Raw genomic sequence first — 112,232 nt, 5'->3', positions numbered from 1 at the left:
TGCCCAATCTTTCGCGCGAAACCGCGAAGGAAATGCTCGAGGCGGCGGGCGCCAAGGTGGCGGGTTCGGTGTCGAAGAAAACCGATTACGTGGTGGCGGGCGCGGACGCGGGCAGCAAGCTCACGAAAGCCGAGGAACTCGGCGTGCCGGTGCTCGACGAAGACGGCATGCGCAAGATACTGGAGGGCACAACCCCATGATTCGCGAAATTCTGAAGATGGGCGATCCGCGGCTGTTGCGTATCGCCGAGCCGGTTGCTCACTTCGATACACCCGAGCTGCATGCGCTCGTGCAGGACATGTTCGACACGATGCGCGACGCGAACGGCGCGGGGCTGGCCGCGCCGCAGATCGGCGTGGATTTGCAGGTGGTGATTTTCGGTTTCGGGCAGAACGCGCGTTATCCGGATGCGCCGTCGGTGCCGGAAACCGTGCTGATCAACCCGATCGTCACGCCGGTTTCGCACGACATGGAAGAGGGCTGGGAAGGCTGTCTTTCCGTGCCGGGCTTGCGCGGCGCGGTCCAGCGCTATTCGATGATCCGCTACCAGGGCTTCGACCAGTTCGGCGGGCCGATTGAACGGCTCGCCGAGGGCTTTCACGCGCGCGTCGTGCAGCACGAGTGCGATCACCTGATCGGCAAGCTGTACCCGATGCGGCTGACCGACTTTTCGAAATTCGGCTTCACCGAGGTGCTGTTCCCCGGACTCGATCCCAACACGGACGACTGATCCGGGTCGCGCCCGCGACGGCGCTTTAAAGCACTAGAACCTCACCGAAAGGCCGCGCCATCGCGGCCTTTCGTGCCTTCCGGCTCAGACAACCGCTCAGGCGAACGACTTTTTCGTGCCGTTCGGATGCTCTTGGCGGAACAGCGCGACATGCTCCGGATTCGCCGACGCCTGCAGACGTCCGTCCGGCAGGCGCGCGATCACGACCTCGCCGACGCCCGGGCTCATCACCACAACTTCATCGCGCAGGGCGAGGAGTGCGTCGAGGCGTCGTCGTCCACTGACGATTTCGAGGCCGGTTTTCGTTTCGCGAACAATGATCTCAACTGACATGGCGGTTTTCCCCGTTAGCTTGGCGCAGATACGTGCGACCGGTGCGGTAAAAAGCACGTACACCTGCCTATCGGTCATGTGTCATATTTTCTTTAGCCAAAATTCGGCCAAAAAAAATCGACGCCCACGGACAGGGCCGTGGGCGTCGATTTTTGAGCCGAGCGTTGTATCGATACGACGCTCGGACGATCAGAACGCTTCGTCTGCGCTCAGATAGCGCCACTGACCCGGCGGCAGCGCGCCGAGCGTCACATGGCCCATGCGGATCCGTTTCAGGCCGACCACTTCCAAGCCGACAAGCTCGCACATGCGGCGAATCTGGCGCTTTTTGCCTTCGCGAAGCACGAAGCGCAATTGCTCGCCGTTTTGCCAGCTTACTTGCGCGGTTTTGAGCGGAACGTCGTCGAGTTCCAGACCGTGACGCAGCAGCGCGAGGCTTTCAGCAGGGAAATGCTGATCGATGTCCGTCTCGCGCTCGCCAAACTTAACGCGTACGAGATATTCCTTGTCCACGTCGGAATGGCCGCCGATCAACGTTTTCGCGATACGGCCGTCCTGCGTCAAAACGAGCAGGCCGGTCGAATCGATATCCAGACGGCCCGCCGGCGCGAGCGTGCGCAGGTGATTGGGCGCGAAACGGATGCCGGATTGATCGTCGGCCCAATGGTTTGCTGGCGTGATGAGCGTGACGGCGGGCTGATAGCCGTCTTCGGCCTGGCCGGAAACGTAGCCGACCGGCTTGTTGATCAGGATCGTCACGAGCCGCGCCTGTTCGCTGCGCGCGGCGGGCAGGATTTCGATGTTCTGATCCGGACGGATTCGGGTGCCGAGCGTATCGATTGTTTCGCCATCGACCAGCACCCAGCCCTTTTCGATCCACTCATCGGCTTCGCGACGCGAGCAGAGGCCGAGTTCCGACATAACCTTCGAGAGGCGCACGAGCCCTTCGTCGCCGGCGCGCGCGATGGCCGGACGGCTGGGCGTGCTGGTGTCGGCAGCGGAACTCGGCTTGGCGGGTTTGGCGCGCGCGGGTTTGCGATCGTTGCGGTCGCCTTGCGGCGGACGCGGACCACGGTCGTTGCGATCGCCAAACGAAGGACGCGGCCCACGATCCCCACGCTCGCTGAACGACGGACGCGGACCGCGCGGGCCAGCGGCGTCGTCGCGCGGCTTGAAGGGACGGCGTTCGTCGCTCGCGGGCCGATCACCACGCGGTGCGGGGCGGTCGCCTTGAGACGGACGCGGCCCACGGTCGTTGCGATCCCCAAACGACGGACGCGGACCACGATCTCCACGCTCGCTAAACGAGGGACGCGGACCGCGCGGGCCAGCGGCGTCGTCGCGCGGCTTGAAGGGACGGCGTTCGTCGCTCGCGGGCCGATCACCACGCGGTGCGGGGCGGTCGCCTTGGGACGGACGCGGACCGCGGTCGTTACGATCCCCAAACGAAGGCCGCGGACCACGATCTCCACGCTCGCCAAACGACGGACGCGGACCGCGCGGGCCAGCGGAGTCGTCGCGCGGCTTGAAGGGACGGCGTTCGTCGCTCGCGGGCCGATCACCACGCGGAGCGGGGCGGTCGCCTTGCGGCGGACGCGGACCACGGTCGTTGCGATCGCCAAACGACGGACGCGGACCACGATCTCCACGCTCGCCAAACGACGGACGCGGGCCGCGCGGGCCAGCGGAATCGTCGCGCGGCTTGAAGGGACGGCGTTCGTCGCTCGCGGGCCGATCACCACGCGGTGCGGGGCGGTCGCCTTGGGACGGACGCGGACCACGGTCGTTGCGATCGCCAAACGAGGGGCGCGGACCACGATCCCCACGCTCGCTAAACGAGGGACGCGGACCGCGCGGGCCAGCGGCGTCGTCGCGCGGTTTGAAGGGACGGCGTTCGTCGCTCGTGGGCCGATCACCACGCGGTGCGGGGCGGTCGCCTTGGGACGGACGCGGACCACGGTCGTTGCGATCGCCAAACGAGGGACGCGGACCACGATCTCCACGCTCGCTGAACGACGGACGCGGCCCACGCGGACCCGCTGACTCATCGCGTGCTTTGAAAGGCCGGCGCTCCTTACCCGCCGGCTTATCGCCTGCCGGGCGCGCCGGCCGTTCGCCCGCGGGCATTTCCGCGCGCACGGGTTTCCGTCCGGCGGCGCTGCCGGAACGGACGGGGGAGCGCGCCGGCGTGGCCGGGCGCGGATGTTTGGCTGTCAGTTTGACGCGCATAAATTCTCAGGCTGCGATCGCGCGCAGCAGTTCGGTTTCGACCTGGATCTGGGTCTTGTTGCTGGAAAGCCCGCGGCCGTCGAGCAGAAACACGTCTTCGACGCGTTCGCCGAGCGTGTTGATCCGCGCCGCATGGACGCCGATCCGGTGTTGGGCCAAGACCCGCGCGATCGAATAAAGGAGGCCCTGCCGGTCGTTCGCCGACACGGACAGGATGTAGTACTGGCCGCGCTCGTCGGGACGCAAATCCACGCGCGGGGTGATCGGAAAAGTGCGGACTAGTCTCGAAACACGCCCCTTCGACGGCTCGGGCAAGATGCGCTCGGCGGTGAGCAACGTGCTGAGCTGCTGTTCGACAAGATTCGCAATGTCGCGATAATGCCCGTCATGGTCAGGATGCGCGACAAGAAAATTGTCGAGCGCGTAGCCGTGCTGGGTCGTCGTCACGCGCGCATCGAGCACGGACAGGCCGTTTTTATCGAAGTACGCGCAGATTCCGGCGAACAGGTCCGGCCGGTCCTGCACATAGACCAGCACCTGCAAACCCGCGCCGATAGGCGACGGCCGCGCGCGCACGATCGGCGCGTCGCTCTCGACGTGCTTGTAGAGCACGCGCGTCTGCCATGCGATATCGGCGGCGTCGTGACGCAAAAAATAGCCGACGTCGAGTTTGTCCCAGAGCGCCCGTTCCGCGTGTTCCGGCACCGTTTCGAGCCGCAGCAGCGCCAGCGCTTCGTGCTGACGCGACTTGAGTTCGGAGGTTGCATCGGGCGCGGCGCCGCCGAGCACGGCGCGCGTCGCACGGAAAAGATCTTCCAGCAGCTTGCCTTTCCAGTTGTTCCAGACCTTCGGGCTGGTGCCGCGAATATCGGCGACGGTCAGCAAATAGAGCGCGGTCAGGCGCCGCTCGGTCTTGACCATCGACGCGAATTGCTTGATGACGTCGGGGTCGCTCGTGTCCTGCTTTTGGGCGACCTGGCTCATCGTCAGATGCTGTTCGACCAGCCACACGACCAACGCGCTGTCCTCCGCGCCGAGGTCGTGCTCGCGGCAGAAGCGGCGGGCGTCGGCCATGCCGAGCGTCGAGTGGTCGCCGCCGCGGCCCTTTGCAATATCGTGAAAGAGCGCGGCCACATACAGAACCCACGGACGCTCGAAATTGCCCATCAACTGGCTGCAAAACGGATATTCGTGCGCCAGTTCCGCAATCGCGAACCGGCGCAGATTCCGCAGCACCATGAGAATGTGCTGATCGACGGTATAGACGTGATACAGATCGTGCTGCATCTGTCCGACGATCCGCCGGAAATTCAGCAGATAACGCCCGAGCACGCTGGTCTGGTTCATCAAACGCAGCGCGTGCGTGATGCCCTCCGGCTGCTTCAGGATATCCATGAAAAGCCGGCGATTTTCGGGATCGCGCCGCCATTCGCGGTCCATGACTTCGCGCGCGTTGTAGAGCGCGCGCAAAGTGCGCGCCGAAAGTCCTTTCACGCCGCGCGTTTGTTCGTAGAGCAGAAACGCCTCGAGGATGGCGTTCGGCTCGCGCTCGAACACATCGTCACGTGCGATTTCGAGCATGCCCTGCTTCTCGACAAAGCGCCCGGAGATCACGCGCGTAATGCCGCTCGTCGACGGGAAAAGTTGCGCCTCGACGTTCTGGATCAGGATGGTCGCCAGTTGCGTGACCGCCTTTGCCGCCCAGTAATAACGCCGCATCAGTTGTTCGCTGGCGCGCTTGGTCGCGGTCGCCTTGTAGCCGAAACTCTCGGCGAGCGCCGTCTGCAGGTCGAAAACGAGAATGTCCTGGCGACGTTTCGCGATCACATGAAGACGCGCGCGCAGCGTTTTCAGGAACATCTCATTGCGCCGCAGTTCGCGCGCTTCGCGCTCGGAAATCAGGCCGCGCGCGTCAAGTTCGCGCCAGCTGCTGCCGAATCCGGCGGCGCGCGTGATCCACAGAATCAGTTGCAAATCGCGCAAACCGCCCGGACTTTCCTTGATATTCGGTTCGAGGCTGTACGGCGTGTCCTGGAACTTGGCGTGACGCTGGCGCATTTCCAGCACTTTCGCCTGGAAGAAGGCACGCGGATCGAGCGCGTCCAGATAACGCCGCGAAAATTCGTTGAAAAGGGCGCTGTTGCCGCAGATTTGACGGGCTTCCAGCAGCGAAGTCTGCACGGTAACGTCGTTGCTCGCTTCGTCGAGACATTGCGAGGTCGAACGCACGCTGCTGCCGATTTCCAGCCCGAGATCCCACGCCATCCCGATAAACCGCTCGATCCGCGCGTTGAGCGCCGCGTGAGCGTTTTCGTTCGCGCTCTCGGTATCCGGCAGCAATACGAGAATATCGACGTCGGAATGCGGCGCAAGCTCGCCGCGCCCATACCCGCCGACCGCGACCAGCGCCGCCGACACCGGCATCTCGCACTGGACCCACGCGCCGCGCAACGCCTCGTCGGTGGCGAGCGCGAGCGCGTGCATCGGCGAATCGACGTTGGATGCGCGCTGGAAGCGTTCCAGCAGCGCGGCCTTCGCCGACTTGTAGGTGGCTTTCAGCGAGTCACAGGGCGGGGCGACGGCGGTTACGCTCATGGGCGGACGAGGTCAGTGAACTGAAACGGATGGAGCAGCCAAATCAAGCAAAAGCGAAAGCGACAGCGAAAGCGACAGCGAAAGCGGAAGCGGAAGCGGAAGCGCGCGCGCCGTGCCGGGGCACGGCGCGAACCGGAATCACGCCGTGGCGGAAATCAGCGGCGAACGCGCGGGCGTTCCCGCCGACACGGTCAGCACGTCGTAACCCGTCGGCGTGACCAGCACCGTGTGCTCCCACTGCGCGGACAGACTGCGGTCGCGCGTCTTGACGGTCCACTGGTCGGGCATCGTGCGGATATCGCGGCGGCCGGCGTTGATCATCGGCTCGACGGTGAAGATCATGCCGGCTTCCAGTTCCAGTCCCGTGCCGGGACGCCCGTAATGCAGCACCTGCGGCTCTTCGTGAAATACCGTGCCGATGCCGTGGCCGCAATATTCGCGCACCACGCTGTAACCCTGCGCTTCGGCGTGCTTCTGGATGGCGTGGCCGATATCGCCCAAGCGCGCGCCCGGACGCACCTGGTCGATGCCGAGCCACATGCAGTCGAACGTGGTCTGCACAAGGCGCTTCGCCAGAATCGACCCTTCGCCGACGATGAACATCCGGCTCGTATCGCCGAAATAACCGTTCTTGATGACCGTGACGTCGATATTCAGCGCATCGCCGTTTTTCAGCGTCTTGTCGCCGGGAATGCCGTGGCAAATGACGTCGTTGAGCGAAATGCAGGTCGCTTTCGGATACGGCGGGTAGCCAGGCGGCTGGTAATTGAGCGGCGCGGGAACGGTGCCCTGTTCCTTCACCATGTATTCGTGGCAAAGCCGGTCGAGCTCGCCGGTAGCCACGCCTGCGACGATGTGCGGCGTAATGAAGTCGAGCACTTCGCTGGCGAGCCGGCAGGCGACGCGCATCTGCGCGATATCGTGTTCGTTTTTCAGCGTAATGGACATGACTTGGATCGAAGAAGCGGGCTGGATCGCCCGGATGGCGCATGGACTGGCGTGCGGGCCGGGAAGCCCTGACGACGCACCTAAGCGAGCATTATCGCACCTTCGACGCACCGCCGCACCCGGCCGGACCGTCAACGCGAACGCCGGCGCGGCGCGGGCGCAAATGCGCTGGTAGCGCTCAGACGCCGTCGCGGAGACGAAGGGTAGAATGCGCCGACCTTCTCAGTAGACGAATTGCCCATGGCTTGACCAGCGCGGTCGTAGGCGCGAGTTTCGGCCACGTGCGCAGCTTGAGTGCATATCGATGCCCGTGCTATACTCTTTGGCTAAGTCTGTAACAGGTTTGAAGGCGCTGTACGTCTCCCAGACCTTTCACTGACTTGACTCGCAAGCCGGCGCACCCAGGGTGTCCGGCGTCGCGGCTTCCCCGGATAACGTGGAGAAGCGCGTCGCCGGATGCGGCAGCCGGCTTAAGACCCAACCCTCGCGGAGAATTTTCATGGCAGTTACCATGCGTCAAATGCTGGAAGCCGGTGTCCACTTCGGTCACCAAACGCGCTTCTGGAACCCGAAGATGGCCCCGTTCATTTTCGGTCATCGCAACAAGATTCACATCATCAACCTCGAAAAGACGCTGCCGATGTACAACGACGCACTGAAGTACGTGCGTCAACTGGCAGCTAATCGCGGCACGATCCTGTTTGTCGGCACGAAGCGTCAATCGCGCGACACGGTGGCTGAAGAAGCGCAGCGCGCTGGCATGCCGTTCGTGAACGCACGCTGGCTCGGCGGCATGCTGACCAACTTCAAGACGCTGAAAGTATCGATCAAGCGCCTGAAAGACATGGAAGCAGCGCTGGAATCGGGTGAAACCGAGCGCATGAGCAAGAAAGAAGCGCTCTTGTTCGAACGCGAAATGACGAAGCTGGTCAAGTCGATCGGCGGCGTGAAAGACATGGGCGGCATTCCGGACGCGATCTTCGTCGTGGACGTCGGCTACCACAAGATTGCCGTGACCGAAGCCAAGAAGCTTGGTATTCCGGTTATCGCCGTGGTCGACACGAACCACTCGCCGGAAGGCATCGACTACGTCATCCCGGGTAACGACGACGCCAGCAAGGCTGTCGCGCTGTACACGCAAGGCGTGGCCGACGCGATCCTGGAAGGCCGTGCTAGCGCGGTGAACGAAGTCGTGCAAGCTGCGCGTGGCGGCGAAGGCGACGAGTTCGTCGAGGTCAACGCAGAGGCGTAATAAGCCCTCTCGTCCGGCAAAAAAGGGGGCTTTGCGAAAGGCCCCTTTTTTTTAAGCCCGGTTTGGCGATATCAGGCGGTATCCGATATCGCCGGCGTGCGGATTCCGGCACGCCGATCAACCCAATTCTTGCCGCGGCGTTCTCCCGAATGCCGTCGGCGCGTGTGAAAACACAGACTCAAGGAGCGAATGATGGCGGCAATTACCGCAAGCATGGTGGCAGAACTGCGCGCAAAGACCGACGCGCCGATGATGGAATGCAAAAAGGCGCTGACGGAAGCCGAAGGCGACATGGACCGTGCCGAAGAACTGCTGCGCGTGAAGCTCGGCAACAAGGCGAGCAAGGCGGCATCGCGCGTGACGGCTGAAGGCATCGTGACGACGCATATCGAAGGCGGTGTGGGCGCGCTGGTCGAACTGAACTGCGAAACCGACTTCGTCGCGAAGAACGACGACTTCCTGGCATTCGGCAAGACGGCCGCTGAACTCGTCGCGAAGCACAACCCGGCTGATGTCGCGGCGCTCGGCGCATTGCCGCTGGAAAGCTCGACGGTCGACGCAGTGCGTCTCGCGCTGGTCGGCAAGATCGGCGAAAACGTCTCGATCCGCCGTTTCGTGCGCTTCGAAACCAGCAACAAGCTGGCTTCGTACCTGCACGGCACGCGTATCGGCGTGCTGGTCGAATTCACGGGCGCGGACGAGCAGGTCGGCAAGGATGTCGCGATGCACGTCGCCGCGATGAAGCCGGTTTCGTTGTCGTCGAAGGAAGTGCCGGCCGAATTGATCGCGAAGGAACGCAGCATCGCCGAGCAGAAGGCCGCCGAATCGGGCAAGCCGGCTGAAATCGTCGCGAAGATGGTGGAAGGCACCATCCAGAAGTATCTGAAGGAAGTCTCGCTGCTCGACCAGACGTTCGTTAAGAACGACAAGCAGACGATCGAACAGATGTTGAAGGCAGCGAACGCGTCGGTACAAAAGTTCGCACTGTTCGTGGTCGGCGAAGGCATTGAAAAGCGTCAGGACGACTTCGCAGCCGAAGTCGCCGCGCAAGTCGCTGCTGCAAAGCAAGGCTAAGTCTCAATGTAAACGGCGCGCCCTTTTTGCAAAGGCGCGCCGTTTGCGCATCAAAAAAGCGGTAAAAGTAATCAGGCGATTAACGCGACGGGACATTCGTCCCGGCGTCTAGCGGCGCGCAGACCGGGATAGAGTGGAGTGATATAGGGTTAACCCTGATTAGCTTCGTGACCTATCCCATATGGCATGCTTGCCGTAAATATCGTTTCACCCCTACAGTTCTACGTTGTTGCAACTCCCCTCGGCGCGATCGGAACCTCATATGCCCACAGCCTACAAACGCGTACTCCTCAAACTCTCCGGCGAAGCTCTGATGGGCGACGATGCCTTCGGCATCAATCGCGCGACAATCGAAAGGATGGTGGCAGACATCGCGGAAGTGGTGCGCATGGGAACCCAGCTTGCGGTCGTGATCGGCGGCGGCAACATCTTCCGCGGTGTCGCGGGCGGTGCGGCCGGCATGGACCGTGCGACTGCCGACTACATGGGCATGCTCGCCACGATGATGAACGCCCTGGCGCTCCAGGACGCAATGCGTCACGCGGGCATCGAAGCGCGCGTGCAGTCGGCGCTGCGCATGGACCAGGTCGTCGAACCGTACATCCGCCCGCGCGCGATTCGCCAGCTCGAAGAAGGCCGGGTCGTCATTTTCGCGGCCGGCACGGGTAACCCGTTCTTCACCACCGACACCGCCGCCGCATTGCGCGGGTCGGAAGTCGGCGCCGAAGTCGTGCTAAAAGCGACCAAGGTGGACGGCGTTTATTCCGCCGATCCGAAGAAAGATCCGACGGCCACGCGTTACAGCACGATCAGCTTCGACGAAGCGATCGGCCGCAATCTGCAGGTGATGGACGCGACGGCCTTCGCGCTGTGCCGCGACCAGAAGCTGCCGATCCGCGTGTTTTCGATCAACAAGCCGGGCGCGCTCAAGCGCATTGTCCAGGGCGACGACGAAGGCACGCTCGTCCACGTGTAACATCTCGCGCTGACGGGCACGGCGCCGCCCCGACGGGCCCGCGCCGGGAACGCCCGCATCGCGAGCAACCAAGGTTCGGAGGTTTAAATGAGTGTGGCTGACATTAAAAAGGGCGTCGACCAGAAGATGCAGCGGTCGATCGAGGCGTTCAAGAGCGACCTCGCCAAGATCCGCACGGGTCGCGCCCATACCGGTTTGCTCGATCATATCCAGGTCGATTACTACGGCTCCAGCGTGCCCATTTCCCAGGTCGCGAACATGACGCTCGTCGATGCGCGCACGATCGGCGTTCAGGCGTGGGAAAAGAAAATGGTGCCGGTCATCGAAAAGGCGATCCGCGATTCGGATCTCGGCCTGAATCCCGCCAATCAGGGCGACCTGATCCGCGTTCCGATGCCTGCGCTGACCGAGGAACGCCGCCGCGAACTCACGAAAGTCGTGAAGAGCGAAGGCGAAACGGCCAAGATCGCCGTGCGCAACCTGCGCCGCGATGCCAACGAACAGCTCAAGAAGCTGACGAAGGACAAGGAAATCTCCGAGGACGACGAGCGCCGTGCGAGCGACGACGTCCAGAAACTCACCGACAAATTCGTCGCGGAAATCGACAAGCTGGTTCAGTCGAAAGAAGCCGAAATCATGACGGTTTAAGATCGCTACCGATCTTTTAAGTCGCGCTGGCGCTTCACTTTGTCGATTATTTGATTCAGCGGCCATGACCTATACCAGCTCTACCGTTCGCGTGCCCGATGTCGCCGCTGTGCCGCGCCATATCGCGATCATCATGGACGGCAATGGCCGTTGGGCGACGCAGCGGCGCCTGCCGCGCGTCGCCGGTCACACGCGCGGCGTCGATGCCGTGCGCGCGACCGTCGAAAGTTGCGCGCGTCGCGGCGTCCAATACGTCACGCTGTTCGCATTCAGTTCCGAGAACTGGCGTCGTCCCACCGAGGAAGTCTCGTTTCTCATGCGTCTGTTCGTCACGGCGCTGGAACGCGAAATCGGCCGTTTGCACGCAAACGGCATCCGTCTGCGCGTGGTCGGCGATACCTCGATGTTCGACGAGCGCATTCGCGCGCTGATCCAGCGCGCCGAGACCAAAACGGCGCGCAACACGCGTCTCACGCTGACCATCGCGGCCAATTACGGCGGCCGCTGGGACATCATGCAGGCGACCCGCAAGCTCGCCGAGCAGTCGGCGGAACAGGGGCGCGCGGTCGAGGTGAGCGAGGAATCGTTCGCCCAGCATCTCGCGATGGCCTACGCGCCGGAGCCGGATCTCTTCATTCGCACCGGCGGCGAGCAGCGCATCAGCAATTTTCTGCTGTGGCAACTTGCCTACACCGAATTTTATTTCACCGATATCTACTGGCCCGATTTCGATGCCGACGCTTTGTCGCGTGCGATCGAATCGTATGGCGAGCGCGAACGCCGCTTCGGGCGCACGAGCGCACAACTGGAAAATCAGACGCAGAAGGTCGATTCCCTTTCATGCTAAAGACCCGTGTCATCACGGCAATCGTGCTACTGGCTGTTCTTCTGCCGATCACGTTGTTCGCGCCGGTCGGTGCATTTGGAGCGCTGATTGCGTTCGTCGTGGTGTTCGCGGCCTGGGAATGGGCGCGGCTGCTCAATTTCGGCGGCGCGGGGCCGGTGGTTTATGCGCTGATCGCGGCACTGGCATTGGTCGGAAGTAATTACTTCGGCATGGCGCCGCGTGCGCTGTTTCAGGCCGCAGCCATCTTCTGGGTGCTCGCCGGTCCTTTTGCGCTGGCCCGCAAACCCACGCTGGGCGCGGGTGCGTGGCGCATTTTCCTCGCGGTGGCCGGCGTCGTCGTGTTTGTCGCGTGCTGGCATGCGCTGGTCGCGGCCCGTACCGTGGGCGTGCCTTTCGTCCTCTCGCTTCTCCTAGTCGTCTGGCTCGCCGACATAGGCGCATACTTCGCCGGAAAAGCTTTCGGCCGCCACAAGCTCGCGCCGTCGATCAGCCCCGGCAAAACGCGCGAGGGTGCGGCGGGCGGCTGGGCGGCGGTGCTGGTCGTCGGTGCGATCGCGGCGGCTACGCAAGTTTTTGCGCCGACGGTGTTCTCGGCCTTCGTGGAACATCTCGGCTGGTTCAAAGCGTTTATCGCGCTCACGGTGCTGGTCGCGTTCAGCGTGATCGGCGATCTGTTCGAGTCGCTCCTGAAGCGCCAGGCGGGCGTCAAGGATTCGAGCGGTCTCCTGCCGGGTCATGGCGGCGTTCTCGACCGCATCGACGCGCTGTTGCCTGTATTGCCGATTGCACTGTTGCTGCTCGGCTAAAGAAGGATTTATGCAAAAACGTCTGACTTTGCTCGGCTCTACGGGGTCGATCGGCGAGAGCACGCTCGACGTCGTGGCGCGGCATCCGGACCGGTTCTCGGTCTACGCGCTTACTGCGCACCGCAACGGCGACAAACTGGTCGCCCAATGTCTGCGCTTCCAGCCGGAAATTGCCGTGGTCGGCGACGCGGATACTGCCGCGCGGGTCGCAACCGCATTGCGCGCGGCCGGCTGCAAGACGGAAGTGAGCCACGGCCCGCAGGCGCTCGTCGATGCGGCCGCGTCCGAGCAGTGCGATACGGTTGTGGCCGCGATCGTCGGCGCGGCGGGTCTCGCACCCACGCTGGCCGCGGCGCGGACCGGCAAGCGCATCCTGCTCGCGAACAAGGAAGCGCTCGTGATGTCGGGCCAGATCTTCATCGACGCCGTGCGCGACAACGGCGCCGTCCTGCTGCCGGTGGACAGCGAGCACAACGCTGTGTTCCAGTGCCTGCCGCGCGAAGCGGCGCTGCACGGCGGCGTATCAAAAATTGTGCTGACCGCGTCGGGCGGCCCATTCCGCACCCGCGATCCAGCGAGCCTCGTGCACGTCACGCCCGATGAAGCCTGCAAGCATCCGAACTGGGCGATGGGCCGCAAGATCTCCGTCGATTCCGCGACGATGATGAACAAGGGGCTCGAAGTCATCGAGGCGCACTGGCTGTTCGATCTGCCCGGCTCGCGCATCGAGGTGCTGATTCATCCGCAAAGCGTGATCCATTCGATGGTGTCCTACGCCGACGGCTCGGTGCTCGCGCAACTCGGCAATCCCGACATGCGCACGCCGATCGCCCACGCGCTCGCGTTCCCGGATCGCGTGCAATCGGGCGTCGCGCAACTGGATCTCGCGCAAGTCGCCACGCTCACGTTCGAGGCGCCCGATTTCGGCCGTTTCCCGTGTCTCGCGCTCGCGCTGAAGGCGCTGGAGGCGGGCGGGATCGCGAGCACGGCGCTCAACGCGGCGAACGAAATCGCCGTCGAGGCTTTCCTGCAGCGCCGGATCGGCTTCATGGCGATCGGTGACGTGGTCGAGCGCGTCCTGAATGCACTGCCGAACACGAGCGCGGCGACGCTCGACGCCGTGCTCGCCGCCGACGCCGAAGCGCGCCGTCTGGCGACGGGTTTCGTCGATACGATCGGCATGCCGACTGCCACGCCGCAACCGCAGCCCGCTGCTCACTGAAACTCCTTCTGAGCCGCCCATGAACTTCCTGACTGAAATCGTAGCGTTCATCGTCGCGATCGGCGTACTCGTCGTCGTGCACGAATTCGGCCATTACAGCGTTGCGCGGTGGTGCGGCGTGAAAGTGCTGCGATTTTCGGTCGGCTTCGGCCGCCCGCTCGTGCGCTGGGTGAGCAAGAAAACGGGCGTCGAATGGACGATCGCGGCGCTACCGCTCGGCGGCTACGTGAAGATGCTCGACGAGCGCGAGACGGACGCCGAGATCGCCTCGGAAGACCTGCCGCGCGCGTTCAACCGTCAGCCGGTCGCGAAGCGCATTGCGATCGTCGTGGCCGGTCCGGCGGCCAACTTCATCCTCGCCATCTTGCTGTTCGCCGTCGTGTTCGCGGGCGGCGTGACGGAGCCGGCGGCGGTTATCGCCACGCCGGCTACGGAAAGCGCGGCCGCGCGCGCGGGTTTCGAGGGCGGCGAAACGGTCGTGTCGATGCGCGATGCACGCGGCGGCGATGCCGAGCCGATTCGCTCGTGGTCGGACCTGCGCTGGAAACTGCTCGACGCCTCGTTCGATCACCGGCGCGTCGTGCTGACCGCGAAGAATCAGGACGGCACGTTCGACTTTCCGCTCGACGTCGCGGGCATCACCGATCAGGACGCCGAACACGATTTCATGGACACGCTCGGCTTCATGCCGGGCGGTGGAACGCTGTCGGTCGCGGGCGTCGAAGCGGGCAGCGCCGCGCAAAAGAGCGGGCTTGTCGCAGGCGACAAGTTGCGCGCGATCAACGGACATGCAATTGGCAGTCCGACGAGTTTCATCGATTTCGTGAAGACGCATCCCGGTCAGCCGGTCGCGCTCACCGTGGAGCGCAACGGCGACGCGCGCATCGTGACGGTCGTGCCGGACCTGCGCCGCGATGCGGACAGCGGCCGGGAAGTCGGCCGGATCGGCGCGTCGCTCGCCAATCAGGTGCCGACCGTGGACGTGCGTTACGGGCCGGTCGAAAGCCTGCGGCTCGGCGTGAATCGCACGTGGGACATCAGCATGTACTCGCTGCGTATGTTCGGCCGGATGATCGTCGGCGAGGCTTCGCTCAAGAATCTGTCCGGACCCGTGACCATCGCCGATTACGCAGGAAAAAGCGCGCGGCTCGGACTATCCGCGTTTTTATCGTTTCTCGCACTTGTCAGTATTAGTCTCGGGGTGTTGAACTTGTTGCCCATTCCGGTATTGGACGGTGGGCATCTGTTATATTATTTGGTTGAAGCCATTACCGGCAAGGCCGTATCAGATCGCTGGCAGCTGGTTCTTCAACGGGCGGGCCTCGTTTGCATCGTCGCATTGTCGGCAATTGCACTCTTCAACGACCTGGCTCGCCTGATCCGTTTTTGATCCATTTTCACAATGTCTGGCGGCGTCTCCTGAGGGACCGCCGGACCTGATGCAGCTATACACACTGGGGAAGCACGTTGTTCAAACCTCATCGCTTTGTTCCTAAATCGGCGGTAGCCGCGGCACTCGCCGCAACTGGCATGGCGGCACACGCGACAACGCCTTTTGTCGTGCAGGATATCCGGATCGACGGTCTTCAGCGCATCGAACCGGGCTCGGTCTTCGCTTATCTGCCGATCAAGCAAGGCGAAACGTTCACCGACGACAAAGCGTCCGAAGCCATTCGCGCACTCTACGCAACCGGCTTTTTCAGCGACGTTCAAATCGCGACGCAAGGCAATGTCGTCGTGGTCCAGGTTCAGGAACGCCCGGCCATTTCGCAAATCGAGTTCGCCGGTCTCCACGAATTCGACAAGGACAACCTGACGAAGGCGCTGCGCTCCGTCGGGCTTTCGCAAGGCCGTTCGTACGACAAGGCGCTCGTCGATAAAGCCGAACAGGAACTCAAACGTCAGTACCTGACGCGCGGTTTCTACGCCGCCGAAGTCACGACCACTGTCACGCCGGTGGACCGCAATCGCGTGTCCATCCTGTTCTCGGTCGCGGAAGGTCCGAGCGCCAAGATCCGTCAGATCAACTTCATCGGCAATAACGCGGTCAGCACGAGCACGCTGCGCGACGAAATGCAGTTGTCCACGCCGAACTGGTTCTCCTGGTACACGAAGAACGATCTGTACGCGAAGGAAAAGCTCACTGGCGACCTCGAGAACGTCCGCTCGTATTACTTGAATCACGGCTATCTCGAATTCAATATCGACTCCACGCAGGTGTCGATTTCGCCGGACAAGAAGGACATGTACCTGACGGTCACGCTGCATGAAGGCGAGCCGTACAAGATTTCGAGCATCAAGCTGAGCGGCAATCTGCTCGACCGCGAAGCCGAACTCACCAAGCTGATCAAGATCAAACCGGGCGAGCGTTTCTCGGCTGAGAAGCTGCAGGCTACGACCAAGGCCGTCGTCGACAAACTGGGCGAATACGGTTACGCGTTCGCGCAGGTGAACGCGCAGCCGGCCATCGACCAGACCAACCACACGGTCGATCTCACGCTGCAAGTGGACCCGAGCCGCCGCGTCTACGTGCGCCGCGTGAACATCAACGGCAATACGCGGACGCGCGACGAAGTCGTGCGCCGCGAAATGCGCCAGCTCGAAAGCTCGTGGTTCGATTCGAGCCGTCTCGCGCTGTCGAAAGATCGCGTGAATCGTCTCGGCTACTTCACCGATGTCGATGTGACTACGATTCCGGTCGAAGGCACGAATGACCAGGTGGACGTCGACGTGAAGGTGGCCGAAAAGCCGACCGGCGCGATCACGCTGGGCGCGGGCTTTTCGTCGACCGACAAGGTGGTGCTGTCGGCGGGCGTTTCGCAGGACAACGTGTTCGGCTCCGGTACGAGCCTCGCGGTCAACGTCAACACGGCGAAGACCTACCGCACGTTGACGGTGACGCAGGTCGATCCGTACTTCACGATCGACGGTATCAAGCGCATTACCGATTTGTATTACCGCACGTATCAGCCGCTGTATTACTCGACCGATTCGAGCTTCAAGATCGTGACGATGGGCGGCGACCTGAAATTCGGTATCCCGTTCTCGGAACAGGACACGGTGTATTTCGGCGCGGGTCTGGAGCAGAACACGCTCGACGTCGATTCGAATACGCCGCAAAGCTATATCGACTACGTGAACGAGTTCGGCCGCGTGGTGAACAACGTTCCGCTGACGGTGGGCTGGTCCCGTGATAATCGCGACAGCGCGCTGGTTCCGAGCCGCGGTTACTTCACGCAGACGAACGCCGAGTACGGCACGCCGCTCGGCGGCACGACCTACGCGAAGTTCGACGCGCAATTCCAGTATTACTATTCGTTCGCGCGCGGTTTCGTGCTGGGCTTCAACTTGCAGGGCGGTTACGGCAAGGGCTTGAAGGGTCAGACGTATCCGATCTTCAAGAACTACTACGCGGGCGGTATCGGCTCGGTCCGTGGCTATGAACCGAGCTCGCTGGGTCCGCGCGACGCCAAGACGAACGACCCGATCGGCGGTTCGCGCATGGCCGTGGGTAACGTCGAACTGACGTTCCCGTTGCCGGGCACGGGCTACGACCGCACGCTGCGCATCTTCACCTTCCTCGATGGCGGTAACGTCTGGGGTGATCCGGGTCAGGGCGGCACGAGCAGCGGCGCGAACGGTCTGCGCTATGGTTACGGCGTGGGTCTCGCGTGGATCTCGCCGATCGGCCCGCTCAAGCTGAGCCTGGGTTTCCCGCTGCAGAAGCATGAAGGCGACCAGTACCAGAAATTCCAGTTCCAGATCGGCACGGCGTTCTAACGTGGCGCTCTGCAACTCGTTTCTGCAATTTAGCAACGTGAGGAAGACTTTGCGAACCGGTAAGCTCTCGAAACAGGTGGCGTTGGCGCTTGCGCTGTCGATCACTCTCGGCCTCGCGGGCGTCGCCACGGCGGACGCTCAGGAAGCCCGGATTGCAGCTGTCAATTCCGACCGCATCCTGCGCGAATCGGCGGCGGCGAAGGCCGCGCAGGCCAAGCTCGAACTGGAGTTTTCGAAACGCGACAAGGCGCTGCAGGAAATGGCGCAGCGCCTGAAGACGATGTCGGACTCGATGGACAAGAACGGTCCGTCGATGTCGCCGACCGACCGCGCGGCACGCCAACGCGATCTGTCGCAGCTCGATGCCGATTTCCAGCGCAAGCAGCGTGAATTCCGGGAAGACCTGAACCAGCGCCGCAACGAGGAACTCGCGGCGGTGCTGGACCGGGCGAACAAGGTCATCAAACAGATCGCGGAACAGCAGCATTACGACCTGATCGTGCAGGAAGCGGTCTACGTGAGCCCGCGTATCGATATCACCGATCAGGTGCTGAAGGCGCTCGCCGCCGCCAGCGCGAACTGATCAGGAGCGCAACAGGCATGGCATCTGGCATTGCTATCCCGCTCGCCGAACTCGTCAAACGGTTCGGCGGCGACATCGCCGGCGAAGCAACGCATCGCGTGGGCGGCCTCGCGCCGCTCGATCAGGCGGGGCCGGAACAACTCGCGTTCCTGGCAAACCAAAAATACTTGTCGCAGGTCGAGACGACCCGCGCGGGCGCGGTGCTGATTTCGCCCGCCGATCTCGAAAAAGTCACGGCACGCGAAGGTCGTAATTTCATCGTCACGCCGAATCCTTACGCTTATTTCGCGCGCGTCGCGCAGGCATTTATCGATCTCGCCGCGCCGAAAATCGCGCCGGGCGTGCATCCGAGCGCGTTCATCGACGCGTCGGCGAAAATCGCGGCGAGCGCCGTGATCGGCCCGCATGTGACGGTGGAAGCGGGCGCCGTGATCGGCGAGCGCGTGCGGCTCGACGCGGGCGTCGTGATCGGCCGGAACGTTAAGCTCGGCGACGACGTGCATCTGTATCCGAACGTCACCGTGTACTACGGCTGCAAGCTCGGCGCGCGCGCGATCGTGCATGCGGGCGCGGTGATCGGCGCGGACGGCTTCGGTTTCGCGCCAGATTTCACCGGCGAAGGCGATGCGCGCACCGGTAGCTGGGTGAAGATCCCGCAGGTCGGCGCGGTCGATATCGCGGAGGACGTCGAAATTGGCGCGAACACCACGATCGATCGCGGCGCGATGGCCGACACGGTCATCGAAACCTGCGTGAAGATCGATAATCTCGTGCAGATCGGCCACAACTGCCGCATCGGCGCGTACACGGTCATCGCCGGGTGCGCGGGCATCGCGGGCAGCACGACCATCGGCCGCCATTGCATGATCGGCGGTGCGGTGGGCATTGCGGGGCACGTGACGCTCGCCGATTACGTGATCGTCACCGCGCAGTCGGGCGTGTCGAAGTCGCTCACGAAAGCCGGCATGTACACGAGCGCGTTCCCGGCCGTGAACCACGCGGACTGGAACAAAAGCGCGGCGATCGTGCGCAATCTCGATAAACTGCGGGACCGCATCAAGGCGCTGGAAGCCGCCGCCGCCGAGCGCGGCGAAGGCGACGCGCACTTGAAGCAGGAAAGCTAGCAAGTATTCGAGGCAGGCACGACCAAGCTGTACGCCAACAAGGCATAAGCCGAAAAGGCAACAGGCCAACCAGGCAGGAGACGGGCGCGCCGTGCCAAGAGCCGGCCGTCCCACCATTCCAGCATCCCGGCGGGGCGCCTCGCGCGTCCCGCAGTCAACACCCGCGCTGTCAGCGCGCGAGCAGAACGACTATGAGCACCGAAAAAATCAACCTCGACATCCACAAGATCCTCACATTGCTGCCGCATCGGTACCCGATCCTGCTCGTGGATCGCGTGCTAGAACTTGAGCCGCACAAGAGCATCAAAGCGCTTAAGAACGTGTCGATCAACGAGCCGTATTTTCAGGGTCACTTCCCGACGCGTCCGGTCATGCCGGGCGTGCTGATTCTGGAAGCGCTCGCGCAAACCGCGGCGCTCCTCACGTTCGCCGAACAGCCGAGCGATCCGGAAACGACGCTGTATTACTTCGTCGGGATCGACGGCGCGCGGTTCAAGCGCGTGGTCGAGCCGGGCGATCAGCTCATCCTGAACGTCACGTTCGAGCGCTACATGCGCGGCATCTGGAAGTTCAAGGCGCGCGCGGAAGTGGACGGCGCGGTCGCCGCCGAGGCCGAACTGATGTGCACCGTGAAAAGCACGGAACCTGACGCGAAGTAACGAGCCGAACGGCTCGGGAAACACGAAAACAGAACACAAGGCGAGGGCGCATGAGCAAGATTCACCCTACCGCGATCATCGAGCCGGGCGCGCAACTCGATGAATCCGTTGAAATCGGCCCTTACGCGATCGTCGGCCCGAACGTCAGCATCGGCGCGGGCACGACGGTCGGGTCGCACAGCGTGATCGAGGGCCATACCAGCATTGGCCGCGATAACCGGATCGGCCATTACGCGTCGGTGGGCGGTCGGCCGCAGGATATGAAATACCAGGGCGAGCCGACCCGGCTCACCATCGGCGACCGCAACACGATCCGCGAATTCACGACCATCCACACCGGCACGACGCAGGATGCGGGCCTCACGAGCATCGGCGACGACTGCTGGATCATGGCCTACGTGCACGTCGGCCACGATTGCCGCCTCGGCAACAACATCATCATGTCGAGCAACGCGCAACTGGCGGGCCATGTGATCGTCGGCGATCACGCGATCGTCGGCGGCATGTCGGGCGTGCACCAGTTCGTGCGGATCGGCGCGCACTCCATGCTGGGCGGCGCTTCGGCGCTCGTGCAGGACGTGCCGCCGTTCGTGATCGCGGCCGGTAACAAGGCCGTGCCGCACGGGATCAACATCGAAGGTCTGCGACGTCGCGGCTTCACGGCGGAAGCGATTTCCGCGCTGCGCTCGGCGTATCGCGTGGTGTACAAAAACAGTCTCACGCTGGAAGAAGCCAAAGTGCAACTGCGCGAACTGGCTGCGGCGGGCGGCGACGGCGATGCGCCGGTCACGGCGTTCGCCGATTTCATCGACGCGTCGCAGCGCGGCATCATCCGCTGATCGCCGCCTAGATGACGCTGCTACCCACTCCCTTGCGCATCGCGATGGTCGCCGGCGAGCCTTCCGGCGATTTGCTGGCGGCTTCGCTCCTCGGCGGCCTGAACGAGCGGCTGCCGGCCGGCACGCAGTACAGCGGCATCGGCGGCCCGCGCATGACAGCCGCCGGTTTCGACGCGCACTGGCCGATGGACAAGCTCACCGTGCGTGGCTATGTCGAGGCGCTTCGGCACGTGCCCGAAATTCTCGGTATCCGCAACGAACTCAAGCGGCAGTTGCTCGCCGATCCGCCGTCGGTGTTTATCGGCGTGGACGCCCCCGATTTCAATTTCGGGCTGGAACAGCCGCTGCGCGAAGCGGGCATTCCTACGGTGCATTTCGTCTGTCCGTCGATTTGGGCGTGGCGCGGCGGTCGCATCAAGAAGATCGTGAAGGCCGTCGATCACATGCTGTGCGTGTTTCCGTTCGAAACCGCGTTGATGGAGAAGGCGGGCGTCGCGTCCACGTATGTCGGCCATCCGCTCGCGGACGAAATTCCGCTCGAACCGGATGTCGCGGGCGCGCGGCGCGAACTCCGGCTGGCCGAAGGCGGGCCGATTATCGCGGTCCTGCCGGGCAGCCGGCGCTCGGAAATCGCGCTGATCGGTCCGACGTTCTTCGACGCCATGGAGTTGATGCAGCTTCGCGAGCCGGGCGTGCGTTTCCTGATGCCCGCGGCGAATCCGGCGTTGCGCGAACTGCTGCAGCCGCTCGTCGACGCACATCCGAATCTCGCGCTCACCATTACCGACGGCCGCGCGCAAACCGCGATGACCGCCGCCGACGCGATTCTGGTCAAGAGCGGGACGGTCACGCTGGAAGCCGCGCTGCTGAAAAAGCCAATGGTGATCTCGTATAAGGTGCCCTGGCTCACGGGCCAGATCATGAAGCGCCAGGGTTATCTGCCGTATGTCGGCTTGCCGAACATTCTGGCCGGGCGCTTCGTGGTGCCGGAAATTCTGCAGCATTTCGCGACGCCGGAAGCGCTCGCCGATGCCACGCTCGCGCAGTTGAACGACGACGCAAACCGCCGTACCCTGACCGATATCTTCACCGAAATGCACCTGGCGTTGCGTCAAAACACGGCGCAACGGGCGGCGGAAGCGGTCGCGACGGTGCTCGAAACCCGGAGGCCGCGTTAATGCCGAAGGCGATCCAGCAGGCGGGGCTGAATTTCGAGTCGCCGTTCGACGTCATTTGCGGCGTCGATGAAGCCGGTCGCGGGCCGCTCGCCGGGCCGGTGGTCGCGGCGGCGGTGATCTTCGATCCGGCCAAGCCGCGCATTCGGGGGCTGGACGACTCGAAGGTGCTGAGCGCGAAAAAGCGCGAGGAACTTTACGAGAAGATCGTCGACCGCGCGCTCGCCTACTGCGTCGCATCGGCGAGTGTCGAGGAAATCGACACGATCAACATTCTGCACGCCACCATGCTCGCGATGAAACGCGCGGTGGAAGGTCTTTCGGTCGCGCCGACGCTCGTCAAAATCGACGGCAACCGGTGTCCGACACTGTCGATCCGCTCGGAAGCCGTGATCGGCGGCGACGCGCTCATCGCGCAGATTTCGGCAGCATCGATACTCGCGAAAGTCACGCGCGACCGCATGCTGCTGCAGCTTCACGACGCGCATCCCGTCTACGGTTTCAACGCGCATTCCGGCTACGGCACGCCGCAGCATCTTGCCGCGCTGCTCGAACACGGGCCGTGTGAGCATCATCGACGCTCGTTCGCGCCGGTGCGCGAGGCGCACGCGCGCTTTGGCATCGTGCTGCTGCCAGTCGTGCTTCCCACCGTGGCGCCTGCGGTGATCGACGCGGCGACCGCCGAGCAGGATCGCGACGCGCGCGCATTCTAAAACCCTTTGTGAACGCCTCGTGAAAGCCATTACCTCGCGGGACAATCCGCTTTACAAGCGTCTGAAGGCGCTCGCCGGATCGACGGCGCAGCAGCGCCGCAGCGGTCACGCGTTGCTCGAAGGCTTGCATCTCGCGAGCGCGTATCTGGACGCCGCGGGTCAGCCGGAAACCTGCGTCGTGACCGAGGGCGCGTTGCAGCACGCGGAAGCGCGGGAGATCGTCGAGCGTATCGATCCGTCGCACGTCGTGACACTGCCCGATGCACTCTTCGGCCAGCTTTCGAGCGTGGTCCACGGCGTCGGCATGTTGCTGCTGGTGGAGAAGATTCAGTCCGCCGAGCCCGCGCGCGTCGCGAATACCTGTGTCGTGCTCGACGGGGTGCAGGACGCAGGCAATGTCGGTTCCATTTTGCGCAGCGCGGCGGCGGCGGGTGTCGGCGCCGTGTATTGCATGCCGGGAACGGCCTACGCGTGGTCGTCGAAGGTGCTGCGATCCGCCATGGGCGCGCACTTTTTGCTCAATATTTTCGAGGATATCGAGCCCGCCGGCCTGATTGCGCGGCTCGACGTGCCGGTCACCATCACCGATTCGCACGGCGCGACCGTGCTCGATCGGTGCGACTTGTCGGGACAGGTTGCGTGGGTTTTCGGCAACGAGGGCGCGGGTGTGTCGCAGGTGTGGCGCGATGCCGTTACGCATCGGGTGACGATTCCCCAGCCGGGCGGTATGGAGTCGCTCAACGTGGCGGCCGCGGCCGCTGTGTGTCTCTTCGAGCAGTGCCGCCAGCAGCGCGGTATCTAGGCTCGTTCGGTGTTGCCGGGCCTTGTGTTGATGGATGGTCCTCGGTTGGTTTGCTGGCGCTTTGGTTTTGTTTGCTTGCGCTTCTTGGAACTTGCACGTGGCTTGGTTTGCTCACGCCCTTCGCTTTTGTTTGCCTATGCTTCTTGGGAACTTGCTTTCGTGTAGGTCTATTAGCACGCCGCTATGCGCGGCAGCAGTCACTTTCTTTGCTGCTGCAAAGAAAGTAACCAAAGAAAGCAGCTAGTCCGTCTAAGTGTCCACCACGAATGGTTTCCGGGAGTGGTGCGCAAGCTGATTCGACCATCGCACCACACTACAGAGTGGAGCCGCTCATTCATCCCGGCAGGCATAAATGCCTGCCGGAACGGCATAACCGAATAAACCAAACCGAGCGCCGGTTTGTAGGTACGCCCGTCGTCCGAGCGCAGCGAGGACGGACCTGACAGATGCTGTGCCAATACCAACGAATGCGAGTTGCCATAGTCAGCCTGCGTGCCTATCTGCAAGGTTATGGGTGGTGGACACTTAGATGGATAAGCTGCTTTCTTTGGTTACTTTCTTTGCTGCTGTGTACAGACCGGAGACATAGTTGACACATGTACGAGGACATCGTTGACACCTGATGTTCAGGGTTTTGCTGCTTTCAGGTCAAGTTTTGCAATGCGTTGATGGGCAAACCAGAACTCAATTACGCCGTCTTCGTCGTGCTTTGGACGTGCGGCCACGTACAGCCCTTTGAGCGCAGTCGACAGACGCAGCGCCTCGCCTCTAAAACGCACCAGGCCATTTGAATTGACCCGCAGCACCTCGTCGGCAGGCCCGTATTGCGGTTCTGGCAGATGCTCGGGCATCGTCCGCGGGCTGGGCTGGTAGCGGCTCACCGGCGTCGCCAGGTCCAGCGCCTCATGCGGGCGTTGCGTGTTGTACACCTGTCGCCAGCGTTCCAACTCCTGCTGCACGTGGGCGTGGGTCGTGAACACGTGCCGCGCCAGCACTTCAGCTTTCAGCGACCGATGAAATCGCTCATCCTTGCCATTCGTCTGAGGATGATACGGTCGGCTGTAGCTCACGTGAATACCCAGTCTGATCAGCCACACCGCAAGCTCGGTCAACTGGCCCGGCGCACTCGGGGAGCCCCAAGGCGCACCGTTATCGGTATTGATGCGTGACGGTAGCCCATAGCAGCGAAACGCCCGCTTGAGCTCGGTCTGCACGACTTCCGTGGTAGTCCGGCCGCAGGCGGCGAGCACGATGTTAAAGCGCGAGTGGTCGTCGAGCACGGTCAGCGGCGCACAGCGGCCACCCTCCAGGGTCGGGAAATCGCCCTTGAAATCCATCTGCCACAGCGCATTCGGATGCTCGTGCTCGAAGCGCTGCCAGGGCCGCTGCGGTCTGTCCTCAGGCGCGTGGAGCAGGTCGTGACGGCGCAGGATCTCGGTGATCGTGGAGGGTGCGGGCACATTGGCGTGGCCGAGATCTTGCAGACGACGCTCGATCTTGCGTCCGCCCCAGCCGTACTCGCGGCGCAGGTCGAGCACGACGGCGACGATCTCATCGGGTGAGCGCGCGGGACTGTTGTGCGGACGACGCGAGCGATCGACGAGACCTTCAAGGCCTTGCGTCGAGTGGCGGGCAAGCCACTTGTAGCCGGTCTGGCGGCTGACGTTGAAACGTCGGCACAACTCGCTGAACGGCACGCGCCGTTGGGTGGCGAGTTGAACGAATTCCTGTCGGAGACTCATGGTGTCTTTTACGTTCCACGGCATGGGAGGATTTCGGGCGTTCGATTACCCGAAAGTGTCAACCATGTCTCCGTACACCTGTCAGCTATGTCTCCGGTCTGTACACAGCAGCAAAGAAAGTGACTGCTGCCGCGCATAGCGGCGAGCTAATAGACCTACACGAAATTAAGTTTCCAGAAAGCGTCCGAACATCAAACGGTGTAACCCACCCACCCTCAAGCCGCCCACGGCGCCAAATCCCGTGCTGCTTTCTTTGGTTACTTTCTTTGCAGCTAGCCAAAGAAAGTGACTGCTGCCGCGCATAGCGGCGTGCTAATAGACCTACACGAAATTAAGTTCCCAGAAAGCGTCCGAACATCAAACGGTGTAACCCACCCACCCTCAAGCCGCCCCACGGCGCCGAATCCCGTGCTGCTTTCTTGGGTTACTTTCTTTGCAGCTAGGCAAAAGAAAAAGTGACTGCTGCCGCGCACAGCGGCGTGCTAACAGACCTACACGAAAGCAAGTTCCCAGAGCTCTCGCAAACAAAAGCAAAACCACAAGCAGACCAGACCCGCCCGCCCCGCACAGGGCAGCGCTAATAGACCTAAAAGACCTAATAGACCCACACGAAAGCAAGCTCCCAAAAAGCGCTAACCGATAAAAAGCAAAAGAGCGCGATCAAACCGAGAACGCTGCAAATCCCCCAAACCGCAGATAAGCAAACTCACCCCGAGTCAGCCCCGTGGGCTCATTCAATAATACGAAGGTCGTTCGAGCTTGATTTCCTGCAGGATCGTGGTCGCGATTTCCTCGATGGATTTATGCGTCGAAGACAGCCACTTGATGCCTTCGCGCTTCATCATCATTTCGGCTTCGTTGATCTCGTAGCGGCAGTTTTCCGGCGCGGCGTACTTGCTGCCCGGTCGGCGCTCGTTACGGATTTCCGCGAGCCGCTGCGGATCGATCGACAAACCGAACATCTTGTCGCGGTAATCGAGCAGCGGCGTGGGCAGTTTGCCGCGTTCGAAATCCTCGGGGATCAGCGGATAGTTCGCCGCCTTCACGCCGTACTGCATCGCGAGATACAGGCTCGTCGGCGTTTTGCCGCTGCGCGACACGCCCACCAGAATCACGTCGGCATCGACGAGATTGCGGTTCGACTGGCCGTCGTCGTGCGCGAGCGAGAAGTTGATCGCCTCGATCCGGTTCTTGTACTCCTCGGTGTCCGCGTTCTGGTGGACGCGGCCCATCGCGTGCGTGGACTTGATGTCCAGTTCGTGTTCCAGCGGCTCGATGAAGGTCTGGAACATGTCGAGCACGAGCGCGTTCGAGCGCTTGAGGATCTGGTTCGACTCGCTGTCCACGAGCGTCGTGAACACGATCGGACGACGACCGTCGAGCGATACGGTTTCGTTGATTTTTTCGAGCGTGGCGAAGGCCTTTTCGCTCGAATCGACGAACGGCACGCGCACGAGCCTGAATTTCTGATCGAACTGAGAGAGGATCGAGTGCGCGAACGTTTCGGCAGTGATCCCGGTCCCGTCGGAAACGATGAATACGGTAGGCGGCATCGGAGTGTGAAGGGAACGGAAGTGGACGGACGTGCTCAAATCGACACGCGCTCGAGTCAATCGCTAAGTTTCACTGACTCAGTGACTACTTAAGCCGCAGCGCGCCGCGACGTGTGCGCCGGCGCACTCAACACGCAAAGCGCGGGCCATTTAGGTGCGCAATTCTTGACTCGGCCGGAACATTTCGCAAGCCGGCACGGTAGAATAGCGGCAACCTGTTCGATAAGCAATTGCGGACAATTCACGATCGGATTGCGCTTAAAACGGCAAGTTTTGTGAGTTTTCGATACCGAAAGTAACACTTTCGAGTGAATTCCGGCGCATTCGCAATTTTGACGCGCGATCGCTTATCAAACAGGTTATGCAGGTTGCGGTACGTGCTTCCAATGAGCGCCGCCGCATCGAGCCCACTTGCATGATCGTGAATTTCTTCCACCTTAGGGGCTTGTATGACTAACGCAGTTAATGTTGCGAACGATGTCGCAAAGGATCAGGCGTATGTAGTTCCATTCGAGCAGTTGCGAATGACCGACGTGGATATCGTCGGCGGCAAGAACGCTTCGCTCGGCGAGATGATCAGCCAGCTAGCGGAAGCCGGTGTGCGCGTGCCTACGGGCTTCGCGACCACGGCGCTTGCCTTTCGCGACTTCCTGCATCACAACAACCTGACCGAGCGCATCGCCAAGCGGCTCGAACTCTTCGACGTCGACGACGTCAAGGCGCTCGCGGAAGCCGGCAAGGAAATCCGCCAGTGGATCGTCGATGCGCCGATGCAGCCGCGCCTCGAAGCGGACATCCGCGCCGGTTTCGTCACGCTGCAAAACAGCTCCCCTGAGGAACTGTCGTTCGCCGTGCGCTCGTCGGCGACCGCCGAGGACTTGCCCGACGCATCATTCGCCGGTCAGCAGGAAAGCTATCTGAACGTGGTCGGCATCGAGGAAGTCCTCGATCGCATGAAGCACGTGTTCGCGTCGCTCTACAACGACCGCGCCATCTCCTATCGTGTTCACAAAGGCTTTACGCACGCCGAAGTCGCGTTGTCGGCGGGTGTGCAGCGCATGGTCCGCTCGGACGTGGGCGCGGCCGGCGTGATGTTCACGCTCGACACCGAATCGGGCTTCAAGGACGCCGTGTTCATCACGTCGAGCTACGGCCTGGGCGAAACGGTGGTGCAGGGCGCGGTGAACCCGGACGAGTTCTACGTCTTCAAGACCACGCTCGCGCAGGATCGCTACCCGATCATCCGACGCTCGATCGGCTCGAAGCTCATCAAGATGGAATTCACGAAGCCGGGCGAGCCGGGCCGCGTGAAGACGGTCGACGTGACGCACGAGCAGCGCAACCGCTTCTCGATCACGGACGAAGACGTGATCGAACTCGCGAAATACGCGGTGATCATCGAGAAGCACTATGACCGCCCGATGGATATCGAATGGGGCAAGGACGGCCGCGACGGCAAGATCTTCATTCTCCAGGCGCGTCCCGAAACGGTGAAGAGCCAGGCCGTCGGCAAGGCGGAAATGCGCTTCAAGCTCAAAGGCCAGTCGAACGTGCTCGCCACGGGTCGCGCGATCGGCCAGAAGATCGGCGCGGGTCCGGTGCGCGTGATTCACGATCCGTCGGAGATGGATCGTGTGCAGCCGGGCGACGTGCTGGTCGCCGACATGACCGACCCGAACTGGGAGCCGGTGATGAAGCGCGCGGCGGCCATCGTGACGAATCGCGGCGGGCGCACCTGCCACGCGGCCATCATCGCGCGCGAGCTGGGCGTGCCGGCGGTGGTCGGCTGCGGCGACGCGACGGACGTGCTGAAGGAAGGGCAACTGGTGACGGTGTCGTGCGCGGAAGGCGACGAAGGCCGGATCTACGACGGTCTGCTCGAAACCGAGGTCACGGAAGTGCAGCGCGGCGCGTTGCCCGAGATTCCGGTCAAGATCATGATGAACGTCGGCAATCCGCAGCTTGCGTTCGATTTCTCGCAATTGCCGAACGCGGGCGTCGGTTTGGCGCGTCTCGAATTCATCATCAACAACAACATCGGCGTTCATCCGAAAGCCATTCTGGAATATCCGAACATCGACGCGGACTTGAAAAAGGCCGTGGAAAGCGTGGCGCGCGGTCATGCGTCGCCGCGTGCGTTCTACGTGGACAAGCTGACCGAAGGCATCGCCACCATTGCGGCGGCGTTCTATCCGAAGCCCGTGATCGTGCGTCTTTCGGACTTCAAGTCGAACGAGTACAAGAAGCTGATCGGCGGTTCGCGCTATGAGCCGGACGAAGAAAATCCGATGCTCGGTTTCCGTGGCGCGTCGCGCTACATCGCGGAAGACTTCGCCGAAGCGTTCCAGATGGAATGTATCGCGCTGAAGAAAGTGCGCGAGGAAATGGGCCTGGACAACGTTGAAATCATGGTGCCGTTCGTGCGGACGCTGAAGCAGGCGGAACGCGTGGTCGGGTTGCTGGAGAAGTTCGGCCTGAAGCGCGGCGTGAACGGCCTCAAGCTGATCATGATGTGCGAAGTGCCGTCGAACGCGATTCTCGCCGAAGAATTCCTGCAATTCTTCGACGGTTTCTCGATCGGTTCGAACGATCTGACGCAGTTGACGCTGGGTCTGGACCGCGATTCGGGCATGGAACTGCTCGCCGCCGATTTCGACGAGCGAGACCCCGCCGTGCAGTTCATGCTCAAGCGCGCGATTGAAACGTGTCTGCGGTTGAACAAGTACGTGGGCATCTGCGGTCAGGGTCCGTCGGATCATCCGGACCTGGCTGAATGGCTTGCGAAGGAAGGCATCGCCTCGATGTCGTTGAATCCGGATACGATCATCGAGACGTGGCAGACGCTGGCGAAAGCCTTGAACAAGTAAGCTTTTGTCAAAGGCGACGCGGCGCCGCTTTCGGGCAGGTTTCGAAAGCAGTCGCCGTGCTATAAACACCCCGGATATTCCGGGGTGTTTTTGTTTGTAGTTGAGGTTCTGGAGGCAACTATGGCCGCAAGCGGATATGTCTGGTGGATCGCGGCGGGCGTGCTGATCGTGATGGAGCTGTTCACCGGCACGTTCTACATGCTGATGGTCGCGCTCGGGTTTATCGCGGGTGGTTTGGCGCACTGGTCGGGCGCGCCGCTCGCAGTCGAACTCGCGGCGGCGGCGCTCGTCGCGCTGGTTGCGGTCGTCGTGCTGCGCCGTTCGCGGTTCGGTCTCGCAAGACGCCGCGATGCGTCGCGCGATGCGGGTGTGAATCTGGATATCGGCGAGACGCTGCAGGTCGTGCAGTGGCACGCCGGTCACGCGCGCGCGATGTATCGCGGCGCGGAATGGGATGTGGAACTCGCGCCCGGTGAAACCGAGGGCGCAGAGTGGTATCGGATTACCGCGATGCAGGGCAGCCGCCTTGTGGTCTCGGCGAAGCGCTGAGCCGAGCGGCATCCGCTCAGGTCAGCGATTAAAAAAGGAGTGACGCCATGGACGTAACAATTGTCGGGGCAATTCTGCTGGTGATCGTGGTCGTGATCGCTGCGCAGACGATCAAGATCGTGCCGCAACAGCACGCATGGGTGCTGGAACGCCTGGGCCGCTATCACGCGACGCTCACGCCGGGGCTGACCATCGTGCTGCCGTTTATCGACCGGGTGGCGTACAAGCACGTGCTGAAGGAAATTCCGCTCGAAGTGCCGAGCCAGGTCTGTATCACGCGCGACAACACGCAGTTGCAGGTGGACGGCGTGCTGTATTTTCAGGTCACGGACGCGATGAAGGCGTCGTACGGATCGAGCAACTTCGTCTACGCCATCACGCAGTTGTCGCAAACCACGCTGCGTTCGGTGATCGGCAAGCTCGAACTCGACAAGACTTTCGAGGAGCGCGATTACATCAATCACAGCATCGTGACCTCGCTCGATCAGGCCGCATCGAACTGGGGCGTGAAGGTGCTCCGCTACGAGATCAAGGACCTGACGCCGCCAAAGGAAATCCTCCACGCGATGCAGGCGCAGATTACCGCCGAGCGTGAAAAGCGGGCGGTGATCGCGGCGTCCGAAGGCCGTAAGCAAGAGCAGATCAATCTGGCGTGGGGCGCGCGGGAAGCGGCGATCCACAAGTCCGAAGGCGAGCGCCAGGCGCAGATCAATCAGGCGCAAGGTCAGGCGTCGGCGATTCTCGCGGTGGCGGAAGCGAACGCGCAGGCGATCGAAAAGGTCGGCGCGGCTATTCAGTCGACCGGCGGCATGGAAGCGGTGAACCTGAAAATCGCCGAGCAGTATGTGGGCGCGTTTGGCAATCTGGCGAAGCAGGGCAACACGCTGATCGTGCCGGGCAATTTGTCGGACATGAGTTCGATGATCGCGTCGGCGCTCACGATAATTAAAGGCGAGGGCGGCGGCGGTGTGATCAAGAAGGCCTGAGCATTTCAGCCAGCCAGAACGCAAAAAGGGACGTCCGTGGACGTCCCTTTTTGTTTTGCGCGGGCGGACTCGCGGAAAACGCGTTCAGCCCGTCGGATTGCGCATAATGCGTGCTTTTTCGCGTTCCCAGTCGCGTTTCTTCTCGGTTTCGCGCTTATCGTGCATTTTCTTGCCCTTCGCAAGTCCAATCTCGCACTTCACGCGTCCACCCTTGTAGTGAAAATTGAGCGGGACGAGCGTGTGCCCGCGCTGCTCGACCTTGCCGATCAGCTTCGAGATTTCCTCGCGATGCAAAAGCAGCTTGCGCGTGCGCACCGGATCGGGATGAATGTGGGTGGAGGCTTCCGGCAGCGGGCTGATATGCGCGCCGATCAGATAAAGCTCGTCGTCGCGAATGATGACGTAGCCTTCCTTGATCTGGCCGCGTCCGGCCCGGAGCGCCTTGACCTCCCACCCTTCGAGCACGAGGCCAGCCTCGTAGCGGTCTTCGATGAAGTAATCGAAGAAAGCTTTTCTGTTGTCGATGATGCTCATGAATGGAAAGTGCCCAACTCGTTTAAAATCACGATTTTAGCAGCGCGGCCGAAGTAAAGCCCGCAATGCTTCCCACTCTTCTCGACCCGTTGCGCCCTTTATGGCAGATGTCCAGAAAACCGTATTGATCCGCCATTCGGCCGAACAGATGTTCGATCTCGTCACGGATGTCGCCGATTATCCCAATTTCCTGCCGTGGTGCGGCGGCGTCGAAGTCGGCCGCCGCGACGACACCAGCATGGAAGCCAAGATCCACATCAATTTCAAGGGCATCAAGCAGCACTTCGCGACGCGCAACGTACACACGCGCCCGTCCAGCATCGACATGGAATTTCTCGACGGCCCGTTCAAGAAATTCACCGGTTTCTGGCGCTTTACGCCCTTGCGCGCCGATGCATGCAAGATCGAGTTCGCGCTGCACTACGAGTTTTCGAACATTATTCTGGAGAAACTGATCGGGCCGGTGTTCAACCATATCGCGCACACGTTCGTCGATTCGTTCGTCAAACGCGCCGATCAGCGCTACGGCAAGCCATGAGCATTCGTGTCGAAGTGTGCTATCCGCTGCCCGACGGCGAAAGCGTGCGAAGCGAGTTGGAACTGGCGGCGGGATCGACCGTCGGACAGGCGATCGACGCCTCCGGTGTCCTTTCCCGTCATCCGGAGATCGATCTCGCGGTGCATAAGGTGGGCGTTTTCGGCAAGATCAAGACGCTCGACGCGCCGCTTGCGGACCACGATCGCGTGGAGATTTATCGCGCGCTGAAGGTGGATCCGAAGGAAGCGCGGCAGCGGCGCGTGCAAAAGACGCGGCGCGCGGGATCGATCGAAGGGCGGCGCTGGCAGGCGAAAGAGTTCCGCTAAGCCAGCGGATTCAATGAGCCGGCGCTTCCGCAACGCCGTCGCGGCCGTCCACTGCATGTTGCCGAACCGACCAGCTCACGCCGCCGAGCAGCAACACGATCGCCAGGACTTCGAGCGGGCGCGGCAGACGCTGATCGTAGATAAACGCGTAGAGCAGCGCGAACAGCGTCTCGAACGCGATCATCTGGCCGGACAACGTAAGCGGCAACCGCTTCGCCGCCGCGTTCCACAGCGCGTTGCCGAGCCAGGATCCGCCGACCGCCATCGCGAGACACACGACCCAGAACAAATGCCAGCGCTCGGCCGGCACGCTGGCCTGTACGGTTCCCGCCGGCAGCGCCAGCACGATCAGCCACACCGCCCCGCCCAGCACGCCCGTCACGATACCCCACAGCACCGACCACTCGTTGCCGTTGAAATGCGGATTATTTTGCAGATACCGCGCGTTGACGACCGCGTACCAGGTCCACGAGACGAGCGCGCCGGTCGCGCAGGCGAGGCCGCCCAGCTTGGTCAGCACGCTCGTCGGAGACGCGCTTGCCGTGGTGAAAACGTCCACGTTGATGCACGCGATGCCGGCGAGCACCATCGCGAGCGGCCAGACCAGCCGGCGCAAGTCGATCGCGCCGTGATCGCGTCGCCCGGCGAGCGTCACGGTCACCGGCAAAACGCCGATGATGAGCGAAGTGGGCGCGACGCCCACCATCTGCACGGCGGTCGCGAGGAACAGGTAATAGAGCAGGTTGCCGACGAGCGCGAGCTTCGCGAGCGCGATCAGGTCGGCGCGAGTGAGTTTGGCGGCGAGCGTGCGCGCGAACGGCAGCGCCGCGGCGAGCGAAACGATGCCGTACATCACGTAACGGCCGCTGCTCAGATAGAGCGGCGAAAAATCCGGCAGCAATCGCGGCGCGAGAAAAATAAAGCCCCAGATGGCGCCGGCCATCACTCCATATACGACACCGCGCTGCATGTTGTTGGATATCCGTGAAAGCGTGAAAAGTCGGGCAAGGCGCGAAGATTAGCAGGCGGCGGCGCGCGGGTCTTGTCGAAATCTGCAATCGCGGCCTGCGTGGGGCGCGCCGTCGGGATGGCTGCGTGCGCTGCCGCAAAAGCGAAAATCGAGTGAACGCGGGACGAACGCAAAAGCGAAATGAGGGGCTGACAGACGGCCCGGAAATTGCGCCGGAAAGCTGGCGGAATGGCCTAAGCCGCTGTTCGGACAGTGAAAAACCGGGGAACTATCGGTATAATCTGCTTTTGCGCCCATAGGATTTGCCATGCGTCTGATCCAGAAAGCACTCACGTTCGATGACGTGCTCCTCGTGCCTGCGTTTTCCAACGTTCTGCCGCGCGATACCAGCCTGAAAACCCGGCTGACCCGTAAAATTTCTCTCAATATGCCGCTCGTGTCCGCCGCAATGGACACGGTCACCGAAGGGCGCCTCGCGATCGCGATGGCCCAGATGGGCGGCGTCGGCATCATCCACAAGAACCTCACTGCCGCCGAGCAGGCTCGCGAAGTCGCGAAGGTGAAGCGTTTCGAGTCGGGCGTGGTGCGCGATCCGATCACCGTTCCGCCGCAAATGAAAGTGCGCGATGTGATCGCGCTCACGCAGCAGCACGGCATTTCGGGCTTTCCGGTAGTGGAAGGGCAGCAGTTGATCGGTATCGTGACGAATCGCGATCTGCGTTTCGAAGAACGCCTCGACGAACCGGTCCGCAACATCATGACGCCGCGCGAACGCCTCGTGACGGTCAAGGAAGGCACGCCGCTCGCCGAAGCCAAAGCGCTGATGCACAGCCACCGGCTTGAGCGCGTGCTGGTCGTGAACGATGCATTCGATCTGCGCGGCCTGATGACGGTCAAGGACATCACGAAGCAGACCGAACACCCGGACGCGTGCAAGGACGAGCACGGCAAGCTGCGCGCGGGCGCGGCGGTCGGGGTCGGTCCGGAAAACGAAGAGCGCGTGGCGTTGCTGGCCGCGGCGGGCGTGGACGTGATCATCGTCGACACCGCGCACGGCCATAGTCAGGGCGTGCTGGAACGCGTGCGCTGGGTGAAGCAGAACTATCCGCATATCGAGGTGATCGGCGGCAATATCGCCACGGCCGAAGCAGCGAAGGCGCTGGTCGAATACGGCGCGGACGCGGTGAAGGTCGGGATCGGCCCGGGTTCGATCTGTACGACGCGGATCGTCGCGGGTGTCGGCGTGCCGCAGGTTACGGCCATCGCGAACGTGTCGGACGCGCTGCGCGGTTCGGGCGTGCCGGTGATCGGCGACGGCGGCGTGCGTTTCTCGGGCGACGTCTCGAAGGCGCTGGCAGCCGGCGCGGATGCCGTGATGATGGGCAGCATGCTGGCCGGCACCGAAGAATCGCCGGGGGACGTGTTCCTGTTCCAGGGCCGCCAGTACAAGGCGTACCGCGGCATGGGTTCGGTCGGCGCGATGAAGGATGGCGCGGCGGATCGGTATTTCCAGGACAACTCGGCAAATATCGACAAGCTCGTCCCGGAAGGCATCGAAGGACGCGTGGCCTACAAGGGCTCGGTCAACGCCATCCTGTTCCAGGTCGTCGGCGGCGTGCGCGCGAGCATGGGTTACTGCGGCTGCAAAACCATCAACGAATTGCACGAGAAGGCCGAATTCGTCCAGATCACCGCCGCCGGCATGCGCGAATCGCATGTGCACGACGTGCAGATCACGAAGGAAGCGCCCAACTACCACGTGGACTAACCATGAAACCGTTGCTGCGGGCCGTACTCGTCATCAATGCCCTGATTTTCTTAGGCGCCGGATTGCTGTTCCTGCTGACGCCGTGGGCCTCGTTGTACGGCGCGTTGCAACTCGAACCGGTGCAGCCCGCGTTTGTCGGGCAGTTGTTCGGCATCGCGCTTATTGGATTGTCGTGGATTGCGTTTCACGCGGCGGTAGACGGCGCGTTGACCGCGACGGCGGCGAAGGTTTGCGGGCATGTCGAGTGGCTGTCCGGGCTGGTCATGCTGGTCTGGCTGCTCGGTCTGCGGACGCCGCAAATTTCGGGGTTCGGGCAGGTGGTCGCGGCGCTGGTCGGTGTCGCGTTGTTGATTCTTGGGCTCGGCAGCGTGCGCTTGTCGGGCGCGGTCCGGCGGCGCGAGCGCGCGGCGGTGGCGGGCGCGGTATCGGCTTCGCGGGCGGAAAAGCGCGCCGCGAAGCGCGAGGTGGCGAACGAAGCGGCGAACGAGCGGCCGGAGTGGGTCGAGCCGGTCGTGACATCCGCGCCGGTCGCGGCTTCGGTCGGCGAGCCGGTGGTGGTCGCAACGCGACGAGCCACGATCGACCCGCTCACCGGCCATGAGGTCGCGCAGCCGATCGATCCAGTAATCGATCCGGCGACAGGCCGGCGGGTCGAGCCAGTCGGGTCGGCCACTTCACTGCGCCCCGCGTCTGGTCGCCCAGATCCGCTGCGCCCCGAAGCTGGTCGCCCCGATCCGCTGCGCCCCGAAACTGGTCGCCCCGATCCGCTGCTCTAGCCGCCCGATGATCGAAACGCACCTTTCCGCCACGGGCGTTTCGCCGCAAACAGTACAGGACCGGTCGGCTTTCGCGCCGACCGTCGATTTTTCCGGCCGGATGCAACGCCGCGCGGTTCGTCGCGAGTTTGCTCATCCGTGGCCGTTCACGAAACACGTTCAATCCCGTTCACTTCGCCTTTGGCCGCTGCCATGCACGACAAAATCCTGATTCTCGATTTCGGCTCACAAGTCACCCAGTTGATCGCGCGACGCATCCGCGAATCGCATGTCTACTCGGAAATCCATCCCTACGACGTCGACGACGCGTTCATCCGCGACTTCGCGCCGAAGGGCATCATCCTGTCGGGCGGCCCGAATTCGGTCACCGAAGCCGGTTCGCCGCGCGCGCCGCAAGCCGTGTTCGACCTCGGCGTGCCGGTGCTCGGCATTTGCTATGGCATGCAGACGATGGCCGAGCAACTCGGCGGCAAGGTGGAACTCGGCAATGTCCGCGAATTCGGCTATGCCGAAGTCCGCGCGCACAACCACACGAGCTTCCTGAATGGCATCGAAGACTTCCAGACGGCTGAAGGCCACGGCATGCTGAAAGTGTGGATGAGCCACGGCGACAAAGTGGCCGACATGCCGGTCGGGTTCAAGCTGATGGCCTCCACGCCGGCTTGCCCGGTCGCCGCCATGGCCGACGACGAACGCCGCTTCTACGGTCTGCAATGGCACCCGGAAGTCACGCACACGGTGCAGGGCCGCGCGATGCTCGACCGTTTCGTACTCGAACTTTGCGGCGCGAAGGCCGACTGGGAAATGGGCCATTACATCGACGAAGCCGTCGATAAAATCCGCGCGCAAGTCGGCGGCGAGCACGTCATTCTCGGGCTGTCGGGCGGCGTGGATTCGTCGGTGGCGGCGGCACTTTTGCATCGCGCGATCGGCGATCAGCTAACCTGCGTGTTCGTCGATCACGGCCTCTTGCGCCTGAACGAGGCCGAGCAGGTCATGGCGACTTTCGCCGATCACCTCGGCGTGAAGGTGATCCACGTTGACGCGAGCGAGGTGTTCCTCTCGAAGCTCGCTGGCGAAACGGACCCGGAAGCGAAGCGCAAGATCATCGGCGCGGAATTCGTCGAAGTGTTCCAGGCCGAAGCGAATAAGCTGACCGACGCCAAATGGCTCGCGCAGGGCACGATTTATCCGGACGTGATCGAATCGGCGGGCAAGGGCAAGAAGGGCGCGCACACGATCAAGAGCCACCACAACGTCGGCGGTCTGCCGGAAACGCTGAACCTGAAGCTGCTCGAACCGCTGCGCGAGCTGTTCAAAGACGAAGTGCGCGAACTCGGCGTGAAACTCGGGCTTCCGCCCGCGATGGTGTATCGCCATCCGTTCCCGGGTCCGGGCTTGGGCGTGCGTATTCTGGGCGAGGTGAAGCGCGATTTCGCCGATTTGCTGCGTCGCGCGGACGCGATTTTTATCGAGACATTACGCACGACCATCGACCCGGAGACGGGCAAGTCGTGGTACGACCTGACGAGCCAGGCGTTCGCGGTGTTTCTGCCGGTGAAGAGCGTCGGCGTGATGGGCGACGGACGCACCTACGAGTACGTGGTCGCGCTGCGTGCCGTGCAGACGCTCGATTTCATGACGGCGCATTGGGCGCATCTGCCGCACGCGTTGCTTGGGCATGTGTCGAACCGCATCATCAATGAGGTTCGCGGGATTAATCGCGTGGTGTACGACATTTCGGGCAAGCCGCCCGCGACGATCGAGTGGGAATAACACGGCTTTGAGTTTTAGATGAAAACAGCGCCTGCAAAGGCGCTGTTTTGCGTTTGGAGGACACATCGAACGCACCGCTACGCGATCCCGCGCGAAATGACAAGCACGCCGATGCTCTCGCGCAACCCCGCGCCGAACGTTCGTACACTGCGCGGCGTACTGTCACGCCGCGCTGATAGAATACGAGATGGACGAACCGGTCCGGAACCTTGCCGCAAGCTATCCTCAGATCGTTAAAAGATCGGCGGATTTGCACTCACAGTTGCACTTCAATAGCCGATCGTTATCCCCGATGAAATTGCTAGATGCCTTAGTCGAGCAGCGTATCTCCGCCGCGGTCGCGCGCGGAGCGTTCGACGATTTACCCGGCGCGGGCGCGCCGCTCGCCTTCGATGACGATGCGCTCGTGCCCGAAGAAGTCCGCGTCGCGAACCGTATCCTCAAGAACGCGGGTTTCGTGCCGCCCGCCGTCGAGCAATTGCGCGCGCTGCGCGATCTGCAAGCCGAATTCGACCGCGTCACCGACCCCGCCGCGCGCTGCCGTCTGCAAGTGCGCATGCTCGCGCTCGACATGGCGCTCGAATCGCTGCGTGGCACGACCAGCTTGCCGCATGAATATCGCCAGCGGATCGCGCAACGGCTGTCCGAACGGGCGCAAAGCCGCGCGGCGGAGGAGTCGCGGTGAGCGGTGCGCCCGCGTCGCAGTTGTCGCCGGAAGCGGCGCTCGAACGCGACCGGCGCTTCATGCAACTTGCGCAAAACGCGGCCGACGCCGCGCGCGCGGCGGGCGAGGTGCCCGTTGGCGCGGTGCTCGTCCACGGCGACGAAGTCGTGGCGACCGGCTTCAATCATCCGATCGGCGCACACGATCCCTCTGCGCACGCTGAAATGATCGCCTTGCGCGAGGCGGCGCGCCGGCTCGAAAACTACCGCCTGCCCGGCTGCGAACTGTACGTGACGCTCGAACCGTGCCTCATGTGCGCGGGCGCGATCATGCACGCGCGCATCGCACGCGTCGTGTTCGGCGCGGCCGATCCGAAAACCGGCGCATGCGGTAGTGTCGTCGATGCGTTTGCGAATGCGCAGCTCAATCACCACACGTCGGTCGTGGGTGGCGTGCTCGCGGACGAATGCGGGCAGGCGCTGAAGGATTTCTTCGCCGAACGCCGCCGTCTGGTCCGCGAAGCTCGCGCCGCCGCCGCTGCTTCCGGCGACACCATTCACACTTTTCCCGCCCGCCCATGATCGTGAAACCGCGTTCCATCGACCTCGTCGCACCGTCCGGTTACCCGCAGGATCCGGAGGCCGTGGCGCGCGGAATCGAGCGTCTTACCGATGAAGGCCACCGGCTCGACAATCTGCTCGCGACTCAGCGGCGTTATCAGCGTTTCGGCGGAACGGACGGCGAACGCGCCGCCGACCTCAACCGTCTCGCCGATCCATCGCGCCCGCTGCCCGACATCGTGCTCGCCGTGCGCGGCGGTTACGGCGCGGCGCGAATTCTCCACGGGCTCGACTACGATGGGTTGCAACGCCTTCGCGATCAACCGGTTGCGATCGTCGGACACAGCGATTTCACCGCGATTCAGTGCGCTCTTTTCGCGCGCGCGGGCGTCAAAAGCTTCGGCGGGCCGATGTTCGCGGGCGATTTCGGGGCGGAACGCGTCAGCGCATTTACGATGCGACATTTCTGGCAGGCGCTCAGCCAGCCGCAATTCACGGTGATCTCGGACGTGCCGCAGGTGCAACCGGTCGACGTTACCGGCATGTTGTGGGGCGGCAATCTCGCGATTCTGGCATCGATGATCGGCACGCCGTATATGCCGCCGGTCGAGGGTGGCATTCTGTTTATCGAGGATGTGAACGAGCATCCGTTCAGGATCGAACGGATGATTTACCAGCTGCACCAGTCGGGCATTTTGGGGCGCCAACAGGCGCTCGTGCTAGGGGAGTTTTCGGGCGGCCGTTTGTCGGATTACGACAACGGCTATTCGCTGGAAACGATGATCGAGCACGTGCGCTCGGTGGTCGGCATTCCGATCGTCACCGGCCTCCAGTTCGGTCATATCGACGATTTATTGACCCTGCCGTTTGGCGCAACCGCGCATCTGCGGGCGCAACCGGACGGTTTCACGATGCGTCTGAGCGATTATCCGCATCTGGTCTGAACGACACACGTCGCAAAGAGGACGCTCGAAAGGGCGTTTTTCAGGCTATAAATTTGCAACTAACGGTCAATTTTTAGGCCGTGAATGATTTGGCTCGCGGCGATCGCCCATTCTATTTTGTCGACAATTCAGCCCGTACGTGTCCCTAGGGAAAAGTCCCTAGAAGCCCGTGAAATGACCACTGGAAGCGACTCGAAGCACTTTCGAACGCCCGAAATATCCGCGATCCGCGATTTCAAGACGCCAGATTGTTGACAATCTTTATGGCGCTCGTAAGATGCCCAACATGCCAACACGAACATCATGCTCAACACGTCAATGAACGTTTCACTGGACGCCGCAGCCGCAACAGCAGGCAACGCCACCGCCGAGTCGATCGCCGAGAACATCCGCGCCGCGATCCTCGAGCATCGGCTCGCGCCCGGCGCGAAGCTCACCGAAGCGCAGTTATGCGAAGTCTTCAGCGTCAAGCGCGGCACGGTGCGGCAGGCGCTCGCGCAACTGGCGGGCGAGCGGCTCGTCGATCTGGAGCCGAATCGCGGTGCATTCGTCGCGAGTCCGTCGCTCCAGGAAGTACATGAAGTGTTCGAGATGCGCCGCATTATCGAGACGGCGGTGGTCGAGCGGATTTGCACTGGCCACGGCACGCGCCGCCTGAAGTCGATCAGCGCGACGATCGGCCGCGAACGGCGCGCGTTCGAAAGTCACGATTTCACCGCATGGATCCGCCTGTCCGGCGAATTCCACACGGAACTCGCCGGACTGACGGGCAATACGGTGTTGTGCGAGTGTTTGTCGGGACTCGTCGCGAGATCGACACTGATTTCGGCGCTTTACGAATCGCTCGGCAAGAGCTCATGTTCCTTCGAGGATCACGAAGCGATACTCGCGGCACTCGATGCTGGCGAGAGCGCGCGCGCCACCGAATTGATGGCGCGGCATCTGCAGGAAGTGGAATTGAAAATGCTCGATCGCCCGGCGCGCGGCGCGGTCGATCTGCGGGAAGTTTTCTCGGCGACGGCGACGTCCGCACGCGAGAAAACCTGACGACGGCGGCGAAAGCCGCCCGCGAGATTCACACGAAATGAACGAAGCACACGCGCCAATCTGGCTGCGCGGGGCTTTGCACATTCTCACGGTTTGATCGATACGCGAACCGGGAGAAAGGAATCGAACGAAGCGCCCGAGCGGGCGCGGATCGAAACCGTCGCGTGACCTGCTATCAGGCTTCATAGAAAGCACGCAGGCGCCGGCAGCAGCGGATGCGAAACACTTGCGTTTCGGACCCGCACCGTCGCATTAACGGCCGACTTTCACCGCTTCACTTGCCGTTCTCACACATGGAGACAACATGGCCCAGTACAGCGCATCGCCCGGCAATCCCGTCATACCCGCTTATAACGAGAGCGCGTCCGCGCACGACGAAATTCCTGCCGGCTTCAGCGATCGTCTTTATAACGAAGACCTCGCGCCGCTGAAAAAACAGACGTGGGGCGCGTACAACATCTTCGCGTTCTGGATGTCGGATGTGCACAGCGTCGGCGGCTATGTGTTCGCGGGCAGCCTGTTCGCGCTCGGTCTGACGAGCTGGCAAGTGCTGGTCTCGCTGCTGGTCGGCATCGGGCTTGTGAATGCGTTGTGCAACCTGATCGCGAAGCCGAGCCAGCAAGCCGGCGTGCCGTATCCGGTCGCATGCCGCGCGACCTTCGGCGTGCTCGGGGCGAATGTTCCGGCGCTGATTCGCGGGTTGATCGCGGTGGCATGGTACGGAATCCAGACCTTTCTCGCGTCGAGCGCGCTCGTGATCGTCGTGTTGAAGTTCGTGCCGCAACTCATGCCTTACGCGGATGTGCATCGCTACGGTTTCGTCGGTTTGTCGGCGCTCGGCTGGGCGGGCTTCATGACGCTGTGGGTGCTGCAGGCGATCGTGTTCTGGCGCGGCATGGAGATGATCAAGAAGTTCATCGATTTCGCCGGCCCCGCCGTGTATGTCGTCATGTTCGTGCTGGCGGGCTACATGGTGTGGCGCGCGGGCATCAAGAACGTCGGGCTGAACCTCGGCGGCGTGAAATATCACGGCATGGAAGTCGTGCCGGTGATGATCACGGCGATCTCGCTGGTCGTCTCGTATTTCTCGGGTCCGATGCTCAATTTCGGCGATTTCTCGCGCTACTGCAAAAGCTACCGCAGCGTGAAACGCGGCAATTTCTGGGGCCTGCCGGTCAACTTCCTGGCGTTCTCGCTGGTGACCGTGGTGACGACCGCCGCGACGCTGCCGCTGTTCGGCGAACTCATTACGGACCCGGTCGAAACGGTCGGCCGTATCGATCATCCGACCGCCGTGATTCTCGGTGCGCTGACCTTCACCATCGCCACGATCGGCATCAATATCGTCGCGAATTTCGTGTCGTCGGCATTCGATTTCTCGAACGTCGCGCCGCGTCTGATTAGCTGGCGCGCGGGCGGCATGATGGCGGCGACCGCGTCGATTTTCATCACGCCGTGGAATCTCTTCAACAATCCGGCGGTGATCCACTACACGCTCGATGTGCTCGGGGGCTTTATTGGACCGCTGTACGGCGTGCTGATCGTCGATTTTTATCTGGTCAAACGCGGCAAACTGGTAGTGGACGATCTTTATTCGATGTCTGACACTGGCCGCTATTGGTACACGAAAGGCGTGAATCGCCGCGCGGTGGCGGCGCTTCTGCCGGCAGCGGCGATCGCGGTGGCCTGCGTGCTGGTGCCCGCATGGCACGGTTTCGCGAATTTTTCGTGGTTTGTCGGCGCGGGACTCGGCGCGGTGTTCTATCGCGTGCTGGCTAAAACGTAAGCGCAAGACCCGCGCGGATCGTGACATTCGCGCGGAGAGAGATCGAACCATCACCCGGCACGTCAGGAGCCACGCAATGCTAATCAAGCTGATTAACCCGAACACGACGCAGCGCATGACCGACTCGATGGCCCGTTGCGCGCGCGACGTGGCCGCGCCGGGGACGGAAATCGTCGCGGTGAGCCCGACGATGGGGCCGTCGTCGATCGAAGGCTATTACGACGAGGCGATCGCCTCGCTGGGTCTTTTGGGCGAAGTGGAAAAGGGCGAGCAGGCGGGCATGGACGGCTACGTGATCGCGTGTTTCGGCGATCCGGCGCTCTACGCCGCGCGCGAACTGGCGCGCGGGCCGGTGATCGGCATCGCGGAAGCCGCGATGCACGCCGCGAGCGTGATCGCGCCGGGTTTTTCGGTCGTGACGACGCTCGCGCGCACCTGCGGCATGGCGTGGCATCTGGCCGAGCGCTACGGCATGAAACGCTTTTGCCGCAACGTGCGCGCAACGGATGTCGCGGTGCTGGAACTGGACACGCCGGGATCGTCGGCGCGCGCGATCATCATCGACGAATGCCGCCGCGCGCTCGACGAAGACGGCGCGGAAGCCATCGTGCTCGGCTGTGCGGGCATGGCGGAATTCACGTTCGAGATCGAGGATGCGATCGGCGCGCCGGTGGTGGAGGGCGTGACAGCGGCCGTGAAATGGGCCGAGGCGCTGATCGCGTTGCGCCTGCGTACGTCGAAGCGCGGCGATTTCGCGCGGCCGCTGGCGAAGCGCTACGACGGCGATCTGGCGCAGTACAGCCCGCGGGACATACATCGGACGTGAGCCGCATTATCTGTGCTGCTGTATGGGCGCGTCCGGGCGTTTTCGCTACACTGGACCGTCCGCTTTTTCACTGGCGCCCCTTTCCCGAATCCACGCTTTCACGCTGAAACGCCATGTCAAACGATTCCCGCTACCCACGCGACCTGATCGGCTACGGCCGTCACCCGGTGCAGGCCAACTGGCCCGGAAAGGCGCGCGTCGCCGTGCAGTTCGTCCTGAATTACGAAGAGGGCGGTGAAAACTGCGTGCTCCACGGCGACCCGGGTTCCGAGCAGTTTCTTTCGGAAATCGTCGGCGCGGCGGCCTATCCGGCTCGTCACATGAGCATCGAGTCGATCTACGAATACGGCTCGCGGGCGGGCGTATGGCGCATCTTGCGCGAATTCGAAAAGCGCGGCTTGCCGCTCACGGTATTCGGCGTCGGCATGGCCATCGAACGGCATCCGGAACTGGCGCGCGCGTTCGTCGAAATGGGGCATGAGATTGCGTGCCACGGCTATCGGTGGATTCATTATCAGGATATGTCGCCGGAGCGCGAAGCCGAACACATGCGGCTCGGCATGGAAGCGATCGAGCGCGTGACGGGCGTGCGGCCGCTCGGCTGGTACACCGGACGCGATAGCCCGAATACGCACCGGCTGGTAGCGGAATACGGCGGTTTTCTCTACGACTCCGACAACTACGGCGATGACCTGCCGTTCTGGATGGACGTCGAAACCACCGGCGGCAAGACCTCGCCGCAACTGATCGTGCCGTACACGCTCGACACCAACGACATGCGTTTCGCCTCGCCGCAAGGTTTCAACACGGCGGATCATTTCTTCACGTATCTGCGCGACGCATTCGATGTGCTCTACGAGGAAGGCGATGAAGCGCCGAAGATGCTGTCGATCGGCATGCACTGCCGGCTGCTCGGCCGTCCCGGACGATTCCGCGCGCTGCAGCGTTTTCTCGATCACATCGAGCAGCACGACCGCGTGTGGGTCACGCGCCGGGTCGATATCGCGCGGCATTGGCGCGAGCATCATCCGCGCTGACTCGCGGCGGCTTGAATTTGCAGGGTATTGCAGCGGCGGCAAGTGCGCTCTGGCGTGATTTCCGCCCTCCGTTTGACACAGTTGAAAACGACGCCGGTCGTCGACCGAACCGGACATGTGCAACCAGAACTCCAACGAGACGACGGCATGAAAGCGATGCATTACACACTCGATCAACTCAACGCGCTGCCCGAACAAACTTTCGTCACCGCGTTGTCGGGCATTTTCGAGCACTCGCCGTGGGTGGCTGAAGCGGCGATGTCGCAGCGGCCGTTCGCGAGCGTAGACGCGCTCCATTCGACGATGTCGGGCGAGGTCGCGGCGGCGAGCGCCGAGGCGCAATTGGCGCTGATCAACGCTCACCCGGAACTCGCGGGCAAGGCAGCGGTGCGCGGCGAACTGACGGAAGAATCGACCCGCGAACAAAGCGGCGCGGGCCTGAATCTCTGCACGCAGGAAGAGTTCGACCGGCTCCAGGCGCTTAACGCGGCGTATCGCGAGAAGTTTGGCTTTCCGTTCATCCTCGCCGTGCGCGGTTATGACCGCCACGGGATCATCGCGAATTTCGAAGCGCGCGTGCAGAACAGCCGCGCAGACGAACTTCGCACGAGTCTCGACCAGATCTACCGTATCGCGCGTTTCAGGCTCGACGACCTGATTAGCGCTTGAAACAGCGCTTGAATCAGAAGGCGACACGCGCCTGAAACCTATCACCACTGCAGCATTCACCGGGACTCAAGACGATGGCACTTCCGACACTCGACCCCAACGCTCCCGAATTCACGCGCCGCTATGTGAATCTGGCGGACCCGCGTCTCGGCGCCCAGGCGCTTGAGGCGAGCGACGACTTCTTCGCGCCGAAAGAACGCATGCTGAACCCGGAGCCGGCGGTTTTCATCCCCGGCAAATTCGACGACCACGGCAAATGGATGGACGGCTGGGAAACGCGCCGCAAGCGCGTGACCGGCTACGACTGGTGCGTGATCAAGCTGGCGCGCCCGGGCGTGATCAAGGGTATCGACCTCGATACGAGCCATTTCACCGGCAACTTCCCGCCGGCAGCGTCGATCGAAGGCGCGCATGTCGTTGAAGGCGCACCGAACGGTTCGACGCAATGGACGGAAATCGTGCCGTCGATGACGCTGCAGGGCAATACCCATCACTATCTGGATATCGCGCATACGCAGCCGTTCACGCATCTGCGCGTAAATATTTATCCGGATGGCGGGATCGCGCGTCTGCGTGTGTACGGCCAGCCGCAACTCGACTGGAGCCGCGCGAGCCGCAGCGAACTGTTCGATCTCGCCGCGATGGAAAACGGCGCGTATATGGTCGGCACGAACAACCAGCACTTCGGCTTTGCATCGACGCTTCTGATGCCGGGACGCGGCGCGAATATGGGCGACGGCTGGGAAACGCGTCGCCGTCGCGAGCCGGGCAACGACTGGTGTATCGTCGCGCTCGCGCAGCCGGGCGTGATCAAGAAGGTCGAAGTGGATACCGCGCACTTCAAGGGCAATTATCCCGATGGCTGCTCGCTGCAGGCCGCGTATGTGAAGGGTGGCACGGACAGCTCGCTCGTCACGCAGGCGATGTTCTGGCCGGTGCTGCTCGGCGAACAGAAGCTGCAGATGGACAAGCAGCACTTCTTCGAATCGGAACTGGCGGCGCTCGGTCCGGTCACGCACGTGCGCTTCAATATTCTTCCCGACGGCGGCGTTTCGCGTCTGCGTCTTTTCGGTACGCTCGCATAATGAAGACGCTCGCTATCGAACCGTTGACGCGCGCTGCTTTCGCGCCGTTTGGCGACGTCATCGAACTCGATGGCGCGAAGCAGATTCCGATCAACCTCGGCACGACCATCCGCTTTCACGATCTCGCGAAAATCGACGTGGAAGACGAGGGCGGCCGCGCCATCGTGAACCTGTTTCGCGGACAGCCGCGCGTGCTGCCGTTCGAGGTGAAGATGATGGAACGTCATCCGCTCGGGAGCCAGGCATTCGTTCCGCTGAACGAGCGGCCGTATCTGGTGGTCGTCGCGCCGGCCGGCACGCTCGATCCGTCGGCGATCCGCGCGTTCGTGTCGCGTGGCTGGCAGGGCGTGAATTACGCGAAGGGCGTCTGGCATCATCCGCTGATCGCGCTCGATGCGGTGAGCGACTTTATCGTCGTGGATCGCGGCGGTGACGGGCACAATCTGAACGAGCAGGATTTGCCGGAATCGGTTTGGCTTACGCAGGACGCGCTGCGCTAGGGGATTTTTTTGTAGACGGTGGATCGAAGGGACCGGGCTTAGCCTGGTCCCTTTTTGTTTTTCGGTTCTGCGGGTTTGGCGCGGCGCGAACCGCAGAAAAATGAAACTGGGATGAGTGCGGCGCGGGCTTTGCGACCGCGTGAAGCCACACGTTGGCCTCCAAAACTCGCGCGCGCCTGAAACCACACGACGGCCTGAAACCACACGGCTGCCTGAAACCACACGACGGCCTGAGACCACACGACGGCCCAAAAACTCACACCGGCCTAAAACCACACGCACGCCGCAAAACGCCCGTGCGCCTGAAACGAAACACCCGCGTAAAGTCTTCCGCCCGCCGCAAACAAACGCACGCCTGAATTTACGTGCCCGTGCGAAGCCTCGCGCTCGCCGCAAAAACGCCCCCCCCCCAACCCCACGCCCCCCCAACCCCACAAAAAAGCCGCACATGACTTTCGTCACGCACGGCTTTCGAATCTATAAAGTCCAGCTACCAACAAGACTTACTTCACCGCTCCACCCTGAAACCACGCGGCAATCTTCGAACGTTCGGCGTCGGTCATCTGCGTGACGTTGCCGAGCGGCATCGCCTTCAGCGTCACGGCCTGCTGATAAATCCGCTGCGCGTTCGTCGAGATTTCCTCCGGCGTATCGAGCAGCACGCCGGCAGGCGCGGAACCCATCATCGTCGGATGCGCGGAGTGGCAAGTCGCGCAGCGCTGCGTGAGAATCGGCGCGATATCCGCGATACGAATCGCCGGCGCGCCCGCCACTTGCGCCACGGCCGGAGCCGGTTTCGGCAAGGTCCATGCGAAGGCGCCGAGAATCAGCACGATGCCGATCAGCGGCAAATACCACAGCACCTGTCCGCGATGACGCATGACGAAGAACTGACGGATCAGCGCGCCCGCGACGATCATCAGCAGCAGAATCGCCCAGTTGTACGGATGCGTGTAGGTCATCGCGTAGTGGTTCGACAACATCACGAACACCACCGGCAACGTCACATACGTGTTGTGGACCGAGCGCTGTTTGCCGCGCTTGCCGTAGATCGCGTTCGGGACTTCGCCCTTCAGCATCGCGGCCACCATCTTGCGCTGGCCCGGAATGATGACGAAGAACACGTTCGCCGACATGATCGTCGCCAGCATCGCGCCGACGATCAGATAAGCCGCGCGTCCCGCGAAGATATGGCACGAGAGCCACGCGGCGACCACCACATACGTGCCGACGCTCAGGCTCAGCATTTTCTCGTTGTTGCCGAGCAGGCGGCACAGCGAGTCATACACGATCCAGCCCGCCATCAGGAAACCGAGCGCGGCAGCCACCGCGACGACCGGACCCATGTCGAGCACGTTTTTATCGATGAGATACGTGCTCGGCGAGAACAGGTAGATCACCATGAAGAGGCCGAAGCCGGACATCCACGTGGTGTAGGACGGCCACTTCGACCAGTGCAGGTCTTCGGGCATGTCCGGCGGCGCGACCGTGTACTTCTGCATGTTGTAGAAACCGCCGCCGTGAACGTGCCACAGTTCGCCGAACACGCCGCGTTTTGAAAGCGCCGGGTCTTTCGGCGGTTTCAGGCTGTTGTCGAGCGCAACGAAATAAAACGACTCGCCGATCCACGCAATCGCCACGATCACGTGCAGCCAGCGCAGGACCAGATTCAGCCAGTCGGTGATAAAGCCTTCCATGAAACTCCTCCACTACCCATTGTTTTAGCGCGCGCCGGCCCGAAACGGCGGGGGAACGCCGGCTCGGCGCGCTTTTAAAAGTTGCTTTGCAAGTCCGTCGTGATGCCGCTCAGCTACCCCGATACGTGCTGTACGCCCACGGCGACACGAGCAGCGGCACGTGGTAGTGCGAAGCCGAATCGGCGATGCCGAAGCGCAGCACCACACGATCGACAAAACGCGGCTCCGGCACTTTCACGCCGATTGCCGCGAAATAATCGCCCGCGTGAAAGACGAGTTCGTACTCGCCGGTGGCGAGCGCGTCGCCTTCGAGGAGCGGCGAGTCGCAGCGGCCATCGTCGTTGGTGAGGGTGGTTTTGAGCGCGCGGCGCGAGTCGCCGTCGAGCACGAAGAGTTCGACCTTGATGCCAGCGCCGGGTCGGCCGTGCGCGGTGTCGAGCACATGGGTTGTGAGCTTGCCCATTTCGCGGTTATTCCTTGTGTTTGTCCGAGGAACGGCGGCGCTTCGATCCTTCACCTGAGCTGTGAGGCTCATGCTGCATCGGCGGATCGAGGCTCCACGAAGCGTGGCTACATACCCGTCGGCGTGATCAGAAGCGCGCCGTGTCATGCATTTTAAGAACATGGCCGCGCGGTGTGCGCGCGCGATACGCAAGATAATCGCCCGCACATGACAGACGCTCGACAATCGGTACGCCTGGGGTGCATCTGGCGCCCGGCCACGCTTTCCGGGCGATGCTACCTGCGCCAAAATTCACGATCATATTGGCGGCCTGAGGGCGACTATCGGGCGTGTCGCATTGTCACGGGTATTTTGGCTACGGAAAGTGTCGTTAGCGCACGAATGGTGCGCGACCCGAAGACGGCGGTTTCGCCGGGTAACCGGGGATTCCCGGCACTGACCGTCAACGGAGAGAACATGGAACAAACCAAAGCGACGAAACCCCGAACCCTGCTGGTAAAAAACGCGCAGGTGCTGGTCACGATGGACGCCGAACGGCGCGAGATCCGCGACGGCGGGCTCTTTGTGGAAGACAACCGGATCGTGGCTGTCGGCCCGAGCGCCGAGTTGCCGCAGGACGCCGACGAAGTGCTCGATCTGCGCGGGCATCTCGTGATTCCCGGCTTGGTCAACACCCATCACCATATGTATCAGAGCCTGACGCGGGCGATTCCTGCCGCGCAGAACGCCGAATTGTTCGGCTGGCTCACTAATCTGTACAAAATTTGGGCGAATCTGACGCCGGAAATGATTTCGGTGTCGACGCTCACCGCGATGGCGGAATTGCTGCTCTCGGGCTGCACGACGTCGAGCGATCACCTTTATATCTACCCGAACGGTAGCCGGCTCGACGACAGCATCGAGGCGGCGGGGCAGATCGGTATGCGGTTTCACGCGGCGCGCGGCAGCATGAGCGTCGGGCAAAAGGACGGCGGCTTGCCGCCGGATTCGGTGGTCGAGACCGAAGGCGCGATCCTGAAAGACACGCAGCGCCTGATCGAGACCTACCACGACGAAGGCCGCTACGCGATGCTGCGCGTGGTCGTCGCGCCGTGTTCGCCGTTTTCGGTGAGCCGCGACCTGATGCGCGAATCCGCGACGATGGCGCGTCAGTATGGCGTGTCGCTGCACACGCATCTGGCGGAAAACGTCAACGACGTGGCGTACAGCCGCGAAAAATTCGGCATGACGCCCGCCGAGTATGCCGAGGATCTCGGCTGGGTCGGTCCGGACGTGTGGCATGCGCACTGTGTGCAACTGGATCGCGCGGGGATCGACTTGTTCGCGCGCACCGGTACGGGCGTGGCGCATTGCCCGTGCTCGAACATGCGGCTCGCGTCCGGCATCGCGCCGATCCGGGCGATGCGCGATGCAGGCGTGCCGGTCGGGATCGGCGTGGATGGATCGGCGTCGAACGACGGCGCGCAGATGGTGGGCGAGGTGCGCCAGGCGTTGCTGCTCCAGCGCGTAGGGTTTGGGCCCGACGCGATGACCGCGCGCGAGGCTTTGGAAATCGCGACGCTCGGCGGCGCGAAGGTGCTCAATCGCGATGATATCGGCGCGTTGAGTGTGGGAATGGCGGCTGATTTTGTCGCGTTCGATCTGCGGCAGCCGGCGTTTGCGGGCGCCTTGCACGATCCAGTCGCGGCGCTCGTGTTCTGCGCGCCCTCGCAGGTGGCGGTGAGTGTGATCGATGGGCGGGTTGTGGTGCGCGATGGACAGTTGGCGACGCTGGACGTGGCGCCGCTGATTGAGCGGCATAACCGGCTTGCGGGGGTGTTGGCGGGAATGTAGGGGCGGTTTTGCTGGCGCTGCTTGGCTTTTGTCTGCTTGGCGCTTTTTGGGAACTTGCACGGTTTCAGTTTGCTGGCGCTTTGCTTGGGTTTCTTTAGCGCTTCTTGGAAACTTGCTTTCGTGTAGGTTAATTAGCACTGCCCCTGTCCGGGGCGGGACTCACTTTCTTTGCTGCTGCAAAGAAAGTAAGCAAAGAAAGCAGCGTGACCGTCTAAGCGTCCACCACTAACCGTAACCGGGAGTGGTGCGAAAAAACAGCCGTGGCATCGCACCGCCATACGGAGCGGAGCCGCTCATTCATCCCGGCAGGCACAAAGCGCCTGCCAGCAAGGCATAACCAGCAAAACCGAACCGAGCGCCATGCATGAACCGTAAACCGCAGAATTACAGACGCGGGACACGAGGTGCGTGACGCAAGTGACTGTAGTTAGAGCGGTGGTTTTTGACATGCCCGTCGTCCGAACGCAGCGAGGACGGAACTGACAGGAGCTGTGCCAATTGAACGAACGCGAGTTAGCCGAATCAGCTTGCGCGCCTATCCGTGTAGTTCTTAGAGGTGGACATTTAGACGGACAAGCTGCTTTCTTTGGTTACTTTCTTTGCAGCTAGCCAAAGAAAGTGACTGCTGCCGCGCATAGCGGCGTGCTAATAGACCGACACGAATGCAAATTTCCAGAAGCGCGAGGCAGCCAGACGGTGTAACCAAACCAAGTCCGCCAGGCACAATCCGGAAACCATTTACGGCTGATCGATGAGCGACCGCGTCGCCTCCCCAACGAGTCCGCGCAACCAGCGCACCTCGTCGGAATAGTGGCAGCGCTCGTGCCACAACTGGTAGTACTGCATCGGCGGAAAGTCGAGCGGCGCGGGCACGACGGACAGCGGCAAAAATTTCGCGTAGTGATCGGCGAAAAGGCGCGTGGTCGTGAACACGAGATCGGACTTGATGAGCACGTAAGGCGCAAGATTGAAGTACGGCAACGTGACGACCACATGGCGCTTTAACCGCTCGCGCGCCAAATGCACGTCGATCGCGCCGCGCTGGCCGACCGAATACGGCGTCGGCGCGAGATGCGGGGCGTTCAGGTACTGCTCGAGCGTGAGCCCGCCGCGCTTGGCGAACGGATGCGAGTTCGACACGAGGCACACGATCTTGTCGACGAACAGATTGGACAAATGCAGTTGCTCGGGCGGCTCCGGCCAGTTGCCGACCACGATATCGAGCTTGCCGTCTTCCAGAGCAAGTTCGTAATCGAAAGCAGGTCCGAGCGAGTGAAATTCGAGCGTGGCATTGGGCGCGGCGAGACGGAACCGCTCCACTACGGTCGGGACGAACAGCACGTTCAGGTAATCCGGGCAGCCGATGCGGTAACAGCGCACGGACGTGGCCGGTTCGAAATTGTGCTGCTGAACCTTGATTCGCTCGATTTCGCGCAGTGCGTTCTGGGTCGGTTCGAGCAGGCGCAGGCCGTACTCGGTCGGGACCATGCCGGATTTGCCGCGCACGAGCAGCGGATCGCCCGTGATGTCGCGCAGACGCCGCAGGGCGGCGCTGATCGCGGGTTGTGACTGGTTAAGCTTGACGGCGGCGCGCGTGACGCTGCGCTCCATCAGCAAGGTGTGCAAGACGCGCAAAAGATACGTGTCGATCGCCTCGCGTTGCTGACTCATGTTTTCTCCAATATATGTTGAGGCTGATCGTGCGGGGCATGGGGCATATCATTTTTAATATGACAGAATTTTTGCGTCAAGGTGGGCATACCCGCAAACAGGCCTTCTGGCGGGTGATCTTCACTATTTTGAGAGATCGACTAGACGCGTCGATTTCGGTATCTTCTGCCCGCGGTCCGGTGCGCGAACGTAGTTTCAACCGCTCGGACCTCCGTATTTCGACCAGCACGGTTCCGCGCACTTTCTGATTCCCATGGGCGACGCTATTTCCACTTCCAATCCGCCGGTGCCGCGTGGCGTGCCGCCGCGTCTCGCGCTGCACGGCATCAGCAAGCAATATCCAGCTGTCAAAGCCAACGACGACGTCACGCTGATCGTCCAGCCGGGCGAGATTCACGCCGTGCTGGGCGAAAACGGCGCGGGCAAGTCCACGCTGATGAAGATCATCTACGGCGCGGTGCGGCCGGACGAAGGCGAGATCCACTGGGAAGGCAAGACGGTCGAGATCGGCAGTCCGGCGGCGGCGCGCGAGCTCGGCATCGGCATGGTGTTCCAGCATTTCTCGCTGTTCGAGACGCTGACGGTGGGCGAAAACATCGCGCTCGCCCTCGACGATAAATTCGACCTGAAGGCGCTCTCTAAACGCATCCGCGAAGTCTCGGCGGATTACGGCCTCGACGTCGATCCGCAGCGCCACGTTCACAGCCTGACGGTCGGCGAGCGCCAGCGCGTGGAAATCGTGCGCTGCCTGCTGCAGAACCCGCGTCTGCTCATCATGGACGAACCGACGTCCGTGCTCACGCCGCAAGCCGTGAAGAAGCTCTTTACGGTGCTGCGCCGGCTGGCATCGGAAGGCTGCAGCATTCTCTATATCAGTCACAAGCTCGACGAAATCCAGGCGCTGTGCGAAACGGCCACCGTGATGCGCGGCGGCCGCGTCACCGGCAGCGTCGATCCGCGCCGCGAAACGCACGCGTCGCTCGCGCAGTTGATGGTCGGCCATTCGTTGCCGGACTACACGCGCCGCGAACACACGCCGGGCGATGCGCGCCTCACGGTCAAGGACCTGTCGGTGGCGAGCCCGGACCCGTTCGGCACGTCGCTCGACCACGTGTCGTTCGCCGTGCGCGGCGGCGAGATTTTCGGGATTGCGGGCGTGTCGGGCAACGGGCAAGCGGAATTGCTCGCGGCGCTGTCCGGCGAAATCCGCGATAAACACGCCGCCGCCGACGCCGTGACGATCTGCGGCAAACCCGCCGCGCGCCTCTCGGCGGGCAGCCGCCGCGCGCTCGGCTTCGCGTTCGTGCCGGAAGAACGGCTCGGACGCGGCGCGGTGCCCGCCATGTCGCTCGCCGAAAACGGCTTGCTGACGGCGCATCGCGAGAACATGGTCAAAAGCGGCTGGATCAGTTCCCGCGCGATGCGCGCGTTCGCCGACCGCTGCATCAAGTCGTTCGACGTGCGCTGCGGCGGCAACGGCGCGCTCGCGCAAAGTCTGTCGGGCGGCAATCTGCAGAAGTTCATCGTCGGGCGCGAGATTTTGCAGGAGCCGAAGGTGCTGGTCGTCGCGCAGCCTACTTGGGGCGTGGACGTCGGCGCGGCCGCGTTCATCCGCCAGCAGTTGCTCGATCTGGCCTCGCGCGGCGTCGCGATTCTCGTGATTTCCGAAGAACTAGAGGAACTGTTCGACATTTGCGACCGTATCGCCGTGCTCGCGCGCGGCAAGCTTTCGCCGGTGCGCGCGACCGCCGACACCAACACCGGAGAGATCGGCCTGTTCATGGCGGGACTCTTCGACGGCAAACCCGCCGAAGCCGCCGCCCTCGACTCCATCAGCAAATAACGATGACCTTTCCCTATCGACTCGAAGCGCGTCCCGCGCCGTCCCGCACGATGCAACTCGCCGTGCCGCTCGTCGCCGCGTTTCTCACGCTCGCGATCGGCTTTCTGATCTTCAGCCTTGTCGGACAGAATCCGCTCGTCGCGATGCACGCGTTCTTTATCGAGCCGCTCTCGAACGTGAACGGCTGGTCCGAGTTGTTTCTCAAGGCGTCGCCGCTCTGCCTCATCGGTCTCGGCCTCGCGGTGGGGTATCGGGCGAATGTCTGGAATATCGGCGCGGAAGGGCAGATGCTGCTCGGCGGCATCGCGGCGGGCGGGATCGCCATTCTCGTGGGCGATACGTCCGGCTGGTGGATCCTGCCGCTGATGATGCTCGCGGGCGTCGCGGGCGGCATGGTGTGGGCGGCGATTCCCGCGCTGCTCAAGAGCCGCTTCAACACGAACGAAATCCTGACGAGCCTGATGCTCACCTACGTCGCGACGCAGTTGCTCATTTATCTGGTGAGCGGCCCGTGGCGCGATCCGGAAGGCATGAACTTCCCGATTTCCGCGATGTTCGGCAGCGATGCGCTGTTCCCGCGCCTGTACGGCGACTGGCGCTGGATGTGGCTGAAGGGCACGCGGATCAACGCGTCGGTATTCATCACGCTCGTCGCGATTCCGCTCGTGTGGCTCTTCATGCGCAAGAGTTTCGCGGGCTACCGGATGAACGTCGGCGGTCTCGCGCCGCAAGCCGCGCGCTACGCCGGTTTCTCCGACAAGAAAACCATCTGGACTTCGCTCCTGCTCTCCGGCGGTCTGGCCGGCCTCGCGGGCATGGGCGAAGTGGCCGGGCCGATCGGCCAGTTGCAGGCGGGCTGGTCGCCGGGTTACGGCTTCACGGCGATCATCGTCGTGTTCGTCGGGCGGCTGCATCCGGTCGGCATCGTGCTCGCGAGCATGCTGATGGCGCTTTTGTACCTCGGCGGCGAAGCGGTGCAGACCTCGCTCCAGTTGCCGCAGGCGCTCGCCGGCGTATTTCAGGGCTTGCTGCTGTTTTGTTTGCTCGGCTGCGACCTGTTCGTGAATTACCGCGTGCGCCGTGTTTTGTCGCACCCGTCGCACGCCACGCATTCCTGATTACACAAAGGTTTTCGACATGGATATCAATCAGGCCAGCACGCTCGCGTCGAGCGCCGTCGTCGCCGCGATTCCGCTGATGTTCGCGGGCGCGGGCGAACTCGTCGCCGAGAAGTCGGGCGTCCTCAACTTGGGCGTGGAAGGGATGATGCTGATGGGCGCGGTCACCGGCTACGCCGTCACCGCCATCACGGGCAGTCCGTGGCTCGGCATCGGCGCGTCGATCGTCGCGGGCGTCGTCATGGCGTTCGTGTTCGGTTTTCTCACCATCACGATGCTCGCCAATCAGGTCGCGACCGGCTTGTCGCTGACGATCTTCGGCATCGGCTTTTCTGCATACGTGGGCAAGCCCTACACGTCGGCGGCGGTGCGCGCGAGTATCGACGTCATGCCGATTCCCGGTCTCTCGTCCATTCCCGTGCTCGGCCCGGCCGTCTTTTCGCTGACGCCGCTCGGCTATATCGCGTTCCTGATGTTCGGCGTGATCGGCTGGTTCCTGTATCGCACGCGCGCGGGTCTCATTTTGCGCTCGGTCGGCGAATCGCCCGCGGTCGCGCATTCGGTCGGCTTTCCGGTGGTCGGCGTGCGCTACGGCGCGACGCTCTTCGGCGGCGGCATGGCGGGCATCGCGGGCGGTTATTACTCGATCGTCTATCTGCACATCTGGCAGGAGCAGCTCACTTCAGGTCGTGGCTGGATCGCGCTTGCGCTCGTGGTGTTCGCGACGTGGCGGCCGGGGCGTCTCTTGATCGGCGCGCTCTTGTTCGGCGCGGTGATGGCGCTGCAGTTCTACGCGCAGGCGATCGGCGTGCCGGTGCCGACGCAGTTTCTCGCGATGCTGCCGTATATCGCGACTATCGTCGTGCTGGTGCTGATCTCGCGCAATCCGAACACGATCAAGCTCAACGCGCCCGCATCGCTCGGCAAGCCGTTCTTCGCATCGAGCTAGACGCCTCGCGTGTCGCCCGCCACGCGCATCTCTGCGCCGCGCGCATCTCTGCGCCACGCGCATTTCGCCGATGAACGCAAGCCCGGTGTTGCGCGGCGGCAGCACCGCGAACGGCGCGATACCGCGACCATTTTTGACCGCTGAAACTGACGAACGATTTCTCATACAACACCGACAGGAGAGTCACAATGAAGAAAAACTGGCTGAACGCACTGACGGCTGCGGGGACTGTAGCCGCGCTGTCCGCCACGCTCGCGGCAACGGGTGCGCAAGCGGCCGACGTGCCGAAGATCGCGTTCGTGTATCTCTCGAATCCGGGTGACGCGGGCTGGACCTTCGCGCACGATGCGGGCACGAAGGAAGCGCAGGCGAAGTTCGGCAACAAGGTCGAGATCACGCGGATCGAGAACGTGCCGGAATCGGCCGACTCGGAGCGCGTGTTCCGCGATCTCGCGAACAAGGGCAACAAGGTCATTCTCGGCACGAGCTTCGGCTATCAGGACTTCGAGCTGAAGGTGGCGAAGGACTTCCCGGACACGATTTTCCTGACCGCGACGGGCTACAAGAAGGCAGCCAACTTCGGCACCTACGACGTTCGCATGTATCAGGGCGCGTATCTTGCCGGCGTCGCCGCCGGTTACGTGACGAAGACCAACACGCTCGGTTTTGTCGCCTCGGTGCCGATTCCCGAAGTGATCCGCAACATCAACGCCTACACGATGGGCGCGCGTTCGGTGAACCCGAAGATCCACACGAAGGTCATCTGGATCAATAGCTGGTTCGATCCGGGCAAGGAAAAGCAGGCGGCTGAAACGTTGATCGGCCAGGGCGCGGACGTGCTGCTGCAAAACACCGATTCGAACGCGACGCTCGCGACCGCCGCCGAAAAGAAGGTCTATGCATTCGGCTGGGATTCGAACATGAAGAAGTTCGGCCCGAGCGCGCATCTGGGTTCGGTCGTCGCGCACTGGGGCGTGTACTACACGGCGCTGATCCAGCAAGTGCTCGACAACAAGTGGAAGAACGATCCGGTGTGGCTCGGCATGCCGCAGAACGCCGTCGATGTCGAGGACTTCAACAGCGCCGTCGTTCCGGCGAAGGCGCTGGAAGCGGTCAAGGCGAAGCGTGAAGACATCCACAGCGGCAAGTGGGACGTGTTCACCGGTCCGATCAAGGACCAGTCGGGCGCGGTCAAGATCGCCGATGGCAAGAAGCTTTCCGACTCGGAACTTCAACGTATCAACTGGTACGTGGAAGGCGTGGACGGATCGCTGCCGAAGTAAGTGTCGTCGCGCGGCGCTGCGTCACTTTACGTTAGGTGCGCCGCGCTGGGCTTGACCATAAAAAACCGCGCTTCGGGATCGAAGCGCGGTTTTTTTTCGCGCGGGCAAACCGGGATTTGCACGGGCGACGGTGGATGATCCTGGAAAAAACGCGTCAGTCGTCGATCCGCAGACCCACCTTGATCGTCACCTGCCAGTGCTTGATCTTGCCGTCCTCGACGTGACCGCGCGTTTCAGTGACTTCGAACCAGTGCAGGTTGTGCAGCGTCTTCGAAGCCTTTGCCAACGCGACGCGCACGGCGTCGTCGCTCGATTGCGGCGAGGAACCGGTAAGCTCGATCTGCTTGTAGACGTGTTCCGACATGGTGTTCTCCTTGTATGGATGGCGCCGGGTAGGGCGTTGCAAAAAAATCCTGCAACGCGTTGAGCAGCAAGGCGTGCGCCACGCCATCGCGCCCGCTGACTTTAAGATAGCGGGAGAGCGCCGCCTTGAGCGGATATTCGGAACCTGGAGGAGAAGAAAAAGTGAAGATCGGATTTTGTGGACCCGGCCTGATGGGCGCGCCGATGATCCGGCATTTATTGCACGCCGGCCACGCCGTGACGGTCTGGAACCGCTCGGCGGCGAAGGCCGAGGCGCTTATCGCCGATGGCGCGCGCGTCGCGGCCACGCCCGCCGCGCTTGCGGAAAACGAGGCGGTGATGCTGTGCGTATCGAACGCCGAAGCGGTGGGCGAGGTGGTGTTCGGCCCGGCCGGAGTGCTGGGCGGTGAGGCGCGGCCGCGGGTGATCGTCGATCATTCGAGCATTCGTCCCGACGCCACGCGTGAATTCGCCGCGCGGGCGGCGGCGGTGGGCGTAGCGTGGATCGACGCGCCGGTGTCGGGCGGGGTCGGCGGTGCGGAGGCGGGCACGCTTGCCGTAATGGCGGGCGGCGACGCCGGAGCGCTCGACACGGTGCGCGGCGTGCTGGCGGCGTATGCCTCGCGCGTCACGCACATGGGGCTGCCGGGCGCGGGACAGACGGCGAAACTGTGCAATCAGGGCATCGTCTCGGCGACGATCGCGGCCATCGCGGAAGCGGTGGATCTCGCCGAGCGTAGCGGGATCGATGCGGCGCGGCTCAATGAAGCGCTCGCGGGCGGCTGGGCGGATTCCGTGTTGCTGCAGACGTTCGTGCCGCGCATGACGCGCGCCGAGCGGCCGGTGTCGGCGACTATCCGCACGATGCAGAAGGATACCGACGCGATCGCGCTGGTGTCGGCGCAGTTGGGGGCGTGGTCGCCGGTGCTCGATACGACGCGCTCGCTGCTCGCGCACGCTGCGAGCCGTGGATTGGCCGAGGCCGATCTGTCCGAGTTGATTGAAGTGTGGAAGGGGCCGCCTGCGCGGGGGGATTGAGTTTTGGGGTTTGCCCGACGGGCCGTTGGACGGTTTTGGTTTTGCTGGCGCTGGGCGTGTTTGTTTCCTTGCGCTTCGTGGGAACTTGTTTTCGTGGAGGCCTCTTAGCACGCCGCCTTGCGCCGCAGCAGTCGTTCTTTGGCTAGCCGCAAAAAAAGTAACCAATGAATTCTGCGCCATGGGGGGCTTCAGCGCGGGGCTACACCTTTTGCCATTCCTGCATTTTCTGTGAACTTGCTTTCGTGTAGGTCTATTAGCACGCCGCTATGCGCGGCGGCAGTCACTTTCTTTGCTGCTGCAAAGAAAGTAACCAAAGAAAGCAGCTAGGGCGCCTAAGTGTCCACCACGAACGGTTTCCGGGAGTGGTGCGCAAGCTGATTGGGCCATCGCACCACACAACAAAGTGGAGCCGCTCATCCATCCCGACAGGCACGAAGTGCCTGCCGGTTGGGCATAACCGGAAAAACCAAACCAACCGATGGTTGCGAGACATGCCCGTCGTCCGCGCGCAGCGAGGACGGAACTGACAGGTGCTGTGCCAATCCGAACGACTGCGAGATAGCCGAGTCAGCTTGCGCGCCTATCCGCGAGGTTATGTGTGGTGGACACTTAGGCGGATAAGCTGCTTTCTTTGGTTACTTTCTTTGCAGCAGCAAAGAAAGTGACTGCTGCCGCGCATAGCGGCGAGCTAATAGACCTACACGAAAGCAAGGTCCATAGAAGCGCCCGAAAATCAGACGGTGTAACCCACCTTGAAGCCGCCCTACGGCGCGGAATCCCGTGCTGCTTTCTTTGCTTACTTTCGTTGCAGCTAGCCAAAGAAAGTGACCGCTGCCGCGCATAGCGGCGTGCTAATAGACCTACACGAAAGCAAGGTCCATAGAAGCGCCCGAACATCAGACGGTGTAACCCACCTTGAAACCGCCCTACGGCGCCAAATCCCGTGCTGCTTTCTTTGCTTACTTTCGTTGCAGCTAGTCAAAGAAAGTGACTGCCGTGCAAATCGGCAAGCTAATAAACCGACACGAAAGCAAGTTCCCGAAAACCGCAGGCAAACAAAAGCGGAAAGCGCGAGCAAACGAAATTCGCCCCGTCTGTCCGGACAAACGCATATCACCAACCTACGCTGCGAAGAAGCGTCACCTGAGCGGTCGCGAAGCAGCATCCCCCGCGTCCTGCCGCCGCGTCCCACGACGGCTCCGCGACGCCGACGACGCCCCGAACTCGCTCAAAATCTGCGTCCGAGCACGGCTCGCAAACACGAGAAAGCCGAAGCCGTTCGCCTCGTACCAGTAGCCGCCGTTTTCCAGCCCGTCGAGCGGCTGTTCGAGCGCATTGGTAATGGATTCGATGCACCGGCGATTCAGCTCGTCCACCGCCGGATACGGCGGCTGAGCGCCGCGCACGCTGCACAGGAGCACGTCGAGACCGGGCAGTACATGTGCGTATAGCACCGGCTCGTCTTGCGCTCGCGCGCGAGCGATTTTCGTATCGAGCTGGCCGAATGGCTTGAAATGCCGCAACACGGCGAGGAAAGACTCGTCGCCATCGACCTTCACGCGTCTACGCTTTTTCGGGAAGGACATAAAAATTCGCCTGAAAAAGAATTGCAAGAAACGCAGCGTCCTCATGCGGCCACTCCCGTCTGTCGGGCCGCACACCGATCTTTTCACATTCGATTCATGGCAGATCGAAGTGTTGATTCACGGCGGTTCGAGGGCGTTGCACGTCGCCGGGAAAAAGCGATTCCGGCGATGCATTGCGCGCACGAATCGTGCCGAAAACCTGCGGCGGCTCGCTTGGCATCAGTCTCAATAATAGTCCTGCAAATCGTTCGCGCCATGAAAATCGTGAAGAAAAACACGTGGCGCATGTGACCCGTCGCGCACATCGACAAAAAACCCGCGCCGGGGCGCGGGTTTTCGATGTTTCCAGCGCCGCTGCACTCATCTCGCGCGCCCTTTGCAGTCGGATGCGAGGTGTCTCACACGCGCGGCGTGCCCTTCAGCGAATCGCGGATCTCACGCAGCAACAGCACGTCTTCCGGCGTCGCGGCGGGGGCGGCGGCTTCCTCGGTCGGCTTCCGCAGATTATTGATGAACTTCACCATCATGAAAATAATGAACGCAAGGATGATGAAGTTGATCAGCACCGTGATGAACGAGCCGTATCCGAACACGGCGACACCCGCCGTCTGCAGATCCTTGTAGGAACCTGGGTTGCCCTTGAAGGTCGGTGGTATTTCGCCGAGCCTCACGAACAGGTTGGAGAAGTCGAGGCCGCCCGTGGCGAGGCCGACGACCGGCATGATCAGGTCCTTGACGATGGAGTTCACGATGGTCGAAAACGCGCCGCCGATAATCACACCGACCGCCAGGTCCATGACGTTGCCCTTCAGGGCGAAGTTCTTGAATTCCTGAATCATGCTCATGCGTGGCTTCCTCCAGTAGATAAGTTCGAAGACGTCCGGCAGCAAGCGACGTGCCAAACGTAAGACGGAACGCTCGCGCCTTACGCAGCCGGAACTCGGTGCATGATAGCCAATCGTCTCCGTTTCAGGCGCGCCGTTTTTCAGTATCCGCGTGGCGTAAGCCGCGTGTTCAGGTCTTGTCCGGCGCAGCCGCCTCGATTTGACCACGGGCGATGGCGCGGCAGAACGCGGCGTGGTCGGCGACGGTTTGCGTGCCATAGGCTTCCGCCCATGACGCATACGCCGCGTCGAGGCGCTCGGAACTGCCGCAATAGCCGGCGATCAACGCGGGGTCGCCGGTTCGCGCGTGCGCGCGGGCGAGCAGAAGGCCGAGACACCACGCGTAGAAATCGAAGGTTCCGCCATGCAGCCAGTCGACGGGAATCGAGCCGCGCATGTGTTTCATCTGGCGTACATAGAACTCGCGGCCGGAGATCGTCGTCCAGCCGAGCAGCGCGTCCGATGAACTTTGCAATAGCCGCTGGCCGTGCACGACGCGCCGTCCCTGATGCCGGTACGGTTCCTCGAGCGGCGGCACGAACGGCGCGGCGGCGGGCACGATGCCTTCCTTCACTTGCAGGAAGAGCGGATCGCCGTGGGCGCGTCCGAACAGCAACACGAGATACGCGCGCGTCCCGACACTGCCGACACCCACGACGCGATGCGCGACATCGGCGATATCGTAGCGTTCGAGCATCATCCGCCACTCGCCCGCGATGGTCTGCGTGTAGGCGCGCAGCCCTTCGATCACGTGGTTTTTCTCGGCGGCGTCGAGTTGCGTGAGGATCGGCGGGTCGTGGCGGAAGCGCCAGCCCTTGCCGGTTTCCTCGGCCACTTTGGCGAGCACGGTCGCGTGGCTGCGGCGGGTCGCGCGCGCGACGGCTTTTTCGATCGTCGCGCGCTCGCCGGCGTCGAGTGTCGATTCCTTTTCGATCTGCAGCACGCTTGCGTAGGAACGGATCTGCCAGAGGTCGTAGGGCGGGATGCGCCACAGTTGCGCCATCGTGGTGCGATAGCCCGCGCACGCCGAGCGTACCGCGCGCTCGCGTCCGTCCGTATCGACGCCATTCTCGCGCGCCGCCACGTTGATGCTCGCCGTGAGCCGCTTCAGATCCCATTCCCACGGACCGACCAGCGTTTCGTCGAAGTCGTTGAGATCGAACACGACGTCCTGGCGCGGCGTGCGAAAGAGGCCGAAATTGTTCAGATGCGCGTCGCCGTCGATCATCACGTTGTGCCCGATCGACGGCGAATGCGCGAGATCCCACGCCATGACGGTCGCCGCGCCGCGCAGGAACGTGAAGGGCGACTCGGCCATGCGCGCCATGCGCAGTGGAATCAGGCGTTCCTGACGGCCCGCATTGCTCGCGATCACCCGTTCCACCGGATCTGGCCTTTGCGGCGCGGCTTGCCACGCGCCGTGCGCATCGAAGGGAATCGCGTCGCGCAGTTCGCGGCCGCGCGCGCGGCTTTCGTCCGCGGTGCCGGGGGCGTTGCCAGGCGTGTTGCCGGAAGGTGCGAGCGGCGAAAGCGTGGGCGTGGGCAAGATCGTCTCCAGGCGTAAAGGGTGATGAAGAAAGCACCGTCCGATGATGCGCGTCCGGACGGACTTCGGCGCAGCTTAAGCCGCACTTCAGGCCGCAATGCTTGCGCTCGTGAGGCGCACTGGTGAACCGGGCACGTAATCTGCTCGTCTCGATCCAGTTGGGCATCTGCAAAGGCATCTGCAAAAACCTGCGCAAGCCCGCAAGTGTCCGCAACTTTTTTCTCGCCGCGCGCATTTCCGCGCGGCGCACCTATCGACCGCGAACCAGACCGAGAACTCCTCTCTCATGCTGAACGATATCCGCATTGCCGAAGGCTCGCCGTTTCCGCTCGGCGCCACCTGGGACGGCGAAGGCGTCAATTTCGCGCTGTTTTCGGCGCACGCCACGAAGGTCGAGTTGTGCCTTTTCGACGAAAAAGGCGAAAAGGAACTCGAACGTATCGAGCTTCCCGAATATACCGATGAAGTTTTCCACGTCTATCTGTTCGGTCTGAAGCCGGGCGCGGTCTACGGATATCGCGTCCATGGACCGTATGAGCCGGAAGCCGGGCATCGGTTCAATCCGAACAAGCTGCTGCTCGATCCGTACGCGAAGGCGCACGTCGGCGAGCTGAAGTGGGACCCGGCCGTGTTCGGCTACACGCTCAACGCGGACGGCGACGATCTCACCTTCGACGAACGCGACAGCGCGCCATTCATGCAGAAATGCCAGGTGGTCGATCAGACCTTCACCTGGACCCACAACACGCGCGTTCGCGTGCCCTGGGAACAAACGATTTTCTACGAAACCCACGTGCGCGGTTTCACGAAACGCCATCCGGCCGTGCCCGAACATCTGCGCGGCACCTTCGAGGGTCTCGGGCAGAAGGAAGTCATCGACCACATCAAGAGTCTCGGTGTGACCTCGGTCGAATTGCTGCCGATCCACGCATTCGTGAACGACAGCCACCTCACCGACAAGGGTCTGACTAATTACTGGGGCTACAACACGATCGGCTTTTTCGCCGCCGATCCGCGTTTCTTCGCGCAAGGGCCGGGCGCGATCGCCGAGTTCAAGGCGATGATCGACCGGCTGCACGAGGCCGGTCTCGAAGTCATTCTCGACGTGGTCTACAACCACACGGCCGAAGGCAACGAGCGCGGACCGACACTGTCGTTTCGCGGGATCGACAATGCCTCGTATTACCGTTTGATGCCCGAGGAAAACCGCTACTACATCAACGACACCGGCACGGGCAACACGCTCAACCTGTCGCATCCGCGCGTGCTGCAGATGGTGACCGACAGCCTGCGTTACTGGGTGACGGAGATGAACGTCGACGGTTTCCGCTTCGATCTCGCCACCATTCTCGGTCGTGAGCCGTACGGTTTCGACGAAGGCGGCGGTTTCCTCGACAGTTGCCGTCAGGACCCGATTTTGTCGAGCGTGAAACTGATCGCCGAGCCGTGGGATTGCGGTCCGGGCGGCTATCAGGTCGGCGGCTTCCCGCCGGGCTGGGCCGAATGGAACGACAAATATCGCGACACGATCCGCGAATTCTGGAAGGGCGACGACGGCGTCGCGGCCGAACTCGCCACGCGCATCACCGGTTCGGGCGACAAATTCAACCATCGTGGCCGCCGCCCTTGGGCAAGCGTGAACTTCCTCACCGCGCACGACGGCTTCACGCTGAACGATCTCGTGTCGTACAACGACAAGCACAACGACGCCAACGGTGAAGACGGCAAGGACGGTCACTCGGACAACAAGTCGTGGAACTGCGGCGTCGAAGGTCCGACCGACGACCCCGAAATCCGCGCGCTGCGCGAGCGCCAGAAGCGCAACATGCTCGCCACGTTGCTGTTCTCGCAAGGCACGCCGATGATCCTCGCGGGCGACGAGTTCGGGCGCACGCAGCGCGGCAATAACAACGCGTATTGTCAGGACAACGAGATTAGCTGGGTGGATTGGGAAGGCATCGACGACGACGGCCGCGCGCTCACCGAATTCGTGCGCAAGCTCACGACGCTGCGCCACACGCTGCCGGTGCTTCGGCGCGGCCGTTTTCTCACCGGCGAATTCCGCGAGGACTTGCAGGTCGCGGATGTGAAGTGGCTCAGTCCTTCCGGCGACACGCTCACGCCGGAGCAGTGGGACGATCCGTCGATGCGCTGCTTCGGTCTGGTGATCGACGGCCGCGCGCAGGCGACCGGCATTCGCCGGCCGGCGTCGGATGCGACTTTGCTGGTGGTGGTCAACGCGCATCACGACGTGGTGGATTTCACCTTGCCGGAAGTGCCGGGCAGCGACCAGTGGAGTTGTCTCATCGATACGAACGCGCCGGTCCGCGAGGAACTCGAAGACTTCGATTCCGGCGCGGTCTATCAGGTGACGGGCCGCTCGCTGTTGCTGTTCGCGCTGCACGCACGCGGTGCGACCAAGCGCATTTTCAAGCGGCTTGAGCAGGAGTTGACCGATGAACTGCCGCCGGAGGGTGAAGGCGCGGCGTCCTAGTTCGCTGCCTCTTAGCCGAGCGCCTCTAGCCGGGCGCCTCTAGCCGAGCGCCTCTTAGCCGAGCGCCTCCATAACAATGCGCGCAGCCGACGCCAGCACGTCGCTGCGCGCATGGGCGTCGGGCGTGGTCTGCGTGAAGTAGATCGCGATCACACGCGGCGCGCGGCCCGGCGCTTCGAGCACGGCGATGTCGTTGGTCGTGCCGTAGTCGCCCGTGCCGGTCTTATCCGCCACTTCCCAAGACGCCGGCACGCCCGCGCGGATGCGTTCGCCGCCGGTCGTGTTGCCACGCATCCAGCGCAGCAGTTGAGCGCGTTCGGGCGCGGCGAGCGCATCGCCGAGCGTCAGGCGTTGCAGGTTGTGCGCCATCGCGCGCGGCGTGCCGGTGTCGCGCACATCGCCGGGAATCGCGCTGTTCAGTGCCGTTTCCCATCGATCGAGGCGTGTCTGCGTATCGCCGATCGTCCGCGCGAAGGCCGTGACGCCCGACGGGCCGCCGACTCTTTTCATCAACAGGTTCGCCGCCGTGTTGTCGCTGTATTGCAGGGCCGCCGCGCAGAGTTGCGCGACCGTCATGGCATCGCCGGCGTGGGGTTTGGTGATCGGCGAATAGGCGACGACGTCGGACACGGCGTAAGGGACGCGCAGCGAGAGCAGGGAGGAATCACTCGCGCTTTGCTGGAGAATCGCGCCGGTGAGCAGCACCTTGAACGTGCTGCAGATCGCGAAGCGTTCGTCGGCGCGCTGCGCGACGGACTGACCCGAGGCGGTATCGAAGGCGAAAACGCCTAGCCGTCCATTCGAATCCCGTTCGAGCGCGGTCAGTGCCGCGACTGCGTTCGATTTGCCGCCGGATTGCGGCGACGTCGCGGCGCAGGCGTTGAGCGCGGGGAGCGCGGCGGCGGCGAGGAGCAGCTTTCGGCGGGACGGTGAAACCGGATTCCGGGTGAGCATGGGAAAGGGTAGGGAAGGATTAAACGACGGTTAAACGGACAGGTCGATTCGACACGCCGCCGCGCTCGCCGTTCCGTGGCTGCTTTCCGTATACTCCTTAGATGCACAATTCATCACGACCATCGCCCACGCCGCCAGCGCGTGCCGCTTTTCCCGCAAGCGCCCACTGATGTTCGCCAAGATCATGCAGGTCGCCGGTTGGGATCAACTGGCCCGGGTGTGGGAATTCATCGTTGGATTCTTCAAGTTCCTATGGGCGTTGCTACGGTTTCTCGGCGGCGGGTGACGTCGCGAACGCGTTGACCGCTCGCAGCGGCCGATAAAAAAACCCGTGCTCGAAGAGACACGGTTTTTTTTACTAAGTGACACGTCTGCGGTCGATCAGGTGTCCCAGTTGGAACTGTCGTTGTTGCCCATATCGACCCCGCCACCGCCATTGCCGTCGTTCCAGTCGCTCGATCCATTGCCGAAATCAAGGCCGCCGCCGTCGTTGTTGCCACGCCGGCGCAGTTCGTCATCGACAGGCACTTCGCGCTCGATCACGCGCTCGCGACCACCGCTCAACGCCTCGCCGAGCAACACGCCTGTCAGCAGTCCGCCCATGCCGCCGCCGAAGCCGCCGCCGCCTTGCTGGATGATGACGGGCGGTTGCTGTCCCGGCGCGGGTTGCGGCGGATAGTTCGGATACGGCGCCGAACCCTGGTTGCCGCGCCCGAAGCGCTCGGCTTCCTGCGCGTACGCGGATTGATCGCCCGTGGGCGCGCCAGATGCGTTCGACGCGTTCGGATCAGGCCGGCCATCGGCGCGCGCCCGCAGACTTGCGACCTGATTGCCGAGTTCCTCGACCCGATACGGCGGCACCGGATTCTTCGCGTTCGATAACGCTTCGACGAGTTCGCGCAACTGCGTCTCTGCGCCTTCCACTTCGTTCAGGAGCGCTTCGTGACCCGGTGCGGTCGAAAGGCGCACATCGAGTTTCAGCGTGCGCACTTCGTTCAGCAATTCGGTCGCGCGCTTGAGTTGCGCGCGGCGGTCTTCGTCGGCGCGTCCGTCGTCGCGCGTGCGTGCGCGGCGCAAGCCCCAGCGCAGCACGAGCGCAATCCCGGCGAACAGCGCGGCGATACCGACCCACGCGCCCATCGACGGCCCATGCTTCTCGGCCGGAACGACCGGCGCGGCATTTACCGGGCTCTGCGCAATCGATCCACCCGCCATGCCGCTCGTAATTCCGCTATTGCCGCCCGCCGGAACGTTGGCGCGCGCGGCATCCGTGCGCAGGCGCGCCTCGGTCTGCGCGAACTTGGCGGGCTCGGTGAACTTGACTTGCGGATCGAGCGTCTTCGCTTGATTCAATTGCGCGAGCGCGTCGGCGTAGCGGCCTTCGCGGTCGAGCACCTGCGCGTACAGATAATGCGCGTGGGCGCTATTCGGATGCGCGTTCAGCACTTCGGTGAGGCCGGCGTCGGCTTTCTGCCAGTTGCCCTGCGCCATCGCCTGCTCGATTTGCTGCGTGCTCGGCACGGCGAACGCGGCAGCCGACACCAGCATCAGCGACGCAGCCACGCCCGTTAGAAATTTTTTCATCATGCGGACCGGACGCGTTGAACGTCCGTCTCCAGTAGAGCCATCCTGTCCGGTGTATTCGGCGGCCGCGCGACGCACAAGCGTCTTGCCGCGCGGCCGCTGCCGGAACACCGCGTGTTTCACTGCGCTGGCGTGTTCAACTGCTTCTTCAACGCTTCGAGCCGATCCTCTACGGACGGCCCGCGCGTGAGCGACGCGAGTTTGTCGTCGAGCGCCTTGCCGCTTTTCTGATCGGCGGAATTCAGGCGCGCGTCCGAGCGGGCGTTCGACAGTTGCACCTTGTCCTCCAGCTTCTGGAAGTCTTCCGACAGATTCTTCCCGCCGATCCCGCCCAGCGCGCTCGCGGCCACGTCCTTCGCGGTCGCGATCTGCTGCTTCGCCTGCAAGATGTTCGAGCGGGCGTTGAGATCGTTACGGCGCTGACGCATATCGGCGATCTGCTGTTTCAGATGATCGACCGAGGGCACGAGCGTAGCGAGTTCGCCTGCGAGTGCATCGCGTTCGGTTTCCGCATTCGCTTGGGCCGACAGCGCTTCCCGTGCAAGCGCTTCGTCGCCTGCCTGCAGCGCGCGTTTTGCGCCGTCTTCGTACTTTTTCGCTTTTTCAGCGGCCACATCGCGCTTGCTCTGCTGCGTGGCGACTTGCGCCTCGATCTCGATCAGCGCGTTCTCCGCCTTGGCGATACTTTCGTCGAGTTCACGGACAATCTGACGCGCATCGCGCGACGGGTCCTGCATGGTGTCCGCCGCGTCATTCAGCAAACCTTTGACCGTGCGCGTGATGGAATCCAGAAGCGACATGTGTTTCTCCTTGTGTGAAGCGGTGCGCGGCTTCGATTGCGCGCGGCACCGTGCTGAATTTTTGCGCGGAAGCGCCTGCCGAAAAACACTTCCTTAGACGCGCTTGCTTAAAAGCGCGGTGAGATCGACTGCAATTCTTTCGGCCGGTCGTCGTTCCGAATCCGCCCGGTCACGCGCCGGTTTTGCGCGTGCATCCGTAAAATCTGGCCGGGCGCGCGGATTGCAAGTGCTTAACGAGCGCTGTTGCAAATGGTTACGCTCAAAGCGACGCGCTAGTCATGGGAAGCGCAGGCGTTGCCCATATAAAAGCTGTTTTGCACCTCGCCTATTAGAGCACGATGCGACTTAAAGCGGGCTTAACCGACGTGTTTCGAGGTCACGCTGGCCGGCCGTTGACCGTTCGCCGGGCGCCTCGATGCAAGACGAAACGCTGTCAAAATCGGCGATAACCGCTCACCGCATGAACAACGGATGAATGAATGATGACGAAAACGTTATTCGTAGCGTTCGCGGTCGCGGCGGTGGTGTTCTTGCTGCTCGACGGGATCTGGCTCGGCGTGATCAGTCGAAGCCTCTATCAGCGCGAGATCGGGCCGTTGCTGCTCGAACGCCCGAACCTTGGCGCGGCGGCGATTTTCTATGTGCTCTATATCGCGGGACTGGTCTACTTCTGCGCGATGCCCGGCATCGCCGAAGCGAGCCCGGTACGCGGCCTGGTCAACGGCGTGCTGTTCGGCGCGATCGCGTATGCCACTTACGATCTGACGAACCTCGCGACGCTCAAGGGCTGGAGCACGACGCTGGTCGTGATCGACATTGCGTGGGGTGCGTTTGCGACGGCGGTCGCCGCCGCCATGTCCGTGTGGGCGAGCAACCGGTTCGCAAGCTGATGGAAGTGCTTCCGTAAGAGTCTGCAATGCGCGGCCGCCAACGTGGGCTATCGAGCCGCGGCCGCCGCGCCTCAGTGACCGCCGGTGAGCGAAGCGTCTTCGCCCGCGCTGTCGGCGTCGCCGGGTTCATCGGGTTCCGGCTCGGCTATGGCAGGAATGCTAGGCGTTGCCGGTCTGCTGGCGAGCGCCTTGGCGCGGGCCGCCGCTTCGCGTTCCTTCGATTCCCGTTCTTCGCGCGCAGCGGCCTTCGCCGCGAGATGACGCAAGGCGATATCCAGCGGATCAGGCGCTTTCGGCGCCCGCAACCGGTCGACGATACCCGCAACCTTGATTTGCTCGCTCGTCGCGTTGAAGTTGAGAACGGCGCGTCGCATGAGCTCGCTCACGCTGATGCCGAGGCCTTCGGCGGTGTTGCTGATCGCGAGTTTCTGCGCGGGAGTCACGAAAACGACAATGCGTTCACTGGGCTTGGTAGTCATAAGTGGCTCGCAAACAGTAAGGCAATTGCAATCTGACGCTGCGTCAACGCGCGGTCCGGCTCCCCGTGCGCGACGAAGTGTGTTCGACGCACGCGTAAAAAAGACTGTAACCGGCCCATCCATCATATCGGTTTGTGCGGGGTCGCGGGTGGGCGAACGCACGGGGCGCAGTAAAAGGGCAACGCGGTTTTATGACGCCGCTTCAATGACTTGGCGAGCCTCTCCCAATAGTTGTCCACATGGCTTTCAACAGTTTCTGTGGGTAACGATGCATCGCTCGCCACGACGCTTAACCGGCATTTACTTACAAAAAAATCGCCGATCCGTCGGTGGAGGGCGCTCGAATTCTTTAAAATGCGCTGTTATTCTCGCGCTGGACCGGGCTGGCCGGGTTCGATCGCGTTGTCCGCGAGCCGGGTTGAGTAACCCGCGTGCAAGTGCCTGGCCCGGAGCCGGGCGTGCTGAAAAGCATTTGCGATAACCAGCGATAACCAGCGATAACCAGCGATAACCAGCGATAACCAGCGATAACCATCCGCGAAACCTGCGCGGCTTTGGGTACGCACCGAGGCGTTATCGCCGGGTGCGTGCCGCAGGGCCGCGTGGAGACCATCATTCATCGTCGTGCGGCTCGTTCCGGCGCGCGGCGCACCAAGGCGCGAGCCTACGCGCCGATCCATCCAAGACATGCCAATCATCAAACGACCGAATTCCCCGCACGCTGGACGTGACGACCGAGACCAGGACCGAGACCGCCGCAATTCACATCGTCGTGACGAGCCCGAAGGGCGCTCGCTCGCTGCACGCATCGTGCTCGGGTTCGCCGGCCTGTTCGCGCTCGTGGCGATTGTGGGCGCGCTGATCGTCGGTTATGCGCTTGTTGTGATGGGTCCGAATCTGCCGTCGCTCGAAGCGCTCACCGATTACCGCCCGAAAGTGCCGCTGCGCGTGTACACGTCCGATCACGTGCTGATCGGCGAGTTCGGCGAGGAACGCCGCAGTCTCGCGCGCTTTCAGGACATTCCCGACCAGATGAAAAAAGCGGTGCTCGCCATCGAGGATTACCGCTTCTACGAGCACGGCGGCGTCGATTTCGTCGGCATTCTGCGCGCGGGCGTGAGCGACGTGATGAAGGGCGGCGCGTCGCAGGGCGCGAGCACGATCACGATGCAGGTCGCGCGCAACTTCTTCCTGTCGAGCGAAAAGACCTATACGCGCAAGATCTACGAGATGCTGCTCGCGTACAAGATCGAGCGCGCGCTCACGAAAGACCAGATTCTCGAGTTGTACATGAACCAGATTTATCTGGGCGAGCGCGCCTACGGTTTCTCGGCGGCGGCGCGCGTGTATTTCGGCAAGGATCTGAAGGACATCACGCTCGCTGAAGCCGCGATGCTCGCCGGGCTGCCGAAAGCGCCGTCGGCGTATAACCCGGTCGTGAATCCGAAGCGGGCGAAGATTCGCCAGCAGTACATCCTGAAGCGCATGCTCGATCTGAACTACATCACGAAGGATCAGTACGATCAGGCCGTCGCCGAGGAAATCCACACGAAATCGGCGGGGACGGAATACGGCGTACACGCCGAATACGTCGCGGAAATGGTCCGCCAGATGATGTACGCGCAGTACAAGGAAGAGACCTACACGCGCGGCCTGTCGGTCACGACCACCATCGATTCCGCCGATCAGGACGCCGCCTACCGCGCCGTGCGCAAAGGCGTGATGGACTACGAGCGGCGTCACGGCTATCGCGGGCCGGAAGGCTCGGTGAATCTGCCGACGGACGCCGACGACCGCGATCAGGCAATCGAGGACGCACTCGTCGATCACCCGGACAACGGCGATCTCGTGGCCGCTGTCGTCACGGCAGTGAGCGCGAAGCAGGTGACGGCGGAGTTCGTCGGCGGGCAGCCCGTGACGATCGCGGGCGACGGTCTGCGCTTTGCCGCGCCCGCGCTGCGCAGCAACGCGTCGGCGGCGCTGCGCATCAAGGCCGGCTCGATCGTGCGGCTCACGCAGGACGCAAAGAACAACTGGCAGATCACGCAGCTTCCGCAGGTGGAAGGCGCGCTCGTGTCGCTCACGCCGCAGGACGGCGCGATCCGTGCGCTGATCGGCGGATTCGATTTCAACAAGAACAAGTTCAATCACATCACGCAGGCGTGGCGTCAGCCGGGATCGAGCTTCAAGCCGTTCATCTATTCGGCTTCGCTCGAAAAGGGCCTGGGACCGGCGACGATCATCAACGACGCGCCGCTCTTCTTCCCGCCGACCACACCGGGCGGCCAGGCCTGGGAGCCGAAGGACGACGACCAACCGGACGGCCCGATGTCGATGCGCACCGGCTTGCAGAAGTCGAAGAATCTCGTGTCGATCCGCATCCTGTCGTTTATCGGCACGCAATACGCGCAGGATTTCGTGACCAGGACCTTCGGCTTCGATGTCGACAAGACGCCGCCGTATCTGCCGCTCGCGCTTGGCGCAGGTCTCGTCACGCCGCTGCAATTGAGCGGCGCGTATTCGGTGTTCGCGAACGGCGGTTTCCGCATCAATCCGTATCTGATCGGCGAAGTGAGCGACGCGCGCGGCACGGTGATTTCGCGCGCGGATCCGCTGATCGCGGGCGGCAATGCGCCGCAGACCCTGCCGCCGCGCAATGCGTATGTGATGAACAGTCTGCTGCATACGGTCGCGACGTCCGGCACCGGATCGGGCACCAACGTGCTCAAGCGTAACGATCTGCAAGGCAAGACCGGCACGACGAACGACGCGAAGGACGGCTGGTTCGCGGGTTATCAGCGACACCTCGTCGCGGTCGCGTGGATGGGTTACGACCAGCCGAAGACGCTCGGCAGCCGCGAATTCGGCGCACAGCTCGCGTTGCCGATCTGGGTGGAATTCATGGGACGCGCGCTGCGCAGCACGCCGCAAGAGCAGATGCCGATGCCCGATGGCCTCACCACCTTCGACGGCGAACTGTTCTACGCCGACAAGACGCCGGGCAACGGATTTGTCGCGAGTATCGGCATGGATACGGCGAACCCGACGGAAGGCGCAAGCGATGCCGTGGGCGGCGTGGGTCCGAGCGGGCTGCAACCGCCGAGCGCGCCGCCGCCCGATGTGAACTCGAACGAGCGCAAGGAAATCATGGAACTTTTCCGGCACTAGCCGGGAACGCATCACATAAAAAAACGCCCCTCGGGGCGTTTTTTTATGTCGGCGCAGAACGTTATCGCGATAGTGCCGATGCCGGCTTGACGACGCACGTGGTATCGACGTGGCGTTTGTCCGCGAACGTCAGCGAGAGCGGCACCGTCGCGCCGACCTTCACCGGCTCGACCGCGTTTTCGAGCATCAGGTGATAGCCCTTCGGCGCGAAACTCAGCGTGCCGTGGGCGGGAACATCGGCGGCGGCGACATGGGACATCGTCGCCGTGCTGCCGTTGCTTTCCGAGCGATGCAGCATCGCCATGCCATAGGCCGGCGTGTCGGCGCCGGTCAGCGTGACGGGCGTGTCGCCGTCGTTGGCGATCACGAAATAGCCCGACGATGGCAGGTTCGGCGGCATCGAACGGATCCAGCAGTCGCGCACTTGTAGCGTCGTGCTTTGAGTTGCGGCTTGCGAAGCAGGGGAAACGGCGAACGCCGCGAAGAGCGCAGCGGTTGCGTGCAGGCTGTAAGAACGTTTTTTCATGGCAGCGTTTATTTGACGTTGAACGTGTAGTGACCTTGCGTGCGATGACCGTCGTCGGCGACCGCTGTCCATTTCACCTGATACGCACCGGGCGCGAGTTCGCCGAGCGCGACCGAGAGATGTTTCTTGTCGCTGGCATCGACGCTCGATTTCGCGGATGTGACCGGCTTGCCGTGCGCATCGGTGACGGTGAGCGTGCTGAAGGCCGCTTCCAGCCCTTCGCTGAACTCGATCGAGACTTCGTGCGGCGCGCCGACGGTGGCGTTGGGCGCGGGCGTCTGCTGTTTCGGCATCGCGTGCGCGAGCGCGAGCGGCGCAGCGGCGACGAAGCACACGGCGACGATGCCGCGTGCGAAGAGTGCGGATTTCATAGGATTCCTTCGTTGATACGGATTGGGTGCGGGTTGAGTGCGGCTAGCGTTCCGGTGACCGGACGATCAAACGAAGGCGGGTGGCGCGCGCGGCTGCGCGGCGATGACGGGTGCATAGGGCGGCCGCTCGTTGCGCCGCGCCACGACCGGCGCGCGCTGCGTCATCGCGCCGATAGCCGCGCCCGTTTCGTGGGCGGGAAGCGTGGGCGTGTGGGCCGCGAGGCCACAATAATCGCAGGCTTGCAGATACGAGAGCGTCGTGTGCTGCGGCGCGTCGTGGTGATCGTGTGTGCGCGTGTCGACGCTGCCGACGCTGCAATACGACGCCAGCATCGACTCCATCACGCTCTGTCGTGCGAGCTTGTGCGCGAGGGCTTGCGAGATCGTGGGCGCGAGCGTCGTCATCAGGATCGCCAGCAATCCCGCGATAACGCCGATCTTCCGTATCAAGCCGCGCTGCATGTTCGCGTGTGTGTCGTGTGGGTTGTGTGTGAATCGAACGGTCGATTATGCCATGTGCGTTTTTCGCCGGATCGCGCGAGCGCGTTGCAACGCCCACGATGAACATTGCGCAATAAGAGTTGCTTCGCCTACGTCCTTGTCTTATAATTCATTCTTCGACGGACGCGGGGTGGAGCAGTCTGGCAGCTCGTCGGGCTCATAACCCGAAGGTCGTAGGTTCAAATCCTACCCCCGCAACCAAGTACCCGTCAGAGGCCACATTCAGAAGCTTGAAGTTGGCAGGTCACACCAGGAATTTAGCGCTTGAGGCGCTGTGCAAAAAACCCGCTTCGGCGGGTTTTTTGCATTGGAGTATCGGCTTTCCGTCAATGCGAATTGCAGCGCCGAACACCGAACGCCGACCGACGCGTGACGTTGCGCACTCGCTCCCCATCTCACCGAGAGGCCTTCCGCCCATGGACTTCACTCACGACCTGCAGGTCATCGCGCATCAGGAACGCACGCTCGTCTTCCCGCAATTCGATTCCGACCGCGCGTGGCAGATCGGCTCGCAACTGCGCGAGATGGCGGTGGCGCGCGGCGCGGCGGTTGCCATCGACGTGCGCACGTTCGGTCGACCGCTCTTCTACGTCGCGCTCGACGGCACGACGCCCGACAACGCGCGATGGGTCGAGCGCAAGGCGCGCACCGTCGAGCACTTCCGGCGCAGCTCGTATGCAATCGGCCTCGCGATGCAGCAAGCAGGCACGACGCTCGCCGATAAATACAGCCTGCCCGCCGCCGAGTTCGCCTCGCACGGCGGCGCGTTTCCGCTCTGCGTCGCGGGTGCGGGCGTGATCGGTTCGGTGACGGTGTCGGGGCTGCCGCAGCGCTCGGATCACCAGATGGTGGTCGAGGCGCTCTGCGCCGTGTTGTCCCACGACTTCGGCGCGCTCGCGCTCGCGACGGTATGAGCGGCATGGGCGATGTGAGCAGTGTGCGCGGCCAGGCTTATGTGATGCTCGCGGTGGCGATCGTCGCGGAGGTGATTGCGACGTCCGCCTTGCGCGCATCCGATGGCTTTACGCGGCTCGTGCCCGCCGCGATCGTCGTGGTGGGTTATGGCGTCTCGTTCTTCCTGCTGTCGCTCACGCTCAGGACCTTGCCGGTCGGGCTGGTCTACGCGGTGTGGTCGGGCGCGGGGATCGTACTCATCACGCTCGTCGCCACGCTGCTGTTCAAGCAGATTCCGGACTGGCCGGCCGTTTGCGGCATGGCGCTGATCGTCGCGGGCGTGGTCGTGCTGAACGTATTTTCGAAGATGAGCGCGCACTGAATTTTTAGCGCTCGCCGGTGCGCGCGCGGCGCGAGTTCCTGCACCGCACTTACTTGCACCGCACGATCATCGAGCGGTTCTTCACGTTCGCCGACACCACGTTGGTGATGCCGCCGCCGGTCGGGCCGCCTTCCTCGTTGTCCTTCGACACGATGTCATACCCCGACGCTCCGCACGCTTTTCCCGCGAGCACGTAGCAGCTTCCCCAGCTCGACGATGCATCCGCGCCGCTGCAATTGACCGCATAGCCGGTCTGGCCATCAGGCAGATTGATGAGCGAAGCATTGTTCGACGATGCGCACGCGCCGAGGCTCGCCGCAAGCGTCAGCGCGCCAGCAGCGGCGATACAGCGCCAGGCAAGGTAACGTCGCGACGACGTCCGCGCGCCGGTGTTCGTTGTGCGGTTATGCCGCTTGAATTCCTTCATCTTTATCCTCTGGTCCCTGAAAAGCGAATCGCGCTCTGCGTGCTCATGGAAATTGCTATCCCGTAGAGGGCAGTGTCCCACATCGGGTTTTCAAATGGCCTGTCATGGCGTGTCCGGGCGCGCGCCGTGCGTGTATCGAAGACGGCGGGCGCGAACGGCGAACGTGACGAGCGTCGCCGTTCGGCGAATCGCAAAGACAGCACGATTCGCGCCAAGTGCCTGAGCGCGGGATCGCGCGCCACGAACCGCCGCGCCGATCGAACTAATCCGCCGCGTATGAACCTTATGTTTATCCGCCTTTGGCGGGCGGTCCGCAGGCGGTCTGCGGGCTGCCCGCATCCGGACCGACAAAAAAACCAAGAGAGGAGGAATTTATATGGCCGAACGCGTAACGGGTCCTTACCGGGGCTATTACATCAGCGCATCCGCGCGCCTGATCCCGACACATGAAACCGCGCACGAAATATCGCACGAGCACGCGGGCGCGCCGATCTACGTTGGATCGGTAAGTCTCGCGGCGAATGGGCCGGACAACGTTCACCGCTTCGAGGCGCTGGTCGATCTCGGCGAACAGCAGCGATTCGCGAGCGAAACGGAAGCGCTCGAACACGTGGAACAGGCGGCGCGCGACTATATCGACCGTCTTTTGCCGAAGGGTGCGTAATGCGCCCGCTGCACTTGCGCCACGACGCATTGCAGGAAATCGCGCAAAGCCTGCTCGATCTCTATCCGAGCAACGCCGACGTGAGCGAGGTCGGTCCGGACGCGCGGCCCGCGCTTTTCTTTAGCTGGCGCACGAGCGGCGCGGCGGATCATCCGGGCAATATCGCGTGGGGCGTCCATTACCGCTTCGCGCCCGGCACGCTGCAGACGTTCGCAGCGCTCGCCGACGACGCGCGGCGCGCCGCCTGCGACCAGGCGCGCGCGCTGAGCCGCGAACTGCGCTTCGATTACGCCGATCCGCAAGCGGTGTCGCTTTTGGTGGTGGATCTGACGCCGGACTGGCTCACGGCGACGGCCTGATTCGCTGTCCGGCGGGCGATGCTGCGCGTACCATGTCGGACGTGTCGGCATCTGTATCGAGGCTTTCTATGGACATCCACTTTCCCGCGGTCGCGCCCGATTATCGCGAGTCCAATCTCACGGTCGTTTTTCGCGCGCTGGTGGACGGCGAGCCGGTGCCGTGCGCGATTTCGGTCGAAGCGCTCGAAGATCACTTCGGCGTGAAGACCTTCGATCCCGCTGGCTGGATCGACGCGTTCGCAATCGGACGCACGCGTATCGAAGACGTGGCGCGCGCGCATTTGCAGTTGAGCGGCGGGGCGCCCGTGCTCCTTAAAAGCGGCCATTTTCCGCCTGGCGAATCCGCCGTCGAGGCGCGTGGCCGCTGACGCCCTGAGTTGCTGAGCTGCTGAGCCGCTGAGCCGCTGAGCGGCTAAGGCGGCACTCCCGCACACCGGCCTGCGCCCGAACGGGCTTATCCGTTTTCATTCATCCAGCGGTTCCCGCGCGCATTACAAATCCGTGTAAAGTTCGCCGCCGCGTATTCGTCTGAATGGCGACAAGATTCTTCCGCGCGCCATTAAACAACCGCGGCACGGCGTTTGCTTCGTGCATCCGGCTCAAATCGGGCAAATATTATAAAAATCGCGCGGGGTCGCCACCATGATTGATTCGTTTGTTTCGTCGCAACTGGAATTCAACGCCTTTTGGCTCATTTGGGCTGCTGTCGGCGTGGTTATTCTCGCGGTTTGTATCGCGATCGCTTCGTCGCTTTATAGCGAATCGGACGAGCCGTTTTATTCCGCTTCAAACCGCGCCGACGACGATCGGGACATGCTCGCCCGATAATCCGCCCGGCGTGCTGAACATTGTTCAGCTTGAATTGACATCGAGCGCTGCGTTCCCGAAAATGTCCAACATGAGCATTCAGGAACGGCGGCTGGAACAACGGCAGGTATTGCGCGAACGGATTCTCGACGTGTCGCGCGGCATCGTCGCGCAAAGCGGTTTTGGCGCGCTGTCCATGCGAAAAATCGCGGAAGCGATCGACTATTCGCCAGCCGCGCTTTATCTGCATTTCAAAAGCCGCGCCGAGATTGCCGAGGCGCTGCGGAGCGAGGGACGCTCGCAGTTGGCGGCCGGGTTCGCGCCCGCTTTCGCCACCGCCGATCCCGCCGCGCAATTGCGCGCGCTCGGCCGGATCTACGTCGATTTCGCGCTCGCCGAGCCGCAGCGTTACGCGTTGATGTTCGTCGAGCTATCCGGCGACGACGCGGCTTTATCGATGCAAGCCGAACCTTACGTTCGGGCCTTCAGCCAACTGAAAGGCTTGCCTGGCCGCGATCCGGCGACCTGCGCCGAGGCGTTCGCCGCCGCGCTTCACGGTCTGGTCGCGCTGGCGCTCGGTGCGAGCGCGCCCGACCGGGCATCGCTCGCGCGGCGGCTCGATGCCACATTCGACGCTTGGCTAGGCCCGGAAGCGCCGGTCAAGCATGCAGTAAAGCCCGCAGCCAAGCCCGCAGCCAAGCCCGCAGCCAAGCCCGCACTAAAGCGCACTGCGCGTAACCCCCGCGCTTAATCCGCGTCGCTGCCCGCCATGAACGCGCGCAGGAAGACGAGCGTGCCCCAGCCCCACATTGCGTTGGAAACGAAGCCGAGCGCCAAACGCGGCAGCATGTTGCCGCTCGGCCAGATGCCGCGCAGCGGATCGACGACGAACACGCTCGCCGCCGTCACCACGATCCCGCCGAACACGAACGCGCCGATCCACGGCGCGGTGCGGTCGGGCGCGACGCGCAGTAGCCACGCCATCAGAATGCCGAAAATCGAACTCCAAAGCGCATTGGCGATGAATTCGGGAATGCCGAGCGGGAGAAACGGGGTGATCGAATAACCGGCGGGATCGACGAGTCCGGCGGCGTGCAGCAGCGCGAGCGTCGATTCGCGGAAAAACAATGAGGCGAGAAAAGCGGAAACGAACGGCAGTATGACTTTTTGCATTGAAGACACCGCTAAAGGGCGCGAGCCGTGGTTTTTAAGACGAGCGCCATTATAGAGGGCCACGCCGCGAGCGAAAGCGCCGCGTTCGTTCGAGCGTCGCGCTAATCGTGAAAGTGGAAAACCTAAGCTAAAAATAATCGTTCTAAACGACCGGACCGGTCCCTAGACTGTTTTCTCGATCAAGGCCGGCGGCAAGCCGCCGCCCACGCGAATGCGCCGCCGCTCAGGGCTACTCGCAGAGCGGCCAGAAGCCCGGCGCCCGACCCCAAGGAAAACAGCAACGATGTCCTACGTAGTGTCGATCTCCGGAAGTCCCTCCGCACCGTCGCGCAGCACTCATCTGCTGTCGATCGCCGAATCCGCGTTGCGCGCGCATGGCGTGACGCTGCGCCGTATCGACGCGCGCGCGCTGCCGCCCGCCGCGCTGATGCACGCCGATTTCGCGCATCCCGCGATTTGCGAGGCGCTGGAATTGATCGAACACGCGGAGGCCGTGGTGATCGCGACGCCGCTTTACAAGGCGTCCTACAGCGGTCTGCTCAAGACGCTGCTCGACTTGCTGCCGCAAACCGGGCTCGCGGGCAAGATCGTCCTGCCGATCGCGACCGGCGGATCGCTCGCGCATCTGCTCGCACTCGACTATGCGTTGAAGCCGGTGTTGTCGTCGCTTGGCGCGCGGCATCATCTGCCGAACGTGTTCGCCTCCGACGCCGATCTGCCGCGCAACGAGCACGGCTACACGCTCAACGCCGGCATCGAGGCGCGCGTGACCGCCGCCGCCGATGCGCTCGCCTATGCCCTGCACGAGCAGGCGCAATTGCGCGAACTGCGCGCGAACGCCGCCACGGCGTCGCGCGAGGCCGTGATCGCCGAGGCGCTCGGCCGCTAACCGTTTCCTGGAAGCGGCTGGCGTCCAACGCGCGGCCCTTTCAAAAATCCCCAATCTGCACGCGCATTTGCCCCAATCCGCAGGAGCCTCGCATGAATGTTTTCTGGTTCATTCCGACCCACGGCGACAGCCGCTATCTCGGCACGTCCGAAGGCGCGCGCGCAGCCGACGCCGATTACTTCCGCCAGATCGCGGTCGCCGCCGATACGCTCGGCTACGAAGGCGTCCTGCTGCCGACCGGCCGGTCGTGCGAGGACGCGTGGGTGGTCGCATCGAGCCTGATTCCGGCGACCCGGCGGCTCAAGTTCCTCGTCGCGATCAGGCCGGGTTTATCGTCGCCGGGATTGTCGGCGCGCATGGCCGCCACCTTCGACCGGCTCTCGGGCGGCCGGCTCCTCGTCAACGTCGTGACGGGCGGCGACCAGGCCGAACTGGAAGGCGACGGCGTGTTCCTCGATCACGACCAGCGCTACGAAGTCACCGACGAATTCCTGCACATCTGGCGCGAATTGCTGGAAGCATCGCACACGAGCGAAGCCGTCAATTTCGAAGGAAAGCATCTGACTTCGAAGGGCGGCAAGCTGCTTTATCCGCCCGTGCAGCGGCCGCATCCGCCGCTGTGGTTCGGCGGTTCGTCGCCGGCGGCGCACGAGATCGTGGGCGACCACATCGATACGTATCTGACCTGGGGCGAGCCGCCCGCCGATGTCGAAAAGAAGCTCGCCGACATTCGCCGGCGCGCCGCCGAAAAGGGCCGGTCGATCAAATTCGGCATCCGGCTGCACGTGATCGTGCGCGAGACGGAGCAGGAAGCGTGGGCCGCGGCCGACACGCTCATCAGCCGTCTCGACGACGCCACCATCCAGCGCGCGCAAGCATCGTTTGCGAAGATGGATTCCGAAGGCCAGCGGCGCATGGCCGCGCTCCACGGCGGCCAGCGCGACAAACTGGAGGTCTATCCGCACTTGTGGGCGGGCGTCGGGCTGGTGCGCGGCGGCGCGGGCACGGCGCTGGTCGGCAATCCGCAGCAAGTCGCCGCGCTGATGAACGAATACGCGGCGCTCGGCATCGACACGTTCATCCTGTCCGGCTATCCGCACCTGGAGGAGTCGTACCGGTTCGCGGAACTCGTGTTCCCGCTATTGCCGCGCGATCAGAAAGCGCGCGTTGCGGGACCGTTGTCGGGGCCGTTCGGCGAGATCGTCGGCACGGCGGAAGTGCCGCGCGCATCGCAAAGCTGAACGCCGATGAAAACCGCTACCCAAATCTCTTCCTCGCCGGCCAGCCGGAGCGCCCTCGGCCCGCTGTTGCGCCGCGTGGGGCGGCAAGTCGCGCCGTGGCTCGTGCCGCTCGCGGTGCTGATCGCGTGGGAGATCGCCGCGAAGACGGGCGGGCTGTCGTCGCGGATCCTGCCCGAACCGCTCGCGGTGCTGAAGGCCGCATGGGCGCTGATCGAGTCGGGCGACATGTGGGCGAACGTCAAGGTAAGCGCGTGGCGCGCGTTGTCGGGTTTTGCGATCGGCGGCGGGATCGGCTTCGTGCTCGGACTCGCGACCGGCCTTTTCCGGCCCGCCGAAACCGCGCTCGATTCGACGATCCAGATGATCCGCAATATCCCCGCGCTCGCGATGATTCCGCTCGTGATCCTTTGGTTCGGCATCGGCGAGGAAGCAAAGCTCTTTCTGGTCGCGCTCGGCGTGTTTTTCCCGGTCTACGTGAATACGTTTCACGGCATCCGCTCGGTGGACGCCAATCTCGTCGAAATGGCGCGCAGTTACGGCCTGTCGGGCTGGCCGCTTTACCGTGACGTGATCCTGCCGGGCGCGCTGCCGTCGATTCTCGTCGGTGTGCGGTTCGCGCTCGGACTGATGTGGGTGATGCTGATTGTCGCGGAAACGATCTCGGCGCAATCGGGAATCGGCTACATGACGATGAACGCGCGTGAATTCCTGCAAACGGATGTGGTGGTGGTCGGCATTCTGCTGTACGCGCTGCTCGGCAAGCTCGCCGACGTGGCCGCGCGCGCGATCGAGCGCGTCACGCTGCGCTGGCATCCCGCGTATCAGAACCCGAACGGAGCGACACGATGAACGCATTGTCTCAAGCCGTGTTCCGGGCCGAAACAAGCGCGGCATCGCCGCGCACGGCGCCGGCATTGCGCCGCGCGAATCCGGGCGATCTCGCGATCGAACTAACCGGCGTCGAGAAGCGCTACGGCGCACGCGGCGTGCTCGAAAACTTCGATTTCGCGATCGAGCGCGGCAGTTTCGTCTCGATCGTCGGGCGCAGCGGCTGCGGAAAATCGACGCTGCTGCGCCTGATCGCCGGGCTGGAAACGGCGACCGCCGGCACGCTCGAACGGCGCGCGCCGGACTGCCGCGCGGCGCTCGAAACCCGCATCATGTTTCAGGACGCGCGGCTGTTGCCGTGGAAAACCGTGCTGCAGAACGTGATGCTCGGACTGCCGCGTTCATCGCGCGACGAAGCGCGCGCCGTGCTCGCCGAAGTGGGCTTGAGCGAGCGCGAGGGCGACTGGCCGGCGCAATTGTCGGGCGGTCAGCGCCAGCGCGTGGCGCTCGCGCGGGCGCTCGTGCATCGGCCGGATCTGCTGCTGCTCGACGAACCGCTCGGTGCGCTCGACGCGCTGACGCGTATCGATATGCACGCGCTGATCGAGCGGCTGTGGCGCGAACACCGCTTTACCGCGCTGCTCGTCACGCATGACGTGCAGGAAGCGCTGGCGTTGGGCGACCGGATCGTGTTGATCGAGGAGGGGCGGATCGCCTTCGATGCCGCCATCGGTTTGGCGCGTCCACGCTCCCGCGCGACGCCCGCATTCGCCGCGCTGGAGGAGCAGGTGCTCAGGCGCGTGATGGCGACGGGCGAGGGCGCTGCTCCCGAGACAAACCCGGACGTGCATCCGCTCTCGATCCGCTGGGCGGTTTGATAACTTCATGCGCATCCGCGCGCCGGCCGTGTCGCCCGACGCGGCTGACATTCGTTCCACAGGAGAGAGTCATGGGCATTACGGCCATCAACGTGCGCAACCAGTTCAGAGGGCGCGTGAAGGAAATCATCCGCGGGCCGGTGGTTTCGGAAGTGGACGTGGAGACGCCGTTCGGCATTGTCACGTCGGTGATCACGACGCGCTCGATCGACGAACTCGAACTCGCGATCGGCGCGGAAGTGGTGGCGCTGGTCAAATCGACAGAGGTGTCGATCGCGCGGCTCTGAGGGTGTTCGCGACGCCGCCGGCTATTTGGCGATCGCGTCGCTGGCCGGATTGTTGTGCAGCATGCGGTCGCTGTTGGGCGGGGCGACGGGGCGCTTGATTGGCATGTTGTCGGGATTCGCGGGCGCCGGGCTGCTGGCGGCAGCGTTGTCCGGCGAATGTGCCATCGAGCCGCCGTTATTGTTACTGCCCGACGCCGCTGGCGGCTTCGATTGGGCGTGCGCCTGAAACGTGGCGCCAAGCGCTGCAAACAGCAACGCGATAGTGAGCAGTCGGGTCGTCATGTGGCCTCCGGAACGGCGGCGTCGCATTCTCGCGGATGCGGCGCCGCTTTTTCATTGTGACCGGAGCCGGTAGAGAAGATTCCGTGAGGCGAGGGTAATCGAGATTTCCGCGATGAAAACGAGTCGAACGCGCTCGTTACCGCGCGCTCCACGCCTTTTCCGGCGCCCGTGCCGCACGCTCCGCCCAGACGCGATTCAACCCTGCGGCCCGCACGATCGCGCGTCGCGCGGCGGCCGGTCTGTCGCCGTGATCGCTCACCTTTTCGATGACGCCCGGCCCGAGTCCCGTCGCCTTGATCCATTGGCCGGCCGCCAGCGTCTCGCATTTGATATCGAGGGCGAGCATCAGGCGAAACGCATCGGCGTCGTTGCCGAGCGGATCGAAGGAGGTGTCCATCTCGGACGCTATGCCGGCAGCGCGCGCGGTGATGGCGAGCATGTCGGCGTAATTGATGTCATTCATTTGACCCTGCGCGCGTTTTCTCGCGTCGCAACCAGCTGTTGAGTAGGGGGAGGCGGGCTTGCAGGCGCCGCGAACCGGCGCACCTTCGGCGCCGTGTATCTAGTAACGGCGTTGCGATGCCATTTCTGAAGCGCCGCGCGAAGAATATCCCGAGGGCCGTGATAACAATGCGGCGTGCGTCGATTCGCGACTTATGCAGGCGCTTTCGCGGATGACGCGGCAAATGCGCGAAAGCCCACGGGGAGTGGGCTTTTTCGATCGGTATTGCCCTGGCGCGTTGAACGCGGCTTGCGATCGGGCGAGCGCATACAGGCGAGACCCGCGAGCGGCGGTCGAATGCAACAACCACGGTGCGGATGTTCGGACCGCTCGCGAACCTCGACGAATCGACGCGCCGGAGTCTCGTAAATCAAGGCGGGAGCTTGGCGTCTATTGCATGCTGCGCGGCGCTCAGTCCTGCCGCCAGGGCTTCATCCGACGTGCTGAAGAGGCGGCTTCCTTCGGTCACGAGGCGGATCGGCAGGCCGATGGGCCGTTTCGGCTCCGGCGTGCAGACGCGCACCACGGCGACAAATCCGGCCGGCGGGCCGTAGGTGAAATCGCTTGCCAGAACCCGAACGGCGTCGAGCGTGACGGTGACTTCAAAGCCTTTGTACGAGTAGATTTTTTCCATTACGCTCACCGGTGCGGACATGGATTCCGAGCCGATGGAATACCGGCTGGGACACGGTGCAGGAAAATCGAGTCTGCGAAATCGAGTGTGCAACATGCCACGCATCGCGGCCAGTCGAGGTCGACGCGGTTCGCGTAGTTTATAGCAAGGCCAGTCGCGCCGCAGCGAGTGCGCGGGCCGAATCCGCGATCGACCGAGGCGGCTTTTCTACGGGCAGCAACCGCTTCCGGATGAACACAAATGCGTGCATGCCGACGTCGCGTGATTGATTGCCGGAAAGCAAAAAGCCCAGTCGCGAGGACTGGGCTTTTTGCTTGAAACTTTTGGGGTGGCTGATGGGGCTCGAACCCACGACAACAGGAATCACAATCCTGGACTCTACCAACTGAGCTACAGCCACCACTGACTTACGACTTATCGCTTGCTACATCCCGCTGGCTTGCTTGATGCTTGCTTGCCAACCGAGAAGCGAGATTATACGAACAAAGATTCCGTTTGCCTAGCCCCGATTGAATCAATTTTCGACTAATTCGGAAGCCTTGCGCAGCTGCGAGCGCGCTTCGTCGAAGATCGCTAGGTCGCCCGTCGCGAGACGGCGGCTGTCGGACAGTACGCGCCGCCAGCCGCGCGCGCCCGCGACGCCGCGATACAGCCCGAGCGCATGCCGCGTGATCGCGCCGAGATAGGTGCCGCGCGCAACTTCCGCACGCGCATAGTCGATCAACCGCGCCTCGATCTCCTCACGCGTCGCCACCGGCGTGTCCGCGCCATAGAAGCGGCTGTCGACTTCCGCCAGCACAAACGGATTGTGATAGGCCTCGCGCCCGAGCATCACGCCGTCGACGTGCGCCAGGTGCGTCTCGACTTCATCGAGCGTCTTGATGCCGCCGTTGATCGAAATTTCAAGGTGCGGAAAATCGCGCTTCAACTGGTACGCGTACTCATATTTGAGCGGCGGAATTTCGCGGTTTTCCTTCGGGCTCAGGCCCTTCAGGATCGCGTTGCGCGCATGGACGATAAACACCTCGCATCCCGCATCGGCCACGGTGCCGACGAAATCGCGCACGAACGCGTAGTCTTCGACCGCGTCGACGCCGATCCGGTGCTTGACCGTCACCGGGACGGACACGGCGTCGCGCATCGCCTTGACGCAATCGGCCACAAGTTGCGGTTCGTTCATCAGGCACGCGCCGAATGCGCCGCGCTGCACGCGTTCCGACGGGCAGCCGCAATTCAGGTTGATTTCGTCGTAGCCCCAGTCTTCGCCGAGCTTCGCCGCGCGCGCGAGATCGCCGGGCTCGCTGCCGCCGAGTTGCAGCGCGACCGGCGCTTCCTCGGGCGTGAAGGCGAGATGGCGCGGGACGTCGCCGTGCAGCAGCGCGCCCGTCGTGACCATTTCGGTGTAGAGCCACGTGTCGCGCGAAATGGACCGGTGAAGCGAGCGGCAATGCCGGTCCGTCCAGTCCATCATCGGGGCAACCGATACTCTTCTTTTGCTCTGTCCCACGTTGAAACCCTTCGTCTGTTCGGCGTCCGGACGCTGTTTCGCGCATCGATATGCGTAAAAAGCGCGCCCGGCAATGTGTCAAACACCGATTTTAACCCGGCAGGGGAAACCGGGAGCGCGCCTACGCCCGCCGCGCCGTCACGCTTTCCCCGCGCGATGCCCGCTCACCGCCGCGCCTGCATCGCGTTTGAGCCCGAATAGATCCGCCACGCCGAAGAGTCCGATCAGCGCGACGATCAAAAACGCCACGCTGAAATCTTCCGGAACGATGCCGCGCGCGTCGTGGCCGTGCAGCCATTCGGCCAGGCGCAACGCGATCGCGCCCGCCGCGACGCCGATCCCCATCGTCATCTGGAAGAGCGTGCTCGACAGCGCCGATGCGCCGCTCATCTGCGCCTTCGGGACATCGGCGAAGCTGAGCGTATTGAGCGCGGTGAACTGGAGCGAGCGCGACAGGCCGCTGAAAAACAGCACCGCGACGATCAGCGTTTTCGGCGTCGCGGGCGTGAGCAGGCTCATCGCGGCTAGCGAGACGGCGGCGGTCACGCCGTTCACGATCAGCACGGAGCGAAAGCCGAAGCGCCGCATGACCGGCGTGGTGACGAGTTTCATCGAGAGATTGCCGGCGAAGACGGCGAGCGTCAGCAGGCCGGATTCGAACGCGTTCATCCCGAAGCCGATCTGAAACATAAGCGGCAGCAGGAACGGCACGGCGCTGATCGAAATTCGGAACAGCGATCCGCCGCCCATCGCCACCGCGAACGTGTGGATGCGCAGCGCGGCCAGATCGACGAGCGGATCGGCCGCGCGCCGCAGATGCAGCCACGCCGCGATCCCGCACGCCACGCCCGTTCCGGTGAGCGCGGCCGTGAGCGTCCACGGTGTGTCGCTGCGGCCGATTAGCTCCATCGCGTACAGCAGCGTCGTGCAGGCCGCGCCGCAAAGGACGAAACCGAGGGTATCGAAGCGGCGGCGCGCGTGCTCGCTGGTGTTATCGAGAAAGCGCAGCGCGAGCAGCAGGCCGATCGCGCCGAGCGGCAAATTCAGGAAGAAGATCCATCGCCACGACGAATACGTTGTGATGAATCCGCCGAGCGGCGGCCCGATCACGGGCGCGACGAGCCCCGGCCACGTGATGATCGCAATCGCGCGCATCAGCCCGGCTTTCGGCGTCGCGCGCAGCACGGCGAGCCGTCCGACCGGCACCATCATCGCGCCGCCGATGCCCTGCAGCACACGCGCGGCGGTAAACGCGGGCAGGGTGGACGTCATGCCGCACAGCACGGAGGCGACGGTAAAGACGGCAATCGCGCTGCCGAACACGGTGCGCAGGCCGAAGCGGTCGGCGGCCCAGCCGCTGATCGGGATGAATACGGCCAGCGTCAAAAGGTACGACGTGATGCCGAGGCTCATGTCCACCGGATGCACGCCGAACGAGCGGGCCATCTGCGGCAGCGCAGTCGCGATGATCGTGCCGTCGAGGTTCTCCATGAAGAAGGTCGCCGCGACCAGCATGACGATCAGCGACGCGCCGCGCTCGGTCGCGGGCAGTTCGGGCGGACTGGCTTCGGTTGCCTGCATCGATACGGTTCTCCGGAGAATGAACGCTTATGCCGCAAACCCGCGCGACAACCGTAAGCGCCGGGAAAGCGCGCCGAAACCCCGCCGCAAGACGGCGGCGGCAGTCCGCGCGGGCCTTGTCCGGGCGTCACAGCAGAACGGTTGCGGCTATGGTAGCGTCGGCGTTTGGCAGGTGCCGGCTGCGCGCGCTCAAGCGCCCATTCAGTTGCACAACGCGCCTGGACGCCTGCGGTTTTTGCCACAACCTACTAAAGGAAGCAAGCGATGGAGTATCGGAAGCTCGGTAATACCGACGTCGACGTGAGCCTGATCGGCCTCGGCACGATGACCTGGGGCGAGCAGAACACGGAAAGCGACGCGCACGCGCAGATCGACTACGCGCTCGGCGCGGGCGTCAATCTCATCGACGCGGCGGAAATGTATCCGGTGCCGCCGCGTCCCGAGACGCAGGGCCGCACCGAACAGTACATCGGCACGTGGCTCGCGCAGCATCGCGGCCAGCGCGACAAGATCGTGCTCGCGACCAAGATTGCCGGCCCGGCGCGCCAGCCGCACAACCCGCGCCACATTCGCGGCGAGGGCAACCAGCACGACCGCGCGAACCTGACGGCGGCGATCGATTCGAGCCTGCAGCGTCTCCAGACGGATTACGTCGATCTTTACCAGTTGCACTGGCCCGACCGCAGCACGATGACGTTCGGCCGCCCGTCGTACCCGTATATCGACGACGAATACACCGTGCCGGTCGAAGAGACGCTCGCCGCGCTCGGCGATCTCGTGAAGGCGGGCAAGATCCGCTACGTCGGTCTCTCGAACGAAACGCCGTGGGGCGTCGCGCAGTTCCTGCGCGCGGCTGAAAAGCTGAATCTGCCGCGTATCGTGAGCATTCAGAATCCGTACAGCCTCGTGAACCGCACGTTCGAGACGGGTTTGTCGGAGTTCACGCATAAGGAAAAAGTCGGCCTGCTCGCGTATTCGCCGCTCGCGTTCGGCTGGCTGACCGGCAAATATGCGGATGGCGCGCGGCCGGAAGGCGCGCGCATCACGCTCTTCGAACGATTCCAGCGCTACAGCAAGCCGCACGCGATCCGCGCGATCGACACTTACGTCGCGCTCGCGAAGCGCCACGGCCTGAGCCCCGCGCAACTCGCGCTCGCGTTCGTGAGCAGCCGTCCGTTCACGACGAGTAATCTGATCGGCGCGACTTCGATGGCGCAGTTGAAAGAAAACATCGACAGCGCGAAGCTCGTTTTGTCGGACGAGATTCTGGCCGAAATCGAGGCGCTGCACGAAGCGCAGCCGAATCCGGCGCCGTGATCCTGCGCTCGCTTCGTGGCACCTCGTGGCGCTTGCTGCGAGGCGCATAATCTTCAAGATGCCGCTCGCCGGTGAGGGTTCGCCGGCGCAAGTCAGATTCTGTTACAAGCCGCCGCGCCGTTCGCGGCGCGCGTCTTCGCTGCTTTGAGCTGTTTTTGCGCTGTTTCTCGCGCGTGTGCCGGTCCGATGGCATCGCGCTTGCTCGATTGTCCTGACCGTTCTGATTGCCGCCGCCGCGCCTCTCGCGCTTCGGCGAGCGTTTCTGCTCAAGGAGTCGTCGCCCATGTCCCAAAATTCCACGAAGTCCGATTCGGATCTCGACCGCCTCAGTATCGACACGATCCGCACGCTGTCGATGGACGCCGTGCAGAAAGCCAATTCCGGACACCCCGGCACGCCGATGGCGCTCGCGCCGGTCGGCTTTCACCTCTGGCAAAAGCATCTGCGCTATGACCCGTCCGAGCCGCTATGGCCGAACCGCGACCGCTTCGTGCTGTCGGTCGGTCATGCCTCGATGCTGCTTTATTCGCTGCTGCATCTGACGGGCGTCGTCGCGGTGGACGAGCACGGCAAGCCGAACGGCACGCCCGCCGTCTCGCTCGACGACATCAAGCAGTTCCGCCAGCTCGACAGCAAGACGCCGGGGCATCCCGAATACCGCATGACAACGGGCGTCGAAACGACGACCGGTCCGCTCGGGCAAGGACTCGGCAATAGCGTTGGCATGGCGATGGCAGCGCGCTGGTACGAGTCGCATTTCAACCAGCCCGACGCGAAGATTTTCGACTACCGCGTGTACGCGCTCTGTGGCGACGGCGACATGATGGAAGGTGTCTCGCACGAAGCCGCGTCGCTTGCCGGGCACCTTGGGCTCTCGAACCTCATCTGGATCTACGACAGCAATCGCGTGACGATCGAAGGCCACACGGATCTCGCCTACAGCGACGACGTGGAAGCGCGCTTTCACGGTTACCGCTGGAACACGCTGCACGTCGACGACGCCAACGACGGCAACGCACTCGAAGCCGCGCTCAACCAGGCGAAGGCGACCACCGACAAGCCGACTTTGATCGTCGTGAAAAGCGTGATCGGCTGGGGCGCGCCGAACAAGCAGGACACGTCGGCGGCGCACGGCGAGCCGCTCGGCGTCGAGGAAATCAAGCTGGCGAAGCGCGCCTACGGCTGGCCGGAAGACGCGCAATTTCTCGTGCCGGACGGCGTGCGCGAGCATTTCGATCAGGGCATCGGCGCGCGCGGCCGGAAGGCGCGCGAAACTTGGCAGAAGAATTTCGACGCCTACGCCGAGAAATATCCTGACCTCGCGAAGGAATTCGCGCAGATCGAGGCGCACGAAATGCCGGACGGCTGGGACGCGGACATCCCGACTTTCGACGCCGACGCGAAGGGCGTCGCTTCGCGCGATTCGTCGGGCAAGGTGCTGAACGCGATCGCCAAGCGCGTGCCGTGGATCATCGGCGGCTCGGCGGATTTGTCGCCCTCGACCAAAACCGACCTCAAGTTCGAAGGCGCGGGCAGTTTCGAGCACGACAACTACGGCGGCCGCAACCTGCACTTCGGCATCCGCGAGCACGGCATGGGCGCGGTCGCGAACGGCCTCGCGCTCTCCAACCTGCGCCCGTATGCATCCACGTTCCTGATTTTCAGCGACTACATGAAGCCGCCGATCCGCCTTTCATCGATCATGGAAGTGCCGGTGATTTACGTGTTCACGCACGATTCCATCGGCGTGGGCGAGGACGGCCCGACCCATCAGCCGATCGAGCAGCTGGCCTCGTTGCGCGCCGTGCCGGGCCTCACGACGTTCCGTCCCGCCGACGCGAACGAAGTGGCCGAAACCTGGCGCGTGGCGTTGTCCCATCCTCGCGAGCCGTCGTGCATCGTGGTGTCGCGTCAGCCGCTGCCGACCTTCGACCGCACGAAATACGCGTCGGCCGAGGGCGTGAAACACGGCGCTTATGTGCTCGCGGATGCGCCGGACGGCAAGAAGCCCGAGGTCTTGCTGCTGTCCACCGGCAGCGAGGTGTCGGTGTGTGTCGAGGTGTATGAAAAGCTCAAGAGCGAGGGGATCGCCGCGCGCGTGGTGTCGATGCCGTCCTGGGATCTCTTCGAAAAGCAGGACACGGCGTACAAGGATTCCGTCCTGCCGCCCGATGTGAACGCGCGCGTGGCCGTCGAACAGGCCGGTTCGCTCGGCTGGGACCGATACGTGGGCCGGCTCGGCTCGCAGGTCGTGATGCACACGTTCGGCGCGTCCGCGCCGCTCGCCGCGCTGAAGACGAAGTTCGGCTTCACGCCGGAGCACATCTACGGCGAAGCGAAGAAGCAGATCGAGCGGGTCAAATCGACGAACGGCAAGGAGTAACTCATGCAGATCGGCATAGTCGGGCTGGGCAAAATGGGCGGCAACATCGGCCGCCGGCTGATGCGCGGCGGCAATACGTGCGTCGCCTACGATCACAATTCCGCCGCGACCGACGCGCTCGCGAAGGACGGCGCGACCGGCGCTTCGGACCTGGGCGATCTGGTCGCGAAGCTCGACGCGCCGCGCGTCGTCTGGCTGATGCTGCCCGCGGGCAAGATCACCGAGGACACGCTCGCGGATCTCCACAATCTGCTGGCGGAGGGCGACACGGTCATCGACGGCGGCAATAGCTTTTACAAGGACGATATCCGCCGCGCCGCGCAGTTCCGCGACAAAGGTGTGCATTACGTCGATGTCGGCACGTCCGGCGGCGTCTGGGGACTGGAGCGCGGCTACTGCATGATGATCGGCGGCGAGGAGGAGGTGGTGAAGCGGCTCGATCCGATCTTTTCCGTGCTCGCGCCAGGCCTCGGCGATATCGCCCGGACGCCGGGCCGCGAGGGCCGCGATGCGCGTGTGGAAAACGGCTATATGCACACCGGCCCGGTCGGCTCGGGGCATTTCGTGAAGATGGTCCACAACGGCATCGAGTACGGCCTGATGCAGGCTTACGCGGAAGGTTTCGATATCCTGAAGCACAAGGCGTCGGACGAACTGCCCGCCGATCAGCGCTTCGACCTCGACCTCGCCGACGTGTCGGAAGTCTGGCGGCGCGGCAGCGTGGTGTCGTCGTGGCTGCTCGATCTGACGGCGGGCGCGCTCGCCGGAAACAGCACGCTCGACACGTATTCCACCGAGGTGGCGGACAGCGGCGAAGGGCGCTGGACCATCGAGGCGGCGATCGAGGAAGCGGTGCCGGCGCAGGTTTTATCGGCGGCGCTTTATACGCGGTTCCGCTCGCGCGATGCGCTCTCGTTCGCCGAACGCATGCTTTCCGCGATGCGTTTCGGCTTCGGCGGACACAAGGAATTTCCGGTGAAGTAGTGCGTTTTCAGGTTTGACGCATCAAGCAAAAAAGGCCGCCGGGCATTGCGCCCGGCGGCCTTTTTTCAACGCATCATCCGACGCCGGAATAGCAGCGCGCACACGAAGAACGGCACGATCGCGTAGGCGAGCAGCACGGCGGCGTGAAGCAGCGCGTGGCCGGCAGGACGGCCGAGCATGGCGGGCCGGATCAGTTCGACCGCGTGCGACAGCGGCAGCAGCCAGGACACGTGTTGCGCGAGCGGCGGCAGTTGCGTGAGCGGGAAGAACACGCCGGAGAGCAGCAGCATCGGCGTGAGCAAGAGCGTTTGGTAGAACATGAAGAAGTCGTAGCTCGGCGCGAGCGCCGTGACGATCATCGCCGTACTCGCGAACGCCAGCCCGGTCAGCACGATCACGGGAAGCGCGGCGAGCATCGACGGAAAGCTCGCGTAGCCGAGCACGCCCGCGACCAGCATGATCGCGACGCCCGAGAGCATCGACTTGCTCGCCGCCCAGACCACTTCGCCGAGCACGATATCGCCGAGCGTGAGCGGCGTGTGCATGATCGCCTCCCACGTGCGCTGGACGTGCATGCGCGAAAAACCGGAGTACATCGCCTCGAAGCTCGCCGACATCATCACGCTCGACGCCACCGTGCCCGCCGCGAGAAACGCGATGTACGAGACGCCCTCGACCCGCCCGACCATGAGGCCCAAGCCAAGACCCAGGCCGAAAAGATAGATCATCGGATCGGCGAGATTGCCGAACATCGAGGCGATCGCGAGCTTGCGCCAGACAAGGTAATTGCGCCGCCATACCGACATCCAGTTGGACGCGTTCGCGGGCATGGCCGCCGCGATGCCTTCGCCGACTGTCCGTTCCGGCGAAAGCGCCGGTTGTTCTGGGTTCGTGTGCTGGTTCAGGGTGTCCATCGTGTGCTCAGTCCACCATCTCGCGCCCGGTCAGGCGCAGAAAAACGTCTTCGAGATTCGCCGGACGATGCAGATAGCGCACGCCGGGACGGCCCTTGACGCGTTGATGCACCGGCTGCGGATCGTCGACATAGCAAAAAAGCGTCTCGCCGCTGATCTCCATCCGCTCGACGAACGGTGCGAGTTCGTCGCGCAGCGTGTCCGGATCCGGCCCGTAAATTTCGATCACGTCGCAGCCGATCACCGATTCGATCAGTTCGTGCGGCCGGCCTTCCGCCACCTTCCGGCCTTCCTCGATCACGCAAAGCCGGTCGCACAGCCGCTCGGCTTCCTCCATGAAATGCGTGGTCAGCAGAATGGTCTTGCCGCGCGCGAGGAGCGAACGCAGCCTTTCCCAGATCAGATGCCGCGCCTGCGGATCGAGGCCGGTCGTGGGTTCGTCCATGATGAGCACGTCCGGATCGTTGACGAGCGCGCGCGCCAGCGTGAGGCGGCGCTTCATTCCGCCCGACAACTCGCCGACGCGCGCGTCCGCCTTGCTTTCAAGCCGCGCGAATTCGAGCAGCGACGGCACCAGCGCCGCGATCTCGCCGCCGCTCATCCCGAAATAGCGGCCGAACACGAGCAGATTTTCCCGCACGGTGAAATCCGGATCGAGATTGTCGAACTGCGGCACGACGCCGACGCGCCGGCGGGCAAAGCGCGCACGCGCGGGAACCGGCTCATCGACCAGGCGAATCCGGCCGGCGTCCGGCGACGTGATGCCGAGCAGCATCTTGAGCGTGGTTGTCTTGCCCGCGCCGTTCGGGCCGAGTAGCCCAAAACATTCGCCGCGCTGAACATTGAACGAAAGCCCGTCGACGACGACCTTGTCGCCGTAATGTTTCCGGACGTCCGAAAATTCGATGGCGGCGACGCCGGAAGCCGTTGAATCTGCTACGTCTGACATGCCTTTAGCCTGCGTTTTTTGGAAGAAGGACGAGCGGGCTAGTTTAATGCACGCACCACGGCGGCGCTCGCGCGGACCCGTGGCGCACCCGATGCGCGCATGGCGACGGTGTGTCGTGCACGAAGCATTGGCGAACAGCGCGAGGAGCCCTATCGATCAAGGCTGGCGCGCGCCTGGCACGAACCCCGCTTCAACCTTTCGGACGCGTTTCGACGCATCAGCGTTTTCCATCGTTGCCATGCCAGCGGCGACGCACGATCATGCAGGCAACGCCGCGCCGAATTCCCGGGGGCGAGGAGAACCATCATGGCGAGCTACCAGAAAATCCTTCTTTGTTACGACGGCACCCGCGAAGGCCGCAAGGCGCTCCGGCAGGGCGCGAACCTCGCCATCGAACTGAAAGCCGAGACGCATGTGCTCGCGGTGGTCGATATGCGTTCGAGCATCGCACAAAGCGCGGGCCTCTTGACCGATATGGCCTGCGGCCGTTTCGAGGATGCCGCGCGCGACATCCTGCAGGAAGGCGTCGACTGGCTCACCGAACGCGGCTTGCCCGCACAGGGCCACTTCGCGTTCGGTCATCCGATCGATGAAATCGCGAATCTCGCCGAGACGCTCAAAGTGGATCTGGTCGTGGTCGGGCATCGCTGCCGTAACGGACTGGCGCGCTGGTGGATGGGCGCGGGTAATACGCCGCTGCTCGATCGCGTCTCGTGCAGCATTTTGGTTGCCGTGTGCGCGGCGGGTGAATCGGAAGAGGCCGCTGAAGCCGAGGATGCCGCGCGCAAAGCCGCCCGCACAGCCGAAGCCAGCGTTTAGCGCGTTTGGTTTCCGCTGGGCGCGTGCTTTTTCGACGGCTCAGCTTGCCGCTATCCGTTGAGATCCACCGCGACCAGCTTCCACGAAATCAAGTTGGTGCGACGGAAGATCGCGGAATAATGCGCATCGCCCGCGCCGTGCTGATACGTGACGACAAACGTGTTGACGTCGCGATAGGCCGCCGCGGTTTGCGGCGGCGGCTTTTGCGCTTCATCGGCGTGGGTCGCGGGAGACGCCGGAGCGGGTGCGTTGGCCGGGGCGGCGGACGCATCCGGTGACGCGGCGACCGGCGGCGGCGGGCGCTCGCCAGGATTCCCTTGCGGCGGGATGCCGTTGAGAATCGCGGCCACGCCGTCAGGCGTGGCGTAGGAATCGACCAGCGGCCCGACTAGCGCCGCACCGATCATCGCGCCGATCACCGCCAGCGGATTCCCGCTTTTTTGAATATCCAGACGGCGCGTCAGCAGTCCGGACACTTGCTCCTTGAGACTGTCGCGCAGCGCGGGGAAATCGACGTACTGATTCACGGTTGCGGCGTCGCGCGCGTCGGCCGCGCGCTTCACGCGATCCAGCACGATATACGGCGACGCGTACAACAGCGCACATGCCGCGGCGACAACGATGAGTACAAGCGTGACGAGAACGGACTTACGGGTACGGGTCATACGGTCGAGCGCCTTTTCTGATTACCAGGGTCCCTGAATGGACCGCATTCGTGCGCGTTTGATCCCGGAAATTGCGTTTGTCCTTTCTCGCCGCGGTCGAGCCGAAGTCGAGCCGAAGTCCATCAGGCGAAAAGCCCACCCTCGACACCGGCACGTTCTTCGTCGATACAACGGTCGATCATGCGCGACACCTCGTCGATATTGCCGACCATGATGACGCGCGATTCCCCGCGATAGATCCGCACCGGCGCGCGCCGTTCCGCCTGTGCATGCACCGACGAACTCAATGAAACGCGCGCAAACGCCGGTTGGCGTGAGGGCAGCGCCGGCAATTCATCGAACAGGCCGGGCGTGGCCGACGCGACGTCTGCGGCAGCTGTTCGCAGCTTGCACGACATAAGTGAACGCAAGTGACGCAGGCGGCCAAACTGACGGAAGGGCAACAAACGGGCGAATCGTTCCATGATGTTTCTCCAGACAATAGGACACACCGCGGCGCGCCGCGAGTGCGGCCGCCGTCTTGCAATATCGATTTGATGGATTGCGCCGCCCGGATCAGCCGTGCTGGTCCGAACCCGCGCTATTTAGAACTCGCCGGATCGAATCAAACCGACCGCGATTCCTTCCAGCGCAAACTCCGCGCTGCCCGACGCAACGAAGATATTTTCGTAATCCGGGTTTTCGGCGATCAGCTCGACACCGTCCTTGCGCCGTTTCCAGCGCTTGACCGTGACGTCGTCGCCGATTCGCGCGACCACGATCTGCCCGTCTTTCGCTTCGGTCTTTTTCTGCACGGCGAGCAGGTCGCCGTCGAAAATGCCCGCGTCGCGCATGGAAAGACCGCGCACCTTGAGCAAATAGTCCGGACGGCTCGAAAAGAGCGCCGGGTCGCACATATAGGTCTGCGCGATATGTTCCTGCGCGAGGATCGGACTGCCCGCCGCGACGCGCCCGACAAGCGGCAACGACAACTGCATGATGCTGGCGTGCGGCAGCGTGAACTGGTGCGGCGCGTCCTCCATGTTGCCCGTAAGCAGACGAATACCGCGCGACGCACCCGCCGCCAGTTCGATCACACCCTTGCGCGCCAAGGCACGCAAATGCTCTTCGGCGGAGTTCGCGGAACTAAAACCCAGCTCGGCGGCAATCTCGGCGCGCGTCGGCGGAAAACCGGTGCGCTCGATGGCGCGCTGGATCAGTTCGAACACCTCTTGCTGCCGCGCGGTTAGTTTGCTCATTTTTGTCACTGGCAAGGCCTCTGGTGCACTGTATGGATGGACAGGTGACTGTATTTTTATACAGTATCTCGCGCATTTCAAGCTTTACTTGAAGTTCGGCGTGCAAGCCTCGCGAGCAAGGGTTTTCGCGCCTTATTTTGATCGCTCGAACATCGGTTTTCGTGCCGCAACGCCGCGCCCAGCCGTCATTACCACTTTTGAGTATTAAAAAATGAAGAACAATTATTTTTAATAATGAAAGCCCGTCGATAGACTCGCTCCATCAACTCACAACGACGGAGAACGGGGAATGCTTAGTCTGAAAACGGGTTTCGGGGCGCGGTCGCGGCGACTGCTGGCAACGTTGGTGCTGGGTGCGGCGACGGGCGCGGGAATGATCGCGCAGGCGCATGCGGATACGTCGTTCCTGAACGTTTCCTACGATCCGACCCGCGAGTTGTATCAGGATTTCAATCAGGCGTTTGCAAAGAAGTGGAAAGCCGAAACGGGCGAAACCGTGACCTTCAAGCAGTCGCACGGTGGCTCGGGCGGACAGGCGCGCGCCGTTCTGGACGGGCTCCAGGCGGACGTCGTGACACTTGCGCTGGCGTACGACATCGACGCGCTGGCGGGCAAGGGGCTCGTCAACGCCGACTGGCAAAAGCGGCTGCCGGACAACGCGTCGCCTTATACGTCGACGATCGTGTTCCTCGTGCGCAAGGGCAATCCGAAGCAGATCAAGGACTGGAACGATCTGGCGAAATCGGGGGTGTCGATTGTCACGCCGAACCCGAAGACCTCGGGCGGCGCGCGCTGGAATTATCTGGCGGCGTGGGCGTACGCGCTGCACCAGCCGAACGGCAACGAGCAGAAGGCGAAGGAATTCGTGTCGGCGCTCTATAAGAATGCCGGCGTGCTGGATTCCGGCGCGCGCGGCGCGACGACGAGTTTCGTGCAGCGCGGTCAGGGCGATGTGCTGATCGCGTGGGAAAACGAGGCGTTTTTGTCGCTGAAAGAATTTGGCTCTGACAAATTCGAGATCGTGGTGCCGTCGGTGAGCATTCTGGCCGAGCCGCCGGTCGCGGTGGTGGACAAGGTCGTCGATCGTCATGGCACGCGCAAGCTGGCCGAAGCGTATCTGCAATATCTGTATAGCGAGGAAGGGCAGGAAATCGCGGCGCGCAATTTCTATCGCCCGCGCTCCAGCAAAGTGCCGGCCGCGCTCACGAAGCAGTTTCCGAAGCTGAAGCTCTATACGGTCGACGATACGTTCGGCGGCTGGACCAAGGCGCAGAAAACGCATTTCGCCGATGGCGGCGTGTTCGATTCGATCTATCAGCCGCAGTAAATCATTGCGCGGGTGAGTCGTGTGTGCGATGCCCGCGCCGCGTCTAGAATCGCCTGACCGAAGCATCGAAAGAATAGCAGTGCCCATAAGCGGCTCGACCGCACATAACGACGCCGCCGCGACGCTGCTGTATTTCGCGGCGGTGACCCCTCAGCGCTCTACGTGCCAGGCATTCACGCACGGCGGGCGCGCTGGAACAGGATGAACGAAGCATGACGACGTTGACTTTCCGCAAGCCGAGCGCGCTGCCCGGCTTCGGCCTGACGCTCGGCATCACGCTGGCTTACTTGAGCCTCGTGGTGCTGATTCCGCTCGCGGCGACTTTCGCCAAAACGGCCACGCTCGACTGGGCGCAGTTCGTGCGCGCGGTTACTTCGCCGCGCGTGGTCGCGTCGTATCGGCTCACGTTTACCGCGGCGCTCGGTGGCGCGCTGATCAACGCCGTGTTCGGCTTTCTGGTCGCGTGGGTGCTTGTGCGTTATGAGTTTCCGTTCAAGCGCGTGGTGGATGCCGTCGTCGATCTGCCGTTCGCGCTGCCGACCTCGGTCGCCGGCATCTCGCTCGCGGCCGTGTACGCGACCAACGGGTGGATCGGCCAGTATCTCGCGCCGCTCGGCATCAAGGTCGCGTTCACGCCGCTCGGCGTGCTCGTGGCGCTGACGTTTATCGGCCTGCCGTTCGTCGTCCGCACGGTGCAGCCGGTGCTCGAAGACTTCGAGCGCGAGCAGGAAGAGGCGGCCGCGTGCCTCGGCGCGACGCGCTGGCTCACGTTCCGGCGCGTCGTGCTGCCCTCGCTTTTCCCCGCGCTTCTGACCGGTTTCGCGCTCGCGTTCGCGCGGGCGCTCGGCGAATACGGCTCGGTGATCTTTATCGCCGGCAACGTGCCGATGAAGTCCGAGATCACGTCGCTGCTCATCATCACGAAGCTCGAACAGTACGACTACGCGGGCGCTACGGCGATCGCGGTCGTGATGCTGTGCGTCTCGTTCCTGATGCTGCTCCTGATCAACACGCTGCAATGGTTCCTGCAACGGCGCACGAGCCGTGGCGGCGCCGGGCCGGCCGCGCCTGCGGTTGCGGGTTCGCTGCATGTCGAAGGGAGCCGCCCATGAGTTCGCCGGATCAGAAAGCCGTCGCCCCGCTCGGGACCGCGCGAGCGGGCCGTGAAGTGCATACGCTCAATCCCGTCACCGAGCCGCGCGCCGTGCGCTGGGTGCTGACCGGCGTGGCGCTCATGTTTCTCGCGCTGTTCCTCGTGGTGCCGCTCGCCGCCGTGTTCGTGCAGGCGTTCAGCAAGGGCGTCGAGTATTACTTCGAGTCGTTGAAGGACCCGGACGCGTGGTCGGCGATCAAGCTCACGTTAATCACCGCCGCCATCGCCGTGCCGCTGAATGTCGTGTTCGGGCTGGCGGCGTCGTGGTGTATCGCGAAGTTCGAGTTTCGCGGCAAGGCGCTGTTGACGACGTTGATCGACTTGCCGTTTTCGGTGTCGCCGGTGATTTCCGGATTGATCTATGTGTTGATGTTCGGCGCGCAGGGATGGTTCGGACCGTGGCTCCTCGATCACAACGTGCAGATCATTTTCGCCGTGCCGGGGATCGTGCTCGCCACTATTTTCGTCACGTTCCCGTTCGTCGCGCGCGAACTGATTCCGCTGATGCAGGCGCAGGGCAACGACGAGGAAGAAGCCGCACACGTGCTCGGCGCTTCCGGCTGGCAGATCTTTCGACGCGTCACGCTGCCTAATGTGAAGTGGGGGCTGCTGTATGGCGTGATTCTCTGTAACGCGCGCGCGATGGGCGAGTTTGGCGCGGTGTCCGTGGTGTCGGGACATATCCGCGGACAGACCGACACGATGCCGCTTCACGTCGAGATTCTCTACAACGAGTACAACTTTTCCGCGGCTTTTGCGGTGGCTTCGTTATTGGCGTTGTTGGCCCTCGTTACGCTCGGGCTTAAGTTGCTTGCTGAGCGGAGGATGTCGGCGGCTGCGCAGGGTTGAGGTTGGTTTGGTTGCTTGGCGCTTTCTGGGAACTTGCACGGGTTTGGTTTGCTGGCGCCGTTGCTTTTGTCGTTTAGCGCTTCTTGGGAACCTGCTTTCGTGTAGGTTTATTAGCACGCCGCTATGCGCGGCAGCAGTCACTTTCTTTGGCTAGCTGCAAAGAAAGTAACCAAAGAAAGCAGCACGAGATTCGGCGCCGTGGAGCGGCTTGAGGGTGGGTGGGTTACACCGTCTGATGCTCGGGCGCTTCTTGGGAACCTGCTTTCGTGTAGGTTTATTAGCACGCCGCTGTGCGCGGCAGCAGTCACTTTCTTTGGCTAGCTGCAAAGAAAGTAACCAAAGAAAGCAGCACGAGATTCGGCGCCGTGGAGCGGCTTCAGGGTTGGCGGGGTAAACCGTCTGATGCTCGGGTGCTTCTTGGGAACCTGCTTTCGTGTAGGTTTATTAGCACGCCGCTGTGCGCGGCAGCAGTCACTTTCTTTGCTGCTGCAAAGAAAGTAACCAAAGAAAGCAGCGTGACCGTCTAAGCGTCCACCACGAACGGTTTCCCGGAGTGGTGCGCAAGCTGACTCGGCCATCGCACCGCACAACAAAGTGGAGCCGCTCATTCATCCCGGCAGGCACAAAGTGCCTGCCGGCGGGGCAGAACCAGAACCGACGGTTTTTAGATGTGCCCGTCGTCCTCGCGAAGCGAGGATGGAACTGACAGGAGCTGTGCCAATACGTGTGAGTGCGTGGCGACCGAATCAGCTTGCGCGCCTATCCGTGTGGTTATGAGAGGTGGACACTTAGACGGATAAGCTGCTTTCTTTGCTTACTTTCTTTGCAGCAGCAAAGAAAGTGAGTCCCGCCCCGGACAGGGGCAGAGCTAATAGACGTACACGAAAGCAAGTTCCCAGGAAGCACAGGCAAACACGAGCAGAGCGCGAGCAAGCCAAAACGGTCCGCCCCGGACAGGGGCATCGCTAATAGACGTACACGAAAGCAAGTTCCCAGGAAGCACAGGCAAACAAAAGCAGAGCGCGAGCAAGCCAAAACGGTCCGCCCCGGACAGGGGCAAAGCTGATAGACGTACACGAAAGCAAGTTCCCAGGAAGCGCAGGCAAACACGAGCAGAGCGCGAGCAAGCCAAAACGGTCCGCCCCGGACAGGGGCATCGCTAATAGACGTACACGAAGACAAGTTTCCAGATAAGCACGAGCGCATCAGACGGTGTAAACACCCCACGAAACGCCAGTGCAAAGCATCGATTGAGAAAAAAGGCAAACCCATGAGCATCATCGTCCGCAATCTGCAAAAGCGCTTCGGCGATTTCACCGCCCTCGACAATGTGTCGCTCGACTTCCCTTCGGGCGAACTGGTCGCGCTCCTCGGCCCCTCGGGCTGCGGCAAGACCACGTTGCTACGCGTGATCGCGGGCCTGGAATACGCCGACGCGGGCCAGGTCGTGCTGAACGGCGAAGACGTGGCGACCGTCGGCGCGCGTGAACGTCAAGTCGGCTTCGTGTTCCAGCACTACGCGCTGTTCCGCCACATGACGGTCTTCGAAAACGTCGCCTTCGGCCTGCGCGTAAAGCCGCGCCGCGAACGTCCGACCGAAGCGGTGATCCGCGAGAAAGTCCACGAACTACTCAGACTCGTGCAACTCGACTGGCTCGCGCAACGCTTCCCGTCGGAATTGTCCGGCGGTCAGCGCCAACGTATCGCGCTCGCTCGCGCGCTCGCGGTCGAACCGAAAGTGCTGTTGCTCGACGAACCGTTCGGCGCGCTCGACGCCAAGGTCCGCAAGGAACTGCGCAGCTGGCTGCGGCGTCTGCACGACGACCTGCATATTTCGACCATCTTCGTCACGCACGATCAGGAAGAAGCGCTGGAAGTGGCGGACCGGATCGTCGTGCTCAATCGCGGACACGTCGAGCAAGTGGGCAGCCCGCAGGATGTCTACGATCACCCGCAAACGTCGTTCGTCTACGAATTCCTCGGCGCGGCCAACCGGCTGCGCGGCAATGTCGATGCAAACGGCTTCGTCGCGACCGGCGCGGACAAGGCCATCGCCGTGGAAGCGTCGTTCGCCGGCCCCGCGCTCGCCTACGTTCGACCGCACGATCTGACGCTGTATCCGCGCGATTCGCGTGAAACGGGGCATCGCGACGGCATCGTGGTCGGCGTGCGGCGCATCGTGCCGCTCGGCGGATCGGTCAGGGTGGAACTGGAAAGCGCGGAAGGCAGCGTGCTCGAAGCCGAACTCGACCGCGAAACGTGGCGCAACCTGAATCTGAACGTCGGCGACGGCGTGACAGCCGTGCCGCGCGGCCTGCGCGTCTTCCCGGCGACGGCGCAATAAACGCGCGAAGAACACATCAAAAGAGAGGCAAACATGAACTTCCAGCAATTGCGTTTCGTGCGCGAAGCAGTGCGCCAGAACATGAACCTGACCGAGGTCGCCAATGTGCTCTACACGTCGCAATCGGGCGTGTCGAAGCAGATCAAGGACCTGGAGGACGAACTCGGCGTCGATATTTTCATCCGGCGCGGCAAGCGGCTTACAGGCCTGACGGAGCCGGGGCGCGAGGTGCATCAACTGATCGAGCGGATGTTGCTCGACGCTGAAAATCTGCGCCGAGTCGCGCGCCAGTTCGCCGATCAGGACAACGGCCATCTCGTCGTCGCGACCACGCACACGCAGGCGCGCTACGCGCTGCCGAAGGTGATCCGCCAGTTCACCGAGGTGTTTCCGAAGGTGCATCTCGCGCTGCGTCAGGGCAGCCCGCAGCAGATCGCGCAGATGATCATCAACGGCGAAGCGGATATCGGCATCTCGACGGAAGCGCTCGACCGCTATCCGGATATCGTCACGTTTCCGTGCTATTCCTGGCATCACACGGTGGTCGTGCCGAAGGGGCATCCGCTCGTTGGCCGCGAGAATCTGACGCTCGAAGAAATCGCGGAATATCCGATCGTCACCTACGACAACGACTTCACCGGCCGCTCGCACGTCGATCAGGCGTTTGCAAAAGTAGGCGCGCTGCCCGACGTGGTGCTGACCGCCATCGACGCCGATGTGATCAAGACCTATGTGGAACTCGGCATGGGCATCGGCATCGTCGCGGCCATGGCCTACGACGCGAAGCGCGACACGGAACTCGTCGCGCTCGACACGCAGCACCTGTTCGAGGCGAGCACGACGCGCGTGGGCCTGAGAAAGGGCGCGTTCTTGCGCGCGTATGCGTACCGGTTGATCGAGATGTTCGCGCCGCAACTCGGCGAGGCGGAAATCGCCGCGCAACTGCGCGAAGCGGCCTGACTCCGAGGCGTCGAGCGCGGGTCATGTCCGCTGTTTTACAATCGCGGATATGACTACTTCATCTCTTTCAAAACCGTGTATCGCGGTGCTCGCGACTGGCGGAACCATCGCCGGCGCTGCCGCCGATGCGTCGAAAACCTCGGGTTATACGGCGGGCGTGATCGGCGTCGAGCAACTGCTGGCCGCCGTCCCCGCGCTCGCGGATGTCGCGCGCATTCAGGCCGAACAGATCGCGAGCATCGACAGCAAGGACATGACGCCCGCGCTGTGGATCGCGCTGGCCGCGCGTATCAATACGCTGCTGCTCGATGACGCGGTGAACGGCGTCGTCGTCACGCACGGCACGGATACGCTCGAAGAAACCGCTTACTGGCTGCATCTGTGCGTGAAGAGCGCGAAGCCCGTCGTGATGACAGCGGCGATGCGCCCGTCCACCGCGCTCTCCGCCGATGGCCCGCTCAACCTGCTGAACGCCGTCACGGTCGCGGCGAGCGCGGCGGCGGCCGGGCAGGGCGTGCTCGTCGCGTTCAACAACCAGATTCACAGCGCGCGCGACGTGACGAAAACGAGCACGTATGCGGTGGATGCGTTTCGTTCGCCGGAAGTGGGCGCGCTCGGTTGGGTGCAGGACGGGCAGGTCGAATTCCAGCGCAGCGTGACGCGCGCGCATACGATGACGTGCGCGTTCGTCGCGCCCGACGCAGCCGCGCCGGTTGAAATCGTGTCGAGTTACGCGGGGGCGTCGCGTGTCACGATCGATGCGCTGGTCGCGGCGGGCGTGCAGGGCATCGTGATCGCGGGGACGGGCAACGGCTCGATCCATTCGCCACTTCAACAGGCGGCAGTCGACGCGGTGCGCGCGGGCGTTGTCGTCGTGCGTGCGTCGCGCGTCGGCTCGGGCCACGTGATGCGCGACGGCGCGGCATCGGACGATAAGCTCGGCACCGTCACGGCAGGCACGCTCAACCCTTATAAGGCGCGCGTGCTGCTGATGCTGGCGTTGTCGGCGGGCATACGCGACACGGCAGCCGTGCAAAAGCTATTCGATACGTACTAAAAAAAACGCGAACCCAAAGGTTCGCGTTTTTTATGCAACTTTCAAAGAATCAGGCGGCAGCCGGAATCCGCAATACCTGACCCGGATAAATCTTGTCCGGGCTCTTCAGCATCGGCTTGTTCGCCTCGAAGATCACATCGTTTTTCGCGCCGTTGCCGTAATACTTCTCGGCGATCTTCCACAGGTTGTCGCCCGACACGACCGTATGGAACTGCGATTCCGGCGCGGCATTCGGCACGGTCAACTGGTCGTCGACTTTATCGACATGCTGCACGTTGCCCGCCGCCACCAGAATCTTTTCCTTCGTGGCCTGATCGGCTGCCGCGCCCGATACGGTGACCGTATGCGACGCGCCGTCATACGCGACCTGCAGATTGTCCGCGCTAAGGCCTTGCGCGCGGATATACGCGGTGATCGCATCGCTCGCGGTTTTGTTCAGCGCTGCCGCGTCCGGAGCAGCGGGCGCAGCCTGCGCCGTGGACGAAAGACCACCGAACAGCTTTTCGCCTGCATCCTTGATAAAACTGAGAATACCCATTGTTTCAACTCCAAAAATAACCACGGTTGTACGGCTCGCGAAGTCTAGGCAATTCGATCGAACACGCCATCAGATCGTTCCTAGACTTCGGCCCGTCGGAGTTGAAAAACGGCAAAAAAGTGGATGCAGCCGAGTGCCACCGGACAATTAAGCCGAGCGCAACGACCGGACCCACCTGTATGACATATCGGAAAGTGAAACAAATCCGACGCGGACACTCGACGACGCCGTCTGACCGACCAAGGCTTCCCCGCCGCCCTCGAGTGCCGCTCTCGGACCCCACACACGCCGCCCTCAGCCCAGAGCGGCGCAGTGCTCCCCGCGCATGCACGCGCGTGGAGCGCCCCACGGTTCAGGCCGCTTTCGCCGCTTCGCCCGGTTCATCGGCGACCTGGTAGTTCGACATGATTTCCAGCGCGCGGACCATCGCGGAGTGATCCCACGCTTTGCCGCCGTTCGCCGCGCACACGCTGAACAGTTGCTGCGCGCTCGCCGTATGCGGCAGGGCGAGACCCATCTTGCGCGCGCCGTCGAGTGCGAGGTTCAGATCCTTCTGATGCAGTTCGATCCGGAAGCCCGGATTGAACGTGCGCTTCGTCATGCGTTCGCCGTGCACTTCGAGAATCCGCGACGAAGCGAAGCCGCCCATCAGCGCCTTCCGAACGCGTTCCGGATCGGCGCCCGAGCGTGCGGCGAACAGCAGCGCTTCGGCAACGGCTTCGATATTCAGCGCGACGATGATCTGGTTCGCGACCTTGCAGGTCTGACCCGCGCCGTTATCGCCGATCAGCGAAATGTTCTTGCCCATCAGATCGAACAGCGGCTTAGCGAGATCGAACGAGCGCTGCGGGCCGCCAACCATGATCGTGAGCGTCGCTTCGCGTGCGCCGACTTCGCCGCCCGAGACCGGCGCGTCGAGGTAATCGCAGCCGAGCGCGTTGATCTTCTTGGCGAACTCCTGCGTGTCGAGCGGGGCGATCGAGCTCATGTCGATCACGAGCTTGCCCTTCGTCAGTCCCTTCGCGACGCCGTCGTCGGCGAAGAGGACAGCGGCGACATCGGGCGTATCCGGCACCATCGTGATGATGATGTCGCTCGTCAGCGCCACCGCGGTCGAGTCGGGCACGACGCTCGTCTGCGCGCGCAGGTCGTCCGGCACCGGGAACTTGCCGTTCACGACGAGCTTATGGCCGCCCTTGATGAGGTTGCGCGCCATGTGCGCGCCCATGATGCCCAAGCCGATGAAACCGATCGTTGCCATTGTGTTCGTGTCTCCAGTCCAGTTTTAAGCAGTTTTTTGCGTTACGCCGCTGCGCGCGCGGTCTTCGAGGCGGGCCGACCGGCCACATCCTGAAGCCAGCCGAGTCCTTCGCCGGTGGTGGTCTTCGGCTTGTACTCGCAGCCGATCCAGCCCTCGTAGCCGAGCGAATCGAGGAGCGCGAACAGATACGGGTAGTTGATCTCGCCGGTGCCCGGTTCGTTGCGGCCGGGGTTATCGGCGAGTTGCACGTGGGCGATCTGCGGCAGGTTTTTCTTGATCGTCGCCGCGAGTTCGCCTTCCATGCGCTGCATGTGATAGATGTCGTATTGCAGGAACAGATTGTCCGAACCGACCGCGCGGATCACGTCGAGTCCTTCGGCCGAACGGTTCAGCGCAAAGCCCGGAATGTCGTAGCTGTTGCACGGTTCGACCAGCAAGCGGATGCCTTCCTTCTTCAACGCGCTTGCCGCATAGCCGAGATTCTCGATGATCGTCGCGCGGGCCTGATCGTGGCTCACGCCGGCCGTCGGAATGCCGACGAGACAGTTGAGTTGCGGCACGTCAAGCGCTTTCGCATACTCGATCGCCCGGCCCACGCCTTCGCGGAACTCGGCCACGCGATCCGGCAGACACGCGATCCCGCGTTCGCCCGCTTCCCAGTTGCCCGCGGGCAAATTGTGCAGCACGAGCTTCAGGTTGTTGTCGTCGAGGCGGGATTTCAGGTCCGCCGTCGAATACGGATACGGGAACAGGAACTCGACCGCTTCGAAACCCGCGTCCGCCGCCGCCGCGAAGCGGTCGAGGAACGGGATTTCGTTGAACAGCATGGTCAGGTTCGCGGCAAATTTCGGCATGTTGTCTTCCTGATGGTCGGTCAGTTTTTAAAAAATTCAGCGCTAAAAAATTCAGCTTGCCTGCGCCATCGGCGTGACGGCGGTCGGCGCGTCGTCGAGGCTTTCGGCGAGCGGTTCGAACTCGTTGATCGCGTCGATTTCGGTGCCCATCGCGATATTCGTCACGCGTTCGAGCACGACTTCGACGATCACCGGCACGTTGAATTCGGACAGCATCGACTGCGCTTTTTGCAGCGCCGGCTTGATGTCTTCCGGCTTGAACACGCGGATCGCCTTGCAGCCGAGACCTTCGGCCACCGCGACGTGATCCACGCCGTAGCCTTCCAGTTCGGGCGCGTTGATGTTGTCGAAGGCGAGCTGCACGCAGTAGTCCATCTCGAAACCGCGCTGCGCCTGGCGGATCAGCCCGAGGTACGAGTTGTTCACCACGACGTGCACATACGGCAGCTTGAATTGCGCGCCTGCGGCGAGTTCCTCGATCATGAACTGGAAGTCGTAGTCGCCCGAGAGCGCCACGATCTGCCGTTGCGGATCGGCTGCCCGCACACCGAGCGCCGCCGGAATCGTCCAGCCGAGCGGGCCGGCCTGACCGCAATTGATCCAGTTGCGTGCCTTGTACACGTGCAGGAATTGCGCGCCCGCGATTTGCGACAGACCGATGGTCGTCACGTAGGTGGTATCGCGGCCGAACACCTGGTTCATCTCTTCGTACACGCGCTGCGGCTTGATCGGCACGTTGTCGAAGTGCGTCTTGCGGTGCATCGTGCGCTTGCGTTCCTGGCAGTCGGCCACCCACGCGCTGCGATCCTTGAGCTTGCCCGCGGCCTTCCATTCCTTCGCCACTTCGACGAACAGTTCCAGCGCGAACTTCGCGTCCGACACGATGCCGAGATCCGGACCGAACACGCGGCCGATCTGCGTCGGCTCGATATCGACGTGCACGAACTTGCGGCCCTTCGTGTACACCTCGACGCTGCCGGTGTGACGGTTCGCCCAGCGATTGCCGATGCCGAGCACGAAGTCGGACGCGAGCATCGTGGCGTTGCCGTAGCGGTGCGACGTCTGCAAGCCGCACATGCCGGCCATCAGCGGGTGATCGTCGGGAATCGCGCCCCACGACATCAGCGTCGGAATCACGGGCACGCCGAGCGTTTCCGCGAACTCCACGAGCAGGTCTTCGGCTGCCGCGTTCAGCACGCCGCCACCAGAGACGATCAGCGGCCTCTCGGCGTCGTTCAACATCGAGAGCGCCTTCTCGATCTGCTTGCGCGTCGCTTTCGGCTTGTAGACCGGCAGCGGCTCATACGTGTCGATGTCGAATTCGATCTCGGCCATCTGCACGTCGATCGGCAAATCGACCAGCACCGGGCCCGGGCGGCCCGAGCGCATCAGGTGGAACGCCTGCTGGAACACCCGCGGCACGAGCGCCGGCTCGCGCACGGTCACGGCCCACTTGGTCACGGGCTTCGCGATCGACTCGATATCGACGGCCTGGAAATCTTCCTTATAAAGCCGTGCGCGGGGCGCCTGACCGGTGATGGCGAGAATCGGAATCGAATCCGCCTGGGCCGAATACAGGCCGGTGATCATGTCCGTGCCGGCCGGGCCCGACGTGCCGATACACACGCCGATATTGCCGGGCGCGGCCCGCGTATAACCTTCGGCCATGTGCGACGCGCCTTCTACGTGGCGCGCGAGCACGTGGCTGATGCTGCCCGCCTTGCGCAGCGCCGAGTAGAACGGGTTGATGGCCGCGCCCGGCACGCCGAACGCGGTGTCGATTCCTTCTTTTTCCAGCACGAGGACGGCTGCATCGACGGCTCTCATCTTGGGCATGACTGTCTCCTTCCTTTATGTCTCTGTGTTTAGCGATACCGCATGAGAGGCACTTTAGGCCCGCACTAAAGGTTTGATAAGATCAGCGAAAGTCGTTTTGTCCGAAACAAAAAGTATTGAATGGCCGCTAACGGCCATCGCACCCGGAGACGCCGATGGACCGGTTCAAGCAAATAGAAACCTTTGTGCGCGTGGCCGAAGCAGGAAGCCTCGCGGCGGCGGCGCTGGAGGAGGGCGTGTCGCCGGTGATTCTCGGGCGGCGGATCGACGCGCTGGAGAAGCGGCTCGGCGTCAAGCTGATGTACCGGTCGACGCGGCGGCTTGTCGTGAGCGAGGACGGCGCGGCGTTTCTGGATCGTTGCCGGCATTTGCTGAGCGAGTGGGATCAGGCGGAAAACGAGCTGGCGGCGGGGCGGCGGGCCGTGAACGGGCATTTGATCGTGTCGGCGCCCGCCGCGTTCGGGCGGATGCACGTCGCGCCGCACGCGCCGGCGTTTATCGCCGATAAACCCGAATTGCAGATGTCGTTCAATCTCACCGACCGCGTCGTGGATCTCGTGCGCGAGGGCTATGACCTGTCGATCCGGATCGGCGGGGCGGTGGATCCGAATTTCGTCGCGGTGAAACTCGCGACCAATCAGCGCGTGGTGTGCGGCACGCCCGCGTATTTCGAGCGCTACGGCCGCCCGAAATCGCTCGACGACCTGCCGCGCCACAACTGTCTCGCGTTCAATTTGCAGGGCGGCCAGAACCGCGGCTGGTATTTCCGGCGCAACGGCAAGCTGGCGACGGTGCGCGTCTCGGGCAATCTGGATTGCAACGACGGCGAGTTGCTGCATCGCTGGATGTCCGAGGGACTCGGGCTCGGCTGGCGCTCCACCTGGGAAATCCAGCGGCAGCTGGCCGCGGGCGAGCTGGAAACCGTGCTGGACGAGTTCGCGCTGCCCGACTACGACATCCTCGCGGTGTATCCACAGCAGCGCTACGTGCCCGCACGAGTGCGCTACTTCATTGATTATCTTAGGGAAATCTACGCGCAACCGAATTATTGGAGCCGCGCGCCGTGAGTTCGTTTTCATTCGCACGGCGCCAGCGCCGATTTCCCGATTTTTGCGCTAACACATTGAAAATTCAGCGGAAGTGCTTCGCGAAAAGTCCGGACGCGCTTGCGCGGGAAGCTAGCCGAGGTTACAATCTTTGGCTTCTCACTTGCCGCACCGGTCCGACGCCCGGGTGGCTCTAATCCACAAGTCAGCACAAGGAGTGAATATGCGTCATTACGAAATCGTATTTATCGTGCATCCCGATCAGAGCGAGCAAGTGCCCGCCATGATCGAGCGTTACAAGAGCACGATCGCCACGCACGGCGGCCAGATCCACCGTATCGAAGACTGGGGCCGTCGTCAGCTGGCCTACATGATCGAGAAACTCGCGAAGGCTCACTACGTCTGCATGAACATCGAGTGCAATCAGGAAACGCTCGAAGAACTCGAACACGCGTTCAAGTTCAACGACGCAGTCCTGCGCCACCTGATCGTCAAGATGAAGAAGGCCGAAACCGGCCCGTCGCCGATGATGAAGGAAGTGCAGCGCGAAGAAGCCAAGAAGGCGGCCGCACAGCCCGCCGAAGCGCAGGCTTAAAGACGGCTTTAGTCGTCAAGCCACCAGGAATTAGATGAACCGGCTGCAACTGACAGCAAGCGTCGTGGAACGCGAACCGGTGCGGTACACACCCGCCGGCGTGCCGATAGCAAGTTGCACGTTGCATCACCGCACGGAAGTCGTCGAAGCGGGCATCGCCCGACAAGTCGAACTGACGATGCCGGCGGTGGCCGCCGGTGAGGCGAGCGGCAAGCTGGAAAGCTGTCCGATGGGCGTGGAAGCACGCTTCACCGGCTTTCTGGCGAAGAAGAGCCAAAACGCGCGAACCCTGGTGTTTCACATCACAGAATTGCAGGATATTGGAAAGGACTGAACATGCCCCGCCCGACTGGTAAGAAATTCGACAAGCGTCGTCAGCAACAAAACCCGCTCTTCAAGCGCAAGAAGTTCTGCCGTTTCACGGCTGCTAACGTCGATTACATCGACTACAAAGACACCGAAACGCTGAAAGACTTCGTCGGCGAAAACGGCAAGATCACGCCGGCTCGTTTGACGGGCACGAAGGCTCATTACCAACGTCAGCTCGATACGGCTATCAAGCGCGCGCGTTTTCTCGCGCTGCTGCCGTACACCGACCTGCACAAGGCCTAATCAGACGACGCAATAAGGAACAAGCCAAATGCAAATCATTCTTTTGGAAAAAGTCGTCAACCTGGGCAACCTGGGCGACATCGTGAAGGTCAAGGACGGTTACGCACGTAACTTCCTAATCCCGGGCAAGAAGGCACGCCGTGCAACGAAGGACGCAATCGCCGAATTCGAAGTCCGCCGCGCCGAACTCGAAAAGGTTGCCGCTGAAAAGCTGGCAGCCGCGACGGCTCAAGGCGAAAAGCTGAGCGGCGCGACCGTCCAGATCTCGCAAAAGGCCGGCGTCGATGGCCGTCTGTTCGGTTCGGTGACGAATGCTG

General features: G+C 62.9%; 110 protein-coding genes and 2 tRNA genes (2 of these 112 cut by a window edge). 73 read left to right on the top strand and 39 right to left on the bottom strand.

Features of this window, described 5'->3' with window-relative positions:
- Both ligA and def read left to right on the top strand, forming a co-directional pair.
- Positions 1-200, top strand: the 3' end of a protein-coding gene (ligA, locus tag AC3D25_RS09545) for an NAD-dependent DNA ligase LigA (protein WP_488888170.1). 1,879 nt of this gene lie to the left of the window's left edge; only the last 200 of its 2,079 coding nucleotides appear in the window; its start codon lies beyond the left edge, outside the window; the stop codon is at positions 198-200.
- Positions 197-730, top strand: a complete 534-nt coding sequence (def, locus tag AC3D25_RS09540; RefSeq protein WP_488888169.1) for a peptide deformylase — start codon at positions 197-199, stop codon at positions 728-730. Before ligA ends, def begins: the two co-directional genes overlap by 4 nt.
- Before the next feature lie 96 nt (positions 731-826).
- On the opposite strand, the gene AC3D25_RS09535 is transcribed toward def, so the two are convergent.
- The 4 genes from AC3D25_RS09535 to map form a co-directional block, all read right to left on the bottom strand.
- Positions 827-1,063, bottom strand: a complete 237-nt coding sequence (locus tag AC3D25_RS09535) for a hypothetical protein (RefSeq protein ID WP_488888168.1) — start codon at positions 1,061-1,063, stop codon at positions 827-829.
- Between the two features lie 189 nt (positions 1,064-1,252).
- A complete protein-coding gene (locus AC3D25_RS09530) occupies positions 1,253-3,292 on the bottom strand; it encodes a pseudouridine synthase (protein WP_488888167.1) in 2,040 nt (679 codons plus the stop codon).
- Positions 3,293-3,298: 6 nt separating this feature from the next.
- Positions 3,299-5,887, bottom strand: coding sequence for a [protein-PII] uridylyltransferase (locus AC3D25_RS09525; protein ID WP_488888166.1), 2,589 nt, complete (start codon positions 5,885-5,887; stop codon positions 3,299-3,301).
- 138 nt (positions 5,888-6,025) lie between these two features.
- Positions 6,026-6,835, bottom strand: a complete 810-nt coding sequence (gene map / locus AC3D25_RS09520; protein ID WP_488888165.1) for a type I methionyl aminopeptidase — start codon at positions 6,833-6,835, stop codon at positions 6,026-6,028.
- Positions 6,836-7,334: 499 nt separating this feature from the next.
- On the opposite strand from map, the gene rpsB reads away from it, so the two are divergent.
- The 16 genes from rpsB (at position 7,335) to AC3D25_RS09440 (ending at position 23,335) form a co-directional block, all read left to right on the top strand.
- Complete coding sequence (rpsB, locus tag AC3D25_RS09515; protein WP_488888164.1) at positions 7,335-8,087, top strand: 30S ribosomal protein S2; 753 nt, start codon at positions 7,335-7,337, stop codon at positions 8,085-8,087.
- Between the two features lie 192 nt (positions 8,088-8,279).
- Positions 8,280-9,161 (top strand): translation elongation factor Ts, encoded by an 882-nt coding sequence (tsf, locus tag AC3D25_RS09510; protein WP_488889651.1) that lies wholly within the window; start codon positions 8,280-8,282, stop codon positions 9,159-9,161.
- Between the two features lie 262 nt (positions 9,162-9,423).
- Positions 9,424-10,137 carry a UMP kinase gene (gene pyrH / locus AC3D25_RS09505; RefSeq protein ID WP_488888163.1) on the top strand — a complete coding sequence of 238 codons (714 nt, stop codon included), beginning with the start codon at positions 9,424-9,426 and terminating at the stop codon, positions 10,135-10,137.
- A gap of 87 nt (positions 10,138-10,224) precedes the next feature.
- Positions 10,225-10,785, top strand: coding sequence for a ribosome recycling factor (frr, locus tag AC3D25_RS09500; protein ID WP_488888162.1), 561 nt, complete (start codon positions 10,225-10,227; stop codon positions 10,783-10,785).
- A gap of 64 nt (positions 10,786-10,849) precedes the next feature.
- A complete protein-coding gene (gene uppS / locus AC3D25_RS09495; protein ID WP_488888161.1) occupies positions 10,850-11,632 on the top strand; it encodes an undecaprenyl pyrophosphate synthase in 783 nt (260 codons plus the stop codon).
- Positions 11,626-12,438 (top strand): phosphatidate cytidylyltransferase, encoded by an 813-nt coding sequence (locus AC3D25_RS09490; protein ID WP_488888160.1) that lies wholly within the window; start codon positions 11,626-11,628, stop codon positions 12,436-12,438. Before uppS ends, AC3D25_RS09490 begins: the two co-directional genes overlap by 7 nt.
- Before the next feature lie 10 nt (positions 12,439-12,448).
- A complete protein-coding gene (locus tag AC3D25_RS09485; protein WP_488888159.1) occupies positions 12,449-13,660 on the top strand; it encodes a 1-deoxy-D-xylulose-5-phosphate reductoisomerase in 1,212 nt (403 codons plus the stop codon).
- A gap of 19 nt (positions 13,661-13,679) precedes the next feature.
- Positions 13,680-15,050 carry an RIP metalloprotease RseP gene (rseP, locus tag AC3D25_RS09480; protein WP_488888158.1) on the top strand — a complete coding sequence of 457 codons (1,371 nt, stop codon included), beginning with the start codon at positions 13,680-13,682 and terminating at the stop codon, positions 15,048-15,050.
- Between the two features lie 77 nt (positions 15,051-15,127).
- Positions 15,128-17,440, top strand: coding sequence for an outer membrane protein assembly factor BamA (gene bamA / locus AC3D25_RS09475; protein WP_488888157.1), 2,313 nt, complete (start codon positions 15,128-15,130; stop codon positions 17,438-17,440).
- 49 nt (positions 17,441-17,489) lie between these two features.
- Positions 17,490-18,023, top strand: a complete 534-nt coding sequence (locus AC3D25_RS09470) for an OmpH/Skp family outer membrane protein (protein WP_488888156.1) — start codon at positions 17,490-17,492, stop codon at positions 18,021-18,023.
- A 17-nt stretch (positions 18,024-18,040) separates the two neighbouring features.
- Positions 18,041-19,147 (top strand): UDP-3-O-(3-hydroxymyristoyl)glucosamine N-acyltransferase, encoded by a 1,107-nt coding sequence (gene lpxD / locus AC3D25_RS09465; RefSeq protein ID WP_488888155.1) that lies wholly within the window; start codon positions 18,041-18,043, stop codon positions 19,145-19,147.
- A gap of 191 nt (positions 19,148-19,338) precedes the next feature.
- Positions 19,339-19,806: a 3-hydroxyacyl-ACP dehydratase FabZ gene (fabZ, locus tag AC3D25_RS09460; RefSeq protein ID WP_488888154.1), complete on the top strand. Its 468-nt coding sequence runs from the start codon at positions 19,339-19,341 to the stop codon at positions 19,804-19,806.
- A 50-nt stretch (positions 19,807-19,856) separates the two neighbouring features.
- On the top strand, positions 19,857-20,645 hold the full coding sequence (gene lpxA / locus AC3D25_RS09455; RefSeq protein ID WP_488888153.1) for an acyl-ACP--UDP-N-acetylglucosamine O-acyltransferase: 789 nt from the start codon (positions 19,857-19,859) through the stop codon (positions 20,643-20,645).
- An 11-nt stretch (positions 20,646-20,656) separates the two neighbouring features.
- Entirely contained in the window at positions 20,657-21,823 is a 1,167-nt protein-coding gene (gene lpxB, locus AC3D25_RS09450) for a lipid-A-disaccharide synthase (RefSeq protein WP_488888152.1), read from the top strand.
- Complete coding sequence (gene rnhB / locus AC3D25_RS09445) at positions 21,823-22,533, top strand: ribonuclease HII (RefSeq protein ID WP_488888151.1); 711 nt, start codon at positions 21,823-21,825, stop codon at positions 22,531-22,533. The genes lpxB and rnhB overlap by 1 nt, the downstream gene beginning before the upstream one ends.
- Positions 22,534-22,552: 19 nt before the next feature.
- Complete coding sequence (locus AC3D25_RS09440; protein ID WP_488888150.1) at positions 22,553-23,335, top strand: TrmH family RNA methyltransferase; 783 nt, start codon at positions 22,553-22,555, stop codon at positions 23,333-23,335.
- A gap of 626 nt (positions 23,336-23,961) precedes the next feature.
- Here the strand turns inward: AC3D25_RS09440 and AC3D25_RS09435 are convergent.
- Together AC3D25_RS09435 and ppsR are read right to left on the bottom strand one after the other, a co-directional pair.
- The gene (locus AC3D25_RS09435; RefSeq protein ID WP_488888149.1) at positions 23,962-25,101 is read right to left on the bottom strand and encodes an IS481 family transposase; all 1,140 of its coding nucleotides are present in this window, start codon (positions 25,099-25,101) and stop codon (positions 23,962-23,964) included.
- A gap of 710 nt (positions 25,102-25,811) precedes the next feature.
- The gene (gene ppsR / locus AC3D25_RS09430) at positions 25,812-26,630 is read right to left on the bottom strand and encodes a posphoenolpyruvate synthetase regulatory kinase/phosphorylase PpsR (protein WP_488888148.1); all 819 of its coding nucleotides are present in this window, start codon (positions 26,628-26,630) and stop codon (positions 25,812-25,814) included.
- A 449-nt stretch (positions 26,631-27,079) separates the two neighbouring features.
- On the opposite strand from ppsR, the gene ppsA reads away from it, so the two are divergent.
- The 3 genes from ppsA to AC3D25_RS09415 all read left to right on the top strand — a co-directional run bounded on the left by ppsA (position 27,080) and on the right by AC3D25_RS09415 (position 31,032).
- Positions 27,080-29,497, top strand: coding sequence for a phosphoenolpyruvate synthase (gene ppsA / locus AC3D25_RS09425; protein ID WP_488888147.1), 2,418 nt, complete (start codon positions 27,080-27,082; stop codon positions 29,495-29,497).
- A gap of 120 nt (positions 29,498-29,617) precedes the next feature.
- Positions 29,618-30,046, top strand: a complete 429-nt coding sequence (locus AC3D25_RS09420; RefSeq protein ID WP_488888146.1) for an NfeD family protein — start codon at positions 29,618-29,620, stop codon at positions 30,044-30,046.
- A gap of 47 nt (positions 30,047-30,093) precedes the next feature.
- Positions 30,094-31,032 carry an SPFH domain-containing protein gene (locus AC3D25_RS09415; protein WP_488888145.1) on the top strand — a complete coding sequence of 313 codons (939 nt, stop codon included), beginning with the start codon at positions 30,094-30,096 and terminating at the stop codon, positions 31,030-31,032.
- 84 nt (positions 31,033-31,116) lie between these two features.
- Here AC3D25_RS09415 and smpB read toward each other — a convergent pair whose 3' ends face one another.
- Positions 31,117-31,566, bottom strand: a complete 450-nt coding sequence (gene smpB, locus AC3D25_RS09410) for an SsrA-binding protein SmpB (RefSeq protein ID WP_488888144.1) — start codon at positions 31,564-31,566, stop codon at positions 31,117-31,119.
- 100 nt (positions 31,567-31,666) lie between these two features.
- Between smpB and AC3D25_RS09405 the strand changes: the two genes are divergently transcribed.
- Both AC3D25_RS09405 and AC3D25_RS09400 read left to right on the top strand, forming a co-directional pair.
- Complete coding sequence (locus AC3D25_RS09405) at positions 31,667-32,104, top strand: type II toxin-antitoxin system RatA family toxin (RefSeq protein ID WP_488888143.1); 438 nt, start codon at positions 31,667-31,669, stop codon at positions 32,102-32,104.
- Positions 32,101-32,430, top strand: a complete 330-nt coding sequence (locus AC3D25_RS09400) for an RnfH family protein (protein WP_488888142.1) — start codon at positions 32,101-32,103, stop codon at positions 32,428-32,430. Before AC3D25_RS09405 ends, AC3D25_RS09400 begins: the two co-directional genes overlap by 4 nt.
- A 10-nt stretch (positions 32,431-32,440) precedes the next feature.
- Here the strand turns inward: AC3D25_RS09400 and AC3D25_RS09395 are convergent, their stop codons facing one another.
- A complete protein-coding gene (locus tag AC3D25_RS09395) occupies positions 32,441-33,400 on the bottom strand; it encodes a DMT family transporter (protein ID WP_488888141.1) in 960 nt (319 codons plus the stop codon).
- Between the two features lie 307 nt (positions 33,401-33,707).
- On the opposite strand from AC3D25_RS09395, the gene guaB reads away from it, so the two are divergent.
- The 13 genes from guaB to AC3D25_RS09330 all read left to right on the top strand — a co-directional run bounded on the left by guaB (position 33,708) and on the right by AC3D25_RS09330 (position 46,838).
- Positions 33,708-35,168 (top strand): IMP dehydrogenase, encoded by a 1,461-nt coding sequence (guaB, locus tag AC3D25_RS09390; RefSeq protein WP_488888140.1) that lies wholly within the window; start codon positions 33,708-33,710, stop codon positions 35,166-35,168.
- 2 nt (positions 35,169-35,170) lie between these two features.
- Entirely contained in the window at positions 35,171-35,944 is a 774-nt protein-coding gene (locus tag AC3D25_RS09385) for a hypothetical protein (protein WP_488888139.1), read from the top strand.
- 192 nt (positions 35,945-36,136) lie between these two features.
- A complete protein-coding gene (gene guaA / locus AC3D25_RS09380; RefSeq protein ID WP_488888138.1) occupies positions 36,137-37,720 on the top strand; it encodes a glutamine-hydrolyzing GMP synthase in 1,584 nt (527 codons plus the stop codon).
- 292 nt (positions 37,721-38,012) lie between these two features.
- Positions 38,013-38,405 carry a DnaJ family domain-containing protein gene (locus AC3D25_RS09375; RefSeq protein WP_488888137.1) on the top strand — a complete coding sequence of 131 codons (393 nt, stop codon included), beginning with the start codon at positions 38,013-38,015 and terminating at the stop codon, positions 38,403-38,405.
- On the top strand, positions 38,402-38,965 hold the full coding sequence (tadA, locus tag AC3D25_RS09370; RefSeq protein WP_488888136.1) for a tRNA adenosine(34) deaminase TadA: 564 nt from the start codon (positions 38,402-38,404) through the stop codon (positions 38,963-38,965). The genes AC3D25_RS09375 and tadA overlap by 4 nt, the downstream gene beginning before the upstream one ends.
- Positions 38,962-39,888 (top strand): muramoyltetrapeptide carboxypeptidase, encoded by a 927-nt coding sequence (gene ldcA, locus AC3D25_RS09365; protein WP_488888135.1) that lies wholly within the window; start codon positions 38,962-38,964, stop codon positions 39,886-39,888. Before tadA ends, ldcA begins: the two co-directional genes overlap by 4 nt.
- 318 nt (positions 39,889-40,206) lie before the next feature.
- On the top strand, positions 40,207-40,935 hold the full coding sequence (locus tag AC3D25_RS09360; protein WP_488889650.1) for a GntR family transcriptional regulator: 729 nt from the start codon (positions 40,207-40,209) through the stop codon (positions 40,933-40,935).
- Positions 40,936-41,239: 304 nt separating this feature from the next.
- On the top strand, positions 41,240-42,721 hold the full coding sequence (locus tag AC3D25_RS09355) for an NCS1 family nucleobase:cation symporter-1 (RefSeq protein ID WP_488888134.1): 1,482 nt from the start codon (positions 41,240-41,242) through the stop codon (positions 42,719-42,721).
- Between the two features lie 76 nt (positions 42,722-42,797).
- Positions 42,798-43,547, top strand: coding sequence for an aspartate/glutamate racemase family protein (locus AC3D25_RS09350; protein ID WP_488888133.1), 750 nt, complete (start codon positions 42,798-42,800; stop codon positions 43,545-43,547).
- Positions 43,548-43,660: 113 nt separating this feature from the next.
- Positions 43,661-44,584 (top strand): allantoinase PuuE, encoded by a 924-nt coding sequence (puuE, locus tag AC3D25_RS09345; protein WP_488888132.1) that lies wholly within the window; start codon positions 43,661-43,663, stop codon positions 44,582-44,584.
- 147 nt (positions 44,585-44,731) lie between these two features.
- Complete coding sequence (uraD, locus tag AC3D25_RS09340) at positions 44,732-45,253, top strand: 2-oxo-4-hydroxy-4-carboxy-5-ureidoimidazoline decarboxylase (RefSeq protein ID WP_488888131.1); 522 nt, start codon at positions 44,732-44,734, stop codon at positions 45,251-45,253.
- Positions 45,254-45,327: 74 nt separating this feature from the next.
- Positions 45,328-46,338 (top strand): allantoicase, encoded by a 1,011-nt coding sequence (gene alc, locus AC3D25_RS09335; RefSeq protein WP_488888130.1) that lies wholly within the window; start codon positions 45,328-45,330, stop codon positions 46,336-46,338.
- Positions 46,338-46,838, top strand: a complete 501-nt coding sequence (locus AC3D25_RS09330; protein ID WP_488888129.1) for an ureidoglycolate lyase — start codon at positions 46,338-46,340, stop codon at positions 46,836-46,838. The genes alc and AC3D25_RS09330 overlap by 1 nt, the downstream gene beginning before the upstream one ends.
- Before the next feature lie 503 nt (positions 46,839-47,341).
- Here the strand turns inward: AC3D25_RS09330 and AC3D25_RS09325 are convergent.
- Together AC3D25_RS09325 and uraH are read right to left on the bottom strand one after the other, a co-directional pair.
- Positions 47,342-48,535: a urate hydroxylase PuuD gene (locus AC3D25_RS09325; protein ID WP_488888128.1), complete on the bottom strand. Its 1,194-nt coding sequence runs from the start codon at positions 48,533-48,535 to the stop codon at positions 47,342-47,344.
- A 109-nt stretch (positions 48,536-48,644) separates the two neighbouring features.
- Positions 48,645-48,998 (bottom strand): hydroxyisourate hydrolase, encoded by a 354-nt coding sequence (gene uraH / locus AC3D25_RS09320; RefSeq protein WP_488888127.1) that lies wholly within the window; start codon positions 48,996-48,998, stop codon positions 48,645-48,647.
- 456 nt (positions 48,999-49,454) lie between these two features.
- Between uraH and AC3D25_RS09315 the strand changes: the two genes are divergently transcribed.
- Positions 49,455-50,831 carry an 8-oxoguanine deaminase gene (locus AC3D25_RS09315; RefSeq protein WP_488888126.1) on the top strand — a complete coding sequence of 459 codons (1,377 nt, stop codon included), beginning with the start codon at positions 49,455-49,457 and terminating at the stop codon, positions 50,829-50,831.
- Between the two features lie 738 nt (positions 50,832-51,569).
- Here the strand turns inward: AC3D25_RS09315 and AC3D25_RS09310 are convergent.
- Positions 51,570-52,502, bottom strand: coding sequence for a LysR substrate-binding domain-containing protein (locus AC3D25_RS09310; RefSeq protein ID WP_488888125.1), 933 nt, complete (start codon positions 52,500-52,502; stop codon positions 51,570-51,572).
- Between the two features lie 253 nt (positions 52,503-52,755).
- Between AC3D25_RS09310 and AC3D25_RS09305 the strand changes: the two genes are divergently transcribed.
- From AC3D25_RS09305 to AC3D25_RS09290, 4 genes are all read left to right on the top strand, one after another.
- Complete coding sequence (locus tag AC3D25_RS09305) at positions 52,756-54,345, top strand: ABC transporter ATP-binding protein (RefSeq protein WP_488888124.1); 1,590 nt, start codon at positions 52,756-52,758, stop codon at positions 54,343-54,345.
- A 2-nt stretch (positions 54,346-54,347) separates the two neighbouring features.
- On the top strand, positions 54,348-55,463 hold the full coding sequence (locus AC3D25_RS09300; RefSeq protein ID WP_488888123.1) for an ABC transporter permease: 1,116 nt from the start codon (positions 54,348-54,350) through the stop codon (positions 55,461-55,463).
- Positions 55,464-55,482: 19 nt separating this feature from the next.
- Positions 55,483-56,412, top strand: a complete 930-nt coding sequence (locus tag AC3D25_RS09295) for an ABC transporter permease (RefSeq protein ID WP_488888122.1) — start codon at positions 55,483-55,485, stop codon at positions 56,410-56,412.
- A gap of 188 nt (positions 56,413-56,600) precedes the next feature.
- Positions 56,601-57,695 (top strand): BMP family ABC transporter substrate-binding protein, encoded by a 1,095-nt coding sequence (locus AC3D25_RS09290; protein WP_488888121.1) that lies wholly within the window; start codon positions 56,601-56,603, stop codon positions 57,693-57,695.
- 154 nt (positions 57,696-57,849) lie between these two features.
- On the opposite strand, the gene AC3D25_RS09285 is transcribed toward AC3D25_RS09290, so the two are convergent.
- Entirely contained in the window at positions 57,850-58,059 is a 210-nt protein-coding gene (locus AC3D25_RS09285; protein WP_488888120.1) for a dodecin, read from the bottom strand.
- A gap of 161 nt (positions 58,060-58,220) precedes the next feature.
- On the opposite strand from AC3D25_RS09285, the gene AC3D25_RS09280 reads away from it, so the two are divergent.
- Complete coding sequence (locus AC3D25_RS09280) at positions 58,221-59,096, top strand: NAD(P)-dependent oxidoreductase (RefSeq protein WP_488888119.1); 876 nt, start codon at positions 58,221-58,223, stop codon at positions 59,094-59,096.
- A gap of 1,139 nt (positions 59,097-60,235) precedes the next feature.
- Here the strand turns inward: AC3D25_RS09280 and AC3D25_RS09275 are convergent.
- The 3 genes from AC3D25_RS09275 to AC3D25_RS09265 form a co-directional block, all read right to left on the bottom strand.
- Positions 60,236-60,727: a hypothetical protein gene (locus AC3D25_RS09275; RefSeq protein ID WP_488888118.1), complete on the bottom strand. Its 492-nt coding sequence runs from the start codon at positions 60,725-60,727 to the stop codon at positions 60,236-60,238.
- Between the two features lie 353 nt (positions 60,728-61,080).
- Positions 61,081-61,527: a large conductance mechanosensitive channel protein MscL gene (mscL, locus tag AC3D25_RS09270; protein ID WP_488888117.1), complete on the bottom strand. Its 447-nt coding sequence runs from the start codon at positions 61,525-61,527 to the stop codon at positions 61,081-61,083.
- Between the two features lie 169 nt (positions 61,528-61,696).
- On the bottom strand, positions 61,697-63,112 hold the full coding sequence (locus tag AC3D25_RS09265) for a DUF2252 domain-containing protein (RefSeq protein WP_488888116.1): 1,416 nt from the start codon (positions 63,110-63,112) through the stop codon (positions 61,697-61,699).
- A 286-nt stretch (positions 63,113-63,398) separates the two neighbouring features.
- On the opposite strand from AC3D25_RS09265, the gene glgX reads away from it, so the two are divergent.
- The gene (glgX, locus tag AC3D25_RS09260; protein ID WP_488888115.1) at positions 63,399-65,606 is read left to right on the top strand and encodes a glycogen debranching protein GlgX; all 2,208 of its coding nucleotides are present in this window, start codon (positions 63,399-63,401) and stop codon (positions 65,604-65,606) included.
- A gap of 54 nt (positions 65,607-65,660) precedes the next feature.
- On the opposite strand, the gene bla is transcribed toward glgX, so the two are convergent.
- The 3 genes from bla to AC3D25_RS09245 all read right to left on the bottom strand — a co-directional run bounded on the left by bla (position 65,661) and on the right by AC3D25_RS09245 (position 68,944).
- Entirely contained in the window at positions 65,661-66,560 is a 900-nt protein-coding gene (bla, locus tag AC3D25_RS09255; RefSeq protein ID WP_488888114.1) for a class A beta-lactamase, read from the bottom strand.
- Positions 66,561-66,941: 381 nt separating this feature from the next.
- Positions 66,942-68,144: a tetratricopeptide repeat protein gene (locus AC3D25_RS09250; RefSeq protein ID WP_488889649.1), complete on the bottom strand. Its 1,203-nt coding sequence runs from the start codon at positions 68,142-68,144 to the stop codon at positions 66,942-66,944.
- Positions 68,145-68,263: 119 nt separating this feature from the next.
- Positions 68,264-68,944 carry a PspA/IM30 family protein gene (locus AC3D25_RS09245; RefSeq protein WP_488888113.1) on the bottom strand — a complete coding sequence of 227 codons (681 nt, stop codon included), beginning with the start codon at positions 68,942-68,944 and terminating at the stop codon, positions 68,264-68,266.
- Positions 68,945-69,423: 479 nt separating this feature from the next.
- Between AC3D25_RS09245 and AC3D25_RS09240 the strand changes: the two genes are divergently transcribed.
- Positions 69,424-69,834, top strand: coding sequence for a DUF2177 family protein (locus tag AC3D25_RS09240; RefSeq protein ID WP_488888112.1), 411 nt, complete (start codon positions 69,424-69,426; stop codon positions 69,832-69,834).
- A gap of 71 nt (positions 69,835-69,905) precedes the next feature.
- Here the strand turns inward: AC3D25_RS09240 and AC3D25_RS09235 are convergent, their stop codons facing one another.
- Positions 69,906-70,313 (bottom strand): plasmid mobilization protein, encoded by a 408-nt coding sequence (locus tag AC3D25_RS09235; protein ID WP_488888111.1) that lies wholly within the window; start codon positions 70,311-70,313, stop codon positions 69,906-69,908.
- A gap of 687 nt (positions 70,314-71,000) precedes the next feature.
- Between AC3D25_RS09235 and AC3D25_RS09230 the strand changes: the two genes are divergently transcribed.
- Positions 71,001-73,481 (top strand): penicillin-binding protein 1A, encoded by a 2,481-nt coding sequence (locus AC3D25_RS09230; protein ID WP_488888110.1) that lies wholly within the window; start codon positions 71,001-71,003, stop codon positions 73,479-73,481.
- 61 nt (positions 73,482-73,542) lie between these two features.
- On the opposite strand, the gene AC3D25_RS09225 is transcribed toward AC3D25_RS09230, so the two are convergent.
- The 3 genes from AC3D25_RS09225 to AC3D25_RS09215 all read right to left on the bottom strand — a co-directional run bounded on the left by AC3D25_RS09225 (position 73,543) and on the right by AC3D25_RS09215 (position 74,828).
- Complete coding sequence (locus tag AC3D25_RS09225; protein WP_488888109.1) at positions 73,543-74,007, bottom strand: copper chaperone PCu(A)C; 465 nt, start codon at positions 74,005-74,007, stop codon at positions 73,543-73,545.
- A gap of 8 nt (positions 74,008-74,015) precedes the next feature.
- Complete coding sequence (gene copC / locus AC3D25_RS09220; RefSeq protein WP_488888108.1) at positions 74,016-74,378, bottom strand: copper homeostasis periplasmic binding protein CopC; 363 nt, start codon at positions 74,376-74,378, stop codon at positions 74,016-74,018.
- Positions 74,379-74,444: 66 nt separating this feature from the next.
- Complete coding sequence (locus tag AC3D25_RS09215; RefSeq protein WP_488888107.1) at positions 74,445-74,828, bottom strand: DUF2946 domain-containing protein; 384 nt, start codon at positions 74,826-74,828, stop codon at positions 74,445-74,447.
- A 175-nt stretch (positions 74,829-75,003) separates the two neighbouring features.
- Here AC3D25_RS09215 and AC3D25_RS09210 point away from each other — a divergent pair.
- From AC3D25_RS09210 to AC3D25_RS09200, 3 genes are all read left to right on the top strand, one after another.
- Positions 75,004-75,080: transfer RNA gene (locus AC3D25_RS09210), tRNA-Met, on the top strand.
- Between the two features lie 215 nt (positions 75,081-75,295).
- Entirely contained in the window at positions 75,296-75,793 is a 498-nt protein-coding gene (locus tag AC3D25_RS09205) for a heme-degrading domain-containing protein (RefSeq protein ID WP_488888106.1), read from the top strand.
- Between the two features lie 5 nt (positions 75,794-75,798).
- Positions 75,799-76,155: a DMT family transporter gene (locus AC3D25_RS09200; protein WP_488889648.1), complete on the top strand. Its 357-nt coding sequence runs from the start codon at positions 75,799-75,801 to the stop codon at positions 76,153-76,155.
- 49 nt (positions 76,156-76,204) lie between these two features.
- Here AC3D25_RS09200 and AC3D25_RS09195 read toward each other — a convergent pair whose 3' ends face one another.
- Positions 76,205-76,582: a hypothetical protein gene (locus tag AC3D25_RS09195; RefSeq protein ID WP_488888105.1), complete on the bottom strand. Its 378-nt coding sequence runs from the start codon at positions 76,580-76,582 to the stop codon at positions 76,205-76,207.
- Between the two features lie 376 nt (positions 76,583-76,958).
- On the opposite strand from AC3D25_RS09195, the gene AC3D25_RS09190 reads away from it, so the two are divergent.
- From AC3D25_RS09190 to AC3D25_RS09170, 5 genes are all read left to right on the top strand, one after another.
- On the top strand, positions 76,959-77,246 hold the full coding sequence (locus tag AC3D25_RS09190; RefSeq protein WP_488888104.1) for a hypothetical protein: 288 nt from the start codon (positions 76,959-76,961) through the stop codon (positions 77,244-77,246).
- A complete protein-coding gene (locus tag AC3D25_RS09185) occupies positions 77,246-77,605 on the top strand; it encodes a hypothetical protein (protein WP_488888103.1) in 360 nt (119 codons plus the stop codon). Before AC3D25_RS09190 ends, AC3D25_RS09185 begins: the two co-directional genes overlap by 1 nt.
- Positions 77,606-77,673: 68 nt before the next feature.
- Positions 77,674-77,973 carry a DUF1488 family protein gene (locus tag AC3D25_RS09180; protein ID WP_488888102.1) on the top strand — a complete coding sequence of 100 codons (300 nt, stop codon included), beginning with the start codon at positions 77,674-77,676 and terminating at the stop codon, positions 77,971-77,973.
- Between the two features lie 274 nt (positions 77,974-78,247).
- Positions 78,248-78,433 (top strand): hypothetical protein, encoded by a 186-nt coding sequence (locus AC3D25_RS09175; protein ID WP_488888101.1) that lies wholly within the window; start codon positions 78,248-78,250, stop codon positions 78,431-78,433.
- Between the two features lie 70 nt (positions 78,434-78,503).
- A complete protein-coding gene (locus AC3D25_RS09170; RefSeq protein ID WP_488888100.1) occupies positions 78,504-79,163 on the top strand; it encodes a TetR/AcrR family transcriptional regulator in 660 nt (219 codons plus the stop codon).
- On the opposite strand, the gene AC3D25_RS09165 is transcribed toward AC3D25_RS09170, so the two are convergent.
- Complete coding sequence (locus tag AC3D25_RS09165) at positions 79,160-79,585, bottom strand: hypothetical protein (protein ID WP_488888099.1); 426 nt, start codon at positions 79,583-79,585, stop codon at positions 79,160-79,162. The genes AC3D25_RS09170 and AC3D25_RS09165 overlap by 4 nt on opposite strands.
- A 283-nt stretch (positions 79,586-79,868) precedes the next feature.
- Here AC3D25_RS09165 and ssuE point away from each other — a divergent pair, with 283 nt between their 5' ends.
- The 5 genes from ssuE to AC3D25_RS09140 all read left to right on the top strand — a co-directional run bounded on the left by ssuE (position 79,869) and on the right by AC3D25_RS09140 (position 83,708).
- Positions 79,869-80,474 carry an NADPH-dependent FMN reductase gene (ssuE, locus tag AC3D25_RS09160; RefSeq protein WP_488888098.1) on the top strand — a complete coding sequence of 202 codons (606 nt, stop codon included), beginning with the start codon at positions 79,869-79,871 and terminating at the stop codon, positions 80,472-80,474.
- A gap of 92 nt (positions 80,475-80,566) precedes the next feature.
- Positions 80,567-81,715 carry an FMNH2-dependent alkanesulfonate monooxygenase gene (ssuD, locus tag AC3D25_RS09155; RefSeq protein WP_488888097.1) on the top strand — a complete coding sequence of 383 codons (1,149 nt, stop codon included), beginning with the start codon at positions 80,567-80,569 and terminating at the stop codon, positions 81,713-81,715.
- A 6-nt stretch (positions 81,716-81,721) separates the two neighbouring features.
- Positions 81,722-82,564: an aliphatic sulfonate ABC transporter permease SsuC gene (gene ssuC, locus AC3D25_RS09150; protein ID WP_488888096.1), complete on the top strand. Its 843-nt coding sequence runs from the start codon at positions 81,722-81,724 to the stop codon at positions 82,562-82,564.
- Positions 82,561-83,421 (top strand): ATP-binding cassette domain-containing protein, encoded by an 861-nt coding sequence (locus AC3D25_RS09145; RefSeq protein WP_488888095.1) that lies wholly within the window; start codon positions 82,561-82,563, stop codon positions 83,419-83,421. Before ssuC ends, AC3D25_RS09145 begins: the two co-directional genes overlap by 4 nt.
- A gap of 71 nt (positions 83,422-83,492) precedes the next feature.
- Positions 83,493-83,708: a TOBE domain-containing protein gene (locus tag AC3D25_RS09140; RefSeq protein ID WP_488888094.1), complete on the top strand. Its 216-nt coding sequence runs from the start codon at positions 83,493-83,495 to the stop codon at positions 83,706-83,708.
- A gap of 21 nt (positions 83,709-83,729) precedes the next feature.
- On the opposite strand, the gene AC3D25_RS09135 is transcribed toward AC3D25_RS09140, so the two are convergent.
- From AC3D25_RS09135 to AC3D25_RS09110, 6 genes are all read right to left on the bottom strand, one after another.
- A complete protein-coding gene (locus AC3D25_RS09135) occupies positions 83,730-83,990 on the bottom strand; it encodes a hypothetical protein (protein ID WP_488888093.1) in 261 nt (86 codons plus the stop codon).
- Positions 83,991-84,126: 136 nt separating this feature from the next.
- The gene (locus tag AC3D25_RS09130) at positions 84,127-84,453 is read right to left on the bottom strand and encodes a hypothetical protein (RefSeq protein ID WP_488888092.1); all 327 of its coding nucleotides are present in this window, start codon (positions 84,451-84,453) and stop codon (positions 84,127-84,129) included.
- Positions 84,454-84,862: 409 nt separating this feature from the next.
- The gene (locus AC3D25_RS09125; protein WP_488888091.1) at positions 84,863-85,126 is read right to left on the bottom strand and encodes a hypothetical protein; all 264 of its coding nucleotides are present in this window, start codon (positions 85,124-85,126) and stop codon (positions 84,863-84,865) included.
- 324 nt (positions 85,127-85,450) lie between these two features.
- A tRNA-His gene (locus AC3D25_RS09120) sits at positions 85,451-85,526 on the bottom strand.
- A gap of 114 nt (positions 85,527-85,640) precedes the next feature.
- Positions 85,641-86,597, bottom strand: a complete 957-nt coding sequence (gene dusA / locus AC3D25_RS09115; protein WP_488888090.1) for a tRNA dihydrouridine(20/20a) synthase DusA — start codon at positions 86,595-86,597, stop codon at positions 85,641-85,643.
- 174 nt (positions 86,598-86,771) lie between these two features.
- On the bottom strand, positions 86,772-88,214 hold the full coding sequence (locus AC3D25_RS09110; protein WP_488888089.1) for an MFS transporter: 1,443 nt from the start codon (positions 88,212-88,214) through the stop codon (positions 86,772-86,774).
- A 264-nt stretch (positions 88,215-88,478) separates the two neighbouring features.
- Here AC3D25_RS09110 and AC3D25_RS09105 point away from each other — a divergent pair, with 264 nt between their 5' ends.
- The 3 genes from AC3D25_RS09105 (at position 88,479) to gnd (ending at position 92,898) form a co-directional block, all read left to right on the top strand.
- Positions 88,479-89,531, top strand: a complete 1,053-nt coding sequence (locus tag AC3D25_RS09105; RefSeq protein ID WP_488888088.1) for an NADP(H)-dependent aldo-keto reductase — start codon at positions 88,479-88,481, stop codon at positions 89,529-89,531.
- A gap of 283 nt (positions 89,532-89,814) precedes the next feature.
- Positions 89,815-91,914, top strand: a complete 2,100-nt coding sequence (gene tkt, locus AC3D25_RS09100; protein WP_488888087.1) for a transketolase — start codon at positions 89,815-89,817, stop codon at positions 91,912-91,914.
- A gap of 3 nt (positions 91,915-91,917) precedes the next feature.
- On the top strand, positions 91,918-92,898 hold the full coding sequence (gene gnd / locus AC3D25_RS09095) for a phosphogluconate dehydrogenase (NAD(+)-dependent, decarboxylating) (RefSeq protein WP_488888086.1): 981 nt from the start codon (positions 91,918-91,920) through the stop codon (positions 92,896-92,898).
- A 65-nt stretch (positions 92,899-92,963) separates the two neighbouring features.
- On the opposite strand, the gene AC3D25_RS09090 is transcribed toward gnd, so the two are convergent.
- Both AC3D25_RS09090 and nodI read right to left on the bottom strand, forming a co-directional pair.
- Positions 92,964-93,812, bottom strand: a complete 849-nt coding sequence (locus AC3D25_RS09090) for an ABC transporter permease (protein WP_488888085.1) — start codon at positions 93,810-93,812, stop codon at positions 92,964-92,966.
- A 7-nt stretch (positions 93,813-93,819) separates the two neighbouring features.
- On the bottom strand, positions 93,820-94,854 hold the full coding sequence (gene nodI / locus AC3D25_RS09085) for a nodulation factor ABC transporter ATP-binding protein NodI (RefSeq protein ID WP_488889647.1): 1,035 nt from the start codon (positions 94,852-94,854) through the stop codon (positions 93,820-93,822).
- A gap of 213 nt (positions 94,855-95,067) precedes the next feature.
- Between nodI and AC3D25_RS09080 the strand changes: the two genes are divergently transcribed.
- Complete coding sequence (locus tag AC3D25_RS09080) at positions 95,068-95,580, top strand: universal stress protein (RefSeq protein ID WP_488888084.1); 513 nt, start codon at positions 95,068-95,070, stop codon at positions 95,578-95,580.
- 50 nt (positions 95,581-95,630) lie between these two features.
- Here AC3D25_RS09080 and AC3D25_RS09075 read toward each other — a convergent pair whose 3' ends face one another.
- From AC3D25_RS09075 to lexA, 3 genes are all read right to left on the bottom strand, one after another.
- On the bottom strand, positions 95,631-96,245 hold the full coding sequence (locus AC3D25_RS09075; protein WP_488888083.1) for a DUF2939 domain-containing protein: 615 nt from the start codon (positions 96,243-96,245) through the stop codon (positions 95,631-95,633).
- Between the two features lie 122 nt (positions 96,246-96,367).
- Entirely contained in the window at positions 96,368-96,709 is a 342-nt protein-coding gene (locus AC3D25_RS09070) for a hypothetical protein (RefSeq protein WP_488888082.1), read from the bottom strand.
- 120 nt (positions 96,710-96,829) lie between these two features.
- Positions 96,830-97,483: a transcriptional repressor LexA gene (gene lexA, locus AC3D25_RS09065; RefSeq protein ID WP_488888081.1), complete on the bottom strand. Its 654-nt coding sequence runs from the start codon at positions 97,481-97,483 to the stop codon at positions 96,830-96,832.
- 289 nt (positions 97,484-97,772) lie between these two features.
- Between lexA and AC3D25_RS09060 the strand changes: the two genes are divergently transcribed.
- The 6 genes from AC3D25_RS09060 to AC3D25_RS09035 all read left to right on the top strand — a co-directional run bounded on the left by AC3D25_RS09060 (position 97,773) and on the right by AC3D25_RS09035 (position 105,173).
- Positions 97,773-98,810: a sulfate ABC transporter substrate-binding protein gene (locus AC3D25_RS09060; protein ID WP_488888080.1), complete on the top strand. Its 1,038-nt coding sequence runs from the start codon at positions 97,773-97,775 to the stop codon at positions 98,808-98,810.
- 212 nt (positions 98,811-99,022) lie between these two features.
- Entirely contained in the window at positions 99,023-99,922 is a 900-nt protein-coding gene (gene cysT, locus AC3D25_RS09055; RefSeq protein ID WP_488888079.1) for a sulfate ABC transporter permease subunit CysT, read from the top strand.
- Positions 99,919-100,812 carry a sulfate ABC transporter permease subunit CysW gene (cysW, locus tag AC3D25_RS09050; protein ID WP_488888078.1) on the top strand — a complete coding sequence of 298 codons (894 nt, stop codon included), beginning with the start codon at positions 99,919-99,921 and terminating at the stop codon, positions 100,810-100,812. The genes cysT and cysW overlap by 4 nt, the downstream gene beginning before the upstream one ends.
- 1,270 nt (positions 100,813-102,082) lie before the next feature.
- Entirely contained in the window at positions 102,083-103,156 is a 1,074-nt protein-coding gene (locus AC3D25_RS09045; protein WP_488888077.1) for a sulfate/molybdate ABC transporter ATP-binding protein, read from the top strand.
- Between the two features lie 33 nt (positions 103,157-103,189).
- A complete protein-coding gene (locus AC3D25_RS09040) occupies positions 103,190-104,116 on the top strand; it encodes a CysB family HTH-type transcriptional regulator (RefSeq protein WP_488888076.1) in 927 nt (308 codons plus the stop codon).
- Between the two features lie 49 nt (positions 104,117-104,165).
- A complete protein-coding gene (locus AC3D25_RS09035; RefSeq protein WP_488888075.1) occupies positions 104,166-105,173 on the top strand; it encodes an asparaginase in 1,008 nt (335 codons plus the stop codon).
- 49 nt (positions 105,174-105,222) lie between these two features.
- Here the strand turns inward: AC3D25_RS09035 and lysM are convergent, their stop codons facing one another.
- The 4 genes from lysM to gcl form a co-directional block, all read right to left on the bottom strand.
- Positions 105,223-105,711, bottom strand: coding sequence for a peptidoglycan-binding protein LysM (gene lysM, locus AC3D25_RS09030; protein ID WP_488888074.1), 489 nt, complete (start codon positions 105,709-105,711; stop codon positions 105,223-105,225).
- A gap of 352 nt (positions 105,712-106,063) precedes the next feature.
- A complete protein-coding gene (locus tag AC3D25_RS09025; protein WP_488888073.1) occupies positions 106,064-106,972 on the bottom strand; it encodes a 2-hydroxy-3-oxopropionate reductase in 909 nt (302 codons plus the stop codon).
- Positions 106,973-107,013: 41 nt separating this feature from the next.
- Positions 107,014-107,826 (bottom strand): hydroxypyruvate isomerase, encoded by an 813-nt coding sequence (hyi, locus tag AC3D25_RS09020; protein ID WP_488888072.1) that lies wholly within the window; start codon positions 107,824-107,826, stop codon positions 107,014-107,016.
- A 51-nt stretch (positions 107,827-107,877) separates the two neighbouring features.
- Positions 107,878-109,662, bottom strand: a complete 1,785-nt coding sequence (gcl, locus tag AC3D25_RS09015) for a glyoxylate carboligase (protein ID WP_488888071.1) — start codon at positions 109,660-109,662, stop codon at positions 107,878-107,880.
- Between the two features lie 155 nt (positions 109,663-109,817).
- Between gcl and AC3D25_RS09010 the strand changes: the two genes are divergently transcribed.
- The 5 genes from AC3D25_RS09010 to rplI all read left to right on the top strand — a co-directional run.
- A complete protein-coding gene (locus AC3D25_RS09010) occupies positions 109,818-110,729 on the top strand; it encodes a substrate binding domain-containing protein (RefSeq protein WP_488888070.1) in 912 nt (303 codons plus the stop codon).
- Positions 110,730-110,931: 202 nt separating this feature from the next.
- Positions 110,932-111,303 (top strand): 30S ribosomal protein S6, encoded by a 372-nt coding sequence (gene rpsF / locus AC3D25_RS09005; RefSeq protein WP_488888069.1) that lies wholly within the window; start codon positions 110,932-110,934, stop codon positions 111,301-111,303.
- Positions 111,304-111,337: 34 nt separating this feature from the next.
- Positions 111,338-111,637 carry a primosomal replication protein N gene (gene priB, locus AC3D25_RS09000; RefSeq protein ID WP_488888068.1) on the top strand — a complete coding sequence of 100 codons (300 nt, stop codon included), beginning with the start codon at positions 111,338-111,340 and terminating at the stop codon, positions 111,635-111,637.
- Between the two features lie 2 nt (positions 111,638-111,639).
- Positions 111,640-111,915: a 30S ribosomal protein S18 gene (rpsR, locus tag AC3D25_RS08995; protein ID WP_056353086.1), complete on the top strand. Its 276-nt coding sequence runs from the start codon at positions 111,640-111,642 to the stop codon at positions 111,913-111,915.
- 28 nt (positions 111,916-111,943) lie between these two features.
- Positions 111,944-112,232: the 5' portion of a 50S ribosomal protein L9 gene (gene rplI / locus AC3D25_RS08990; RefSeq protein WP_488888067.1), read on the top strand. It continues 167 nt past the right edge of the window; the window shows 289 of its 456 coding nt (coding positions 1-289); it begins with the start codon at positions 111,944-111,946; the stop codon falls past the right edge of the window.

It is taken from the genome of Caballeronia sp. SL1002 (genome assembly GCF_057814995.1).
Note: the sequence above shows the minus strand (reverse complement) of the source record. Positions and strands in the feature narration are given on the sequence as shown.

What these genes read in the sequence shown, in the direction of transcription:
- def (WP_488888169.1), top strand. Translation starts at nt 197, where the DNA reads ATGATTCGCGAAATTCTGAAGATGGGCGATCCGCGGCTGTTGCGTATC.
- AC3D25_RS09535 (WP_488888168.1), bottom strand. Translation starts at nt 1,063, where the DNA reads ATGTCAGTTGAGATCATTGTTCGCGAAACGAAAACCGGCCTCGAAATC.
- AC3D25_RS09530 (WP_488888167.1), bottom strand. Translation starts at nt 3,292, where the DNA reads ATGCGCGTCAAACTGACAGCCAAACATCCGCGCCCGGCCACGCCGGCG.
- AC3D25_RS09525 (WP_488888166.1), bottom strand. Translation starts at nt 5,887, where the DNA reads ATGAGCGTAACCGCCGTCGCCCCGCCCTGTGACTCGCTGAAAGCCACC.
- map (WP_488888165.1), bottom strand. Translation starts at nt 6,835, where the DNA reads ATGTCCATTACGCTGAAAAACGAACACGATATCGCGCAGATGCGCGTC.
- rpsB (WP_488888164.1), top strand. Translation starts at nt 7,335, where the DNA reads ATGGCAGTTACCATGCGTCAAATGCTGGAAGCCGGTGTCCACTTCGGT.
- tsf (WP_488889651.1), top strand. Translation starts at nt 8,280, where the DNA reads ATGGCGGCAATTACCGCAAGCATGGTGGCAGAACTGCGCGCAAAGACC.
- pyrH (WP_488888163.1), top strand. Translation starts at nt 9,424, where the DNA reads ATGCCCACAGCCTACAAACGCGTACTCCTCAAACTCTCCGGCGAAGCT.
- frr (WP_488888162.1), top strand. Translation starts at nt 10,225, where the DNA reads ATGAGTGTGGCTGACATTAAAAAGGGCGTCGACCAGAAGATGCAGCGG.
- uppS (WP_488888161.1), top strand. Translation starts at nt 10,850, where the DNA reads ATGACCTATACCAGCTCTACCGTTCGCGTGCCCGATGTCGCCGCTGTG.
- AC3D25_RS09490 (WP_488888160.1), top strand. Translation starts at nt 11,626, where the DNA reads ATGCTAAAGACCCGTGTCATCACGGCAATCGTGCTACTGGCTGTTCTT.
- AC3D25_RS09485 (WP_488888159.1), top strand. Translation starts at nt 12,449, where the DNA reads ATGCAAAAACGTCTGACTTTGCTCGGCTCTACGGGGTCGATCGGCGAG.
- rseP (WP_488888158.1), top strand. Translation starts at nt 13,680, where the DNA reads ATGAACTTCCTGACTGAAATCGTAGCGTTCATCGTCGCGATCGGCGTA.
- lpxD (WP_488888155.1), top strand. Translation starts at nt 18,041, where the DNA reads ATGGCATCTGGCATTGCTATCCCGCTCGCCGAACTCGTCAAACGGTTC.
- fabZ (WP_488888154.1), top strand. Translation starts at nt 19,339, where the DNA reads ATGAGCACCGAAAAAATCAACCTCGACATCCACAAGATCCTCACATTG.
- lpxA (WP_488888153.1), top strand. Translation starts at nt 19,857, where the DNA reads ATGAGCAAGATTCACCCTACCGCGATCATCGAGCCGGGCGCGCAACTC.
- lpxB (WP_488888152.1), top strand. Translation starts at nt 20,657, where the DNA reads ATGACGCTGCTACCCACTCCCTTGCGCATCGCGATGGTCGCCGGCGAG.
- rnhB (WP_488888151.1), top strand. Translation starts at nt 21,823, where the DNA reads ATGCCGAAGGCGATCCAGCAGGCGGGGCTGAATTTCGAGTCGCCGTTC.
- AC3D25_RS09435 (WP_488888149.1), bottom strand. Translation starts at nt 25,101, where the DNA reads ATGCCGTGGAACGTAAAAGACACCATGAGTCTCCGACAGGAATTCGTT.
- ppsR (WP_488888148.1), bottom strand. Translation starts at nt 26,630, where the DNA reads ATGCCGCCTACCGTATTCATCGTTTCCGACGGGACCGGGATCACTGCC.
- ppsA (WP_488888147.1), top strand. Translation starts at nt 27,080, where the DNA reads ATGACTAACGCAGTTAATGTTGCGAACGATGTCGCAAAGGATCAGGCG.
- AC3D25_RS09420 (WP_488888146.1), top strand. Translation starts at nt 29,618, where the DNA reads ATGGCCGCAAGCGGATATGTCTGGTGGATCGCGGCGGGCGTGCTGATC.
- AC3D25_RS09415 (WP_488888145.1), top strand. Translation starts at nt 30,094, where the DNA reads ATGGACGTAACAATTGTCGGGGCAATTCTGCTGGTGATCGTGGTCGTG.
- smpB (WP_488888144.1), bottom strand. Translation starts at nt 31,566, where the DNA reads ATGAGCATCATCGACAACAGAAAAGCTTTCTTCGATTACTTCATCGAA.
- AC3D25_RS09405 (WP_488888143.1), top strand. Translation starts at nt 31,667, where the DNA reads ATGGCAGATGTCCAGAAAACCGTATTGATCCGCCATTCGGCCGAACAG.
- AC3D25_RS09400 (WP_488888142.1), top strand. Translation starts at nt 32,101, where the DNA reads ATGAGCATTCGTGTCGAAGTGTGCTATCCGCTGCCCGACGGCGAAAGC.
- AC3D25_RS09395 (WP_488888141.1), bottom strand. Translation starts at nt 33,400, where the DNA reads ATGCAGCGCGGTGTCGTATATGGAGTGATGGCCGGCGCCATCTGGGGC.
- guaB (WP_488888140.1), top strand. Translation starts at nt 33,708, where the DNA reads ATGCGTCTGATCCAGAAAGCACTCACGTTCGATGACGTGCTCCTCGTG.
- AC3D25_RS09385 (WP_488888139.1), top strand. Translation starts at nt 35,171, where the DNA reads ATGAAACCGTTGCTGCGGGCCGTACTCGTCATCAATGCCCTGATTTTC.
- guaA (WP_488888138.1), top strand. Translation starts at nt 36,137, where the DNA reads ATGCACGACAAAATCCTGATTCTCGATTTCGGCTCACAAGTCACCCAG.
- AC3D25_RS09375 (WP_488888137.1), top strand. Translation starts at nt 38,013, where the DNA reads ATGAAATTGCTAGATGCCTTAGTCGAGCAGCGTATCTCCGCCGCGGTC.
- ldcA (WP_488888135.1), top strand. Translation starts at nt 38,962, where the DNA reads ATGATCGTGAAACCGCGTTCCATCGACCTCGTCGCACCGTCCGGTTAC.
- AC3D25_RS09360 (WP_488889650.1), top strand. Translation starts at nt 40,207, where the DNA reads ATGAACGTTTCACTGGACGCCGCAGCCGCAACAGCAGGCAACGCCACC.
- AC3D25_RS09355 (WP_488888134.1), top strand. Translation starts at nt 41,240, where the DNA reads ATGGCCCAGTACAGCGCATCGCCCGGCAATCCCGTCATACCCGCTTAT.
- AC3D25_RS09350 (WP_488888133.1), top strand. Translation starts at nt 42,798, where the DNA reads ATGCTAATCAAGCTGATTAACCCGAACACGACGCAGCGCATGACCGAC.
- puuE (WP_488888132.1), top strand. Translation starts at nt 43,661, where the DNA reads ATGTCAAACGATTCCCGCTACCCACGCGACCTGATCGGCTACGGCCGT.
- uraD (WP_488888131.1), top strand. Translation starts at nt 44,732, where the DNA reads ATGAAAGCGATGCATTACACACTCGATCAACTCAACGCGCTGCCCGAA.
- alc (WP_488888130.1), top strand. Translation starts at nt 45,328, where the DNA reads ATGGCACTTCCGACACTCGACCCCAACGCTCCCGAATTCACGCGCCGC.
- AC3D25_RS09330 (WP_488888129.1), top strand. Translation starts at nt 46,338, where the DNA reads ATGAAGACGCTCGCTATCGAACCGTTGACGCGCGCTGCTTTCGCGCCG.
- AC3D25_RS09325 (WP_488888128.1), bottom strand. Translation starts at nt 48,535, where the DNA reads ATGGAAGGCTTTATCACCGACTGGCTGAATCTGGTCCTGCGCTGGCTG.
- uraH (WP_488888127.1), bottom strand. Translation starts at nt 48,998, where the DNA reads ATGGGCAAGCTCACAACCCATGTGCTCGACACCGCGCACGGCCGACCC.
- AC3D25_RS09315 (WP_488888126.1), top strand. Translation starts at nt 49,455, where the DNA reads ATGGAACAAACCAAAGCGACGAAACCCCGAACCCTGCTGGTAAAAAAC.
- AC3D25_RS09310 (WP_488888125.1), bottom strand. Translation starts at nt 52,502, where the DNA reads ATGAGTCAGCAACGCGAGGCGATCGACACGTATCTTTTGCGCGTCTTG.
- AC3D25_RS09305 (WP_488888124.1), top strand. Translation starts at nt 52,756, where the DNA reads ATGGGCGACGCTATTTCCACTTCCAATCCGCCGGTGCCGCGTGGCGTG.
- AC3D25_RS09300 (WP_488888123.1), top strand. Translation starts at nt 54,348, where the DNA reads ATGACCTTTCCCTATCGACTCGAAGCGCGTCCCGCGCCGTCCCGCACG.
- AC3D25_RS09295 (WP_488888122.1), top strand. Translation starts at nt 55,483, where the DNA reads ATGGATATCAATCAGGCCAGCACGCTCGCGTCGAGCGCCGTCGTCGCC.
- AC3D25_RS09290 (WP_488888121.1), top strand. Translation starts at nt 56,601, where the DNA reads ATGAAGAAAAACTGGCTGAACGCACTGACGGCTGCGGGGACTGTAGCC.
- AC3D25_RS09285 (WP_488888120.1), bottom strand. Translation starts at nt 58,059, where the DNA reads ATGTCGGAACACGTCTACAAGCAGATCGAGCTTACCGGTTCCTCGCCG.
- AC3D25_RS09275 (WP_488888118.1), bottom strand. Translation starts at nt 60,727, where the DNA reads ATGAGGACGCTGCGTTTCTTGCAATTCTTTTTCAGGCGAATTTTTATG.
- mscL (WP_488888117.1), bottom strand. Translation starts at nt 61,527, where the DNA reads ATGAGCATGATTCAGGAATTCAAGAACTTCGCCCTGAAGGGCAACGTC.
- glgX (WP_488888115.1), top strand. Translation starts at nt 63,399, where the DNA reads ATGCTGAACGATATCCGCATTGCCGAAGGCTCGCCGTTTCCGCTCGGC.
- bla (WP_488888114.1), bottom strand. Translation starts at nt 66,560, where the DNA reads ATGCTCACCCGGAATCCGGTTTCACCGTCCCGCCGAAAGCTGCTCCTC.
- AC3D25_RS09250 (WP_488889649.1), bottom strand. Translation starts at nt 68,144, where the DNA reads ATGAAAAAATTTCTAACGGGCGTGGCTGCGTCGCTGATGCTGGTGTCG.
- AC3D25_RS09245 (WP_488888113.1), bottom strand. Translation starts at nt 68,944, where the DNA reads ATGTCGCTTCTGGATTCCATCACGCGCACGGTCAAAGGTTTGCTGAAT.
- AC3D25_RS09240 (WP_488888112.1), top strand. Translation starts at nt 69,424, where the DNA reads ATGATGACGAAAACGTTATTCGTAGCGTTCGCGGTCGCGGCGGTGGTG.
- AC3D25_RS09235 (WP_488888111.1), bottom strand. Translation starts at nt 70,313, where the DNA reads ATGACTACCAAGCCCAGTGAACGCATTGTCGTTTTCGTGACTCCCGCG.
- AC3D25_RS09230 (WP_488888110.1), top strand. Translation starts at nt 71,001, where the DNA reads ATGCCAATCATCAAACGACCGAATTCCCCGCACGCTGGACGTGACGAC.
- AC3D25_RS09225 (WP_488888109.1), bottom strand. Translation starts at nt 74,007, where the DNA reads ATGAAAAAACGTTCTTACAGCCTGCACGCAACCGCTGCGCTCTTCGCG.
- copC (WP_488888108.1), bottom strand. Translation starts at nt 74,378, where the DNA reads ATGAAATCCGCACTCTTCGCACGCGGCATCGTCGCCGTGTGCTTCGTC.
- AC3D25_RS09205 (WP_488888106.1), top strand. Translation starts at nt 75,296, where the DNA reads ATGGACTTCACTCACGACCTGCAGGTCATCGCGCATCAGGAACGCACG.
- AC3D25_RS09200 (WP_488889648.1), top strand. Translation starts at nt 75,799, where the DNA reads ATGGGCGATGTGAGCAGTGTGCGCGGCCAGGCTTATGTGATGCTCGCG.
- AC3D25_RS09195 (WP_488888105.1), bottom strand. Translation starts at nt 76,582, where the DNA reads ATGAAGGAATTCAAGCGGCATAACCGCACAACGAACACCGGCGCGCGG.
- AC3D25_RS09190 (WP_488888104.1), top strand. Translation starts at nt 76,959, where the DNA reads ATGGCCGAACGCGTAACGGGTCCTTACCGGGGCTATTACATCAGCGCA.
- AC3D25_RS09185 (WP_488888103.1), top strand. Translation starts at nt 77,246, where the DNA reads ATGCGCCCGCTGCACTTGCGCCACGACGCATTGCAGGAAATCGCGCAA.
- AC3D25_RS09180 (WP_488888102.1), top strand. Translation starts at nt 77,674, where the DNA reads ATGGACATCCACTTTCCCGCGGTCGCGCCCGATTATCGCGAGTCCAAT.
- AC3D25_RS09175 (WP_488888101.1), top strand. Translation starts at nt 78,248, where the DNA reads ATGATTGATTCGTTTGTTTCGTCGCAACTGGAATTCAACGCCTTTTGG.
- AC3D25_RS09170 (WP_488888100.1), top strand. Translation starts at nt 78,504, where the DNA reads ATGAGCATTCAGGAACGGCGGCTGGAACAACGGCAGGTATTGCGCGAA.
- AC3D25_RS09165 (WP_488888099.1), bottom strand. Translation starts at nt 79,585, where the DNA reads ATGCAAAAAGTCATACTGCCGTTCGTTTCCGCTTTTCTCGCCTCATTG.
- ssuE (WP_488888098.1), top strand. Translation starts at nt 79,869, where the DNA reads ATGTCCTACGTAGTGTCGATCTCCGGAAGTCCCTCCGCACCGTCGCGC.
- ssuD (WP_488888097.1), top strand. Translation starts at nt 80,567, where the DNA reads ATGAATGTTTTCTGGTTCATTCCGACCCACGGCGACAGCCGCTATCTC.
- ssuC (WP_488888096.1), top strand. Translation starts at nt 81,722, where the DNA reads ATGAAAACCGCTACCCAAATCTCTTCCTCGCCGGCCAGCCGGAGCGCC.
- AC3D25_RS09145 (WP_488888095.1), top strand. Translation starts at nt 82,561, where the DNA reads ATGAACGCATTGTCTCAAGCCGTGTTCCGGGCCGAAACAAGCGCGGCA.
- AC3D25_RS09140 (WP_488888094.1), top strand. Translation starts at nt 83,493, where the DNA reads ATGGGCATTACGGCCATCAACGTGCGCAACCAGTTCAGAGGGCGCGTG.
- AC3D25_RS09135 (WP_488888093.1), bottom strand. Translation starts at nt 83,990, where the DNA reads ATGACGACCCGACTGCTCACTATCGCGTTGCTGTTTGCAGCGCTTGGC.
- AC3D25_RS09130 (WP_488888092.1), bottom strand. Translation starts at nt 84,453, where the DNA reads ATGAATGACATCAATTACGCCGACATGCTCGCCATCACCGCGCGCGCT.
- AC3D25_RS09125 (WP_488888091.1), bottom strand. Translation starts at nt 85,126, where the DNA reads ATGGAAAAAATCTACTCGTACAAAGGCTTTGAAGTCACCGTCACGCTC.
- dusA (WP_488888090.1), bottom strand. Translation starts at nt 86,597, where the DNA reads ATGATGGACTGGACGGACCGGCATTGCCGCTCGCTTCACCGGTCCATT.
- AC3D25_RS09110 (WP_488888089.1), bottom strand. Translation starts at nt 88,214, where the DNA reads ATGCAGGCAACCGAAGCCAGTCCGCCCGAACTGCCCGCGACCGAGCGC.
- AC3D25_RS09105 (WP_488888088.1), top strand. Translation starts at nt 88,479, where the DNA reads ATGGAGTATCGGAAGCTCGGTAATACCGACGTCGACGTGAGCCTGATC.
- tkt (WP_488888087.1), top strand. Translation starts at nt 89,815, where the DNA reads ATGTCCCAAAATTCCACGAAGTCCGATTCGGATCTCGACCGCCTCAGT.
- gnd (WP_488888086.1), top strand. Translation starts at nt 91,918, where the DNA reads ATGCAGATCGGCATAGTCGGGCTGGGCAAAATGGGCGGCAACATCGGC.
- AC3D25_RS09090 (WP_488888085.1), bottom strand. Translation starts at nt 93,812, where the DNA reads ATGGACACCCTGAACCAGCACACGAACCCAGAACAACCGGCGCTTTCG.
- AC3D25_RS09080 (WP_488888084.1), top strand. Translation starts at nt 95,068, where the DNA reads ATGGCGAGCTACCAGAAAATCCTTCTTTGTTACGACGGCACCCGCGAA.
- AC3D25_RS09075 (WP_488888083.1), bottom strand. Translation starts at nt 96,245, where the DNA reads ATGACCCGTACCCGTAAGTCCGTTCTCGTCACGCTTGTACTCATCGTT.
- AC3D25_RS09070 (WP_488888082.1), bottom strand. Translation starts at nt 96,709, where the DNA reads ATGGAACGATTCGCCCGTTTGTTGCCCTTCCGTCAGTTTGGCCGCCTG.
- lexA (WP_488888081.1), bottom strand. Translation starts at nt 97,483, where the DNA reads ATGAGCAAACTAACCGCGCGGCAGCAAGAGGTGTTCGAACTGATCCAG.
- AC3D25_RS09060 (WP_488888080.1), top strand. Translation starts at nt 97,773, where the DNA reads ATGCTTAGTCTGAAAACGGGTTTCGGGGCGCGGTCGCGGCGACTGCTG.
- cysT (WP_488888079.1), top strand. Translation starts at nt 99,023, where the DNA reads ATGACGACGTTGACTTTCCGCAAGCCGAGCGCGCTGCCCGGCTTCGGC.
- cysW (WP_488888078.1), top strand. Translation starts at nt 99,919, where the DNA reads ATGAGTTCGCCGGATCAGAAAGCCGTCGCCCCGCTCGGGACCGCGCGA.
- AC3D25_RS09045 (WP_488888077.1), top strand. Translation starts at nt 102,083, where the DNA reads ATGAGCATCATCGTCCGCAATCTGCAAAAGCGCTTCGGCGATTTCACC.
- AC3D25_RS09040 (WP_488888076.1), top strand. Translation starts at nt 103,190, where the DNA reads ATGAACTTCCAGCAATTGCGTTTCGTGCGCGAAGCAGTGCGCCAGAAC.
- AC3D25_RS09035 (WP_488888075.1), top strand. Translation starts at nt 104,166, where the DNA reads ATGACTACTTCATCTCTTTCAAAACCGTGTATCGCGGTGCTCGCGACT.
- lysM (WP_488888074.1), bottom strand. Translation starts at nt 105,711, where the DNA reads ATGGGTATTCTCAGTTTTATCAAGGATGCAGGCGAAAAGCTGTTCGGT.
- AC3D25_RS09025 (WP_488888073.1), bottom strand. Translation starts at nt 106,972, where the DNA reads ATGGCAACGATCGGTTTCATCGGCTTGGGCATCATGGGCGCGCACATG.
- hyi (WP_488888072.1), bottom strand. Translation starts at nt 107,826, where the DNA reads ATGCCGAAATTTGCCGCGAACCTGACCATGCTGTTCAACGAAATCCCG.
- gcl (WP_488888071.1), bottom strand. Translation starts at nt 109,662, where the DNA reads ATGCCCAAGATGAGAGCCGTCGATGCAGCCGTCCTCGTGCTGGAAAAA.
- AC3D25_RS09010 (WP_488888070.1), top strand. Translation starts at nt 109,818, where the DNA reads ATGGACCGGTTCAAGCAAATAGAAACCTTTGTGCGCGTGGCCGAAGCA.
- rpsF (WP_488888069.1), top strand. Translation starts at nt 110,932, where the DNA reads ATGCGTCATTACGAAATCGTATTTATCGTGCATCCCGATCAGAGCGAG.
- priB (WP_488888068.1), top strand. Translation starts at nt 111,338, where the DNA reads ATGAACCGGCTGCAACTGACAGCAAGCGTCGTGGAACGCGAACCGGTG.
- rpsR (WP_056353086.1), top strand. Translation starts at nt 111,640, where the DNA reads ATGCCCCGCCCGACTGGTAAGAAATTCGACAAGCGTCGTCAGCAACAA.